Source organism: Desulfobacter postgatei 2ac9 (assembly GCF_000233695.2).
GTDB classification, from domain to species: Bacteria; Desulfobacterota; Desulfobacteria; order Desulfobacterales; family Desulfobacteraceae; genus Desulfobacter; species Desulfobacter postgatei.
Genome location: NZ_CM001488.1, coordinates 2250053 through 2365395, shown reverse-complemented (window position 1 = coordinate 2365395; position 115343 = coordinate 2250053). Strand labels below are relative to the sequence as shown.

Below are 115343 nucleotides of genomic sequence, written 5' to 3'. Positions count from 1 at the left end.
TATTGAAGGCCGGCCAGTGAAGGGAGCCGGCATAAAAATCCAGGAAATCAACAACTTTGCCAAACCGGAACCGGTCAATCAGATTCCCTATAGCCCCCCCGAAGATCAGGGCCAGGCCATAGGATAAAAAAGTGTGGGATTGGGCTGTTTTTCGGTAAAGCCAGAGTACAAACAGGGCAACCCCGGAGGATAAAAATAAAAAAATGAATTTTCTGATCCCGGGGGACTGTTCGGCAAAAAAACCGAAAGCGCCCCCAGGATTAAGTATATGGGTGATGTTAAAAAAATTGTCAATCACCGTAATATTGGCGTACAGCGGCAAATGTCTTACAATAAGCCATTTGGTGATCTGGTCCAGCAAAATAACACAGATACTCACCAGGGCAAGCCGCCGCATGGGTGCTGAAAAACCGGCCATCATCCCAGAATGGTTTTAAGGGCCTGGGTGCAGCGGGGACAGGCCGTGGGATGATCCGGATCCGTTCCCAGATTTTCATCAAACCGCCAGCACCGTTCACATTTTTCACCGGAGGCCTTTGCCACCTTTATGGCCAGGCCTTCGATCTCCTTGCCCTGGTAGACATCCCCGTCAAGGGTCTCCACCACCCGGGCGTTGGACACGATAAAAATGTCATTGAGATCAACATCCAGGGATGCCACCTTGTCTGCAATGTCCCCCGGGGGCAGTTTAATTTCAACGGCGGCATCCAGGGGATGGCCGATGAGTTTGGCTGTTCTTGCCTCTTCCAGGGCCTTGGTTACCTCAGCCCGCAATGCCCGGATATTTTCCCACTTGGCTGCAAGTTCCCTGTCTTCAAGAGCATTATCAAGGCTGACCATATCTTCCATGTGAACACTCTCTTTTTTGATCTCTCCCAGGGGCATGTGGGTGTAAATCTCTTCGGCCGTAAAGGGCAGAATCGGTGCCATGATTTTTACCAGGGCGTCCAGTATCATAAACATAACGGTCTGGGCATCTTTACGTGTATCTGAATTTTCGGGACTTGTGTAAACACGATCCTTGATAATATCCAGATAGAAAGATGAAAGATCCACCACACAAAAATTATGCAGGGTGTGATAGATCACATGAAATTCATAGGCATCATAGGCTGCCCGGCACCGTTTTACCACATAATGCAGGCGGTGGAGAATGAACCGGTCCAGCTCGGCCATATTTTCAATGGGCCGGACCTGGGACGGTTCAAATCCGGTGAAGTTACCTAAAAGAAACCGGCAGGTGTTTCTGATCCTTCTGTAGGCATCCGAAAGCTGCTTGATGATATTATCGGAAATACTGACATCTCCCCGGTAATCCGCCGAAGCCGCCCAAAGCCGTAACACGTCGGCACCGTATTGGTTGATCACCTTGTCCGGGGCCACAACATTGCCCACGGATTTAGACATCTTATGACCCTTTTCATCGACCACAAACCCGTGGGTAAGCACGGCCTTGTAAGGGGCATGGCCGGTTCTGCCCACAGCGGTCAGAAGTGAAGAGTGAAACCAGCCGCGATGCTGGTCAGAACCTTCAAGATACATATCTGCCGGACGTTGCAGCCCCTCTCTTTCCTCTAACACGGCGGCATGGCTGACACCTGAATCAAACCACACATCAAGGATGTTCTGATCTTTGGTAAACGTTGTTGAACCGCACTCTTCGCATACCGCACCATCAGGCATCAGATATTGCGCATCTTTTTCAAACCAGATGTCCGAAGAAAATTGAGTAAAAAGTTCATGGATACGGTCCACGGACTCCCGGGTCACATATACCTTTTGACACTTGGTGCAGTGAAATACGGGAATGGGAACCCCCCAGGAACGCTGGCGGGACAGACACCAGTCCGGCCGATGCTCAATCATGGCATAGATACGCTCCCTGCCCCATGACGGAATCCAATGAACATTGTTAATTTCATCAAGGGCTTTTTGCCGCAGTCCCAGGTTGTCCATGGAGATAAACCACTGGGGGGTGGCGCGGTAAATGACAGGCTTTTTACAGCGCCAGCAGTGTGGATAGGAATGGGACATGTTTTCCTGCTTAAGCAGCGCCCCTTTTTCTTCCAGGGTTTTATTGATTTCGGCATTGGCCTTAAAAATAAACTGGCCCTCAAACAGCTCAACCCCTTGGGAAAATGTGCCGTTATCCTCCACAGGTGAATAGCACTCCAGACCATAGCGATTGCCTGCAATATGGTCGTCGGCACCGTGGCCCGGGGCCGTATGAACACAGCCGGTTCCAGCCTCAAGGGTGACGTGATCCCCCAGAATAATTAACGAATCCCTGTCATAAAAGGGGTGTTTGCAGTTGCGGTTTTCAAGATCCTTTGCAGACAAATCGGCAATAATGGCATAATCTGATATCCCAAACTCACCCATTACAGTTTCCACAAGTTCTTTGGCTATGATCAGGACGCCCTGATTTTGTGTTTTAACCGCCGCATAAACAAAATCCGGATGCAGGCACACACCCAGGTTGGCCGGCAGCGTCCACGGGGTGGTGGTCCAGATGACAACAGAAACGGTTTCCCCGTCTGCATCAAAAAGATCTTTGGCATTGTCCTCTACAGGGAATTTAACATAAATGGATGGGGAGGTGTGATCGTGGTACTCAATCTCAGCTTCCGCCAGGGCCGTCTCGCAGTTGCAGCACCAATAAATGGGTTTTTTACCCAGGAACATATCCCCTGACAGGCCAAATTCTCCACACTCTTTTGCAATACATGCCTCATAGGGGTAGTCCATGGTCAGGTAAGGCGCATCCCAATCCCCTGAAACCCCGAAGCGTTTAAACTCTTCTCTCTGGATATCCACAAATGACGCAGCATACTCCCGGCACTCCCGGCGCACCTCCACCGGGGTCATCTCCTTTTTCCTGCTGCCCAGCTTTTTGTCCACATTGTGTTCAATGGGCAGACCGTGGCAGTCCCAACCCGGGACGTAAGGCGCGTTAAAACCGCACATCTGCCGGGATCGGATGATGATATCCTTTAATATTTTATTGATGGCATGGCCCATGTGAAGATGGCCGTTGGCATAGGGAGGACCGTCATGGAGAATAAAAAGGGGCTTGTCCTTGGATTGTTCCCGCAGTTTTTTATAAATGTTTTTCTGCTCCCAGGCTTTGATCATCTCAGGTTCCCGCTGGGGCAGGTTGGCCTTCATTGCAAATTGGGTAGAAGGCAGGTTCAGTGTTTTTTTATAATCCATTATTCCTAGATTCCTTTTGCCTTTCGAATGCGGTTTCAAGTCTGTATATGAAAGTCAAAATAACTTATTGAATTACTTTCATGTTTCATTATGGGTTGAGTCCGGGTGTTGATAGACCAGCCCAGCCCATGACTGTTGTTATCGAACTTTTCTTTGTAATGGCAGCAAAGGCAAAAGTCAAGAATTTAGCGAAATTCAAGGATAATAACAGCTCTTGAGGCATCTACAAAAGGCAGGCTATAAGGCTTATGTGTAATATGAAACTGCCTTTCAAGTTCAGATGTGATTTCTTCTGGGGCATGCGCCCCTTTCAGGGCATAAATCCTGCCGCCGGGCACCAGCATGGGAGAGGCAAGCCTTGCCAGTTTACCAAGATCCGCAAAGCCCCTGGCCGTCACTGCATCATACATCTGAAAATGACCGGGATCCTTGGCAAGGTCTTCGACCCTTGCATGCAGCGCGCGGATGTTCTCAAGCTTTAAGGTGCGTACCACGTGGTTTAAAAAGCTGACCTTTTTTCTGACCGCATCCACCATGGTGACATCAAGGTCCGGACAGATTACTTTCATGGGAACAGCAGGGAATCCTGCACCGGAACCAATATCCATTATCCGTGACGGCCGTTCCACAAACATGGCCGCAGCCAGCGCATCCACAAAATGTTTATATGCCACAAGGCGGATATCCGTTATGGCGGTCAGATTAATTTTGGCATTCCAGAGCTGCAACTCCCGGGCATGGGCAGCCAGCAAAGCCGTCTGGTTCGGCGACAAATTCAACCCAAGAAAATCAGCACCCTTTTCAAGGCAACGACAAAATTCCTTCATTTATATATGTAACCTATTATTTTTTTTAAATGAACTCTGGTTTGCACTATTTTTTTTATGAAACAAAAAAAATCGACCAATCTTATAATCTGCCTTCCTTAAATTCAACAATAAAAAACATAATTATATTTGATTTTTTTTAAAGAATAGTGTATCTTACTGTTTTCTATTTTATTGATATTTTATTTCTGGAATAATTTAATAAGATCATAATAAAACTATAGTATGAAACATAACGGCTGGGCTTTTGGCAATGGTCGCGCTTAGCATTTGTTTCAAAGGATTTTTTTATTTTTAAGGACAAAACAAAATGATCAGAGATCTTGAACGGGTAAGAAATATTGGAATCAGTGCCCATATCGATTCCGGTAAAACCACGCTTACTGAACGGATTCTTTTTTATACCAACAGAATCCATAAAATCAACGAAGTCAGGGGCAAGGACGGCACGGGTGCGGTGATGGATTCCATGGAACTGGAAAAGGAAAGAGGCATTACCATTGCTTCTGCCGCCACCCATTGCGAATGGAACAACCACGCCATCAATATTATTGACACGCCGGGCCATGTGGATTTTACCGTGGAGGTTGAACGGTCATTGCGGGTTCTGGACGGCGTTGTTCTTGTTCTTTGCTCGGTATCCGGGGTACAGTCCCAGTCCATTACCGTTGACCAGCAAATGAAACGCTACGAAGTCCCATGCATTGCGTTTGTCAATAAATGTGACCGTTCAGGCGCCAATCCGCTAAAAGTTTGTAAACAATTAAGAGATAAACTCGGTCATAATTCCGTGATGCTGCAACTTCCCATAGGCCTTGAAGACAAGCATCAGGGTGTAATCGACCTTGTGAAAATGAAAGCCTATTATTTTGAAGGCGACAACGGGGAACAAATGGTTGAAGCCGACATCCCTGCCGAGCTCAAAGATGATGCCGAAGCTGCCAGGGAAGAGATGATTGATGCCGTATCCCTGTTCTCCGAAGAACTGACGGACGCTATTCTTGAGGAAGCTGAAATTACCGAAGAGCTGATTATGGGTGCGGTCAGGACCGGCACCATCAGACGGGAGATGACCCCGGTGTTCCTGGGTTCAGCATACAAAAACAAAGCCGTCCAACCCCTTTTGAACGCTGTTATCAATTACCTGCCCTGCCCTCTGGACATCAAAAATGAGGCCATGGATCTGGACAACAACGAAGAGACAGTAATTTTAGAGAGTGATTTTGACAAACCCACAGTGGCACTGGCCTTTAAACTGGAAGACGGCCAGTATGGTCAGCTGACCTACATCCGTGTTTATCAGGGTTGTGTAAGTAAAGGCGACACCCTGATCAACGCCAGGGACCATAAAAAGGTTAAAATCGGCCGTCTCATCCGGATGCACTCCAATCAGATGGAAGATGTGGAAGCTGTTCCGGCCGGTCATATTGGTGCTATGTTCGGCATTGACTGCGCATCGGGCGACACCTTTGTTTCACCGAATATCAACTATTCCATGCTGGCCATGCACGTTATGGAACCGGTTATCTCCCTGTCCATTACCCCCAAGGACAATAAAGCCCAGATCAATATGTCCAAGGCCCTGAACCGGTTTACCAAGGAAGACCCCACATTCAAGACCTATGTGGATCATGAAACCGGAGACACCATTATCCAGGGCATGGGTGAGCTTCACTTGGAAGTATACGTGGAGCGTATGAAGCGAGAATACAAGGCCGAGGTAGCCACAGGCCAGCCCAGGGTGGCTTACAGGGAAACCATTACCCAGAGAGCCCCGTTTAACTACACCCACAAAAAACAGACCGGTGGTGCGGGTCAGTTCGGCCGTGTGTCAGGTTTTATTGAACCCTCTGAAGAAGAATTTGAATTTGTAAACAAGGTCACCGGAGGCCGCATTCCCACCCAGTATATCCCGGCCTGTGAAAAAGGCTTTCAGGCCTGCCTTGCAAAGGGCCCGAGCCTTGAATTTCCGGTAACCGGCATCAAGATCACCCTCGAAGACGGTGCCTACCATGCCGTGGACTCATCTGAAATGGCATTTCAGGCAGCAGCCCGCGGCGGTTTTCTTGAAGCTTACAAAAAAGCAAAACCTGTTATCATGGAACCTATTATGAAGGTGGTTATTGAGACCCCCAATGAGTTCCAGGGTGCCTGCATGGGGCTGATTAATCAGCGGCGCGGCATTATCCAGGGTTCCCAGGAGGAAGGGACCATGTCAGTCATCGAATCCCAGGTTCCGCTGTCCGACATGTTCGGCTTTTCTACGATTCTAAGATCCGCCACCCAGGGCAAGGCTCAGTTCACAATGGAATTTTCTTTATATAAACAGGCTCCCCAGTCCGTGGCAGAGGAAATTGCCAAGAAAAAAGCCGAAGAAAAAGCAGCTAAAAACAAATAAGACCTTTTTGATATAAGAGAGGATATATGCTTAAAAATGACCTCATTTTAAAAAGTCCGGCAGAAAAAGCCATTGGCACCAAAAACATTACAGGTGGTCAGTTTGGTGCCGTACTTTCCCGGGCCGGTGTAGGCAAAACCGGATTTCTGGTTCAAATTGCCCTGACACGTCTGCTAAGCGATGAAAAAGTGCTTCATATCAGCCTGTCTGACACCATGGAGAAAATCAACATCAGATATAATGAAGGGTACGCCAGCCTTATTGACAGCATCGGCTATGTTGACGCCCAGGTTGCCGAACGTTTGTGGGATGAGATACGACATCATAAAACAGGAATTGCGTACAACGATTCCACATTTAATGTAAACAAAATCAGAGATTACCTCAACAGTTTTAAGGGGGCTGATCTCCCCCTGCCCACCCTGATGGTCATTGACGGTCTTAATTTTGATACTGACCTTTCAGAGGTGCTTGCTGATTTAAAGCAGCTTAATCGGGATTTCGGCATCTGCATCTGGTTTTCCATGCAAAGCCACAGAGAAGAACCCCTGAACCAGAACGGTTATCCGGTTCAGCTGGAAAATTACGATGAGCTGTTTGACAAGGCTGTATTCCTTGTGACCGTGGAAAATAAAACCCAGGCCATTGTGCTTAAAGACGGAGACAGGGCAGATCAGAAACTTTTGCTGGATCCGGCTACACTGATGCCGGCAGAAGAATAGATTGCCTGTATCAATAATCCCGTCTTGACGGATTAAAATGATTAAAGGTCGCAACACCCGCAATCCGGGGTTGCGGCCTTTGCGTTTTATGGGTATACCCAAGGATAAGGGGGACAAGGCAGCCTACCTTCGGAAGGGTTTGACCGCATTTTTAGGAACCATTGCGGGCCTTGCCGTGACCCTTTGCGCCACACTTGTTTTCGGAAAAGACGCCGGTCTTTTAGGACAGACCGGTAATGAGAATATTTTGTTCCAACTAAGAAATCTCCCAAAATATATATGTCAGAATTCGATTATTGGAAACTGCTCGCAGGACTGGGTATTTTCATGTTTGGTATGCAGCTTCTGGAAATATCTGTAAAGGATTTAAGCGGAAAAGCATTCCGCAGGATAATCCGGAACTATACCAATACCCGGTTCAAAGCTATTGCCGGCGGCACCTTGGTAACGGCTGTTTTGCAGAGCAGTTCTGCGGTCTCGTTGATGGTGCTGGCCTTTGTGGGGGCCGGCGTTATGAGCATGGAAAATGCCATCGGTGTTATTTTAGGTTCCAATATCGGAACCACCCTCACCGCCTGGATTGTGGCCACCCTTGGGTTCAAAGTCAAAATTGAGGTCTTTGCCCTGCCGTTTATCGGCGTTGCCGCTTTTGGATTGATCCTTTTTAAGCCGGGGAGTCGGCCGGCCCATTTAACGCGGCTTCTGGTGGGTTTTGGCTTTCTATTCCTGGGACTGGACTACATGAAAATCAGTGTAGAGGTCTTTGCCAAGGGATTTGATCCGTCACATCTGCACAATCTTCCGCTTTGGGGCTGCCTTTTCATCGGGACTGTCATGACCGCCCTGATGCAGGCCAGCGCCGCTACCATCGCCATCACCCTGGCCGCGCTGAACAGCGGCCTGATGACCTTTGAGATGGGTGCGGCCATGGTCATCGGGGCCAATATCGGCACCACCATTACCATTCTTTTAGGCGCGGCCGGAGGCGCACCTCCCAAAAAACGTGTGGCGGTCGCCCATCTGGTGTTCAACTTTATCACGGGCATCACCACCTTTGCCGGTCTGCCCCTGATGGTCAGGGCCGTCAAATTGTTTGTGGATGTTTCCACCAACGGGCCGGTGGGCCTGGCGCTGTTCCACTCCTTGTTCAATCTCACAGGGGTTTTGTTATTTGTCCCCTTTGTATCTTTCTTCACCCGGCTGCTTGTCAAATTTCTGCCTGAACACAGAAAAAATATCAGTGTTTACCTGGCCAATACCCCTGCCGAAGAGACGGAAGCCGCTTGCGTGGCCATGAAAAACGAAGTGATCCACATGTTGCAGGAGTGCCAGCTGTATGCCTTACGGACACTTGCACTGGATGAACAACTGGTGTTTGACGACAGGCTGCCCTTTGAAAAAACCGAGCGTAAACCGTTAACGGGAAAAGAGCTTTTTACCCAGATCGGACGGCTTCACTCCGCTGTGGTGGCCTATTACTCCAGGATCCAAACCCAGACCATGGATGAATCCAGAACAAGGGATCTTGACCAGATTATCCTGGCCTCCAGAAACATCATGAATGCGGCCAAGAACTTTGAAGAAATCCGTCCCATCCTGGATGAATTCGAGGTGTCGGAGTCCGCTTTTTTAAATCGCCAGTACGGACGTTTCAGAAAGCGGCTGCTCAACTTTCTGACAGAAATCTGCACAATAACCCCACAGCAGGATCCAAAGCTGATCCACCAGACAATCCTGGCGACCTTTAAAAAGATTGAGGCTGACGACAATCTTTTTATCCAGGAGACGGTCAAGGCCTCTGCCGAAGACGCATCCGGCGACCTGGACCTGTCGGGCCTTCTTCTGTCCAACCGGTTGTTCACCCAGGCAAGCCGGATGCTCATCTTCAGCGTGAAAGACCTGTTTCTGACACAGAAACAGGCCCAGGCCTTTGATAAAGAGATTACCAATTAAAGGTATATTATATGAAATATGTTTTTAATGGAGGAAATCCGTTAAACTCTATTGCGCTGTAGGTGCTGGTATATGCTCCCGTGGACAGCCAGTAAAGCCGGTCGCTGATGGACAGATTCAAAGGGAGTTTGTATTTGAAGTCTTCATATAAAATATCTGCGCTGTCACAGGTGGGGCCGGCAATAATAACTTCCTCAAGCTCTCCTTTTCGTCCTGAGTAGATGGGGTATTTAATGGCTTCGTTCATGGTTTCAATTAATCCGGAAAATTTTCCCACATCCGTATAAACCCAGCGGTTAAGGGCGGTTCTGGATTTTCTTGAAATCAATACGACCTCGCTGACCAGCACCCCTGCATTGCCCATCACGGACCGGCCGGGCTCAAGGATTATGGTGGGCAGATCTTCACCAAAGCCCTCATTGAGAAATCGGGTGATCTCCTGGGCATAGACATAAAGATTATTGGCCTTTGACAGATAATTGGCCGGGAATCCACCACCCAGATTTATCATCTCAAGGGTAATATTCTCCTCTTCATGAAGTCTTTCAAAAATCACCTTTACTTTGCCAAGCACCCCGTCCCAGGCACCAATATCACGTTGCTGGGATCCCACATGAAAAGAGATGCCATAGGGGACCAGACCAAGGTTTTTTGCCAGAATAATCAGGTCCATGGCCATGTCGGGCTGGCAGCCGAATTTTCTGGATAGCGGCCAGTCTGCCGTACGGCTTCCTTCGGATAATATCCGGACATAGATTTTGGAGCCTGGAGCGGCCTTGGCGATATTGCGAATGTCGGCTTCTGAATCTGTAGCATACAACCGGACACCCTTTTCATAGAAATACCGGACATCCCGACTTTTTTTGATGGTGTTGCCGTAACTGATCCTGTCAGGGCTTATGCCCAGAGACAGAACGCGGTCCAACTCATAGATGGATGCAATATCAAAATTAACGCCTTTATCCCGCATGATGGTCAAAATCTCAACCGCGGGGTTTGCTTTTACGGCATAATAGATGCTCGCATAGGGAAAATAGGTTGTCAGATCATCAAGATGTCTGACCACCGTATCCGTATCAATTACGAGAAAAGGAGTCTCCTTGTCCTCGGAAAAGGCCTGAATTCTTTTAAAAGTTTCCAGGGGGAGATAATCTTCAAGTTGTATGAACATGGCAGTACTCCATGGAAAAAGGGTTGATAAGGCACCAAACAATCATTCTTTTTGATTAAGATAAATGCAAGGTGAGAGGCTGTTTTAAGGCCGTCAAAATTATTGGCCCAGCCTAAATGGACTAAAATCTGTCAATAGTCAAGAAAAATATATTAAATCTCATGAGTTATTCAAGCCTATTTGTCTTTTTCATTGCATCATCAAGAAAATAAAACCTCAAGTATTTGGCGCAGCAGCTATCGCACGGGCTTTTTCGGAAAGGGTCGAAGTGCAAACGCCACCACAGCGGCTGTTAAATCAAAAATGTCCATCCCACCAGCACCAGAAGAGACAGAATGGTCACTGGGATACCAATCCTGGCGTGTTCCTTGAAGGATATAAGGACACCATGACCCAAAGCTTTTTCAACCACAATCAGGTTCGCGATGCTGCCCAGAAGAAAAAGGTTCCCGGCAAAAGTGCTTGAAAGGGCCAGAATATACCAGGGGTCAGGAATCGTCTTACTCAAACATGGAATCACCAGCATCACGGCTGGAACATTGCTGAAAAGATTGGACACAATCACAGAGACACCGGTGAGAAAAACGGGTTGAGTGAGTTCAAAGCCTTTTTGGGACAGAAATTTGAGTACCTGTTCCGGGAGATTGGCCAGAGTGATCCCGTGAATGATAATAAACAGTGCGCAGAACAAAGTGATCAGGTGCCAGTCCACCAGAGCCATGATTTCCCGGCTTTTTATCTTTCTGCTGAGCAGAAGTGACCCTGCCACGGTCAGGGTGGAAAGATCCCTTGGGATATCAGTCAGGTAAAGTCCCACCAGCACCGTCACTGCCACAATCCCTTTTCCGGTCTGCCAGCCATCAAATTGAGGCCATTCCAGGCCGTTTTCATCCATGATCTCTATTTTTTCAACGATCAGGTTCTGACCATAAAAAATTATAATTATGCCGAATGCGGCCACCAGGGAAATAAAAGAAGGGATAAACGCCCATAAAAAAAAAGCCTGAAAGGAGAGACGCCCTACCTGGCCGATGAGCATATTCTGGGGATTTCCGATCAGTGTGGATGCAGATCCAATATTGCTCGACATGGCCAGGCCTAATAAAAAGGGAACAGGATTCAATCCCGCCCGTTTGAGAGAATAAGCCAGAATCGGTGCCATGGCAAAGCAAATGATATCGTTGGCAAGAAGAGCAGACAGCACGGCGGAAAGCAGCATGCTTACCAGAAGAAACAAACGGGGGCGATCAGAGAAATTAAGGACTTTTTCTGCGGCAGCTGTGTAAAACCCGCCAAGACGCAGCTGGGCAGAGATGATCATCAGCCCGTACAAAAGGCACAGGGTTGGAAAATCAATGCAACGTACGGCCTCCTGGGGCGATACCGCACCGAAGGCAACCATGGCGATGGCCCCCAGAATGGCAATGCCCACCCTGTCCACGGTCAGTCCGGGGATTCGTCCCATGGCAATTCCCAGATAACTCACAAGAAAAATAATCAGTGCCGTCATGAATTGTCTCCATAAATAGTCAGTTCTATGACAGCATATACACCCAAAGGGATCATGGTGAATATTTTATTTTTATTGCATGGGATAATTTTTTTGTTACCCAACGCTTTTTTTGACGTTCTGTTTTTTTTCTTTTACCTTTCCTAATGATCAGGTTTTGTTTCTTCTTCTTTTTTTATATCATCTGCCGGTATCGTTTCAATTTGGATGGGCGGTGAGATCGGTACCTTTTTTTCAAAACGATCGGATTTTCGACGCAATTCATATTCTAATTTGACAGCTGCTTCCTCAAGACTCGGCGCCATCACAACGGCTTCTCCCAAAGACATGATCAATCGCTTTATTTGTGGTATTTTTAAGGGCCCTTCCTCTTGGAGATAAACCGGCTGGATATAGAGCGGTGCGCCTCCCGTCGGTTCAATTATCATTTTTCCAAATAACAACTCGGAGCCTTGCTGATCCCACAGTGAGAACTGTTCTGAAATCACGGTATCCTGATTCACCAGCGAATGGACCTGTGCCGGCCCATATACCTGTTGATTACGTGGAAAACGGTAAGCATATATTTTTCCATAATTTTCAAGGTCGTTTCCTGCAAACATCAATGCCCGCAGATTATCCCGACCAAATGGGGATAAGGGGAGAAACAAGAAAAATTCATCTTTTCCAGGTTCTAATAAATCTAAAGTCAAGTAATAAGGAACCGCTGGAAAAAATTCTTGGCCTATAGCAATCTTGGAAAACATCCATTTATCCTCCTGTCTAAAGAATCGCTCCGGATTCGTTTGGTGATAGGTCGCATAAATGGACATTTGAATGGTAAAAATATCACGAGGATACCGAATGTGTTGTTTCAAAAACGCCGGCATTTCGGATATTGGTTTGAACATTCCGGGATACATTTTACGGTAAGCATTAATGATGGGATCGCTGGGATCGGCTTCATAATATGAGACGTTGCCATTATATGCATCAACCACTATTTTTACCGCATTACGGATATAATTGAATCCTTCGGCTTTGTATGGGGATGCAATCGGGTAATTGGATGCCGTTGTATAAGCGTCCTGTATCCAGAAGAGTCCCTTTGGTGTGTGAACGATATAGGGATCCTGATCCAGTTTAAAAAAGGGGGTAATATGCAGAATTCGTTCCGTAATATTTCTTCGAAACAGTATTCTACTCTGGTTGTTTGTTTTGGTCGTAAAAAATATGTCTCGATCTTTAAAATAGTACGCCAATAAAATTTTGCGTAAAAGTGAATTGACCGCGATGCCGCCCCTTCCATTGTAATGGACTATATTCTCACTCTCTCCGGCAGGGGAGCCGATCTCCCCGACACTGTTTGGAACGATTGCGTAGGGCTTGTCTTCCAGTCCGTAGTAAATATCGGTTTGATCGCTGGATAATCCAAATTGAGATTGAGGGGGTATATCTTTGATAAACCAGGTCATTGGTTCATCTCCAGCCTGGGCCGCCGGAATCATGGCGACCCCCTGACCGTGGGTATATTGAAGATGCGTGTTAATCCAATTTTGAGCGACTTCGGGTAGCTTTGAATTATTTATCTCTCTGGCGCCAAGATAGACCTGCCGATATTCACCGTTTACCCAATAGCGGTCAACATCAATACTTGGAAATGAATAATATGTCCGTATACCTTGAAGTTCCTCGAATACACTGCCAAGAATATCTCTATCCCAGACGGGAACATTACGCAACCGACGCAGGGTATCCGGATCATCGGCATCGAAAGAGGCAGCCGAATTCATTTCAAAATCCCTGGTTTCCACCTTGTCCAGCCCGTAGGCCGCAAGTGTAGAGTCAACATTTGCCTTAATGTAGTCCCTATCCCGAACCATTTGGTTTGGCAACACGATATATTTTCGAACGGTATCTCCAAATGTATCAACATCTTTTCCTAAGAATGCAATAACGGAAATCAAAAAAAAGATAATGGGCATTTTCCACCCCACGCACCTGTGAATTTTGAGTACCAGGAAAATACCCGTTAACATCAGGGACAGCACTGTAACCCATATAAAGGGAAGTATAACAGTCATCTCTACAAAGCCGGGACCTTTGAAAATAGGAAGATTGGCTGTTTCATACAACAGATCGTAACGCTCCAACATAAAGCCCCAGCATAAAACCGTAAAAATAGATATCACCAGAATACTGGTGTGCCAATGTGCTTTATGTGATCTTATACGGTGTTCTATGGGTGTTGCCGCCCTCTCGTACCAGTAAATAAACAGAACACCTGCGAGCATCAGTGCAACGACTATAAGAACTTCTTTTTGGAGCAAATGATAGATCGGAAGAGAAAAAAGGTAAAAACTGATCTCCTTTCCGAACAGAGGATCCAACACACCACTACGACTGCCGAAGAGAAACAGCAGTGACTTTTCCCAATTTCTGAAAATCGGTATGGCAACTATCAAAGCCATCACAAAAGAAAGAAGAATATACATGTCTCGCAAGGCATGGTTGAGATACTTTAACCATTTTTTTTCTTTGTAACCCTCGGGTTTGTCTTCAAATCCAATAATATGGGAAGCAACCCTGAAGTTGACATAGAAGATTGCAAAAAACAGGATCGTGAAAAATATAAGTATAAGGTATGGATAAAGTAGCCTCAGAAGATAATATGATGTCATTCCTTGGCCTTGAAACCACCACAAGTCCACAAAAAAATCTATGAATATAAATTTAACAGCAGCGATAAGGATAGCAAGTATCCCAAGCAAGCCAATTATGAATGCCATCCACTTTTTTATTTTAAGCATTTTTGTTTTAGTCATTTTTTTCCCATTTCATTTTTAAATTACATAGATTCAAATTATAGGAACTTCTTTTTTCACAATAAAAGAATGAATGAAAACATAAGAAATTATGAAAGAAGATCAATGTCTGACGAACCCCCTTTATGAATATAACCTTCACTTTTAGGAATCCTCTAATTCGATGATCAAGTTTAATCGTTTACATATTTTTTTGTATCATCTTATCTGCTTCTTTTCAACTATCTGTCCGGATATTTGCTTTTGATGCCTTGTTACCCTAGCCTATAAAGTGATAATATGACTGACAACAAATTTGAAGGGTTGCCAATGATGAAACTAAAAACAATATGCATCTTGTCTGCAATTATCTGTGTTTCCATCTCAGCTACTTGCCATGCCGGTGCCACAATGGTAAATGGGACTGAATTTTCAAACTCGGTTGAAGTCCGGGGAACCCGCCTGCAATTATCCGGTGCGGCACTGCTCAAATACATGTTTTTAATAGAGGCATATACCGGCGCACTGTACCTGCCGGAGAAAACGGATGGACCTAATGCGCTGGATGATATATCCAAGCACCTGGTTTTAGAATATCGGGTGGCGCTCTCTTCAGATGATTTTGCCAAAGCAACCATGGAAAAGATTAAGGGGTCTGTCAGCAAAGAAGCTTTTGAACGCCTTTTGCCAAAAATCAAGTCATTGAACCGACTATACAAAGATGTTCAGCCCAAAGACCGGTATGCGTTGACTTATCTGCCGGGAGTTGGAACCCAGTTGACGCTTAATGCCGAGCCACTCGGAACAATAGAAGGATCGGAATTTGCCAGAGCGGTATTTGCTATCTGGATCGGTGAAAATCCAATTGATAAAACATTTAGAGACCGGCTTCTGGGGAAATCAAAATGATCCGCAGACAAAGAGAAATCGACACGCCCCACATATCATGGCCGGATAAGCTGGCTTATTCATTGCCGGCTCTGTCCCTGGCAATTATAGGCATCCCCGTGTATGTGTTCCTGCCTAAATTTTATACTGATACCATCGGGTTGAGTATGTCCACCATTGGCATTTTGCTGATGGCTGTCCGGTTATTCGATGCAGTGACTGACCCCGTTATCGGTTATTTATCTGACAGGAGCGCGGGCCGTTTCGGGAGACGCAAACCCTATATTGCATCGGGATCTGTGGGTCTGGCAATTTCGATCATCTTTCTGTTCAAGCCACCGGTTTTGTCCGGGGCAATGATCAATATCTATTTTGGTTTCTGGTTGTTTGCCCTGTTTTTTTTCTGGACACTGGTGGCCATCCCCTATGAATCTCTTGGTCCGGAGATGACCGGGGATTACCATGAAAGAACCGCTCTTTTTTCCATGCGCGACGGGTTTTTAATCATTGGAACACTTCTGGCGGCAGGGTTTCCCATGTTAATTGATGGAATAATGAATATAATGGGAAAGGTGGCCACCCAAAGGGAACTATTCTCCTTCATGGCCTTCATATTTGCGCCATTGATTGTCATCTTCTCTTTTTACTGCATCTACCGAATCAAGGAAAAATATCAACAGACCGGCAGTGACGATCTGGTCAAAGGATTTTCAGCGGTACTTAAAAACCGTCCATTTTTAATCCTGATATCCGGATACACCATCAGCGCTGTTGGCAGTAACCTGCCGGCAACGCTGATCCTGTACTATGTGGAGTATGTTCTCAAAGCCCAGAGAGCAGAAGGCTTTTTACTGATCTATTTCTTAACCGGTATTGTGTTCTTGCCACTCTGGATTGTTGTTTCCCGCAAAGTCGGTAAAAAAAGGGCCTGGATCATTTCAATGCTTATCAATACCGGTGCGTTCAGTGGTGTATTTTTTCTGGGGCCCGGCGATGCAATGATATATGGGGTACTGGTATTTTTCTCCGGTATCGGATTTGGTGCCGGGCTTGCACTGCCGTCTTCCATCCAGGCGGATGTAATTGATTATGATCAGGTCTTAACCGGACAGCGGCGGGAAGGCCGCTATATCGGGCTGTGGTCTATTGCGAAAAAATTATCGGCCGCCTTAGGCGTCGGTATTGGACTGGTGCTGCTGGCGAAGGCCGGTTATCAACCCAACGCGGAACAGCCCGGGTCTGCGGTTTTTATGTTGAGAGTGCTTTATGCGCTAGTACCGTGCATCTGCAATATTTTGTCCATTGTCATTATCAGTTTTTATCCGATTTCAGAGCAGGCACATGCTCAAATCCAAAGAGAAATCGGCCGCTTATAATACCCGCCCCCAATCATAGGGACTGTATCTGGCATGTAATGATATCGTAGATTTGGATATTGTTGACGGATAGTACGCTGCAGTCTATGATTGTTTTATTCAGAAGCTAAGGCTGCATTGAAAGGAGACTGTATGTATCGATATAAAAAACTGATGGTCTGCCTGAACCTGGACGAACATGATCGGTATCTGGTTAAATACTCAGGATTCATTTCCCGGATGACCAGGTCAGAAGAGGTCCTGTTTGTATATGTGTATGACTCTTTTGATATCCCTGAGGAGATCAGAAAGATTTACCCTCAATTATATTCACCGCCGGAAGCGATGGTGAAAAAACAAATGCAAAAAATCGTGGCTGAGCATTTCAACGGACATGAAGAGACTGCGGTTTTGTTCAAGTCCATGGAAGGGCCCCAGCTGGGCATGCTGATTTCGTGTACGAAAAATTATGATATAGACCTTTTGATCGTCGGCCATAATCCCGACGACTCGGCCGGTTTCAATTGGCTTGCGGAAAAGCTGGCCCGTAAAGCATTTTGCTCTCTCCTGGTTATCCCAAGCAATACCACCGCATATTTTGATAAAATCCTTGTGGCTGTCGATTTCAGTGATTACTCATTGAATGCACTGGATGTGGCCAGTGCATTTGCAAAGGCGGCAAACCTTGATCATCTCTACATATTGAATAATTATCAGGTTCCGACAGAACACCATAAAACAGGTAAGACCTACGAGGAATTTGCCTACATCATGCTTGAGAACGCGAAATCAAGATTGCGGATCGCCTTGTCCAAGGTTGATCTTAAATCCTTGGATATCAAACCAATTTTTAAAAAGGATAAAAATATTGTCAGCAGTATCCGAAACTTTTCAGAAAGCCTGGGGGACGCCCTGATCGTTGTCGGGGCCCGGGGCCGAAGTGGCAATATTGCTGCAATACTTCTAGGCAGTATCACCGAAGGGTTGATCAGAACAACACACAAACCGCTTCTGGCAGTTAAAGAAAAAGGCCAGGGATTAAATATTTTAGAAGCATTTACATCACAATAACAATTCATTCCATACAGGAGAAATAGAATGGATCATCATGACCACAGCGATGAACCCCTGATTTTGAGACTTCGTGCCATCATCCGATTTGCCGTAAGGGTTCTGGCTCTGATTATGACGGCTGTAATCCTTTGGGGGGTGGTTGATGTGTGCTGGGTGTTGTATCAAGAATTGATCTCACCACCCAGATTCTTGCTGACCATCAGTGATATCCTTGCTACTTTCGGGGCCTTTATGGCGGTACTCATTGCCATTGAAATATTTGTAAATATATGTATTTACCTGAGGGAAGATGTGATCCATGTCCAGATTGTCATGGCAACCGCCCTGATGGCCATTGCCCGGAAAGTTATTATTCTTGACTTCAACAAGACCAGCCCGGAATACGTGTGGGCCATTGCTGGTGTTGTTTTTGCCATGAGCGTCGGGTATTTTCTGGTATTCAACTCATCTCAAACATGTATCCCAATGTTTGATCCGATCTTTCCAAAGGATCACCATGAAGTACATAAAAACGAAAAGCCGGAATAGGCGGGTCCGGTTACGAATGCGTTACAAAAGAGCCGATTCATGCCCACCGGGATTGATAGCGGATTTTGGATAACAAAATGAATCGTCAAAAAACAATAATGGGTTTGTCCGTTGCGTTACATCTGTTTTTACTCATCGGGCTTTATGTTCTGTATACCCCTTTGGGTGTCAGCTGGCATTGGGATTGGGTACCGTCATTGGGGGCCTCATTTTCAATCCGGCTTGACGGCTTGAGCATGCTCTTTTCATGGCTGATCTGCGGCATCGGTCTGTTTGTCCAGCTTTACGCCTTCCATTACATGAAAGACAAGCCTTTAAGCGCTTTGTTTCATCTCTATCTGACCCTTTTTATGCTGGCCATGCTTGGGCTGGTCCTGGCTGGAAACCTACTGCTGTTGTTTATTTTCTGGGAGCTGACCACGGTGACGTCCTACCTGCTGATCGGATTTAACCACGATCAGGAAGTTTCCAGGAAAAATGCACTTCAGGCCATGCTTGTGACCGGCGCAGGCGGACTGGCGCTGCTGGCGGGGTTGATTTTGCTGGGGCAGATGGCAGGCACCTGGGAAATGGATCAAATCATCAACCGCGGCGCCGCATTCACAGCAGATAAACGATTTGCGCCGGCATTGATTCTAATCCTGATCGGTGCCTTCACCAAATCCGCCCAGGTCCCCTTTCATTTCTGGCTGCCCGGGGCCATGTCCGCTCCGGCACCGGTCAGTGCCTTTTTGCATTCAGCCACCATGGTAAAGGGAGGAATTTATCTTCTGGCCCGTCTTGCACCCGTATTCAACCAAAGCGACCTGTGGTTCTGGTCCCTTGCTTTGACAGGCGGTATTACAGCGGTCTGGACAGTGATTGTCGCACTGCAACAAAGGGATTTAAAGTTGATGCTGGCTTACAGCACCAATGTGGCCCTCGGCAAGCTGGTTTTTCTTCTGGCGTTGGGCACCCGGTATGCCATATCGGCAGCGTTGATGTTCACTATAGCCCATGCATTATACAAGGCGGCACTGTTCATGGTCATCGGCACTGTGGATAAGGCTACGGGTACGCGGAACATTGACCAGGTTGCCGGACTTGGCAGGATACTTAAATTCAGCTTTTTTGCCGCCGGATTGAGCGCATTGTCAAAAGCGGGTGTCCCGCCGCTGCCTGGATTTTTGAGTAAAGAATATATGTACAAGGCAGCACTTCAAATATCTTATGCGCCCACAATTTTGCTGGTGTTTGTCAATGCCCTGATGGGGGCAATGGCGCTTTTGGTCGTGGTCCGTCCGTTTATTTCCAAACCCGATGCCCGGACCGTGCCGGCAACTCCTGTTGAAAAATACAAATTTTTATGGATTGCGCCGGTCTGTCTTGGCATATTGCAGCTGTGGGCCACCACCCTGGGCCTGGACTGGCTCAATACAACGCTGATTATTCCGGCTGCACAGGCTATCGCCCCCAATGCCGGGTATGTAAGCTTAAAACTTTGGCAGGGCCTGAATCTGCCCCTGGCTCTGAGTGGTGTGTCATTGTTATTTGCATTTCTCCTGTTTAAATACCATACCCGGATTAAACGTTTCATTGACCGCACCACCCGCATGCTGCCGGCCGGCAGCCAATGTTACGAGCTGATAGTTAAAGGGATCATCCGGTCAGGATCGGCCCTGACCTCCGTTCTTCAGCATGGCCGGTTGACCGGGTATATTTTTATGCTCTTTTTTCTGATGGCATTGGTTTTCCTTTTTAATGTTCCTGCACTACCCATGCCTGATATCGTCGACCGGCAGGACATTCGTTTTTATGAAGTCTTGCTGGCCCTGGGACTTGCCGCTGCCGTCACCACGGTTATCCTGTCGCACTCCCGCCTGCTGGCCATTGTCTCCCTGGGGGTGGCCGGGTTTATCACCACCTTGTTTTTAATGTTTTACAATGCGCCGGATGTGGCTAAAACCCAGCTGCTGGTGGAGACACTGAGCGTTATTTTCCTGGTGATAATTGTTGGCCGACTGCCGAAATTTTCGGATGTCCTGCCCCATACGCCCGTAAAACGGATGCTGAATACGGCAATCGCCGTAACCATTGGTGCCGGTGTTTTCAGGGTTCTTTACGCCATGAGTGCGGGAGATCCGGATACTACGCTGATTGACTATTTTGCCGCCAACAGTCTGATCGCGGCCCATGGCCGAAATATCGTCAATGTCATTCTGGTGGATTTCAGGGCCATTGATACCCTGGGTGAAATCACGGTTGTGGTGATGGCTGCGCTGGCGGCCTCTGCCATCCTGCTGAAAAAGAAAAGGACAGATCAATGAAATCCGTTATTTTCAAAACAACCGCCCACATCGTTATCGGGATTATGCTCCTTTTTTCTCTATACCTGCTTTTCAGAGGACATAATGAACCGGGCGGCGGTTTTATCGGGGCACTGATTGCGGTGATTGCCTTTGCACTGCTGATGCTTTCGGAATCCCCCCATTATGTCAGAAAACGCATTGGTTTATCGCCTGGAATGATTGCCTTAACCGGGGTTGGTTTATCCCTGGGATCAGGTTTTTTTGCCGCATTTTCAGGCAAAGCATATTTAACAGGGCTCTGGTGCAAAACCGGCCTTGCTCTGGGAACTCCTTTGCTTTTTGATGTCGGGGTTTACCTGGCCGTAATCGGCGGAGTGCTTTCCATTCTGCTTGATTTGGCCGAGGAGCTATTATAATGCATCTACTGTTGAGCCTGATCACCGGCATGCTGGTCGCCGCCGGCATTTATCTGATGCTGGAACGTCACCTGCTTCGCATTCTTTTCGGCTTTATCCTGTTGAGCAATGGAATCAACCTGGCGATCCTGACTGCCGGGCGGCTTTCAAAAGAGGCCCTTCCCATAATCCCGCCAGGCGCTGTAACCCTTGACGGTTCTTTTGCTAACCCACTCTCCCAGGCATTGATTCTGACTGCCATTGTCATCGGTTTTGGTGTGCTGATCTTTTGCCTGAGTTTGACATACCGGGCCGTTAACGATTCAGGCTCAGCAGACGCTGACCATATGGACTGGTCGGAAAAAGGGGAATAATGATGAGCTGGCTGATCATACTTCCTGTTATTTTTCCATTGTGCGGCACATTTTTTCTTTATCTATTCAGAAGACATAACCGAATCGTCACCGCCGTATCCTGGGCAATAAGCGGATTTGGTGTAATCGTCAGTATCCTGTTGATGCACCGGGTTTACATCCTCGGCCCCCAGGCCATATCACTGGGGAGCTGGCCGGCACCTTTCGGTGTCGTCTTTGCAGCGGATCTCTTATCTGCCGCCATGGTCGCGGTGACCTGGCTGATCGGGCTGGGCGTGGTTGTTTATGCTGCGGCAGACCTTAACGCCAATCCCTCATACCCACGCTTTCATCTGTTGATACATTTTTTGCTGACCGGTGTTAACGGCGCTTTTTTAACCGGAGATCTGTTTAACCTTTACGTCTGGTTTGAAGTCATGCTGATTGCCTCTTTCAGCCTGATGACTCTGGATGCCGACACAACACAGATACACGGCAGCATTAAATATGTTTTGTTAAACCTGATCTCCACCTTAACCCTGCTGCTGGCCATCGGGCTGCTATACGGGGCCACCGGTATGCTGAACCTGGCCGGGCTCCATTTTAAAACCCATACGCTTTCCCCTGGATTTGTCTCTCTTTTGAGCGGTCTGTTTTTATTTTCTTTTTCCGTTAAATCAGCCCTGTTTCCTGTGTTTGCATGGCTTCCGGCCTCCTACCACACCCTTCCCAGCAGTATTGCAGCTCTTTTTGCCGGCCTGCTGACCAAAGTCGGTATTTATGCCATGATGCGGATATTCACCCTTGTCCTTCCTTTTGAAGGAACCATCTGGCAGACCATTTTAATTGTGTTGTCCGGTCTGACCATGCTGACCGGTGTTTTGGGGGCTGCCGGCCGTTTCACCATAAAAAAGATTCTCTCTTTTCATATCATCAGTCAGGTCGGGTATATCATTATCGGTCTTGCGCTTTATACCCGCCTGGCCCTGGCCGGTTCCATCCTTTATCTGATCCATCATATCATCGTAAAGGCAAACCTCTTTCTCATCGGTGGTTTTTTAAACCGCAAATTCGGCAGTGACCATCTGTCACACATGGGGGGTGTCTACCGATCCCTGCCTTTGCTCGCCGTTTTGTTTTTGATACCGGCATTTTCACTGGCCGGTTTTCCTCCTCTCTCCGGTTTCTGGAGTAAATTTGCAGTTGTCCGGGCAAGTCTTGAAACCGGTCACACCATACTGGCCGCAACTGCCCTTTTTGTCGGGGTTCTCACGGTTTACTCCATGTTAAAAATATGGAACCAGGTATTTTGGGAAGCGGCACCGAACGACGTAACACCCTCCTCGTCGGTGAGCTTTAGAGAAACAAATTTATATCTGGTGCCCATAGCCATTTTTGCCCTGATTACGATAATCATAGGGCTTTTTGCAGAACCCTTTTTTCAGTATGCCGACCGCGCCGCCGTTCAGCTTCTTGATCCGATTTTTTACATCAAGGCCGTACTGGGAGACAGATGATGATTTATTTTGTCCTCAACCTTTTATTTGCCGGTGCCTGGGTCCTGGTCAACAATGCCTACGGCATCATTGATTTTGTTATCGGTTTTTTGCTGGGCCTGGGCTGCCTGTGGCTGACACGCCCCTTTGGTCAGGACAACTCTTATTTCAGACGATTGAAGGCTTCAGTTGTTCTGGTGTTTTATTTTCATTACGAAATGACGATATCGGTTTTACGGGTTGCCTGGGAGGTACTGACGCCGACCCCTAAAAGTGTCCCGGACATTGTTCATATTCCCTTGGATGCAAAAACGGATGTTGAGATCACCCTGCTTGCCAATATGGTCTCGTTAACCCCAGGAACACTCAGTCTGGATATCACAGAGGAGAAATCCCATCTTATTGTGCACGCCATGTTTGCCCGGGATCACGATGCCGTCATTTCCGGGATTAAAAACGGACTGGAAAAAAAACTGCTGGAGGTGACACGTGGGTGATGTGATGACCATGGCTGTGACCATTACCTTCACCGGATTGCTGGTCAGCTTTGTGCTGGCATTTATTCGTCTGATTATAGGCCCGACACACGCAGACCGGCTCATCGCCCTGGACTTGATCGGGTCCATTACCATCAGTTTCATTGCCGTGTTTACCATTACCAGCGGACAAACCGCTTTTCTGGACATCGCAATCACACTGGCCCTGGTGATGTTTGTGGGCACCGTGGCTTTTGTGGCATTCATGAAATCCCGGCTGATTCAATCCAAAAAAAACAAGGAGGAGCCTCCATGGAAATCCTGATGGCCATCTGCCTTATCTGCGGTACTTTTTTTACCCTTATGGCTGCCCTGGGTGTTCTCAGAATGCCGGACATCTACATGCGGACCCATGCCGCGACCAAGGCGGGCACCTTTGGTATCGGAATGATAGTGATTGCAGTCTCTCTGTTTTTCATGGATACGGCTGTAACCTCCCGGGTTGTCGGTATTATGTTGTTTTTTATCATGACCACGCCGGCTGCAGCCCATCTACTTGGAAAAATCGTAATGAACTCCCCTTATCGGATGTGGCGTAACCCTTTTCAAAAAAACAGCCGGTAGAGCGACTTCACTGCAGTACCGGAAGGATGATTGCCGACCCTGCTTTCATAAATTCCAAAACCATCTTTCTCTCTTCAAATTCCGGCTAAATTAATGCGCCAACGTTGAATAATCTGTTGAATTTTTGCACATAGGATGTTAGAAGGCATAACCTGTAACAAATGTATAACTTATAACCTGTTGTTCCTAATACTAATTGTGAGGATCCGACTATGTTCAACGCCTTTGTAAAAAACTTTTTAGGAAATGCTCCCATATGGTACAAGCTTGCTATTATAGTGTTCCTAATTATCAACCCCATTCTCCTTATTACCGCCGGCCCTTTTATTACAGGCTGGGTGCTCATTGGAGAGTTCATTTTTACCCTGGCCATGGCACTGAAATGCTACCCGTTACCTTCGGGCGGTCTTCTGGCCATTGAAGCCATTATCATGGGTATGGCCAAACCCGAAACCGTTTACCACGAAGCACTGGTGAATTTTGAGGTTATCCTTCTTCTGATGTTTATGGTTGCAGGCATCTATTTCATGAAGGAATTTTTGCAGTTCACCTTCACTCGGATACTTGTGCGGGTGCAGTCTAAAGTTGTGATTGCGTTGCTTTTCTGTTTTGCCGGCGCTTTTCTGTCCGCTTTCCTTGATGCGTTGACCGTTACAGCGGTCATCATCGCGGTTGCATATGGTTTTTACAATGTCTACCACCGGTATGCCTCCGGAAAAGACAGCACCTGCGAACATGATCTCACCGACGATAATGCATGCCAAATGGCAAAACGGGATGACCTGGTTCAGTTTCGGGGTTTTTTGCGCAACTTGATGATGCATGGTGCTGTGGGTACCGCTCTGGGCGGTGTCTGTACCCTGGTTGGGGAACCCCAGAACCTGCTGATCGGCCACCAGATGGGCTGGCACTTTGTTGACTTCTTTCTCGAAGTTGCACCGGTCTCCATTCCCGTCCTCATTGTCGGGCTTGGAACCTGTTATGGACTGGAGAAAATGCACTGGTTCGGCTATGGCGTTGAAATGCCCGGCAACATCCGTTCCCACCTGCTGGAAACCGCAGTAAAAATGGAAGAAAAACAAGGAACCAGAGGCAAGGTCAGACTTATTACACAGGGCATTGCGGGTATCTGGCTGATCCTTGCCCTTGCCTTCCACCTTGCCGCGGTAGGTCTGATCGGACTATCCGTCATCATCTTCCTGACCTCTCTGAACGGAATTACCGACGAACACCATTTTGGAGAGGCCTTTACGGAAGCCCTGCCCTTTACTGCGCTGCTGATTGTCTTTTTCTCCATTGTTGCCGTGATTCACGAACAACACCTTTTCGACCCCATCATGCATTTTGTTCTCGGTCTTCATGGCCATCTACAGCTTGGGGCATACTATATTGCAAACGGTTTATTATCAGCAATTTCTGACAATGTTTTTGTTGCCACCGTATATATTACGGAAACAAAGATGCATTTTGTCAATGTGCTTGCACAGATCCCCGATATTGGTATGACCGGACAGGAACTGATGGACAAACTTACCAACCCGGAACTTGTCCGGGCTGACGTGCTGGCTGCCCTTCCGGCAGACGCTGCTGCCAAAGCACACGAAGTTATCCATCACTTTGACAACCTCGCCGTTGCAATCAATACCGGAACAAACATCCCGAGTGTGGCAACGCCAAATGGTCAGGCCGCATTCCTGTTTTTGCTGACTTCAGCCTTGGCACCCGTCATCAGACTCTCCTATGGCCGGATGGTTTGGCTTGCACTGCCGTACACCATCACCATGTCAATAACAGGCCTTATTTCCTGTTACCTGTTTTTGTAATACGTATACCTCATAGTATATAAAGATAAAAAAAGGTGGGCCCAATGCACAGATACTGCATTGGGCCCACCTTTTTTTACAGAACATGGTTAACATATAAAACGTTCTGCGGCAAAGCGTTCGCATGCCTCCTGCCACCCACAAACCGGAAAACAATCGAGCGTCTGGCCCGATCCGCATGGTGTATAAATCAAAAAAGCTTTCAACGAAAACCGCTGAAAGCTTTTATAATAACGTGGTGCCCAGGAACAGAATTGAACTGCTGACACGGGGATTTTCAGTCCCCTGCTCTACCGACTGAGCTACCTGGGCACATCAAACAACGACAGATTTATATGTTCTTTAACCGTTCAAGTCAAGCAAAAAATCATACAAGCATTAAGAATATTGTTTTAAACACCCTCCCATATCACCCAGCAGATACTGGATTAAACCACAGGCACAGACGGCTGCTGTTTCTGCCCTTAAAATCCTGGGTCCAAGGGAGTAACTTATAAATCCCGATTCAACGGCACTTCTGACCTCTTCCTCTTCAAATCCGCCCTCCGGCCCGATCAGGACAACAGCTTTGTTGTTCTCTCCGGGAGCTGGTCCGCCAAAGGGCCGGTCCGATGCTTCCCAGAAAGCGAATCTGTGTGAACAGCTTTTTGAAAAGGACAGGACCTGTTCAAAATCCATGGGAGGCATAATTTCAACAAGGCAGGATCTTCTGCATTGCTTCAAAGACTCCCTGGCAATGGTCTGCCACCGCTCAATGTGTTTTTTTTCCCTATTTGGGCCTGACAATGGAATGGATCTTTTACAATAAAAAGGAATCCAGCGAGTGACTCCAAGCTGGGTAATCTGTTTAATGATCTCATCCATCTTGTTGTGTTTGAGCATGGCAGTACACAAAGTCAGATCGAGATTCGATTCCGTGAGGCTTTTTTTTTCACTTAAAATGGAAATTTCAACACATTCAGGAGAGATCTTATCTATACTACCTGTAAAATCAGTGCCATGGCCATTGGTCATGGAAATGGTGTCTTTGGGCTTAAGCCTGAGTACCTTGCATATATGTTTTGCGTCCTGACCATGGATGACGGCCTTATCTGTGCTTAACGCCTCTGTATTGATTAAAAACTTTTGCATATTTATCTCTTTATTCCACTTATTCCACAAAAAAAGATGATTAAATTTTTAGAAATTATAGTATGAAACAGATAATTTTTACCATGAATTTATTATGTTATATTTCAAACCAACTGATTTTAGACACTTTTTTTCCGGATTACCAGGCAACGGGCGTGGGTTTAAAATACGGCAAATCTGTTCGTAACGCATGAATTATGATACATAAGGGGTCATGAAAACGATAAACAAAGAGAGCATTATTCTGGCCTCAGGTTCACCACGCAGAAAAGAGCTTATGACCCAGGCAGGCATAGATTTTAAAATTCATGTCGCTGATATTGACGAATCTAAAGTTGATCCGGGAATGCCACCCGAAAACTATGTTTGTCTATTGTCTAAAACCAAGGCCCAAGCCGTGGCCGGACATTATCCTGATGCCTGGACCATCGGGGCGGACACGATTGTGGCGGTTGGCAATACCATTTTAGGCAAACCCGCCGGGCACCGGCAGGCCGTAACCATGTTAACCCAGCTCAGCAACAGAGAACACAGTGTATTTACCGCTTTCACCATCACAAGACCAAACTCAGACGATCTGATTACACGGGTTGTAAACACCCGGGTGAGATTTAAAGCGTTGTCTAAAGAGGAAATCAATTGGTACGCAGACACCGGCGAGCCCTATGACAAAGCAGGAGGCTATGGAATACAGGGGATTGGGGCCTTTCTGGTTAAGGAGATATCCGGGTCTTATACCAACGTTGTCGGCCTGCCCGTGTGTGAACTTATTGATGCACTGGCATCTTTTGGGGCAATCAGTTTTAAGGAAGTAAAATAACAATGCAGATTCAATCCAATATAAAAAAAATTCATGATGACATACGCGCTGCTGCCCAAAAAAGCGGACAGGATGCATCCCGGGTTACCCTGATCGCAGTAAGCAAAAGAAAACCGCCTGAAATGATCCAGGAGGCCATTGATGCCGGTCACAGAGATTTTGGAGAAAATTATATCCAGGAAGCCATGGAAAAGATTGATCTTCTTGGGAGAAAATCAGCGACGTGGCATTTTATCGGGCATCTTCAATCCAACAAAGCCAAATTCGCGGTAAAGTATTTTGACCTGATTCATACCGTGGATACGGTAAAGCTTGCCCAAGAGATCAACCGCCAGGCCCAAAAAATCGGAAAAATTCAGAAAATTCTGCTCCAGGTAAATATTTCCCGGGAAGCGACCAAATCCGGTGCACAAGAAAGCGAAGTTGTAGATATTGCCAAACAGACCTGCCGGTTTGACAACCTGCATGTTTCAGGACTTATGTGCATGCCACCTTTTTTCGATGACCCTGAAGATGCAAGAATTTATTTCAAAAGGCTTAAACAGATCAGTAAAGAGATAGAACGGCTCAACCTTCCCAATACGGCCATGACCCATTTATCCATGGGCATGAGCAATGATTTTACCGTGGCCGTTGAAGAAGGGGCGACTTTAGTGCGCGTGGGCACAGCCATTTTCGGAGCAAGGCAGTGAGAATTCTTCTGCATACCTGCTGCGGCCCCTGCACCATCTATCCCCTTGAAACCTTAAGAAGCATGGACATGGAGGTTATGGGGTATTTTTACCGGCATAATATTCATCCATTTACCGAATGTATGAAGCGTGAGGAAACACTGCGTGATTATGCGGATCAGATGAATCTGAAAATGGTCTGGCAAAAGGGTTATGAGCTTGAAGAATTTTTGCGTGCCGTCACCTTCAGGGAAACAAACCGGTGCAGGTACTGCTACCACGCACGTCTGAAAGCCAGTGCCCTGGTTGCCAAAAAAGGAAAATTTGACGGGTTTTCCACCACCCTGCTCTATTCAAAATTCCAGAATCATGCCCTGATCACGGAAATCGGTCAGGGCCTAGCAAAACAATACGGCCTTAAATTCATTTATGATGATTTTCGCCAAGGCTGGAAACAGGGGATAGAGAGGTCAAAGGCCTTGGGTATGTACCGCCAACAGTATTGTGGCTGCATTTACAGCGAAAAAGACCGATACTATCAACAAAAAAATGTTGAGAAACCAGATCAGCCATAACTGTTATTGAGATATCATTCGTCTTTCGGGAGTTTGAATTGTTTTTTATCCAGCCCGTGCCGGGTCAGCAGGCGGTTTAGCTGCCGGGTAGTAATCCCTGCTTTCTTTGCCGTCTCGCGTATTCGGCCGTTCGTTTCTTCCAGCAGACTGGTCAGGTAGGAGATTTCACAGGCATTGACCGCATGCCGGCGTACCTGGGCCAGGGTCTGGCCAGTGCCGGGTGCTGGCATATCCCGAGCAGCCGCCAGCTGGGTTTCAATGGGTAAATTATCGGGCGTAATCACAGTGGCGCGCTCAAGGATATAGGCCCGTTCAAGGATGTTCTCAAGTTCCCTGATATTACCAGGCCATTCATAGTGACGGAATCCTTCCAGAACAGACGGATGAACCGTTTGAATATTTTTGCCGTACTTGACGTTTAATTTTTTCAAAAACATATCGACCAGATATTCCAGGTCTTCCAACCGTTCCTTGAGCGGTGGAATTTCAATGGGAAAGACGTTAAGTCGATAAAACAGGTCTTTTCGATACACCCCTTTTCTGACACCATCTTCCAGATCTGAATTGGTGGCTGCGATGATTCGTACATCAGTTTTGAGAATGCAATCGCCGCCGATCCGGCTGAAGGTGCGGTCCTGAAGCACCTGGAGCAACTTAACTTGGGCAGATGGGGATATCGTGCCAATTTCATCCAAAAAAATGGTGCCGCCCTCCGCCATTTCAAACCGACCGGGTTTTTTGCGTTCAGCACCGGTAAACGCGCCTTTTTCATGCCCGAACAACTCGCTTTCAATGAGGGTATCCGGGATGGCGCCGCAATGGACAGCGATAAAAGGTTTTTCGAAGCGCCCGCTGTGCCAGTGGATCAATCGGGCCAGGGTACCTTTGCCTGTACCGGTTTCTCCCAGCAGCAGGACGGTCGCAATGGTGGGGGCAACAGAACGAACATTCTCGAAAATCTTTTTCATGCCTGCATTTTTAGACCGGATGATCTCCAGCCATTCGGTTTTCCAAAACCGGTCCCTCAGGTAATCCAGTTCAAAATCCTTGGAACGGGACCGGTTTAAGGCAGGAAGCAGCAGGTGGATATCCCGTTCTTTGACCGGAGACAACAGGTATCCCACAGCACCGGCTTTCACCGCCTCAATGGCGTTACGGGTGTTGGACCGCGTGCATAGTACAATGAACTGAACAAATGGATTGACCGAACTGAACGCCGACATGCCCGGATGGGCTGCAAGCAGTTCGATGTCGGCCAGAATCAGATCAAATGGCGACTGGGTGTGCAGTGTCAGCGCCGTATTGAGATCAGGGGCCCGGCGGATGTTGCCGGCATCGGACATGACGTTTGAAATCAGGTGCCATTCATCTTCAGCATTGGTCAAAACCAGTATGTCTCTCATCTAAAGCCCCACCAAGGATTTCTTGTCACTCTGCTGCAATATAGATGGAACGGGCAGAGGTGGTAGTTTTTAACAACACCATGGGGTTCTGTCAATATTTCTGAAGTAAAGCTTGAATCTTAATCGCCATACACCAAGTATACGGCCCGTACTATAAAAAAATTTGGATTTGATCATGCTGAATGCTGATAAATGAGGTCGGCCTATGACTGCTATTCAGCCATGAATTTTTTTATCTGATCAATAAACATATCTTTTTTATCCTGGCTGATAAATGCAGCATTAAAAGAATTCATTGCCAGTTGCGCGATATCATTTCGAGTCAACTGAAACGCGTTTTGGAGCGCCAGATAATTTTCAACAACATATCCTCCGAAATATGCAGGATCATCCGAATTGACCGTCACGCAAACCCCCTGGTCAAACAGCGCCTTAAAATTGTGTTCCCGGATATTTTTAAAAACACACAGTTTGATGTTTGAAAGCGGACAAACCGTTAAAGGAATCTGACGGCGCTTGAGTTCATTCATAAGCGACTTGTCTTCAAGCGCACGCACGCCATGGTCAATTCGCTGGACTTTAAGATCTTGGATTGCTTCCCATATATATTCAGGTGGCCCCTCTTCTCCGGCATGGGCCACGGTCATAAAGCCTTCATTTCGTGCTTTTTCAAAAACACGCATGAATTTGGATGGCGGATGACCCGATTCGGATGAATCAAGCCCGACCCCCGTAATCTTATCCCTGAAATCCAAAGCCTGCAAAAGGGTTTCCATCGCCTCGGATTCCGGCAGATGACGTAAAAAGCACATGATCAGACAAAATGAAATGTTCAGATCGCGGGCACCGTCGGATAAAGCCTGATAAATACCGGTGATTACTGTTTCAAAAGGAATGCCTCGTTCGGTATGGGTCTGGGGATCAAAAAAAATTTCAACATGCCTGACGTTTTGGTCTTTGGCTTTCAGAAGATATTCCCATGTCAGTTCATAAAAATCGGTTTCGTGTTGAAGTACGCCGGCACCTTCGTAATAGATATCCAAAAATGACTGCAGATTATTGAAACGATAAGCCTGTCGGAGTTTTTCTACCGAATCGAACTTGATTTTTATACCGTTTCTTTGAGCTATGCGAAACAATGTCTCGGGCTCTAAAGTCCCCTCAATATGAAGATGCAGCTCTGCCTTGGGAATATCCCGAATAAATACATTCATATCCATATCCATCTCCTTGTTACGCTGGTTTTTCACTCAACTTTTGGGGTTCGCTCAAACAAACTACAAAACAGTAACGTACTGAGTTCAGATTAAAAATATATTATAAAGCCGGATCGTTTGGTATGTCATGAATTTGATAAAAATTATAACAATACCTATGAAAAAACTCAAGCAGACATTCAGATTCCATATATCGGCAACATTGCACTTGATAAAATTACGGAAAAATATACGACCACTGCGTCCGAATTCGCCCTCGTGAAGGCCCAAGGCTTTTTATCATTTTATTCTCCGGCTTGACAAACTGACTGCAACCGGCGTATTTGCTCTGCTATAATTTTTAATTACAAAAAAATAGATGGAAGATATTATGAATCTACACCACTGGTGGCTGGCCATCCGGCCAAAAACCCTTCCGGCAGCGGCTTGTCCGGTTGTTGTTGGCTCAGCCTGCGCTGTTTCTGATCACAAATTTTCAGCACTGATGTTTGCAGCAGCCCTGGCGGGGGCTTTATTGATCCAAATCTCCGTGAATCTGGCCAATGATTATTTTGATTTTCTGCACCACATTGACACCCCGGACAGAAAAGGCCCCAAGCGTATGACCCAAAGCGGTATGATCCCCCCTGAAACCGTTCGGAACGCATTCTTACTGACCATGCTGCTGGCCCTTGGCCTGGGCATCTTTCTGATTTTCAAAGGCGGGGTTGTAATCCTGTATGTTGTAATCGCCTCTCTTTTCGGTATTATCTGTTACAGCGCCGGTCCATATCCCATTGCGTCCAACGGCCTTGGCGAGGTGTTTGTATTTATTTTTTTCGGGCCTGTGGCCGTTCTGGGCACCTATTATCTCATGGCCGAATGTGTGACACCGGCTGTTCTCTTCGCATCCGTTCCCGTGGGGCTGATGGTTACAGCCATTATTGTGGTCAATAATCTGCGGGATATCAGGACAGATGCCAGGGCGGGCAAAAGAACTCTGGCCGTCATCATAGGTCCCTGGCGAACCAAGTTAGAATTTGTGTTTCTGGTCCTTTTCTCCTTTTTGATCCCCTGTCTGATGTTTGCCTCGGGCTGCTGGTCCTGGGCCATCCTGTTGCCCCTGGCCGTCTTCTGGAAGTCCTATCCCATATTTAAAACCATTTTTGAACAAGATGGGGAAATTCTTAACATGGCGCTTGCAGAGACGGCAAAACTGGCGCTTATGTTCAGTGGGCTTTTTGCCATTGGGATCGTGTTTGGATAACAGCTTGTATAAAACACATATTCGCAAAACGTTGCGACACCATCGGTACGGTAAGGGCCAACATTAAAAAAATGTTAAATGTATCGCTTTTGCAGCGTACACCGGATGAACCGTATTGCGTATTCAGTTAATTTGTGGTTTAAACGATACATGAAAAAAAGATATTATCGTTCCGGAAAGAATAACTCCGAATCCAAACTGTCCCGTCCCGTTCATTACCCCGAGCTCACTGCCGGGGCTGACAACGTATTGAAAAAAATTTTCAGCCAGATAGGTGTTCCCGAAAAACAGCCTTTCACACCGGACCCGTTCCAGCTTGAAGCCCTTGAAGCCATCAATACATCCGATTGTCTTGTTACAGCACCCACAGGTGCAGGAAAAACCTGGATTGCAGAACAAGCCGCCAAACGGATATTGGAAAACAACGGCAAGGTGTGGTATGCCACGCCTTTAAAGGCGCTGACAAACTCCATCCATGCCGGATTTTCAAAAATTTTCGGCAAGGAAAAGGTGGGGATACTTACCGGCGATATCAAGGAAAATACAAACGCAGACATCATTATCGGCACCACGGAAATTTTAAGAAATCAGCTCTATGACGCCATGTACACGGGCCAGAACTTAAAAAGTGATCTGATTATCCTTGATGAAGCCCACTTTCTTGGTGATGCGGAACGCGGCGTGGTCTGGGAGGAGATCATGATCTACCTGCCCGTGCGCATCCCGCTGCTCTTACTGTCTGCGACCATCGGCAACCCGGACCAGATTGCAGGCTGGTTGTCCTCCATCCGGGACAAGGCGTGCAAGGTGGTGGAAAATACCAACCGGCCGGTCCCCCTTTTTCCCTTATTTTTTCATCCGTCGGGCACCCTTTATCCGTTGCTTGAAAAAATAGAAAAAAACGGAAATCGAACCCGCCTTTATAAAAAGGTATATAAATTCAATCAGTCAAGCAAACCGCTTTTGCTTGCGCCGCCAGGCAGACTGCCCAAGTTTTCAGATATTCTCAAAGTGCTTTCCCACTTTGATTTACTGCCGGCCATCTTTTTTTTAAAATCCCGGGTAGAATGCGACCGGGCAATAAAACTATGCGACGGCAGTCTGTTGAAACATGCGCCTGAAAGAAAGCAGGCGCTGATGGAGCGGCTTGTAGAACTCACGGCAGACAATCCCCATTTATCGGCCCATCCCCAGCGGCCTTATCTGGAGGAAACGGGAACGGCAGCCCACCATTCAGGGCATTTGCCCGCCTGGAAGGTGGTGGTGGAGACCTTAATGGCCGAAGGGCTTTTAGATGCCATGTTTGCGACCTCCACGGTGGCAGCCGGTGTAAACTTCCCTGCCCGGTCCGTTGTTATTCTCAATTCCGACCGATTCAATGGCCGGGACTTTCTGTCGTTAACCACCAGTGAATTCCAGCAGATGGCAGGCAGAGCCGGAAGACGCGGCATGGACAATATCGGATTTGCGACAATTTTGCCTGGCAAGTATATGGATGTATCCCTTGTGGCCAAACTGATTAATGCTCCGCCCTTAAATGTCGACTCCCAGATCAAAATTGATTTTTCCATGGTACTCAATCTTCTGTTATCCAACACACCGGAACAGGTGCGCACCCTGTTGGAAAAATCCTTTGCCTCCTATCTCATTGCCATTGGTGCAAAAGCCGGGAAAAGCGGCAGAAAAGCCAGAAAAAAGTTCGGCAACGACATGGAATTTTTATGGCTTGATTTTACCGAACACATGGATTTTTTGATCCAGGAAGGCTTTGTCACGCCTGAAGGGGCAAACCCCTGCACCCTGACTGAAGATGGTATATGGGCCTCCAAACTGCGCATTGATTCGCCGCTGCTTGTGGCCCAGACGCTTCGGGACAAGCTTTTACCCGAGCGTGACCCTGCGCTTTTAGCAGCCATGATGGCCACTTTTGTCAATGAAAAAGAGTTCAAGGATGATATGCTGTTCAATACCGCCCTTTCCAAACAGCTTAAGGATGCGTTTCTGCTGCTTCGCCGGGGATTGAAGCCATTTGCCATGAAAATGTTGCAGTCAGGATTTCCTGCCCCCAATCTGTTTATCCAGCCGGCAGCCCTGGTTTACGCCTGGGCCCACGATACGCCCTGGGATGAGCTGATGCGCAAGTCTGATTTTGCCGAAGGCGATTTTGCCAGGCTGGTCCTGAGAACTTCTGAAAATCTGCGCCAGATGACCCACCTGCATCAGGATTTCCCTGTTTTTGCCAAAACAGCAGCGCAATCCATTGACATGATACTCAAAACGCCAGTGGTCACAGAATTCTAAAATAATGATAGAGGAGGCCATATGTCCGAAGATACAAAAAAAGTTATTTACTCAATGATCAATGTGAGCAAATTCCATGGTACCCGCCAGGTACTCAAGAATATTTCCCTGTCCTATTTTTACGGGGCAAAGATCGGTGTGCTGGGTCTTAACGGCTCAGGTAAATCAACCCTTTTAAAAATTCTGGCAGGGGTAGACACCGAGTTTGTGGGTGAAACCATCTTATCCAAGGGATTTACCGTGGGCTTTCTTGAGCAGGAACCCCTGCTGGACTCGGATAAAACCGTGCGGGAAGTGGTGGAAGAAGGGGTCCAGGAAACCGTAGACCTTTTAAAAGAATACGAAAAGATATCTGAAGCCTTTGCAGAACCCATGTCCGATGATGAGATGGACGCGCTTTTGGAAAAACAGGGAAAGCTGCAGGAAAAGCTTGACCATATTGATGCATGGGATCTGGATGCCAAACTTAAAATGGCCATGGACGCCCTTCGCTGCCCACCTGAAGATACCCCTGTCAGTGTTATCTCAGGCGGCGAAAAACGCAGGGTGGCCCTGTGCCGTCTGCTGCTGCAGAAACCGGATATTCTGCTTCTGGACGAGCCGACCAACCATCTTGACGCCGAATCCGTGGCCTGGCTGGAACAGCATTTAAGTCGGTTTGAAGGTACGGTCATTGCCGTAACCCATGACCGCTATTTCCTGGATAATGTGGCGGGCTGGATTCTGGAACTGGACAGGGGCGAAGGCATTCCCTGGAAAGGCAACTACTCCTCCTGGCTGGAACAAAAACAGCAGCGCCTGGCAAAGGAAGAAAAAAGCGAGAGCAAACGCCGCCAGACACTGGCCAGAGAACTTGAGTGGATCAAGATGTCACCCAAGGGCCGCCGCTCCAAATCCAAAGCCAGAATTACGGCCTACGAAGAGCTGCTCAACAAGGACAGCAAACAGCAGGAACAGAAAATGGAAATTTTTATTCCGCCGGGACCGCGGCTTGGCTCCAAGGTCATTGTGGCGAAAAATGTTTCTAAAGCCTTTGAGGACAAACTTCTGGTGGAAGATATGAATTTTGTCCTTCCACCGGGTGCTATTGTGGGTGTGGTGGGCCCCAACGGTGCCGGTAAGACCACGCTGTTTAAAATGATTACCGGAAAGGAAAAACCCGATTCCGGCACCATTGAAATCGGCGACACTGTGCGCGCGGCCTATGTTGACCAGGATCGGGACACCCTGGATCCTGAAAAAACAATTTATGAAGTGATCTCCGGCGGAAACGAGACCCTGTTGCTCGGGGACAGGGAAATCAATGCCCGGGCCTATGTGGGCAAATTTAACTTCTCCGGGTCTGACCAGCAGAAAAAGGTGAAAGATATTTCAGGCGGTGAGCGCAACCGGGTACACATGGCCAGTATGCTGCAAAAACAGGCCAATCTGCTGCTCCTGGACGAACCCACCAATGACCTGGATGTCAATACCATGCGGGCATTGGAGGAAGCATTAGAAAATTTTGCAGGTTGTGCTGTGATCATCAGCCATGACCGGTGGTTTCTGGACCGTATTGCCACCCATATCCTGGCCTTTGAAGGAGACAGTCAGACCCTGTTCTTTGAAGGGTCTTATTCAGACTATGAAAAGGATCGCAGAAAACGACTGGGTATAAAAGAAAACCAACCCACAAGGATCAAATACCGCCAGCTGACACGGTAAATTGGACAATCAGGCAATTTTTATATGAAAGTCTCAATAAGTTGTTGAATTTCTTTCTTGTTTCGTTGTGGGCGCAGCCTGGCAGTTGATATGTCAGCTCAGCCCATGGCTGTTTATAAGAAATGATCAGGCGATCTTCTAAAGAGGAGAAAGGCAACCATGGAAAAAGCAAAAGTTTATTTTACGGATTTTCGCACCAAGGCGTTTGGCGACGGACTGCCGACAAAACTCAAAAAGCTCATCAAAAAGGCGGGAATTGGGGATCTCGATATGGACGGCAAGTTTGCCGCCATCAAGCTTCATTTCGGAGAACTGGGGAACATCAGCTATCTTCGACCCAACTATGCCAGAGCGGTAGTAGACGTGGTCAAGGAACTGGGGGGCAAACCCTTTTTAACCGACTGCAATACCATGTATCCGGGAAGCCGGAAAAACGCCCTGGAGCACTTGGAATGCGCCTGGGAAAACGGATTCACCCCCTTGACCGTGGGTTGTCCCATCCTCATCGGCGACGGCCTTAAGGGAACTGATGATATTAATGTTCCCCTGACCGGATGCGAGTATGTCAAGGAGGCCAAGATCGGCCGGGCCGTTATGGATGCGGATCTCTTCATCAGTCTTACCCATTTTAAAGGGCACGAGATGACCGGCTTCGGCGGCGTCATCAAAAACATCGGCATGGGATGCGGTTCCCGGGCCGGCAAAACCGAACAGCACAGCAGCGGCAAGGCCCAGATTGACGAAACCCTGTGCCGGGGTTGTCTGGCTTGCCAAAAGGAGTGTGCAAACCAGGCGCTGGATTTTTATGAAGAGGATAAAAAGATGCGGGTGAACCAGGACAATTGCGTGGGCTGCGGCCGCTGCCTTGGGGCGTGCAACTTTGACGCGATCTCATTTGATTTCAACGCCGCAGTGGAGATGCTGAATCGCCGCATGGCAGAGTATGCCAAAGCCGTGGTGTACGGGCGTCCCTGTTTCCATATTTCCCTGGTGGTGGATGTCTCTCCAAACTGTGACTGCCACGGAGAAAACGATGTACCCATCCTGCCCAACCTGGGCATGTTTGCCTCCTTTGATCCCCTGGCCCTGGACCAGGCCTGTGTGGACGCCTGCCTGGCGGCCGATCCCCTGCCCGGCAGCCAGTTGGCCGAGAATCTGGCCAAGGGTGACTTCCATGACCATCACGACCATTTTACCAATAATCGGCCGGAGTCTGAATGGCAAAGCTGCCTGGCCCATGCCGAAAAGATCGGCCTGGGGACCCGGGAGTACGAGCTGATTAAGATTAAATGAAGCCTATTACGATCATAAAAACAGGGAAAACGTTTCCGGATCTCATAGATGTGAAAATGACCCTTTATTTATAGGATTGCCAGACAGGTTTAAAGTTCACCTGTTTCATTCCCAAAGTGTTATTCAATTGCCTCCAGATGCAATTGTTTTAGCCCGAAACGAATTTGAGCCGCATCAGGCATTTCGAATTGGTAAAAATGCCTGGGGGGTTCAATTCCATCCTGAGGCAAATTCAGCTGCGACTAAAAGTTATATTAAGAATCTATTAGAGGATGTTAAATCCGCCAATTTTGAACCTGAGTACCTTTTCGAGCAAATGGAAGAAACACCATATTCGGCTTCTCTTTTAAAAAGATTTGCTGAGTTGATTTAAGAAGCTTATTTCTTGGAAAAAAGAGAGTATGACTTCAAGAAAGCGCTAACAGGACCAAAGAGTGACAGTACAAAAAACCGGCATAAAGCATTATCTTTTTTTTGTTTTGGATTGAACCTGGATGATGATTGGCTGGCCGGGTCAGCCCGTAGCTGTTAGTTGCAGATTCGAAATCCATCACAGCCGAACACACAGAAAATAGGGTTGCATAATTGCGATCATTTTCAAAATTTTAACGCCTGAAGCTTTCAATAAGGAAAAAGCACCCGGTGCAATTATGCGATTTGGGCTGAAGAAATCCATATATAACATTTGCAAAAAAGCGATTAATATGCTTAATTAAGCTTATAAATATAAAAGGATTTCTCCACATGTCCCAAAACGATAGAAATACCCCGTTAAACACAGACACCACAAAAATCATCCTGGATTCAATTTCGGACGGGGTCTTTACCATTGACTACAACTGGAAAATCACCTCATTTAACAGGGCTGCCGAAGAAATTACCGGCATCTGCCGGCAGGATGCCATAGGTTGCCATTGCTGGGATGTTTTCCGTTCCAACATGTGTGAACAGGGTTGTGCCCTGAAAAAAACAATGGATCAGGGCAAACCATTTGTATCAAGTTCCGCATATATTATTAACACCCAACAAAAAAAAATCCCTATAACTGCATCCACCTCTCTGCTCATTGATAAAAACGGTGAGGTTCTGGGCGGGGTGGAAACCTTCAGGGATCACTCTGTGGTGGAAGCGTTAAGAAAAGAACTGACCGGAGGCGTCCGGGTGGGTGACATGGTGAGCAACTCCAGTGCCATGAAAAATATTTTCAATATCCTTCCCCAGATTGCTGAAAGCGATTCATCCGTTCTGATCGAAGGAGAAACTGGTACTGGAAAAGAGTTAATGGCAAGGGCCATTCACAACACAAGCCACAGAAAAGATTGCCCTTTTGTGGCCATCAACTGCGGCGCCCTGCCGGACACCCTACTGGAGTCAGAACTGTTTGGATATAAAAAAGGGGCATTCACCCATGCAGTAAAAGACAAGCCCGGCCATTTTGCCCTAGCAGACAACGGTACGATCTTTCTTGATGAAATCGCAGACACAAGCCCGGCCTTTCAGGTCAGGTTGCTTCGGGTACTTCAGGAACGCGAATACACACCCCTTGGCGGCATAGCCAAAGAGCAATCCAATGTCAGAATTATTGCCGCCACCAATAAAAACCTGACAACCATGGTGGAAAACAAGGAATTTCGTCAGGATCTTTATTACCGTATCAATGTTATTAAAATCTCTCTGCCGCCCCTGCGTCATAGAATGGAAGATATTCCCTACCTGGTAGACCAGTTCATCTCCCGGTTGAATCTACGCCGCAACAAAATGATCCAGGGACTTTCTCCTGAGGTGCTTGCCGCATTCATGGCTCATGATTTCCCCGGAAATATCAGGGAGCTTGAAAATATCATTGAACATGCCTTTGTCTTGTGCGCCAAAGAGTTCATCACCATGGCGCATCTGCCGCCGTCACTTGCGGCCAAATCAGGACCGGGAGCCGGTGAAAATAAAAATCCGGTGGCTGCCGCACAAACCAAAATGATTACGGACGCGTTGAAACGGAACAACAATAACCGGAATGCTGCAGCCCGGGACCTGGGAATACACAAAAGCACCCTGTTCAGGCGCATTAAAAAACTGGGAATCCAGTTGTAAAAGAGATTTATCCATGCAACCGAAAACGTATATAAGTCTCTTTTTTGCAACAATCACGATATTCCCAGGACCTGTCGCTTGAAAAACATACAGATCAGACAGGGGTTTGCCGCAGTTGTCCCCCTGGGTCTGTTAAGGCACAACCTTTGCATTTTTAATGCTCGCAAAAAAGAGTCCTAATAGGAGGAGATCATGAAAATTGCGATTACCACTTGGGGAAACCGGGTTTCGCCTGTGTTTGATGCCGCAAAAACCCTTTTAATTGCAGACATTGAAAATCAAAGCATTCATAGCAAGAAATATGAAGTTTTCGAACCGCACGATATCATTGCCCTGGCAGCGCTTTTAAACCGTGAAAAAGTCAAGGCTCTGGTTTGCGGTGCAATTTCGGAACCCTATGCGACCCGGCTTGTTGAAAACAGAATCCGTATGTTCGCCTTTGTCACCGGCAATGCCATGGATATCCTGAATTGTCTGGCTATGCATCATATTATTAAACCGGCTTTTATGATGCCCGGATGCACCCAGTTGCCGGAAATGCCTTTGCCCTGACCCCTGTCTCACAGAATCGGGCATCTTCCAAAAAATCAGGCTCTGCGCATCATTCCCATATTCTGGAGTTGCACAATAATATTATATTGAAAAAGTACCTGCCGCCTTAGAGGGAGGGAGGCGGCAGGTACTTTAGGCATCTCGCGCGTAAGGAGGACGCCAAGCAAATATGCAGGTGGTTGCGTTAACTTTATTTAGTACATTATTCTTGCCTGCATAGGAGGAAAATGCGCGGCCGCTGTCGAAAGTTCCGAAACAGCAGCCTGGGGCATGATTAATGGCTACCTAAAAAGTCAGGGTATGCATTACCACCATGTTCTGTAGAGTCGAGCCCTTCTATCTCTTCTTCCGCAGATACCCTTAGGCCCATGGTAGAGTCAATAATTTTGAACAGGATAAAAGCCGTGCAAAATGTCCATGCAAAGCAGGAAACAATACCAATGCACTGTATGGACAAAATTTTGATGCTTGTGCCGCCGATGTTAAAGATACCTGCAGCAAGGGTTCCCCAGGCACCGCAGACGCCGTGTACGGAAATCGCACCAACGGGGTCGTCGATTTTGATTTTATCAAAAAACAGTACGGAGAAGACAACCAGAATACCGGCAACGGCGCCGATCAAGATGGCGGAACCAGGCGTAACATTGGCACAGCCGGCAGTAATACCCACCAGACCTGCCAGGGCACCGTTCAAACTCATGCCCACTTCAGGTTTTCCAAACTTAATCCAGGAAACGATCATAGCTACAATACAGCCCGCAGCTGCACCCAGGTTGGTGTTTACAAAAATCATTGCAATGTCTTTATTTGCGGCAGTGGTGGAACCCGGGTTGAAACCAAACCAACCAATCCACAGGATAAACACACCAAGGGCGGCCAGGGGGATATTGTGACCAAGAATCGGTTTAATACCACCGTCTTTGGTGTATTTTCCAAGCCGAGGGCCAAGAACAATGGCGCCTGCCAGGGCCGACCAGCCACCAACGGAATGGACAACCGTGGAGCCGGCAAAATCAATGAACCCGAGGCCTTCAAGCCAGCCGGAACCATTGAACAACGACCCCCATGCCCAGGAACCGAAAATGGGATAAATAAATGCGCTCACAACGGCACTATATATAAGATATCCCGTAAATTTGGTACGTTCAGCCATGGCACCGGAAACAATGGTGGCAGCCGTTGCGGCAAACACTACCTGGAACATCCAGAAAGCCAGTACCCAGGGGTCTCCACCTACTTCAAAATCACTGAGGAAAAATCCGGTGGTACCGAAAAAACCGGTTTTAGAGGTACCGAACATCAGGCCAAAACCAATGGCCCAGAAGACAAGTGAGCCCATGGCAAAGTCCATCAGGTTTTTCATCATGATGTTTACAGCGTTTTTGGCACGGGTGAACCCTGCTTCCACCAGGGCGAACCCGGCCTGCATAAAGAAAACAAGGGCTGCAGAAACAAGGGTCCAGACATAGTCGGCATGGGTCTGGACCAGTTGAATTGCTTCGGCATTAGAGACCACTGTCGGGGCATCGTCTGTACCGGCCCATGCTGCTGTGATGGTGCAAGCCAACGAAGTCAGAATCATCAGTGCATACTTCATTTTTTTAACCTCCTTAATTAATATCAATTATTTAAATTTTATAAAGCTTCTGTTCCGGTTTCACCTGTACGAATACGAACAACATTTTCCACAGGAAGAACAAATATTTTACCATCACCGATTTTCCCTGTTTTCGCTGTTTTTACTATTGTATCCACCACGGCTTGAGCCTGGTCATCGGCAACACAAATTTTCAATTCAACTTTGGGTACAAAATCTGTCTGGTATTCTGCACCTCGGTATACCTCTTTGTGTCCTTTCTGACGGCCAAATCCCTTAACTTCCGAAATAGTCATACCGTTAATACTGATTTTGGATAACGCATCTTTAACCTCATCCACCTTAAACGGTTTAATCACTGCCACAACTTCTTTCATATTTACTCCCTTTGTTAATATGTGCGTTAAAACAACTTACGCTTTGTAAAGAGCAAGAGGGGTGCCAGAAATTATTTTTTTTGATATTTTAATATATATATTTGAAATTATTAAAATATTTTAATTTATTTTTTCAGAACACCCCACAAGAGAAATAACATTTTTGGGACAAAATAGATTACATTAATGTTATTTCATACATATATAGAAAATTAAAGCACAAAAGTTAACACATTTTTGTACTTTCATACACAAAATGATAATTAAGAAACGAAAATAAGTGTTTGCAAGCGCTCAAAAGGGCATTAAAATTTCATGCAGGGTCTTTCCAGTGGAATATACCCTGGAAAAACAATTATGTAGAATATTGATTGACAAAAACTCAACCGCACGATTAAATATTTGGTTAATCGAATTCTTAAACCGAGTACTTCAATTGAACCTAATATTTATTTTGATTGGGCATACAGCCAATGCAGAAGCGTGTTAAAGAAAAAAAACAAGAAAATGAAGCTAATGTAGTCACGGCATTGAATTTATGCAAAAATGCCCGAGACCTTATTCGCATTCGAAAGCCGGAACAGGCGGAACCCTTATTACTGGCCGCCCTGGAAGTATCACCTAAAAACCCTTATGTCCTGGTTGCGTTAGGTGATGTCAAGCGAATGCAAAAACAATTTAAAACCGCTGCAAAATATTATCAAAGTTGCCTTGAGGCAGATCCGCTTAATCCTTTTGCCATGTCCGGTCTTGGCGATGCATACAGGGGCACCAACAACCTGGACAGTGCCATTGAAATTTGGACCAAGGCCCTGGACACCCACCCTGAAAACTACCTGGTGATGACCCGGCTGGCGGATGCGTTGACCAAAAAAGGGGATTTTACCACTGCCAGACAAATATATGAAAGATCGATCAGGCTGAATCCTGATGATCCCTTTGCCCTGTCAGGTCTTGGCAACATATATGTCCGCCTCAAGGAATTTGACCTGGCCGGCCCGCTGCTTGAGAGGCTTGTAGCCAAACAGCCCCAAAATCCCAGAGCCATCGGCGCACTGGCTAACTTTTACCGCAGACAGGGAGACTTTGCCAATGCAAAGGCTCTATTCGAACGGATTCTGGAAGTTGATTGCCGGAATGTCTATGCAATGGACGGGCTGGCAGATTGTGCCCGGGGCAACAAGGAATACGAAAAGGCAAAACAGCTGTGGGAAAAAGCCATGGCAGCCGGAATGAATATAGCCATCGCCCAAACCCGGATCGCAGATGCCTGTTTGCAGATGGAACAATTCGCCCAGGCAAGACATTATTATGATCAGGTGTTGTCTGTGTCTGAAGACAAATTTGCCCTGTTGGGGCAACTGCGTCTGATCGAAACAGAGCCGGGGGACAAACAAAATAAGATTATTGATGCAGCGAAAATTTTTGACCGGTTACTGGTACTTGATCCATCTGATCACCGGACACTGAATGAATTCAACGCATTCAGGATACGGTATCCGGAAATTGATGCCTATATCCAGGCCTGATTCAGGCCTATTGTTCCTGATTTTCAATCAGGACATTTTTAAAAAAAAGGGTCCATCAAAATGACTGATAAACTTAACCTTCCCTCCCAATCGGATATACAGGCAGTCTTAACCCTTGACCGGGATACCCTGCCAAGTTTTCCACAGGTAGCCGCTAAACTGCTTGAAGTATCAAAAAACGATACAGCATCCCTGGAGGAGGTGGCAAAAATTGTTGAGACGGACCCCGGTATTTCCATCCGCGTACTGGAGCTGGTCAACTCCGCATTTTTCGGTTTGAGCCGAAAGGTGACCACCCTGTCGGATGCAGTTGTCATCCTGGGCCTTGATGAACTTAAAAAATTGGCCTTGAGCATCGCTATTTTTGAAAAAATATTTAAAACCGGGTATACAAAAGAGTTTGACCGCCTGATGTTCTGGCGCCACAGTCTTGCTGTTGCGGTGCTGAGTATGAAAATAGCCCAAAAAATTGAATACCCAAATCCGGAAGAAGCATATACTGCAGGCCTGCTCCATGATGTTGGAAAAATATTTTTAGATCTGCAGGGGCATCGCAGCTATGGCGAATTTATTAAAAATCTGTCGGAATCCACAGACCTTGTTATTGAAAAGGAAAGATCTGAAATCGGTCTGGGCCATGATGATATCGGGGCCTTTTTCTGCACCCGGTGGCAACTTCCCGAAAACCTGGTACTGGCCGTAAAATACCACCACCAATCCTTTGAGAACCACGACCTGACTGAGAATGAAAAACAATTGATTGCCATTGTATCTATGGCGGATTTCCTATGCTGGACCCAGGGCATGGGGTCCTTTGATTTCATCCGTCCTCCCATCCTTGCCCCGGAGGTGGAAACCTGCGTTAATCCGGAAAAAGTCAATATTATCAACTGTATTCTTGAAATGAACAAGGAAATCGAAGATATCTCAGCCTTTTACCAGTTTGTTTTCCCAACGGTAGACCAGCTTAAGGAAAACCTACTGTGGGCAAACATCAAACTGTCCCGGGCCAACACAAAATATTATTACCAGGGGGACCCAACGAGCCGAACACAGGATACCCCCTTAAGCGAGGACGGACTTTTGCCCCCGGACATTGGTTTTGAGATGGGCAAATCCCTGTCCAAGGCCCAAACCGTCAAGCAGGTTCTGGATATTGTCTTGTACCAGGTGGGCTGCATTTTTCAACCCTGCCACTGGTCCATCCTGCTCAAGGACGCCAAAACCGGTGACATGGTTTTTTCCGTGGTGGTGGGTACCAACAGCAGGCGTCTGCAGGGGGTGAGACTGCCCAAGGGTGAGGGGATTGCAGGATATGTCATGAAAACAGGGAATCCACTGGTGGTTGATGATGTAACAAAGGACAAAAGATTCAGCAACAGGGTGGATAAATACACCCGGTTCAACACCCGTTCCATCATTGCCACGCCGTTGAAAACCGATAACAAAATTTTTGGTGTCATAGAACTGGTCAACCGGGTTAATGAAGAAATGTTCAGCGAACGGGACCTTGCCCTGCTCTCCTCCATTGCCGAATATGCCGCTATTGCCATTGAACGATCCTACTATCACCAGGCACTGACCAACCTTGCCACCCGGGACAGTCTGACAGGTCTAAAAAACAGATTCAGTTTTGAACGTACCGTGTCTAACCTGGATGACTTCCAGGCCCGGTTTGGTCGGGTTTTTTCAGTCCTCATTCTTGTGGTGGATGGCATGGCACGGCAGTACGAAACCCTGGGACAGGATAAATGTGATACGGCCCTCAAGGAACTGACCACCATTCTGAATAAAACCAAACGCCGTGAAGACCTGATTTTCAGGTATGCAGAAAACAGCTTCCTTGTTCTTTTGCCCTTAACCTATTCCGATGGTGCCCAGAAAGCCCTGGCAAGGATAAAAAAAGCCCTGACCCTATCACCGTTGGATTGTAAGCAAATTTTTTCCTCTGTCACCATCCAATCACACACAATGGCAGGTGAAGATGCCGGTCAGCTCAAAAACCTTTTGGCCCAGATCCTTTCCAAAACCCGCCAGCCTGAGCAGGAAAGCGAGGTGGCAGATATGCAGGAAAACATCCAGGTGCTGGTAGAAAATGAAATGGCTCTGGCAGAGGGTGAAAACGCAAAAGAATCTTCACCTGAACACGCCTCGAAACAAGACATTAAAAATTTTGGAAAATCCGTATCTCTCCAGGGCCAGTTCAAACGCCTCAAAACCGGAGAATTTGGAAGAATCCGTGTGGAGCAGGTATCATTATCCGCCATTGGCATCAGGATATCAAAATCCCATCGCATCCTTGTCAATGATTTTTTGGATATTGAATTCAACCTGGATGATATCAAACGGGCACTGGTTAAACGCAGAGTGGTGGTCAGACAGATCCAGGGGAATTACATTTACGGAGAATTTTACAACCCGCCGCCCTATGCAAAGAATCTGGGCTTTTATATTTTTAGTTAGGGACTTATTACCGGCCTTGGGTTTTCAGGTTTTCAACCATTTCAGACACCAGTTTTCCCCCGGATGTTCGGGCCGTAGGATTAACTTTTACCAGCTGTTCCCAGGCCTCAATGGCTTTGGGGAGATCATTGAGGTCGTGCATATAGACAATCCCCTTGTTAAACCAGGCAGTTTCAAAATCGGACTGAACCGTAATGGCTTTGTTAAATGCTGTCAGGGCTTTTTCAGGTTCATTGTTCCGTCGATACATTACCCCAAGGTCCGTGAGAACATGTGGATTATCGGGCTGAATGGACAGGGATTTCTCATAGGCATTGATAGCATCCCCAAAACGGTCTATATCAAAAAAGGCATTGCCCAGCTCAACCCAGGCTTTCACATTATCGGGATTTTCTTTCACAAACGTCTGCAATTCCCTAATGTGTGGATCTGCCATGGTTGCAAGGTCGGGGCTTTGATCGCCACCAGCCTCTTTCTCAGGCGCGGGCATGCCTTTTGGCATATTCCCCACCATAGCCGGTGGCATATGTCCCATCCCCGGCTGTTTTGAATCCGCCAGCTTAAACGATGTATATACGGTACCAATCAAAAATCCCAATGTCAGGGAGATCAGAAGGGAGATATAAAAGGCCTGACGGGTCATCATTTTCTCTTTTTTTGTGTCCTGATTCATTTTTCCTGCTTTAAACAATCCTTAATTAAGAAACGTTGTCGTTGATTTTTCGTTTTTTGATCTGGTTATAAAGGGAAACCAATTTGCGGTCTGTCTCGTTGAGCCGGTCGGCAAGGACTGTGAAAAGATGCTTGGCTACATCAGGATATTTTTCTATAATTTCAATCAGCTTGTCTCCCGGAAACCGTTTGATCTTGGAGCGTCCCTTTGAAATAATAGACGCAGACCTTGGCGTACCGGTTATGGCGGCCATCTCGCCGAAATACTCTCCGGGCTGGGTGATTTCTGCGATCATTTTACCGCCCTTGACCACATAGACAGCGCCTTGAACAAGCTTGAAAAAATCAATATCCGTGTTTCCTTCACGGATGATTACATCCTTATCCTCGTATTGTTCAATGTCGGGGTTCACCAGATAGGCCGGCAGAGACTCTTTTGATATAACGGTTTTTTTTAACACTTCTTCCAGGGATGTCTCTCCGGATTTTATCTTAACCAGGCCTGCATCCCGAAGCGTGATCATGCCTTCGGCGACAGCCACCTTGCGCAACTGGTCTTCGGGCACTTCAGCAGAAATGGCTTTGGCGACCTCATCGGTCACTTCCATGAGTTCATACAGCCCGACCCTGCCCTTGTATCCGGTGCCGTTGCAGTGGGGGCAGCCTTTAGGGCCGTAAATCCTCAGATCGGGGATCTCACGCTTGTTAAATCCGTGCAATTCCAGCTCTTCCGGATTATACCCGGTGACCACCTGCTTGCAATCCGGACAAAGCCTGCGCCCAAGACGCTGGGATAAAACCATGGTAACGGATGAGGCCAGCATATACGGTGGAATGCCGATATCCACAAGCCTTCCAATGGTGGACGGACAGTCATTGGTATGCAGGGTGGCAAACACAAGATGGCCTGTCATGGCAGCTTTGATGGCAATCTCTGCCGTATCAATATCACGAATCTCACCCACCATGATAATGTCCGGATCCTGTCTGAGAAAGGCTTTCAAGGCTGCGGCAAAGGTCATGCCCACCTCCTCTCTTACCGGCACCTGGTTAATCCCCTTAAAATTGAATTCCACAGGATCTTCGGCTGTCAGAATCTTGATATCATCTTTGTTCAGACGGTTAAGAATGGAGTACAGGGTCGTGGTTTTACCCGAACCCGTGGGGCCTGTAACCAGAAGCAGGCCATAGGGTCTGGATATACAGCGTTTAAGCATCTCAAAGGTGCCGGATTCAAACCCTAGACGGCTCAGATCAACGCTCAATGCGCTCTGGTCAAGGATACGCATGACAATGCTCTCGCCAAACAGGGTGGGCAAGGAGGAGACACGAAAGTCCACGGATTTTTTCTTGCCCAGCCGAAGTTTGATTCGACCGTCCTGGGGGACCCTGCGCTCGGCAATGTCCAGGGAGGCCAGAATCTTTATCCTTGAAATAACGGCATTTTTAATTGACAGCGGCAGATTCATAGCCTTGTACATGCCGCCGTCCAAGCGGTAACGCACCTGAAAAGATTTTTCAAAGGGTTCGATGTGTATATCTGAGACGCCGTCATTGATTGCTTTGGTTAAGATGCCGTTTACCAGTTTTATGATGGGTGCATCCGAGGCCATGAACTGATCCTGGGCGAGGCTTGCATCGGCCCCGGCTACCTCAAGTTCCTCTGCCGCCTCGGAAACCAGGGAGCCGAAATCCTCAACAGAGGTTACCGGCTCATCATCTTCTGCCTCGTCATCAAAATGAAGAAAACTTTTATACTCCGCATCGGAAATTTTATAAAAATCACGATACGCCTGGATGATATCATTTTCAGTGGAGACAAGGGCCCGTATGTTTTTCCCCGTTTTCTTTCCAAGCTCAGCAACCACATCCGTATCCGTGGGCTCGGCCATGCAGACCTGCAAATCGTCCCCGGCCAGTTTCAAGGGGAAAACCAGATGATTTTTAGCTTGATCATAAGGCAGAATTTTCAATGCCTGGGGTTCCGGCTTTATTTCAGAGAACCCGACAATCTTGTAGTTGTATATTCGCCCCAGCACATTAACGATGGTATCCGGATCAATGTAGCCTTTCTGGAGCAAAATACTCGAAAGCCGCTCGTTGGTTTTTTTCTGGATCGCGAGGGCCTCATTGAGCATAATGGAGGTAATCTGTCCCTCTTTAGAAAGGATTTCACCGATTTTAACTTTGCCGGCACCAGACTGATCTTTAATGGTAGATTTAAGGCTGGACCCGGATTTTAAAACAGTGCTGTTAGCCATAAGATATCCTGAAACTATTACTACTTTTTGTAATTTTTGACCACCCGGATACTACCGGCCAGTACCAAAAGGAAACCTACGAAATAGGAACAGAACTTTATAATTCCGATCTTATTTTTAAAAAATTCAATGGTCTCAATTTGGGGTATCACATGGGGAACCCTTATGAAAACCGCGATGCCCACGACGATCAAAATAATACCATAATAGAATTTAAGCCTTTGTTTGTCCATTTCAATCCCCACTTTCAAGGCAGAATATTTCTTGGTCAAATTTCTTTTTTATTTTGTCTGCCCTTTCGGTTAGTTCCGCAAGGGTGTCAAACAGGGTTTCAATATCTGATTCCAGTTTAGCATGTTCTTTGGATAAAGTGGCAATTTTTAATCCGTCCTGGTCCTGGGAGGCGTCAAGCAGGTCGTTGTTCACCCGGGCCATTTTGGTCTCCTTTGCCTCTATCTCATTTTCAATTTTGTTTATTTTTTTATTTATCGGTGTCAGTTGCTTTGACCTTTCAGCCAAAGCTTGCGATTTTTTTTTGCGCAATTCTTTTTTGGGAAGCTGTGCGCTTTTTTTGCGCTTGACAGGGATCATTTCTTCATCCTCCCATCCCTGTTTTTCAAGAAATTCCTGGTAGGTGCCCTCAAATATGTCAATGCCGTCGGCAGTAAATATCACCAGGCGATTTGCCAGGGCATACAGAAACATCTCGTTATGGGTAACAAGAACCACAGCCCCTTCAAAGGCATTTAAGGCCTCCACAAAGGCATCGCTTGATTCAATGTCCAGATGGTTTGACGGCTCATCCAAAAGCAGAAGATTCAAAGGCCGGATCAGAAGCTTACCAAGCATGACCCGGGCTTTTTCTCCGCCGGACAGCACACTGATCTTTTTTAAGGCTGCATCCTGCTCAAACATCATGGCACCGCAAATATTTCTGGCAGTCTGGCGGTCTGTTTCAGGATAGGCATGCAAAAGCTCTTCTTCCACAGTGAATTGCGGATTTAAGGTCTGGATATTGGTCTGCTCAAAATATCCGATCTCCACACCTGGGTTGGGCTTCACCCATCCTTCATCCGGATTCATATTCTGACTGATCAATTTGAGTAGTGTGGTTTTTCCTTTGCCGTTTTTGCCAATCACGCCCACACGGTCACCCGGGTATATGGTCAAGGAAAAATTTTTGATCAAAGGGCTCTTTTTTTCGTACCCAAAACTCAAATCCTCGACGGTCATCACCTGTTTACCGGCAAAAGGTAGATAGTTAAAGGAAAAATCCAGATTTTTAAGTTCTGCCAGTTTGTCTTTTGTTTCAAGCTTGGCCAGGGTCTTGATCCTGGACTGCACCATGTTGGCCAGCCTTGCCTTGGCCCGAAACCGGGAAATGAACAGTTCAATCTCTTTTTTGCGTTTCTCGTCATTGACCCGGGTTTTTTCATAGATCTCTTCGTCCTGGGCCACCTGAAGATAATATTTGGACGTGTCGCCCTGTATCTTTTTCATCTTGCGACGGTGAATCCCCACAATATGGGTGACCACATTATCCATGAATCCGCGGTCATGGGTAACCAGAAGCATCTCCCTTGGCCAGGAAATAAGAAACCCTGTAATCCAGCGGATGGATGTAATATCCAGATAGTTGGTGGGCTCGTCAAGGATTAACAGATCCGGTTCAGACACCAGTACCTTGGCAAGGTTTAAACGCACCTGATAGCCACCGGAAAACTGCATGGGATCCTTTTGCATATCCTGTTCTGAAAACCCAAGGCCCGACAAAATTTTTTCAGCTTTCCAGAAATGATCCCGTTCATGATCAGGCAGACCAAGCATGGCCTCTCCAAGAACAGTGGGTCGGCTGAATTCTATATGCTGGGAAAGCACACCGATCCGATACCCACTGGGTATAATAATACGCCCGTCATCGGGGTGATCCATACCTGCTATGATATTTAAAAGCGTGGTTTTACCATGGCCATTTCTTCCCACCAGGCCCACCCGTTCACCGGAATTGATCTGCATGCCGGTATTGTCAAGCAGTACATGATCTGCGAATCCTTTGGTTATGGATTCTATATTCAGCATTTATTCCTCCTGTTTGCGCCTGTCAAGCGGCGATAACGTGCCAAGGCACACCATTTTAAAAAATAGCAATATTATCATCGACGCGGTAATTTATAAACATTAGATTTCAATGTTGACTTGATTTTCCAAATTTTTAATAGTAGACGTTAACATTTGGCAGGCTTTAGTAAAAAAAATCGAATTCCGGCTGGTTCCACGGCTTGGGCAAGCTAAATATCAATATGTCCTTAAACATATAAACGGTGAGTTAAAATGACCAAATACATTTATGAGTTCGGCCCTGATAAAACGGAGGGCGATGCAAGTCAGAAAAACCTTTTGGGCGGCAAAGGCGCCAACCTTGCAGAAATGGCAAAGCTGAAACTGCCTGTTCCGCCAGGATTTACCATATCAACGGAATGCTGCAATCACTATTTTGATTTAAACGGACGCTTTCCCGATACCCTTGAAGAAGAAATCCTTAAAGCCATGGCCAATATTGAATCCCATACAGGCATGATTTTTGGTGATCCGAAAAATCCATTACTGGTATCCTGCCGATCCGGAGCAAGAAGCTCAATGCCCGGAATGATGGAAACCATATTGAATGTCGGCCTGTGTACAACCACAATCCCGGGACTGATCAAAAAAACCAATAATGAATGGTTTGTCTATGATGCCTACCGCCGGCTGATCATGATGTATTCAGATGTGGTTATGGAAAAGGCGGAACAGATCCATCCCAAGGACGGCATGGGTATACGACTGAATCTTGAAATGATGATGAACAACCTGAAAAACGACAAGGGCTATGACAATGACACGGATATTTCCACCGAAGATTTAAAGGCCCTTTGTGAACGGTTTAAGAAAAAAATCCGGGAAAATCTGGGTGCCGATTTCCCCGATGATCCCAAAGAGCAACTTATGGGTTCCATCGGTGCCGTATTTAAAAGCTGGAACGGCAAACGGGCAGTATCCTACCGCCGCATTGAACATATTCCCGATAACTGGGGCACGGCCGTCAATGTCCAGACCATGGTTTTCGGCAACATGGGAGACACCTCCGCCACAGGCGTTGCCTTTACCAGGGACCCGGCCACAGGGGACAATAAATTTTATGGAGAATGGCTGGTCAATGCCCAGGGCGAGGATGTGGTGGCAGGCACCAGAACCCCTAATCCTTTGAACACCGATACCAAAAACTCACAGAATAAACACCTGCCCTCCCTGGAAGAATCCATGCCCCAGCTTTACAAGCAGTTGTTCGACATCAGGAATCTTTTAGAAGCCCATTACAAGGATATGCAGGACATTGAATTCACCATCCAGGAAGGCAGGCTTTACATGCTCCAGTGCCGGGTGGGCAAACGCACTGCCACCGCTGCCCTGAACATGGCCATGGATATGCTTGAAGAAGGCACCATTGATGAAAGAACCATGGTATGCCGTCTTGATCCTAAAATTCTGGATGACATGCTTCACCCCATTGTGGACCCGGATGCGGAAAAAACAGCTGTCAAGGTCGCTGAAGGCCTGCCTGCAGGACCCGGCGGTGCATGGGGACAGATTGTGTTCACAGCCGAAGACGCGGTTCAATGGGCCAAGTCAGATAAAAATGTTATTCTGGTCCGTGAAGAGACCAATCCCGAAGACATTGAAGGCATGCGGGCTGCCGCAGCCGTTCTCACGGCAAGAGGCGGCATGACCTCCCATGCGGCCTTAGTGGCCAGGGGATGGGGCAAATGCTGTATTGTGGGTGCCGGTGCCCTTAAAATAAATCTTGCAACCAAAGAACTTCGTGTGGGAACCCGGGTGTTCAAGGAAGGGGATATCTTCACCCTTAACGGCACCAAAGGTATGGTATACCAAGGCCAGCTCAAAATGAAGGACGCATCGGAGAATGTCAGATTCAAAGCGTTCATGGCGATTGCGGATAAATACCGGGCCATGCAGGTCCGCACCAATGCGGACACCCCGGCAGATGCCATGACAGCCCTTGATTTTGGGGCCCAGGGCATCGGACTTTTCAGAACAGAACACATGTTCTACGGTGCGGATTCGGATAAAGCCCTTTTCCTTTTGCGCAAAATGATTTTGAGCAAAACCCACGAAGAGAGAGAAGCGGCCCTTGAAGAACTGTTCCCCTTTGTCAAAGAGGAGATCAAAACCACTCTGCAGATCATGGATAATCTGCCCGTAACCATCCGCCTGCTGGATCCGCCCCTGCATGAATTTGTGCCCCAGTCACGGGAAAATCAGCAGGAAATTGCCGATGCCCTGCATATAGACATAGAAGAGGTATTCAAACGCAGCGAGCAGCTTTTAGAATCCAATCCCATGATCGGGCACAGGGGGGTGAGGCTTGGCATCACCTATCCTGAAATCTCCCACATGCAGGTAAAAGCCATATTTGAGGCCTGTGCAGAACTGATTAAAGCGGGTAAAAAGCCCATGCCTGAAATTATGGTACCCGTGACCTGCAATGAAAAAGAGCTGGCTTTTGTCCGGGACATTGTTACCCAGTGCCATGATCAGACGCTTAAAACTTACGAAATAGACGCACTTCCATATCTATACGGCACCATGATCGAAATCCCAAGGGCTGCTTTGATTGCCGATAAAATGGCAGAATATGCCCAATTTTTCTCCTTTGGCACCAATGACTTAACCCAGATGACTTTTGGATTTTCAAGGGACGATATCGGTTCTTTCATGAACGACTACATTGATAATGCCATCCTCAGTTCAGACCCCTTTGAGACCCTGGACCAGGAAGCTGTGGGATGCCTGGTTACAACGGCGGTGGAACGTGGACGCAAGACCCGGCCCGAAATCAAACTGGGTATTTGCGGAGAGCACGGCGGGGATCCGGAATCCGTGGTATTCTGCCACAAAGCAGGATTGAACTATGTATCGTGTTCACCCTACCGGGTACCCATTGCCCGACTGGCCGCAGCCCAGGCTGCCATTATGTATCCTGACTGCCGATAAAAAAACGATTGTAAACATTGCAAGCCTGGTTACCTAACGTGACCAGGCTTATTCTTCACGGCAATTGATTGTAACCTACATAAGGATTATTCTTGGCGATACGTACTGAGGAAATCACCTATTTTCTGGATTGCGCTTGACAGAACCTTTGATTCCGGCAACATGACCATTCTAAAATGATCCGGTTCCGGCCAGTCAAATCCACTTCCCGCAACAATCAAAATATGCTTGCTTTCCAGTAAATCGAGTACAAATTTTTTGTCATTTGTAATATTAAATTTCTGGATATCAATTTTTGGAAAAAGATAAAACGCTGCCGAATTTTTAACGTATGTGATTCCCTCAATTTGATCTAAAGCTTTGATTGTCGCTTCCCTTTGCTCATAAATTCTTCCTCCGGGAGAAATCAACGCTTTTGTGCTTTTCTCATCTTCCAGTGCTGCCGGAATCACAATCTGAGTAACTTACCCAGACTTTCTTATAAAAAAAATGGAGATGAAATTGAATTACGCCGGGTTGATCCAGTATCGGGTCCACGGGCATCGTTCCTTGTATGGATAGCGAATCAGTTCAGTGGCAAGAATGCGAAAGTCCTTGTATCTGACGGTGAAATAAGAAACCACCTTTTTTCCTGCTAACTCTCTTAATCCCATGGCAACATACAAAGTCCGGGATTGCCCTTGAACATCGCATTTAACCGTTCCGGTAAGAATGGTGATATCCAGTTCCCTGGTAACATCAAAAAGACTCACCATGGTAACGTCAAAATTTTTCCCCTTAAAATGGTTTTCAGCATCTGTCCGGGTGAGTTCGCATTGAATAAAATTTTTGAATCCGGCCTCCAGTTCATAAAACTCCAGGCCTTCGCTTCGGCCGCTGCCGGGAACCGTTAGAAAAAGTATAAATATGATACTGCATATTTTTGTTATCTTATCCATTTTATCCATTCACAGGTTGTGCCACAGTTTCCTTGTCAGGCTTTATCAAGGTTTTTATGGTCTGTTGAAGACGATTCAACGCAACGGGTGTAACCGTAACTGTCCCTGCCCCTGAAAATTTTGACAGATATTTGCGCTTGAGCGCTTCGTTATTATAGCCGGTTTCCACAATTATGGGTATTTTGTGATCAAGCTTGAGCAGTTCATCAACAAAGGTCTCGGAACCCATACCGGGTATATCATAATTCACAATGATCATTTTGAATTTTTCAGGCTGATTCCTGAATATTCCCAATGCGGCTTTAGGATCTCCTGCAATCATACCGATATAGCCCATACGCTTGACCACAGTATCTATAAGTTCACTGCGTTTTTTATTTTGATCAAGTACAAGAATATGTCCCTGACCAGCGCTAATCCAGGCCTGTGTATCCGACAAATCTGCGGCGTCAAAAACATGTCTGCCTTTCATTGACCAGCTTGTGGGATTATAGGGATGGACATTTGTCACATCAATTTCATAGACTTTTGACGCAATAAACAAATCGTTTTCATTATCAGGAACCTTGACAATGAACCCTTTATCCTGGGCAACATACCGGCGCAGCCATTTGCGGTATTCAGGATGTTCCCCGGTGAGCACCAGCATCTTTAAGCCCGCATGGGAGCGTACCTGAAAGGAATGGTAAATCATGGGGGTGCCGCTATCGTCCTCCTGATTTTCCATGTAGTTTTCCTCTACAAATTCCACCATAAAATCCCTGGCCCGGCAGGGCAGTGACATTGCAATCAAAACAAACACCAGGATAAAATAACGTGTCATAGCCGTCTTTCCTAATATTCTTGTGGGTTCAGATAACAAGGTTATCGGCATATAAGCAAGAATCCTTGATTAAAGACGAACATGACTATTTCATTCCTGATTTTATAGCAATGTTTTTGATAGAACAAACAGCAGACTGTAAAGAATGGTTAAAAACAACACAAGATTCCGGTGATCAGTGCTGCGCCGCCCCCGGTACCGGGAAAGCAAAAGAGCTGCAGCATTGATAAGCGTCCCTGTACCCAGCACGTCAACAAGAAACCGGACATAATTCTGATCCCAGTAACGCCTTAATTGCAGATTGTAGAAACGGTCAAAAACAGTTTCAAATTCGGGCTTGGCCCTGTGAAAAATCAGAATGGCAGCAATCAATCCTGCACAGGCAGCGATATTCATCCAGATAAAAACAATACCGAAAAAGTCGGTGGATTTTCGTCTGTTTGGTTGTTTTCTTTTTTCTGCCATCACCGTCAAAGATGAACCTTAATCACAAATTCAAACCGATTTGCGGGTGCATTTACATGAAATCCCTTATATGGGCCTTGGACTTGAACCTGCGCGTAATCATTTCAATGATCTCCTCGGCACTGGTCTCTATGGGCTTATTGCTCACATTGATCATGGAAAAACCTTTGGTAATATAATATCTCTGGGCGTGCTCAATCTCCTTTTCAATTTCATCCTTCCCGGAATAGGCGTAGATATCTTTTGCCCCAAGGCTCTCCTGGCGCATTCTCCGGTGTGCCTGAAGCTGGTCCGGATTAATATTCAGTGCAAACACCCGGCGCCGGTCCACGCGATCCAGGCTCTGGGGCATGGGAACGCCGGGAACAAAAGGGATATTGGCCACTTTCCATCCCATAACACTCATGTACATTGATAAAGGCGTTTTCCCGGCTCTGGACAGTCCTATCAACACAATTTCGGATTCAGTGATACTCTCCGGATTCAAACCGTCATCATGGGCCAGGGCAAAATCAATGGCAGAGACCTGTTCTAAATTCACCAGATGAATCTCCCTATAAAGCCCCGGGGTCTCCAGCGGCTTACGGTCAAGAAATGTTTCTATTTTTGAAATAATGGGGCCCATCAGATCAATGGTGACAATATGATTATCCATACCCTGACGCGTGAGGTACCTGCGAAGGTTTGAATCAACAATGGTATGAACAATAATACTTTCAATATCCTTGACCTTAGCGATGAGATCATCAACCTGGCTTTCCGTTCGTATTCTGGGAACTTTTACAACAGTGATGTTGGAATCAGGAAACTGTACAAGGGTGGATTCCACGAGATGAAAGGCATTGACACCCTCACCGCAGGAGGCGATATATATCATCTGGAATTTGCTTGATCCAAGCAAGTCTTTCATAAAATAAGACCTTTATCCTCTGAGAAATTTACGTTATAAAACACCCATACATGAACCTGAAATAAGAGTCAATTAATGATCAAGTTTCCTTGGGGTCCGGGAGTTTGTTAAGGGCCTTTTTTCTTCGCCGCAGCTTCTGTTTTTTCAGCCGGGCTGATTTTCGGGCTGTGGCATCCGGGATTCCGGATTTTAGCTGTTCAATTTTTTCCACCAGGTATCGCAGGGCCATAAACCGGTTCAGATGCTGAGATCTATATTTCCCGAATTTTACGCTTATTTGGGTCGGCAGGTGAGTCAAAAATACGGCAGAGGATGATTTATTGACCTTTTGGCCGCCACGGCCTGAAGATTTTATAAATTTTTCCAGGATATCTTTTTTGTAAATACCCAGATAATCCATTTTCTTTTCAAGATCTCTTATTTTTTCTATATTAGGACCGGGCATGGGAATTCATATGGCTATTTTTAAATGATAGACATCTTCGGCTTCAAAATTTTTCCAATTTTATCAGAAATCTCTTTTATGGAAAGCGGTTTGGACAGCACATCACTGATACCTGTTTGTGCCATCAAATCCAAAGTAATGTCGTCGCTGAATCCCGTACAAAGCAAAATAGGGATATCCGGACGGATTTCTTTTATATTTTCTGCCAGACAATTACCATTCATATGCGGCATATACAGATCCGTAATCACAAGTTCATACTTAAAAGGCTCTTTTCTGAAATCCGCCAGGGCGGCCAAAGGATCGGTCAGGGTTGTGGAGAGATACCCTAAACGGTCCAGCATAGACTTTGCTACTTTGAGAATCATATCTTCATCATCCACAAAAAGGAGATGACTTTGATCCTTATTCATGTCGCGCCTCTCATTTAAATCAGGCGTGTGAACCTGTGAGGCAATCATTTTTTTCATCGGTTTTGGAAAATATAATTTAAACTCACTTCCCTTGCCTAACTCGCTGTGTACCTTTATGGCGCCATCCATATCTTTGACGATACCATAAACAACAGACAGGCCCATGCCGGTTCCATCCTCATCGCCTTTGGTGGTATAAAACGGTTCAAAAATACGGTTCATCACATCCTTTGACATACCCATTCCTGTATCTGAAACACTTAAACAGATATAATCTCCGGGCTTTATCCTGCCGTTGGAGCCGAATTGAGAGACATTTACAGGCATCAATGAAATTTTAATTACACCTCCTGTCTTACCCATGGCATGCACGCCATTGCTAACCAAATTCATTATGGTCTGGTGTAGTTGGGTAGGATCCGCAATAACAGGAGAAGAGCTTGGGTCAATCTCTTTTTTTATTGAAATATTGCGTGGAATACCGGACTGCATCAGCTTGAGTACGGTGTTTATACAGTTTTGTATCTCTAACGGCTGTCGTTCAATTTTTTTGTGACGGGAAAAATTTAAGATCTGCCTGACAAGTTCTTTTGCCTGCAAAGCACTTTCATAAACCTGTGTCAAGCTTTCTTTTGTTTCATTGTCATAAGCAGAACTTTTAAGAAGCAAAAGTTCTATGTTTCCTAAAATGGGAAACAGCATATTGTTGAAATCATGGGCTATTCCACCGGCCAGGGTACCAAGGGATTCGAGTTTCTGAATCTGGGCCATTTTTTCATTGATCTTGGTCTCATTGGAAATATTCTGCTGTACACCGACATAGTTGGTAATCTCACCATTTTCATCCCTGACCGAAGATATGGCAATATCTATTGTATAAAAAGAGTTGTCTTTTCTTTTAAACTCAGCAGGGCCGCTCCACACCCGCCCGCAACTGATGGTGGCCCGCAGGTTGATGTTAAACTGGCTGTCATGCTTGCTGCTTCTAAACATGCTGATATCCTTGCCGATACACTCCTTCCTGGCGAACCCGGTTAGGTACTCAAAGGCAGGATTGAGATACTCAATGATCCCTTCGGAATTTGTAATGTAAACCATTTCAGAAAATTGCTCAACTACGGCGAGCAGCAATCCTCTTTCTTTTTCAATTTTTTCATTGATTACAACCGCGAAGTCAGCATGTGTAGAGCCAAAATCTGTGTCGTTGCTCCGGCAATCTTTAAATGAAAAAATATTTTTTTTCAGGGCGGCATTTTCAAGTTCAAGCGATTTAATCCGTTGTTCTAAACTTTTGTATGACGCCTTTTGAAACATGCTCCTCCTGGAAAAACAAACAGCGATTGTTAAGCAATTCAGTAAAATCTTGGATAATTTTTATATACTCTGTATATGAAAATATAAATGATTGACAAGAAATTTTTCACAAAATTGCTTATTTAAGCGATTTAAGGATTCGGTAAAATTATTGATATGATCGCAATGAATAGTATATGATATTAAATTCGGTTGCGAATCGGTGTGTATGGATTTAACATCTGATTGCCCAACCTTTTTGCAACCTAACAAAAGATATGGAGGTTACCGCGTTGTACTCAAAAATTGTAATTTTAGATTTCCCCCCGCAATCGGCCCAAAGGCCCATTGTCTGTCAGCTGGTTAAAAAATATGACCTGATGTTTAATATTCTAAAGGCACGAATATCTTCAAAAAGTGAAGGCCACATGGTGCTTGAAATCTCTTCCGCCGGGAAAGCTGCGTTTAACGAGGGGATTACTTATTTAAAGGAACAGGGTGCCCGTGTATCCACGCCTGAACATAAAATTTACAAGGATGAAGAGATATGTACCCATTGCGGCGCATGTACCGCGGTCTGCCCCACAAGCGCTCTGCACATCAAACGCCCTGAAATGGAAGTGATATTTGACCGGGAAAAATGCAGTTTGTGCGAGCGCTGTCTTCTCACCTGCCCAGTCCGGGCCATGGGCCTATTCAGTGAGGATTTAAAAGAAACGGTTTGATGCCTGATTCACCGGTTGTGGCCGTTGCCCTGAGCGGCGGAATAGACTCCCTTGTAGCAGGGTTTCTTATCAAACAGCGTTTTAAAAAAGTTTTCGGCATTCATTTCACCACAGGCTATGAAAAGAGCATGCCGGATGTATCTGCCCTGGCGTCTGTTTTTGGATTTGCCGTGCATACCATAGACCTGTCACGGGAATTTGAAGCCAGCGTAGTTGATTATTTTGTGTCAACCTACATGGCCGGAAAAACACCTAATCCATGTCTTGTCTGCAATATACAGATAAAATTTAAGACGTTGTTTGACCATGCGCAAAAGCTGGGGGCGGATCTTTTGGCAACCGGCCATTATGCAACAGTGATCAACAGACATACCTCTGACAGACAAAATATTGGACCCGCATGGCTTGAAAGGGGTGTTGATCTTCATAAAGATCAGTCCTATTTTCTATCCATGCTTTCCCATAAAATTTTAGACAGATTGGTGTTTCCCCTGGCCGGTCTTACCAAAAGCCAGGTTCGCAAAGTTGCCGGACAACACAACCTTGTACCGATTGTGCCGGGTGAAAGCCAGGATATCTGCTTTTTGCCGGATAAAAATCATGGGGCGTTCATTATCGCCAAAACCAAAGTTCCCCCTAAGCCCGGGCCGGTGCTTGACAGCCAAGGCAAGATCGTGGGATACCATCAGGGGCTTCACAAGTTTACGGTTGGCCAGCGCAAGGGCATCAACATTCCGGGTCCTGCGCCCTATTATGTAAAAAAAATTGATATGAACACCAATACCCTTCATCTGTGTTTTAAATCAGATCTTGCCCAAAAACGGATGACGGTTGAAGAGATAACCTGGAATTATCCCGAAAAGAAAAACATCAGGAATCTGACGGTTCAGATCCGGTACGGCCACAAGGCAGCCCCTGCCCGACTTGACTGGGATGATACAGATGCCATTGTAACATTTGACACCCCTCAAAATGCGGTAACGCCTGGACAGGCAGCAGTATTCTATAAAGGAAACCGCGTATTAGGTGCAGGGCTGATTTCAGTAATCCAATGAAAAAAAAAACATTTTACATCGAAAGCCTTGGCTGTAAAGTCAATCAATATGAGTCAGACGGCATTGCAGCCCAGCTTGAAGCCCAGGGATTTTCAAGGGCGGGTCAGGGCCGCACCGCTGATATTTGCATTGTCAACACCTGTGCAGTAACCGCCAGGGCCGGGATGCAGTCCCGCCAGGAAACCAGAAAGCTGATCCGTGAACATCCCGATGCAACAGTGATTGTCACCGGGTGCCATGCACAGACAGATCCGGAACAGTTTAAGAAAATTTCAGGGGTAAATCTCATTGTCTGCCACCAGGATAAAAATCTTATCCCTGCATACCTTGCCCGGAAAGCGCCTGAAAAAGATTTATTTGAATTCAGAAAACCTGAATACGGAAAAAAGGCATGCTTTGTAGGATTTGATCAGCCCGTATACGGAACAATGACCCGGGCCTATTTAAAAATCCAGGACGGATGTAACCAGTTCTGCACCTATTGCATTATCCCCTATGCCAGAGGGGCATCGGTATCCATGCCTTTTGAACAGGTCATGGCCCACATTTCAGGCTTAAATGGACAGGGGTTCAAAGAGATAATTCTGACGGGTATCCACACGGGGTTGTATGGTCTTGATTTAAAGCCTGAAACATCTTTGACACAACTTGTAAAAACCCTTGATGACAAAAAAACGGTGGATCAAATAAGGATCTCCTCCATTGAGCCCAATGAAATAACGGATGATCTCATTAATATGGCCCGACCCGGCCATATTTTGTGCGATCACTTCCATATCCCTCTCCAGGCCGGAGACGATGGTGTTCTGTCCCGCATGAAGCGGCCTTATTCAGTTGAACAATTTTCAGAAGTGATCCACAAAATTCATGAAATCCTGCCCCATGCCGGTATTGGTCTTGATTTGATCATGGGATTTCCCGGTGAAACCGACAAGGCGTTTGAAAATACATATAAGCTTGTAGCGGCTCTACCCGTATCCTACCTTCATGTATTCCCCTATTCACCAAGAAAAGGGACGCCCGCATGGCATTTTACCCCAAAGGTGCCATCGAACACGGCAAAAAAAAGAGCAGCGCTGATGCGCGAACTTGGTGAACAGAAACGTTCGGATTTTATCAAGTCAAACCAAGGTCGAATCCTAAAGGGCCTGATACAGAATCAAGGGGATCGGCAGACAGGCATGCTTAAGGCAGTCACCACCAACTACCTGACCGTCTTTATTAAGAATGAAAAGGATACACATGGCAATCCGGACAGCCTTAAAGGACAAATCGTTAATCTTAAATATGATCAATGCAGCAACGGCAACTGCCTTGTTGGCCGGATTGTTTCCTGACACCTCAATGTAGTTAATTTTCATCTCATATTGTACATAATAGCAGGCATATAAAATCGAACGATAGAAGAGAGAGGATTCCAAAACTAAAAAATCCCAAGAAGGCTTATCCTTCCGGGATCTTTATTGAGGTGGTGCCGAAGGGGAGATTCGAACTCCCACAAGCGTACGCTCGCTAGTCCCTGAAACTAGTGCGTCTACCAATTCCGCCACTTCGGCACACTCAGGATCGCTTTGTAGACAGCCCATTTAAAGATTGCGTAAAAGCGATGGTTGAGATATATATATGCGTTTGTTTGGTTTGTCAATAGTATTTTGTTTGAATTTTAAAGGACGACATGGAATTAATTGAAGACTTGAATCAGATTAAGGCCCCCTTTAACAACGCCGTTATTACCATTGGTAATTTTGACGGTGTGCACAAAGGTCACCAGGCCCTGTTGAACCAGGTGATTGAAACGGGGCGCCGAATTGGCGGCACCTGCATAGCCATGACATTTGAACCCCACCCGTTAAGAGCTCTGGGAATTTCCACCCCCCCGTTAATCACCCGGCGGGACCAGAAAATCGAACTGATAAAAGCCTCGGGCATAGACGTGCTGATCTGTCTACCCTTTGACAAATCCTTTGCACAGATATCAGCCCAGGAATTCATCGAAGATATTCTTGTAAAAAAAATCGGCATGAAAACCATAGTTATCGGCCCTGATTATAGCTTTGGAAAAAACAGGGCCGGTAATGTTGCGCTGCTCAAAGCAAAGGGTGGAGAACTTGGGTATGAGACCATTGTACCGGACTGGATACGGGATGTTGAAACTGACACGGAGCGCATTTCCAGCACAAGAATCAGAGAACTTGTCATGGACGGCCATGTGGACCGGGCAAAGAACTATCTTGGACGATTTTACCAGATCCGGGGCAAGGTGATAAAGGGCCGCAAGCGCGGCGGCAGTCAGCTTGGCTTTCCCACGGCCAATATAAAACTTCATGATGAACTGTGTCCCAAGTTCGGGGTCTATGCGGTAACTGTTGAAACCATTCACGGTAACTTCAAGGGTGTGGCCAATATTGGTTTTTCCCCTACCTTTGGGGATGGGATGTTCACCATTGAGGTTCATATCCTTGATTTTAAAGAAGATATATACGAATCTCGGATACGCGTTAATATGGTGAAACGACTTCGGGATGAAATTAAATTTTCAAGTATTGCACAGTTGTCCGACCAGATCAGAAAGGACATTGAAAAAGCAAAGGAAATTTTAAAATAAATGGCTACTCTTGATATTGTCACTTTTCCTGAACCCTCCTTAAAAATGGTCTCAGTGCCTGTTGAGACCATTGATGAGGAGCTGAAAACATTTGTTGAGGATATGGGTGAGACCATGTTCCATGATTCGGGGGTAGGCCTTGCCGCCCCCCAGGTCGGCGTAAACCGGCGGGTTATCGTTTATGACCCCCATGCAGCAGATGAACAAAAAGACCCTGAAGACAAAACATTTATCGCACTGATTAATCCTGAAATCCTGTCCAAATCCAAAGAGACTTTTATCTCTGAACAAGAAGGGTGCTTAAGTGTTGTTGACTACCGGGCCGATGTCAGGCGGCATGCAAGCGTCACGGTACGGGCCATGAATATTGACGGCGAAACCATTGAGTTTGAGGCCCACGGGCTTATGTCCGTTATCATGCAGCATGAAATTGACCATCTTGACGGTATCCTGTTTATTGACAGGATTTCTGCATTGAAAAGGGCCATGTATAAGAAAAAACGGTTAAAACAATTGAAAAACGAAAAATGAAAAAGACCCGCATTGTTTTTATGGGAACCCCGGAATTCTCTGTCCCGGCGTTAGAGGCCCTGGCAAAAGATCCGGGGTTTGACATTTTACTGGCAGTAACCCAGCCGGACCGGCCCAAAGGCCGCGGAAAAAAACTTAGCCCTTCCCCAGTCAAACAGGCCGCATTGAACCTTGGCATTGAGGTGTACCAGCCGGAAAAAATAAATACCCCGGAAGGAATATCGCTGATTTCCGGTCTTAAACCCGACTATTTTGTCGTGGTTGCCTTTGGACAGATCCTTTCACGGCAGATGCTGGATATCCCGCAAAAATACCCCATAAATATCCACGCCTCCCTTTTGCCAAAATACCGAGGGGCTTCCCCCATCCAGGCGGCAATTTTAAACATGGATGAACATACCGGCGTGACCACCATGGTCATGGCTGAAAAAATGGATGCAGGGGATATTCTGTTGATGGACACAACGCCTGTGGATCCTGAAGAGACCGCGTCAATGCTGCACGACAGACTATCGCTGATGGGTGCCGACCTTATTATTAAAACCATCCACGGCATTGAACACAATCAGGTTACCCCTGTTCCCCAGGATCATTCAAACGCCACTTATGTGACCATGCTTAAAAAATCAGACGGCCGCATTAACTGGAACGGCAGTGCAAGGTCTGTCTGCGCTCACATCAACGCCATGACACCCTGGCCCGGGGCCTTTACGGAACTTTGCGGGAAACGCCTTAAAATTTTCAAGGCTGTTTTGTCATCCTTATCCATTCCGTCATCCGCGTTGCCCGGCACCATTGTCTGCTGCAATGACAAGGGCTTGTTTGTGGCTGCGGGAAACGGTGTGGTCCAGGTGCTTGAACTGATGGGAAGTTCAGGAAAGCGCCTTGATGCAGCCGCATTTCTTTGTGGAAATAAAATTGATCTGCCGGCCTGTTTTGAATGAGCATGACCACTGATCCACGTTATCTCGCCTTTACCCTGATTGAAGCAGGGCAAAAGCCCTTCCTGCCCCTTGACCGTGCCGTTGATGATGCGGCGCTGTCGCTTGAACGCTTAAGTCAAAAGAATAGAGGGCTTTGCCATGCCATTGTATTCGGGGTGTTCAGACACAGGGGACGCATTGATCAATTGATTGGCCACTGCTCTAAACTTGCCTTTGACCGGATTGATCCCAAGGTAAAAACCATATTGCGGCTTGGGGTATTCCAGATTGTTTTCCTGGACAGGGTCCCTGATTTTGCAGCCATCGATACCAGTATTGAACTTGCAAAAGCTATCTGCGGCAAAAAGGCTTCCGGCTTCATCAATGCGGTTTTGCGCAATATATCCAGATCCCACAAAAAGATTGCCCTGCCCTGTTTAGATAAAAACCTACCCGGACACCTTGCTGCGGCCTTTTCCATACCATCCTGGCTTGGTAAACGCTGGGCTGCAAGATATGGCAAAGAAAAAACGCTGACCCTTGCGGGCGCTTTGATGGATTTACCCCCGCTGACACTCAGGGTTAATCCACGCAAAAACAGTCGGGAAGAGTTGATTGCAAATTTCGAACGAGCAGGGATCAAATCCCAAATAACACGGTTCAGCCCCTTAGGTCTTCAGGTCCGGACACCCGGCATCGCCATACCGGATCTGCCCGGATTTAATGAAGGCCTGTTCCAGATTCAGGATGAAGCGGCCCAACTTGCCGTACAGGTTTTAGCCCCCAAACCCTGCGAAAACATTCTGGATGCCTGTGCAGGCCTTGGCACCAAAACCTGCCATATGGCCCTTGAAATGGGAAACAAAGGCAACATCACGGCCAACGATACCGGTGAAAGAAAAGCCGAACGTTTGAACACCGAAGCCAAACGTTTGAACATTGATATTATTCGCACCACCCATGTAGACATGGCAAAGGCCGGGTTCAATGATTTTTCATCCTATTTTGACCGGGTGCTTGTGGATGCGCCATGCACAGGTTTAGGTGTCCTTGCCAGAAACCCGGACAGCCGATGGAAACGAAAACCAAACGACCTTATCCGCATGGCAGCCCTGCAGCAAAAAATCCTTAACGGCTCGGCCAATCTGGTGAAACCTGGTGGTGTGCTGGTATACGCAGTCTGTTCCTGTGAACCTGAAGAGACAACCCAGGTGATTCAACGGTTTTTGGACAAGAGGAAGGATTTTTCCCCGGACCCTTCAGGTTTTGAAGCGCGTCTGCCCTTTTTCTGCGAATCCGGGATTAAAACATTTTATAAAACAACCTTTCCTGACCATCTTGAAATGGACGGATTTTTTATAGCCAGGATGAGACGCAATAGGAAAAATTAAAATAGGAGACTATTATGACACTGATCGCCCCTTCTGTTCTCTCTGCTGACTTCACCCGTTTGGGGGAAGAGGTCAAAGCGGTTGAAAAAGCCGGCGCAGACTGGATTCACATTGATGTCATGGACGGACAGTTTGTGCCCAACATTTCCTACGGCCCCATTGTTGTGGAGGCGTGTAAACGCGCCACAGATCTGGTGCTGGACGTACACCTGATGATTGAAACCCCGGATGCCAGAATTCCGGATTTTGCCAAAGCCGGGGCCGACTACATCAGCGTCCATGCCGAGGCATGCCCCCATCTGCATCGCAGTCTGCAGCTGATAAAAAGTTTAGGCGTGAAGGCCGGCGTTGCCCTGAATCCGGCCACGCCGTTGTCCGCCATTGAATATGTCATTGATCTGCTTGATCTTGTCCTTATCATGAGTGTCAATCCCGGTTTCGGCGGCCAGAAGTTTATTGATTCGAGCTTAAATAAAATTACCGCGTTGTCCGAAATGCTCTCTGATGCATGCTCCGATGCCATTATCCAGGTGGACGGCGGCGTAAACAATGATACCATGGAAGCTGTTACCCGGGCCGGTGCCCTTTGTTTTGTGGCGGGTTCCGCCATTTTTAACACGCCTGACTATGGAAAAACCATAGCCGAGCTTCGCACGCTTTCCGACAAAGGCAAGATATGAACAAAACCAACGCCTAAAGAGTTAGGACGCCCACACATGAGTACCGCCCAAACTCCGGGACCGTTGCCCCGGGGGGAGAGAATTGATTATAAAATTGTCCTGGTTCTAAGCCTGGTTCATTTTACCGGAGATTTCTATTCATCCTTTTTCACCCCTTTGCTGCCGGCATTCCAAGCCAAGCTGTCTCTTACCCTGACCCAGGTGGGCCTGATTACCGGTGCCGTGCGTTTCTTAGCTTTTGTGGTTCAGCCGGTGGTGGGGTATATGGCTGACAGGTACGAAACCCGATGGTTTGTACTCACCGGATTGTTTTTGGTTTTTTTTGTCATTCCCTTTTCCGGTATCGCACCCAATTATTGGATATTGCTAACCACGCTGTGTCTGGGCTCTGTGGGTTCCTCCATGTTTCATCCATCCACTTCGGGTATGGTGAATCTGTATGCCGGAAACCGGGCAGGGTTTGCACAGTCTATTTTCAATACCGGCGGAACTCTGGCCTTTGCTTTGGGTCCTGTATTCATTACCTCGTATGTGAGCCGGTTTGGCTTATCTGCCATGCCCTGGACCATGATATTGGGTCTCGTATCCTTTATATTCTGCCTGAAGTATATGCCCAAACCCGTATCCGAGAACATGGCAGGGTTAGGATTTATCAACAGTTTGAAGCACACCTTTGGAAAGGTGTATAAAACGATTTTTTTAATATGGCTGGTCATGGTGCTGCGAGCTGTTGTAGGCCAGACATTTTTAACCTTCATGCCCATTTACCTGACCCGTCAGGACCATACCCTGCCCTCTGTGGGGGTAATCATTGCGCTTTTCACCATTGCCGGGACCCTGTCCGGACTGACCGCAGGCTATTGCGCAGACCGGTTCGGGTTTAAGCCTGTTTTTTTGCTGTCATACCTGCTCATGCCCCCGACTCTTTTGATGTTTTTATACATGCCGGGATTGGGGGCATACACCGGTGCCTTTCTTTCCGGTTTTTTTGTGCTGGCCCCCATGCCCTTAGGCGTGGTCATGGCCCAGAAGCTTGCGCCGGGATCCCGGGCCATGGCAGCCAGCCTCATGATGGGACTGGCCTATGGGCTTGGCGGGGTCATTGCCCCGGGAATAGGCCGGCTGGCAGATATTTTCGGACTGACCATCGTTCTTAAATGTACGGCATTTATCCCGCTGGCCTGCCTTGTACCCATTGCTCTGTTTCCCAAAATAAAGTAGGCACACAGCCCATGCCGGATGTTATATTAATCGCCCCGCCCATCCGGGAATTTTACCTGACAAAGAAACGCACCATTCCCTACGGACTGGCCTGTATTGCCAAGGAGCTGGAACAGGCCGGATTTTCATGCACCGTCATTGATGCGCTTGCCAGGGATAAATCAAAGATTATTGAATACCCGAAAGGGTTTGATCACCTGGTTCCCTATTACGGGAAAACCGATATTACCTTGTTCTCCTTGTTCCACCATTACAGACACTTTGGCTACAGTTTTGAGCATATTGCAAATCTGGTCAAACAGGAAAAGCCTTTTTTAGTGGGCATATCTGCCTTGTTCACCCCTTATTGGGACCAGGCCCTGGACACGGCACGGGCCGTGAAACGATTCTGGCCCAACGCCTTTATTGTTCTTGGGGGGCATCATGCCACCCAGTTTCCCAAAAACTGCCTCGAAAACGACGAGATTGATTTTGTCATCCAGGGAGAAGGCGAGACGCCCATGGTACAGCTTGCACAACTGTTAAAAAGCCACCCCCCAGGCAGCTTACCTGACGCAGATGATTTAAGACAAATCAACGGCATCGGTTTCAGGCTGGGCAATGGTATTGTACTCAATCCGCCGGCCTGGGCAGATTCTCCCCATGGGCTTGACCAGAATGCTTTGGATAAAATCGACTGGCACTTTTACCGGCGCAATAAAAAAGCAGCCATCACCATTGTGGCGTCAAGAGGGTGTCCTTTTTCCTGTTCATATTGCGCGGTGTCTGCATCCAGCAATTACGCGAATTTTCGGATGCGCCCGGTTAATGATGTTCTTGATGAAATCAAATTGCAGGCCAGGTCTAAACAGATTGGCTTCATTGATTTTGAGGATGAAAACCTAACCCTTAAAAAATCATGGGTACTGGAGCTTTTACACGGCATCCGGCAAATATTCAAGGGAGAGGATATTGAACTTCGGGCCATGAACGGGCTTTTTCCCCCATCCCTTGACACCGAGATCCTGACGGCCATGAAAGCATCCGGCTTCAAAACCCTGAACCTGTCCGTGGGCTCTTTCAGTGCAACCCAGTTAAAGCGCTTTAAACGCCCTGACGTCAGAGATGCCCATGACAGGGTGCTGGAGATCGCCAAAGAACTGGATATGGATTGTGTCTCTTATCTCATTGGGGCCGCTCCAGCTCAGACAGCAGAAACCACCTTAAATGATCTTTTGGCACTTGCGGCCAGAAGAACCATTGCCGGCCTCTCCATTTATTATCCGGCCCCGGGCAGTGCGGATTATACCCTGTGTGAACAACAGCAGTTGCTGCCCAATGAGTTTACCTTAATGCGCTCCACAGCCTTTCCAGTGCCGGATAGGACTTCCAGGCTTGAAGCGGTCACGCTTTTACGCCTGGCAAGAATTTTAAATTTTCTTAAATTCTGTGTGGAGCCAAATGGTGTTTTGCCTGAGGCGTTAAGTGCCGGCGAAGTTTTAGACATTGAAAACAGCTGCCATGGGAAAATGGACAGATACAAGGCCAGCATCCTTTTAATCCGGATGTTCTTAACAGACGGCATTCCCAGAGGAATGGATCATGAGGGCGGCATTTACCATCATCCCCACAGTATCGATTTATGTAGAAAATTCATTCAAGAGCTTGTTCTCCTTCCAGCAGGCGTTTGAAAAAAAGTCTACACAAATTAATATACTGTCTGTATAATAGTATTAATAAGTTGCTTCTCTACCTCAAAATGCACACATCTGTTTTTCGCAATACCGTGACGTTTTATTGTTCCTGCTGGGAAAATCGCATCAGTTGTTAATTGCAGGTCGTGCTGGATAAAGCTCAAACAAAGACTTCCGTTGTTATAAAGCTAATGTGGAATTGGCACATTCAAATCTCAAATTCAAATGCGTTCAGGCAGCTTATTAAAGTCTCTTATGTGCTATTTTATCGTTAGTAAACCCGAACTTTTAATTTTTAGGAGGTTATCATGGAAAATAGCGTTTACAAAATCATCGAATTAGTTGGGTTTTCCGAAAAATCCTGGGAGGATGCCGCCAAGGCAGCTGTGTCAACCGCCGATAAAACCTTGAGGGATATGCGGGTGGCCCAGGTGACAGAAATGGATATGCGGCTTGAAGACAACCGGATTGTGGGATACCGGGTAAAATTAAAAGTCTCATTCAAACTTGAAGGGTAATTGGCAAAGTAAATTGAGTGGGGTGAGGTCGGCTAATTAATTCGGTCTCACCCCTTTCACAGAACCGATACTATCGCATATCAATTTTTATTCATTCCAAAATTAAAAATTCCTTTTCACCGTCACCTGATTCGGCGTACACTCCAGAAGTTGGTAAACAGCTATGAGCAATGAATTGAGAAAATAGAACCACCTTTGTATGGGAGAACATAATGTCCGAATCAGCAATTGAACGTTTAGAAAAACAACTCAAACAGCTTCTTGGCGAGTCAGTTCCCGATCAGGCCGTCTATAACATTAATGCGGCCATGGAACTTGCCGGGATTCTTGAAACCCAAGGCTTTACCTTTCAGTTAAAAGATATGTGCCCCAAAAGTCTGACCGAAACCCATTGGCGTGCGACGTTTTTAAAAGAAGATGCAGTATTTTCAGCCGAAGCCCCCCGGTCATCGGTGGCCGTGTGCATGGCAGCCGCTGATGCACTTTCCACCCACAACATAACATGACGGTTTCAGAACCGTTCCAGATCCAGAAGCGCCTGCTTAATATCAAGAGTACCGGCAAATCCGGTTAATTTTGCGTTTTTGCCGATTACGCGGTCACAGGGAATTTTCTATTTCATCGTTTCATGGTTTGAATCTTATCCACTGATTAGCTCCTGGGCCTTGATTGCCAGTTTTTCCCTGAAAATTTTGGAGTTGTGTCGAATATCCACCGGGAATTTATATTCAATGAAAATGTATTTAATCCCGGCGGTCAAAGGATTTTTATGGGCAAGATAGGAGAGCTCCCGGATAAATTGCTTTTCATCGGATATTTTTTCAAAAGGCTCCACAAAAACCACCGGAATCTGACAATTTTTAGGGCCGACGCCTGCGAGCGCACTGCGGTAGACCTTTTCATGATTGTTGAATATGGCTTCGACGGGGATGGAGAACAAGGTCTCTTTTCCGGTTTCAACCCGGTGGGCCTTTCTGCCGCAAAACCAGATTCTGCCCTTTGAATCCTTCCAGCCCAAATCTCCCATCCTGTGCCATATTTTGCCGTCCGTATCCGGTATTTTCGCCAGAAGATCGGCATTGGCATCGTTAAAATAATGCTCAGTCACAAGATCTCCTTTTACCGCGATTTCCCCCACATTGTTTTCAGGCACCTCTATGAGATCCTGGATCCGGGTGATGGGCTCATCTGAAATCTTGATCAATTTCACCTGTGTATCTCCAATGGGCCGGCCCACGCACATGCCAAAACCATATTCCGAAAGTTTTTTCGTTTCCGAAAGGATTTCATGGGAGCCGATGGATATGATAGGAACCGCTTCCGTGGCCCCGTAAGGTGTATGAATCTGGGTATCATCGGAGAGCATGGATGAAAACTGTTCAATATTGGCCGGATTGACAGGTGCGCCGGCAGAGACCACCCGGCGCAATGAGGGCAGTTTGATGCCGTTTTCCTTACCGTATTTTCCCACCCGGTTCAAAAGGGCCGGGGATGCAAACATATTGGTCACGCCATGATTTTCTATGGCTTCGACAATTTTTACGGGATTCACCAGGGCCGGTTTTGTGGGATCCATGTCCGGAATCACCGCCGTCATCCCCAAGGCAGGATCAAACAGTGCAAAAAGCGGAAAGGTGGGCAGGTCAATCTCATCGGCTGAAATCTTAAAATGGGATTGGATTTGACGAATCTGGGCCTCAAAATTTCCATGGGTATAAATAACGCCCTTGGCAGGCCCTGTGGAGCCGGTGGTAAATACAATGGCAGCGGTTTCGTTCTCCGTGGTCTGTACCGATTTGAAAGGCGCGCCCGGGAACCTGTTCATCAACTGGTTCAGGGTGTAGCCGCCCCAGAACCACTTTCTGCCCACGGTCACCCATCGTTTCACGGTCTTAAAAAAACCGGGGCGCAGGGTTCTAAGCACATGGGCCTTTTCAATACCGATAAATGCCTTGGGTCGACTTTGGACAAGGCATTGCAACATCCGGTCAATCCCCATGCCGGGATCCACCACCACCGGCACAGCCCCGACTTTGAACATGGCAAACACCGTAAGAAAAAACTCCATACCCGGGGGTACCATTAAAATGGTACGGGTTCCCCGGCCAATGCCGATGCTGTCAAGCCCTGCGGCAAGGCTGTCGGACTGCCGGTCAAGCTGGGAAAAAGTCAGTTGGCTGTAAAGGACGCGCCCGGAGCTATCCCGTGAGGCCGGGTAGACCACGGCCCGTTTGAATGGATAGATTTGCGCGGAGTGTTTCAGGCTTTGGGCAATATTTGTATAGCGTGTCATAAGAACATTTTTTTTATTTTATACAGGGTTCCTTTGACCATGCCTTCGGGGGCCTTGGGCATGGCGTTCTTCAGCGGGGCTGTCTGTTCTTGGGCTTTTTTCAGGGCGTCACCGGCGTCCAGAATCATCTGTTCAGCAGTTTGATCAATTTTTTCCTGTCCCGCAGCCTGGTTGACCTGGAACAATACAAAGGTTTCTTTAATGGGTTTTTCCAACTTTTCAAAAGTTTTTTTTAAAGAATCCTTTCCCTTTTCCCATATTTTTTTTTGGCCGTCGGCAATTTTCTTTTGATCCGGATATTTGGTGGCCACTGCATCAATACGGGCAATTTCAGCCTCAAACAAATCCATTTCACCGTTAAATGCCACCAGGGCATCGTAAAGGTCGGGCATACGGGCAAAACAAAAGGCGAGTATCTCCCCGGGCAGGGAGACATGGGTAAGGGTTCCAGGTTGATAACCCAGGTCGTTTTGGTTATCAGAACTTAAAAATTTGGTGTACACAAAGAATCCGCCCCCGCCAAGTATTCCCAAAATGAGCAGAAGAATAATCAGCTTTTTGAACAAACCTTTATTTTTAGGTTTGGCTTTAGCGGCCTTGGGATCACCGCCATCTTTGCCCTGGGCCTGTTCGATCGGTTCCGACGACTCATCTTTTTTTTTCTTTTTTAATAGTCCCATAGCACCTAATATTTACCCGGTCCCAATTTATCCGGAATGGGGCTGAAAGTCAAAATCTAAAAAAGAAGAAAATGTCAGGACAAAAATTTTTGAATCAATTTAAGGCATGGACCGGGCTTATCTTCGAACAGGTAATGACCGGCATCCTCAAATACATGGGCAGAGGTTCGGGGAAATCTGTTTTTAAATTCCTCAAGAAAGTGAATATCAAAAACAAAATCCCGGGTTCCCCATAAAAACATTAACCGATCCGGGTCAAGGGCGCAAAGGCCTTGATCGACTTTTTGAACCCTGGCATAACTTCTGTCTTTTGCTGTTATCGGTATATCCTGGACAAATTTTAAGGTGGCAATGCGATTTTGCCAACTGTTGTATGGGGCAACAAGACCTTTTTTCACGGATTGGGACAGCCGGGTTTCGGCGGCAAGATATAAGGCACCCCGGGCAAATATGTTGGCGCCTAAAACAGCAGGCACGGCAAAGGGAAAAAGATATTTAATGATCCAAAGCGCTGCCGGCAAGCGTTTGGAAGCCGGCAGAAAAAATCCCGAGGTATTGGTGATAACAATTTTGTCCACCCGTTCCAGATTGTCCAGGGCCCAGGAAAGCCCGATCATCCCACCCCAATCATGGACGATCAGCGATATTTTTTCATTGATATCCAGCCGGCGGATCAGGGCATCCAGATCCGACACCCGTTGATCCAGGGTGTAATCATAAGTTTTCGCCGAAGGCTTATCTGAAAATCCGCACCCGATGTGGTCCGGGGCAATGGTCCTGAAACGGCCGGACAATCCTCTGATCAGATGACGAAAATAAAAGGACCAGGTGGGGTTGCCGTGGACCATGAGTACAGGCCTGCCTTTTCCCTGATCCACATAATGCATTTGATGCCCGTTAATCCTGGCATAATGGGGTCCAAATGGATAAAGGCGCTCAAACCCTGTGGTGGAAGTCCGCTGCCCGTTGATAATTCTTGTTACCATTCCACCCCCAGAAAATAGCAGTTAAGTCCGGACCCAACCCCCACAAATACCACAAAATCTCCTGGCACAAAAAACCCGCGTTCATCGGCAATGGCCGCCGAAATCGGCAGGGACACGGAGCCCACATTTCCCAGGAAAGGAAAGGTTGAAAAATCCTTTTTCCGGTCAATATTCATGGCCGTATAAAATCTATTGTGATGGCCCTCCCCCACCTGGTGACCAACTATTTTATCCGGTTTATCCGCAGGCAAATTGAACTCTTTGCGGAACAATTCATAAGTTTCCACGACCAGTTCCACGCCGTGGTCAAGCACTTTCTGGGCATTGGTACGCATGATCACCCTTGAATCCGTAGGCATCCCCTTATCTTCAAATCCCCAGGAACAAAGCGCCCAGTGACGGATGGCATTGTTCACCACCCCGCCTTTGACCGCATGGCGCTGGGTCGAGGATTTGCCCAGGGTTCCGTCGGTGAGCAGAATTGCCGCAGCCCCGGAGCCGCCGGTCATGGTAGCCACAGCTTCTCTGTAAAAATCAATGCTTTTATGGGTGTTAATCTCTTCAATGGTGGCGTCCACAATCTGCCGGGCCGACTCGCAGGAGACCACCAGTCCTGCTTTAATATGCCCGAGCTGAATCTCATTGGCCACATGAACCATGCCCGTAATCATGCCAAGGCAGGCAGATTTTACATCATATACATGGGTCCGCGGCCCCACCCCGATCTTGTCTGCCACCGCACAGGATGTAGCCGGTTCAAACCCGTCCTGGCACACCCCGCAGAAACACAGGGCCCCCAGTTCTTTGGGACTGATACCTGCTTCATCCAGGGCCCGCTTCCCTGCCACAGCCGCATGTTCGGCCAGGGTATGGTCCTCATCCCAGTACCGGCGCTCCCGGATGCCGGTTAAAGCCTCCAGCTGGCCCGGCACAAATCCCACAGCCTCAAAAAAAGGGGCGAGTTTTTCATCAATTTCCCGACTGGTCACGATGTGGGGTGCCAGCTCATATCCAAAGGATTCAATAAACACCTTGTCGTACTTCATGCTTTCCTCCAGTACGCCCCAAGATCCAGGCGAGTCGCCCCTTCAAGTTTCATTCCCATATCCTTGTAAAATACAATCTCAAGATCATCTGAAAACATATGAGCATCCGCCGTCACAAAAGGCTGGGGTTCATACCCGATTGTTTTTATTTCAATATCGTAAAGGGCTTTTTTCGTGGCACGGATCACAGGCCCCCGGCACTTCAAATCACTCTCGTTTTTCTCCAGCACATTATAACAGACGTGGTCATGGGGCAGCACCCAGCCCATTCGCTGGACAAAGACCCGCAGGGTATGCGCACAACACTCATACATCAGGGTGCCCGGCATCACCATGTCATCAATGAAATGGCAGGTCAGAAACCAGTCATCGGGATGGATATCCGCCTGGGCAATAATCCGGCCCATACCGAACCGACCGCCTCCGGGGTCCAAATCAAGCACCCGGTGGATCAGGCGCATGGGCCCGCCGGGCAGCCATTGGTCTCTTCCGGTGCGCTTTCCTTTAAAATCCGTGCCGAACGCTGCTTCAAGATCCCCTGTGCGAAGTGCATCCACCTGCGAATCATTCAGGCTTAACCTTTTCACCGGGGCAAACCATGCAGGCGGCGGTCCCGGCAGATTCATTTCCTTATCTTCTTTTTTCAGGATAATGCCCCCGGAATTTTCCACCTCCTGTTCGGTAAAAAAGCCTGCGCATCCATCCCGCATGGAGATAAAAGGCAGCTGATTAATATATCCCTGGTAGTGAAAAAAGAAAAGATAGATCTCCCCCTGCCTTAAGAAGCGGTCTATCTCAATGTGGTATTCAATGGTTTCACCAGGCACGGGCAGGCTGCGGTGAAAGGTCACCTTGGCATCAAGCAGCCTGTATTTGCGTTTTCCTTTGACCACATGGTCTATGCCCAGCCAGGAGCAAAGGAAAAGATCGGCCTGGCCCGCTTCAATGGAGATGGAGACCGGGGCTTTGCCACCGTCCAGGTACCAGGCATTTTCATGCACATCATGCTGGGTGACCACTTTTCCGGACGTTAAGGAGAGTTTTTCGCCATGCACGGATATAATCCGGTCCACCAGCATCAACGGTTCATCCGGCAACCTCACCCGGACCGGGTAGGTGTCAATGATATCGAAATCGGGACCCAGCACGTTTCCGGCTTTTCCCACGGCAAATTCAAGGCATTGGTCCCGGTCCATAAACAGGTCGGGAATCTTGGAAATATCCTGGGGCGCAAAGACCGGTTCCAGATCCATTGACGGATTCCGGCCATTTGGCATTGCACCGGCAATAGCGGCAAGCTGTTCAGCCATGGCCTGGGTGTTTTGGGCGGATAATTCCAGGAAGCGCTCATGGGCTCTGGCCGTAATCTCCTGGGTATGGGCCAGCAGTCCCGGGAGTGTGTCACAGGGAAATGGCAGTGGCATATTGGGCGGCTCAGTGCAGAGATCAAAAGAAGTTTCCTGCCGGGCGGGTTCAAAAGCCTCGTTGGCAATCAAGGCCCTGGGAAAAGGCGGACGGGTCACAGGAATCCTTATGCAGGTGGATGTATGCCCGTTTTTCTCCCGGGTCTGCGCAGCCTGACAGGTGTCGGCACCTGGCCCTGAATGATGGCAGCCTGACAAGATAACATGCCCTGCAATACCATCCCGGGTCAGGCATCCTGCCACAGCTGTCTTGGGAACGCCGGGTAACTTGTGCAAAGGCGCGGGAAATTTTCGGGTGTAAAGACACAATGCTGCAGCCGTAACGGTAAAAAGGCCTGCGGCAGCCCCGGTATGCCCGGACAAAGCAGACGGACAGAAAATCGGCAAAGCATTGTCAAGTGGGCAGACCTCCCCTGCCCCCAGAAAGTGAGACGCACTGTGCGTCACTGCACCAAGCCCGATATCCTTTAAATCCATACCGGCATGATCCAGAGCCTTTTGTAAAGAATTTTGGACAGCCGTTGACCGTGAGACATGGGCCTGCTCACCGGTTTCCCCGGCAAGTGCAGCGCCGCCGGCACCTGCCACACCATTGATCACGGCATAAATCCGATCATTATCCCTTTGCGCCGCATCCAGGGGTTTGAGTACCATGGCCACAGCCCCTTCCGAAGGCAGGGCCATGGGGTCCGTGCCGCTCAAAACCAGATCCCGGGTAAAGCTTCTGATGTCAGCGGCAAGATCCACGGCTGCACATAAAAAGGTGTCAGTCTCGCCTGTGGACAGGGATTTAACGGCAATATCAATGGCCGTTACTCCCGAAGCTGCATCCGCAGAGAGGGTAAAGCAGGGGCCGCCCAGTTTAAATGCCCGGGCCAGGCGGGAGGCCACAATGCCCCCAAGGGCACCCAGTGTTGAACCAAAATTGAGTGACGGCCCGACGGTGTCCAGCAGGTCACTGGATACACCTTTTTTTTGCCCCTGAATTTGCCACCTTAAATGGTAGTCCGTAGCCCCGAAATCAAATTCAATGCCCACGGCACAGCCCATGTTTACCCGGGGTGGTTGTGACGCATCCGGTTTGGCAGAGATACCGGCATCTGCCAGGGCTGCCAGGGCTGCTTTGAGCATCATCAGATGCTGGGGCAAAATCTGGCTCATCTGGTTGGGGGGGATATTAAAATCTTTGAGATCAATGCTCAGATCATCCATGAACAACGTTAACCCCCTGCGGACTTCAGGGGGCAGATGATCAAACCTGCGCCATCGGCTTTCTCCAGATCGGCCTACAGTGGATTTTTCGCCCAAAATAAGCTTGGAAAAATCCCCAAGGCACTCCGCACCACCTGATATCAGCCCCATACCCACAATGGCACAGGGAACGCTTTTTGGGGCCGAGGCAGGTGTAACACCCACCGCATGAGGACGTGATTGAGCCTTAAAAGATTCCACAAGAATCTGGGCATTGATGCCGCCAAACCCAAAGGCGGATACTGCGGCCCGCAAAGGCCGGCCGTCGCGGGCAGGTATCCAGGCAGAAGGGTGATCCTGGACCCTGACACCGCTATTCTTAAAAGGGGAGTCATCAGGCAGCGCATTGAAATTGTTGGATGGCGGCAGCAGCAGCTGGTTCATGGCCATAATCGTTTTAATGAATCCGGCAGCGCCGGCACCGGTCAGCAGATGGCCGATATTGGACTTTACCGAACCAATGGATAAGGCGGTATCCATGCACTGATATTTTTGACGCATCTGCATGATACTGTGGACTTCCACCTGATCCCCCTTGGGGGTTCCGGAACCGTGGCACTCCATGTACTGGATATCATCAAAAGACCAACCGGCCATGTCAAAGGCACCGGTCATGGCCCGGACCTGACCTTCACTGGCCGGAGCCACCAGGTTGCCTTCAATATCGTTGCTCACCCCCCATCCTTTAATCACGGCGTGGATGGTGTCCTGGCAGGCCAGGGCATCGTTCAGGCGTTTAAGCAGGACCAGGCCTGCACCCTCCCCCACCACCAGACCATCGGCATCCCGGTCAAAGGGAGCGCACCGGCCCGTGGGCGACAGGGCCTGGAGCTGGGTAAATCCCACCTGGGTGTAGAGGGACTGGGGCCGGGATACCCCGCCGGCCACCATGGCGTCCACCCTTCCGGAGAGCAGTTGTTCGCAGGCAAGCTTTATGGAAAACAAAGAAGATGCACAGGCGGCATCCAGGGTAAAACTGCCGCCGGCCAAGCCCAACAGCCTTGCCAGAATTGACGCAGGCGCCGACAGCATGCCGGCGCCCCAGGCTTGTTCCCGGGAGGGCATTGCAGGATTTGGCGCCAAAAAAAGATCTCGGGTCAGCCGCGATGCGCCCGGTGTGGGCAGGGCAATGGCAGCCAGCACAATCCCTGTGCGCGCCCGGTTTGCTTTGGAAAGCCGGGCATTGGCCATAAGATCAATGCCGGCGGCAAGGGCTAAATGGTGAACCGGGTCCAGGGCATGGAAAAAATCATTATCCAGACCATGCCCGCCCATATCCGCCCCGCAAAAATCAAAATCGGAAGGATTAAACACCGATTGGGAAATCAGCCCTGCAAACCTGCTGCGGGCCTTATCCGGCAACGGCGTGCCGGCGCGGTTGTCCACCATGATGTCAGCGGACACACCCCACCGGTCTGGGGGAACCTGGATTACACTTGATTTTTTTGCCATGACATTGGCAATGAACTGCCGAATATCACGGGCACCGGGGAAAATACCGGACATGCCGACCACGGCAATATCTACACGTTTTAAACTCATGGAGCCCATATAGTTGACCCGGAAAAAGATTGCAAGACAGCTGTGTAAAATTTGTGTAAAACGCTTGCAAGGTCATTAGTCTTCTACACTTCGGAAATCTCCATTAATAATCGCGAAGTCCCCACCTATTTAATTTTGCTCTCACCCCATTTATCCTAAAAACATCAAAAAATAGGGGTTTCCCTGATAGACATTTATCCTGGTTAGTGATACGAAATCAATTGGGGGGGGGTAATCTCTATTTTATCTTGATTCTGTTTTTGTAATGACCGGGTGTAATCGCTTAAATCGTTCTAATTTTAAAACCGGGAGCCCATTTTACTTTGGAAAAATGAAGACTGAATTGTAAATTATAAAAGGAATAAACAGAATCCGCACATTACCATATTGGCCCCCATTATGCCTAATTAACTATTGGGCTTTTAAAATTAAGAGAGGTGAGAAATGCGTTTCAAAATTTTGATTTTTTGTTTGGTATTGTTTACAGCTACGAGTGTATTTGCTTCGACCAAATTTCTGGATGCTCATAAAGCAAATTCTTCAGATGTAGCGCGGGCCGAAAAATTTCTTAGGGATTTACCTAAACCCTGCTCTGGAAGCTATGCATACGCATCAGATGACGGGACTGTAAATATACGGGTAATCTGCATAGGCTCCACAAAATCAGAATCAATGGATGGGCTTATTACGATTAAAAATGGCGTTGTGAGCCAAGTAAAATAACTGATTACCCAACATCATGCTTTACGCGAACAGGTGCTCCGCTGCCGCTACACACCTGCAAGAGAGCAGTCCGTTGGTATTCAAAGTGGAGGAGAATATGATCATCATGTCAATTAGAATCTTATTTATACTCACAATGATTTTGTTATTAACATCTTGTGAAGATCATGTAGAGAAAATAAAAGAACCAACAAAAGCAATTGAATCATCATATGACATTGACATCCGAAAAGCGACGACAAGCGTAAATTTAACGAAAGCTGATTTAGCTTGGCATGCTGTTAATACTTATGGGTGGGACTGCGAAGAGGTGGTTTCAAAAGACGAATTGAACTCTGATGGATATTTTTGCATTAAATGCTCAAGCGGGTTAAAACTTCATGTATACCCGAGACAAGGACAACATCCAAAAATTACAAATGAAAGCGGTGGATACGAGTAAAAAAATGCCGACCATTTGTTTCACACTCGACCGGGAATCCAGAGTGGCCTTTTTAATTTTTTAAATTGGCTTATGAATCGGGGGGGGGGGGGGGGGACAGCTCACTTATTTATCGACATGATGAGGTCAGACCTTAATTATTGACTTTAAATGCTTTTCAAGAGCGATAATCAGGGTCTGACCCCCAAACATCTGACCCCAAACATTCCAGATCAAGGTTATAATTCTTTTTTTGAGGACAAAAACATCAATAATCTATAAAAAAGTCCCCAAACAACATAACTGAATTTGGCTAAATCATATTTGTCCTCTCTATCAGTCAATGTCATTCACCTAAGGCAGAACTGTGTACAACTATTAAACCTGCAAGACCAGGGCGAAAGTATCCGAAAAATTTTAATAATAGGATTGTCATTGTAATCACCTATCAAAGGAGGCGAGTATGATTAATACGCATATTGAAAAAAGTCTGGGAGAAATCAATTGGAATACATTGAAACAAGGTAGAACTTACTATCCGTCTCCAATTGCATGGGAAGACGAGGTACTCTATTTTCTCTTTGTCGATCGATTTTCCAATGGCAAAGAATTTGGGGGGTTTAACGATATAGATGGAAATCCGGTTCAAAAGTCCGCTTTAAGAACAACCCCTCTGTTCAATCTCCAGAACGATGCCTGGAAAGCTGATCGGGAAACTTGGTTCAATGCCGGAAAAACCTGGTGCGGCGGACATATCAAGGGAATTGAGGATAAACTCGGCTATTTGAAACGCATGGGGATAACCGCCTTATGGCTCAACCCCATATTTGAACAGCTTCCCCAAAGCGGAAGCTATCATGGCTACGGAACATTTAATTTCCTCAATATAGATCCCCGCTATGGCAGCAGAGAGGATCTTAAGGAGTTAGTTGAGGCAGCCCATGATAAGGGCATCAGGATCATACTCGATATCATCCTCAACCATGCCGGGGATATTTTTGCCTACAAAGGAGGAGACCGCTATTATTATTACCAGGGGCAGGTATGGCCTGTGGAAGGCTATCGCAAAGATGGCGGCGGTTATCTTGATATGGCATCATCCCATGAATCTGAATGGCCGACCTCAGCGGTCTGGCCCATAGAATTCCAGGATCAAAAGATTTGGACCCGTAAAGGAGAAATTAGATCCTGGGATGCTTTTCCGGAATATATTGAAGGCGATTTTTGTGAATTGAAGGAGATCGAACATGGTTCCGCAATCAAGGACCCGGCAATGGCCTGGGATCTGAAAAAACGAATTGATTCCTTTCAAGGCGCTCCGGGCTTCAACTACCTGTGTGATATCTATAAATTCTGGATCGGCTATGCCGATATTGACGGCTACCGGATCGACACAGTAAAACACATGGAACCCGGCGCGGTTCGTATATTCGCCAATGTAATTCACGAATATGCCCAATCACTGGGCAAGGAGAATTTTTACTTGATTGGTGAGGTGACTGGCGGACGATCCAACGCCTTCAATATTATCAATTATACAGGCCTCGACGCCGCACTGGGGATCAATGATATTCCTGACAAACTCGAAAACCTGGCAAAAGGAAAACGAAGCCCAGGCAACCCGGAAACCCTTGATCAGGAAGGATATTTCGATTTGTTCAGGAACAGTCTTCAGGACGACAAGAACACCCACCAGTGGTATGCCAAACACGTGGTAACCATGTTCGACGATCACGATCAGGTTGGCGTAGATCATAAATACCGGTTTTGCGGTGATTCGATGGAAAGTTATCAATTGCTCCGGCCGGCTCTCGGACTCAACCTTACCAGCATCGGTATCCCTTGTCTCTATTATGGCACCGAACAGGGATTCAACGGTGCGGATCAAAGAAAGGACGATAAAAACTTCAGTGACGTCTTTTTGCGGGAATGTATGTTTGGCGGTAACTTTGGTTCACTGCAAAGCACCGGCAAACACTTTTTCAATGAAACCCACGAAATATTTGCCTTTATCCAACGTGTCTGTGCAATACGCGGCAAAAAGGAAAACATCGCTTTACGTCGGGGAAGGCAGTTCCTGCGTCAGGTTTCCCATACCGGCGTTGATTTCTTTTACCCGCAACCCATTAACAACGAGCTCAAATGGGTTGTCGCCTGGTCAAGAATTTTTTCCGAACAGGAGTTCGTGTGCGGAATAAATACAGATCCCAATAAAGATATTTCCGTGTGGATAACCATCGACAGCGCTATTCATGAGGGAAATACGGCACTGACATGTCTTTACTCGACTGATGCAGGCCAGATCGGCAGACAGATGCCGATTCACGCCAAGAATGGATTAGCTGTCCATATTAAAGTACCCAGGGCTGGTTTTTTCATTCTTAAATAAGATAACTCCACTACAAAAGCATGGGATAACTGCCCGTCCCCTTGGTGAAAAGAGCTTTATCACGAGCCTTGAAGCCAAACGGATCGGGTACTGAAAAAAAGAAAACCGGCCCCAAAGGAGTCAGACCCAGTGACCTTGGTGTTATGTTTGACTAAAAATGGCTACATTCAGAAACCTAACCGGACACTACTGAAAATGAATCAAAAATTCTTTAAGGTACTCATTCTTGGAACATTTATCCTGGGCGTTATCCTGTTTTTTTCATTGGATCTTCACCGGCACCTGACCTTCGAGGCTCTTAAATCCCAACAGGCCGCCATGGAACATGTTTATGTCGAAAACACAACTCTAACCATCTTCATCTATGCGGCGGTCTATATCGTTATAACGGCCCTCTCACTTCCGGGAGCCGTGGTGATGACCCTGGCAGGCGGTGCCGTGTTTGGGCTTTGGACCGGCACAATCATTGTCTCCTTTGCCAGCACCATCGGTGCGACCCTGGCCTTTCTTGCGTCCCGATTTCTGTTAAGGGCGTACATCCAGGATCGATTTTCCGACCGGCTCAAAAAAATAAATGAGGGAATTGAAACCGACGGTCCCTTTTATCTTTTCACCCTGCGCCTGGTGCCGGTGTTTCCCTTTTTTGTCATCAACCTTCTCATGGGACTGACCCCCATTAAAACGGGCATATTCTACATCGTAAGTCAGCTGGGCATGCTTCCAGGGACCCTTGCTTACATCAATGCCGGCACCCGGTTATCCCAGGTGGAAAGCGCATCCGGGATTCTCTCCTTTCCATTGCTCGCTTCCTTTGCCATTTTGGGACTTTTCCCCTGGATGGCAAGGGCGTTCACAGGCTTTTTGAAAAACCGGCGGGTCATGGCAAAATTTTCCAAGCCTTCAAAATTTGACTACAACCTGGTGGTTATCGGTGCCGGTTCCGCAGGTCTTGTGACCTCTTATATTGCAGCGGCTGTGAAGGCGGGTGTGGCATTGGTGGAAAAGGACAAAATGGGGGGAGATTGCCTGAACACCGGGTGTGTGCCCAGCAAAGCCTTGCTGCGCAGCGCAAAAATGCTCTCGTATGCCAAAAGGGCCAAGGAGTTTGGTTTTGAACATACCCATATTGACTTCCATTTTAAAACGGTCATGGAGCGGGTGGAACAGATCATCAAAAAAATAGAACCCCATGATTCTGTGGAGCGGTATACCCAACTCGGGGTCGATTGCATCCGGGGCGAGGCCCATATTATCTCCCCATATAAAATTGAGGTGAACGGTAAAGTCATCACCACCCGCAGCATTGTCGTGGCAACGGGCGCCCGGCCGATGGTTCCGGCCATCCCCGGCCTTGACCAGGTGCAGTATCTCACCTCTGATACGGTCTGGTCTTTGAGAGATTTACCCCAACGGCTGGTGGTGCTGGGGGGCGGTCCCATCGGGTGCGAAATCAGCCAGGCCTTTGCCCGTTTAGGTGCCCAGGTTACCCTGGTAGGCAGAGCTGTCCGGATCATGGGCCGGGAAGATGACGATGTGTCCGATTTCATCCAAGAGACCTTCATCCAGGAGGGCATTCGGGTCCTCACCGGGCACACGACAAAGGAGATCCGGGTGGACAATGACGAAAAAAAACTGATCTGTACCCGAAATTCGGATGGACAAGAAGTGCCCGTTCGGTTTGACGCCCTTTTGATTGCCTTGGGCCGTGTGGCCAATTCCCAAGGGTTTGGGCTGGAAAAACTGGGGGTGGCGCTCAACCCCAATGGTACCATTAAAACCAATAAATGGCTGCAGACCACCATGCCCAATATTTATGCGGCCGGTGATGTTGCCGGCCCTTATCAATTCACCCATGTGGCCGCTCATCAGGCCTGGTATGCCTCTGTAAACGCATTGTTCGGGTCTTTTAAAAAATTCACGGCAGACTACAGGGTGATCCCCTGGTGTACGTTTACCGATCCCGAAGTGGCCCGGGTAGGAATGAACGAAAAAGATTGTCTTGCCGCCCATATTCCCTACGAGATGACCCGCTACGGGATTGACGATCTGGACCGGGCCATTGCCGACTCCGAAGCCCGGGGATTTGTCAAAGTGCTGACCGTTCCCCAAAAAGACAAAATCCTGGGGGTGACCATTGTGGGGTCCCATGCCGGAGATTTGATCCATGAATTTATTTTGGCCATGAAATACAATATCGGACTTAATAAAATCCTTGGCACCATCCATATTTACCCGACCCTGGCAGAGTCCGGCCGATTTGCTGCGGGTGTCTGGAAAAGATCCCGGATGCCGAAAACCGCGATAGGGATTGTTGAACGGTTTTTGGCCTGGCAGCGTAAATAATTATTTTTTGAATCTTGATACTTGCACAATCACAATGGGAGTACACACCATGGATACAGATCGATATCATAGAGGACAACCCTGTGTGAAGATGACAAAAAATAACGCTGTCATCATTTTCATCAGATCCCCGGAAAAAGGCCGGGTCAAGACGCGCCTTGCAAAGGGTGTGGGAGACACAGCAGCCCTGGCGTTATACCGCTGCTTTGTGATGGATATTCTGGATATGGTTCGATCAACTCCCTGGGCGTTGCGGGTCTACTATTACCCGGAAAACGCCATTCATCATATCAGGGATTGGCTGGGAGAGGATTTGGATCTTTTCCCCCAAAAGGGCACCACCCTGGGAAAAAAAATGGAAAATGCCCTTGCCGACACCTTTACCGCCGGATATGAAAGGGCCGTTCTCATCGGGTCTGATTTACCGGATCTGCCATCTCAGATACTTGATACGGCCTTTAAGGCTCTGGAGCAGTGCAGTGCGGCCATCGGCCCAAGTCATGATGGCGGATATTATCTGATCGGGTTTACGGCCAAAGGATTTACCCCCCGGATATTTCACGGTATCCCCTGGGGAACCGACCAGGTATTTGATCTGACCCTGAACAGATGTAAAGATCATCATGTGTCACACTGTACTCTGCCCGTGTGGCGGGACATTGATACCCAAAAGGACTTAGCCTTTCTCAATCTTGATCCAGTCGGCAAAACGGCCGTACACACAACCAATTATCTTTTAAAACAAGGAGTTAAATTTTGAGTCGACAAAAACAAATTTGGATGGCGGTCAGCTTTATCATGGTTTTGCACCTCGCTGTTGCGCTTTGCGCCGAGCCGATATTGACCGTAGGGGACTTTTCCCAGGCGAATACCGGGGAAACCTTGCCCAGGCACTGGGAGCCTTTGACATTTAAAAAAATAAAGGCACATACCACATACAATATGGTTGAAGACCAGGGGCGAACTGTAATCAAAGCCTATAGCAAGGCATCCGCTTCGGGACTGATCCGCAAAATCGGCATTGATGTGAAAAAATATCCCATTATTCAATGGCAATGGAAAATCACGGACATTAATAAGAAAACCGATGTCACCCAAAAAAGCGGGGATGATTATCCGGCACGAATTTATGTGGCTTTTGAATATAACCCTGATGAGGCAGGGGTCTGGGAAAAAACCCGATTTGAAACCGCCCGCCTGATATACGGCCAGTATCCACCTGCAACAGTGGTGACCTATATCTGGGCCAACCGCGTCCCTAAAGGGACCCGGATACCCAACCCCTACATCAATCAGGTTATGATGATCGCCGTGCAAAGCGGTGACGACAAGGTGGGCACCTGGGTCACCGAAGAACGTAATATTTATCAGGACTATGTGGATAGTTTCGGACACCCGCCCCCCATGACTTCGGGTGTGGCGATCATGACGGACTCGGACAATACGGAGGGGACGTCAACGGCCTTTTACGGGGATATTATTTTCAAATCAACTTCCGGAACCTCAATCCAATGAACCCTGTGATCTCCGTTATTATACCGGTATACGGCGAATCGGACCGTATTAACCGAACCATTGACGACCTTAAATCATCGGCATCGCAAATGTTGTGGGCGACCCAAATTATTGTGGTGGATGGAGACCCTGAAAAACGCACCCTTCAAGCGATCAATGACCCGGATGTTATAAAAACAGCATCACCGGCCGGCCGGGGCGTGCAGATGAACCATGGGGCCCGGACCGCAACCGCAGATCTGCTGCTGTTTCTTCATGCAGATACTGTTTTGCCTGCAAATGCACTCAAAACAATTCTTCATGCCTGCCGGGACAAGGAAGTTGCCGCCGGTGCATTTGATCTGGCCATTGGCGCAAAGCAATTAGGTTTTCGTATCATCGAAAAGGTGGCAACGTTGCGTTCCCGGATCACCCGGATTCCCTTTGGCGACCAGGCAATATTCATTAAATCAAAATGCTTTTGGGACTTGGGAGGATATAAACCAATTGCACTGATGGAAGATGTGGAGATCATGCTCAGACTCAGAAAAAAGGGGTATAAAATTCACTTCATTTCAGATCCGGTGGTTACCTCGGCCCGGCGCTGGAAAAAAGAAGGCATGATATATACAACCCTGCGCAACTGGATGCTTCAGCTGCTCTTTTATATCGGGGTCCGTCCTGAAACGTTAAAAACCTACTATCACTAAACAAACAGCTTCCGAATGTTATCCGGTTAGAAAATTTGGCTACCGACATAACGCGGGACCGTTTGACCTGGTGATGAGCGTTTTGCAGTACCTGAACCTCATGAACCGGGGGTTTCTGACAAGCCTTATTTTAAAGGGTATCCCGGCTTAAAACGGTAGGCGAAAATTTTTAACACGGGCACAAAATGATTGTTAATTTCGTTCTTTATTGATACAGGATTTATACATGTTATTTAAGGAGAATTTCCCACCCCACTACCCCGTGGCCATTGAACAAACCACTGCACTGAACAAGCCAGTGATTTAAATATTAGCCAAGTTACTACACGCACATCAGATTGATACCGTCACCAAATATGATGGAGGAATTAAAAATGAATAGAGTAAGTATCAATGGTTTGTTAAAACCTACCACAAGTGAAGTTGAAATCACGGATCAATACCTTGGGCATTTTTTAAAGGTCAGCTACATCCAAGAGATAAGTGGGAATCCGATTTACAGTAAGGATCGCGTTGATGTAGAGGAAAACGGTGCTTTCCGTTTTTTCTTACCCAAAGAAGACTTGTTAAGCGGTCAAAATGTGACCATAGAGGTCTTTGCCCCAGATGGCGATCTTCAGCTAAAACAAATATACAGCTTCGGATACTTGTACTCAGCGAACATCTCTGAAAATGCTCCAGATAAAACAAAACCTTTCGAGATTAAAGTCAATCCTAAAGTCATTGAGATCATCTACGAAGAAGGCCCGATCCTAAATATTCCCAGAAAAATATCGGGTAAATTGGTTGACATTTCAGGTGAACGCCGAGCTTCAGGCGTTCAAGTAGTAATTGTTGCTAGTAGCGATCCCGCCGCAGCACCGGATAGCGATAGCTGTCGACCTATTTTTAGTGCTCAAACTAATAAGGATGGTTTTTTCTTTGGCCGAATCGACAATAAGGACTATGAGCACGCGTATGGTTTAATTGCCGGACTGAGTGAAGAGCCAATTCGGATTAATTTAGAAAACAAGAAAATCCCGAAAGATATATTATTGATGACCGATTTATCGCCCTTGCCCGCAAACGCAAGTTCCGCAGCCAGCACAGTACCGGCATTGCCCGATGCCAGCGAACTTGTGGGTAATTCGTCATTTTCACAAGATATTGGCGGCAAGTGCGTCGATTTTACCATCCCAAATCGCACCTTGGAGGAATTTAGTTTTTATCATACGGTTCGGACCACAGAGCCTGAAATCCGAGGTTTGACGATTACCCCCCTTGAAAGCAAACGTCTAAAGGCAGAGTTGTTAACACTTTCGGATGATTTGTTTGCGATTTTTGGTCGTATCAATAGTTCTATGAATACCTTGAGCTTGGTGGCCTATTCGGTTGATGAAGACAGTGATGCAACAACACAACCATCGATTGAAAATGTTGCTAATGTGAGAGCTTATAACATGAGTACGGCAACAGTTTCGGCTGATCCTGTGTATCAATTGAAGCTGGATACGTTGGCAGGGAAACTGAAATTTAGCACCCAGCAATTGAAGTATAATTTTAGTGTTATCTTGAAATTGCTGGCTGAACAGGCTAGACGAAAGGCAAAATTACAGCAATTACATTATGAATTGGCTGCCGCTTATTGTGGCAAACAAGGGGCACCTCAAACCAAGACATATTGTGAGTCACTGATTGCACAAGACTCCCTAAATCGAGCCACCGTAGAATCATTGCTTGGTCATATCGAGCAATACATCGACCAGCCTTCCGAGAATTTGTTCCAAAATGCCTCGTTGCCAAAACAGTTGGCAGCTTATGTGCAGAATATCAAAAAGTTGGTACAACAACCGTATGTGGATATCTCATCAATTTCAGTTGTTCAAAATCGCACGGAGAAACTGATAGAAGCCGTTGATAAACAAACCGTCGAAAGTCAGGACCAAGAGGAGTTGTTAGGCTATTTACGCCGCTTAGTCAGTGAACTGGCGCAAGCTGGTGAAGGCGGCTTGTACAATTTCGAGCCTTGCCCTATTCGAGAAACTCAGACTATGGGCATTATGTGTCTGCAGCAACAATTTGAGGATACGCGAGACACACTGCGCAATAAATCAGTGTTATCGCTTGGAGAAATCCTGACTATTCGCGCCAATTACGATACCTATATCACAAGTATAACGGCGTTTTTACATTTATTGGAGAAATTCCATGCTTTTTACAACGCTGGCTCGAATTTTCTGATTTCACTGGAAGACGACTATTTTGTAAAGAATTATGACGCGATTCGAGCATCCTTGAATGCCTTGAAGAGACAAATATATGCGGCAATAAACAAGATTGAGGCCATAGAGAGGGCTTATATTTCCGATCATCCCGGTCGTAAGGAATTGACAGTAGAAAACAGCGTTGATTGGGACGAAACGCCAACGATCTACGAAAACACCACGATTGCACATGGTCATATCCTTCATTTTAAGCAGCAGTGGAAGGCCGATGGATATTCACTTGGGGATTTATTGTACAGCCTGCCGCTGGCACCTTGTCAGGAAAAGCAAATCGCCATTGTAGATTGGGATCGAGAAGAGCGCGCAGTCCGTACAGAAAATCAGACCGTGGCTGAGTCTCTGTCAGCAGATCTATCCCGAAACCGGGATATTAGCGAGATTATCAATTCATCGCTTACGGAGGAAATCCACGCTGTTTCAACCAATAAAACGAGTTCTACTAGCGGAGGTGGTGGGTTGGGGTTTGGCGGAAGCATCGGGGGCTTTTCATTAGGTTTGGGAGGAGGAGTGTCACATTCCGGCGCCTCCTCACGTTCGACTGCTGATCAGAATTCAGCCCGCAATCTGTCCGGTAGTACTTTGAATCGTCTTCAAGATAACATTTCCCAATCTGCCTCATCACTTAGAACACAGCGCAGCACGGTAATACAAACGGTTGGACAAAACGAAACCGTTTCCGTGCAAACAGAGGTGGTAAAGAATAACAATCATTGCCATGCCATCACCATCGAGTATTTTGAAGTACTCCGTCATTATGCAATCGAACAAAACCTGGTGGATGTTCAGGAGTGTCTGTTTGTACCTCTACCGATGAGCCTGTTCGATCATGCGAAGATCCTTCGTTGGAGAAATACGCTACGTCGGACCGTATATGGAACAAAGCTAAGAAGGGGTTTTGATGCCATTGAACGGATTACCAACAATTATGCTGACTCAGATTTTCCAACAGGCAGCTATGCGGATGAAGTAATCCAATATTTTAGCGGTAATTTTTCTATTTCTTTCGAACTTAAACGTCCTCCTATCGATGAAATTGATAATCAGACTGTAGAAACCATGATTGTAGAAACCATCGATCTCAATAAATGGCATCCCTGGTTTACTGGTATCTTAAAATTCACATACACCAAGGAAAGACCACTTACTGAGGCCGAGAAGGATGCTATTTTCGAGGCTGATTATGTCCCCAATATCGTGCGTGACTTTATCGATACAATCCACATTTATGGTGTTGCAGAAGACGGTTTTGAAAAACGACTGGATTTGGATTTTACACTACTTTCTAATTATCGGCGCGGCATACCGCTTCAAGTGAATATCGCTACTCGAGAACCGCAAACTATAACGCGGCGGCAAATAAAGTATCTAAGATTTCGGGCCAACACATTTGTCCATCCGTCTTCAAAAATCATCTTACGCGCAACGTACTTGCATTATCAGACGAAGCATCTGAATGAAGCTATCATTCAAAACGGCAACGTTAACAACGATATCATCAATTCGATAGAGATTCCCGAAAATTTTCCGCCTGTTCTCAAGATCAAGACTGATGCTGCTTTGATGTATACACCGCTCTCTGACAAGGAACTAAGAGAACCACGCAAAGAAGATCGTGAAGCTGCCTCCGCATTAGTCAGCTTTTTGAACGAAAATCTCGAAATGTCGCACAAGGCCATTTGGTCGAGCATGGACAGCAGTCGACTGTTTGGGCTACTTGATGGCTATATCGCGCCAAACGCGGGTGGTAAGAGCGTGGCCAGCGTTGTCGAGAACAAGGTCGTGGGTATCGTCGGCAACAATTTGGTATTAAAGGTAGTACCGGGAGAACGCCTCGATCCAGTGTTCAGAAAGGTGGATGATTTATTAGCTTTTTACCAGCCGACGACCAAGCCTGACCCCTTCCGAGTAAGCGTGCCAACCAAAGGCGTTTATGCGGAATCAGTCATGGGTAAATGCAATAGTTGCGAAGAGATCGACGAAACTCGTCATTGGCGGTTTGATGAAGCGCCGTGCGGTACTCAGGCAACCCCGATTGAAGCAGTGTCGACTGCAAGTCGACAGTCCGATGTAGGTAACCTACAGGTTAAAAATTTACCTTCCAGCATTATCAATATGCAAAATGGCCCTGCCGCCCCAGATCCAACGGGTTTGGCGGCCGCCTTTAATCTCCTTGGTAAGAGCGATGTCTTTAAGGATATGACTGGCTTGGCAGGAACTCAGGCCAATGCACTTGGTGCATTGCAGACAACATCTAAGAGTGTAACCGATCTGGCGAGCATAGCTGCTGATTTGCAAAAGCAAGCAGCTATGAAGAAAGACATTGGCAAAACTCTTAAGATCATTGACGAGCTTGAGAGCGAAGGGAAGATGTCATCAGAAGATGCTAAAGCAGCTCGTAACAAAGCCGTTGGAACGCTTATTGGTACTCCATTCGACGCCAACGAACAAGAAATACAAGACAAGAATAAGGTGGATACTGAAGCATTAAAGGAAATGAAATCTGATCCAACTGGTAGTAGCCAAGTAAAGATGAAGGAACATAAAACGGATGGTTCGTCTATCGAATATGATTATTCATATACGCCTGGCTCGCCTTACATGCTTGCCTCTTATGAAAGCGATTTATCACCTATTTTGTTAACAGAAATAGTAAGGCCGACAGATGAAGAAGGACTTCGACAAGCCTTTGTTGCAAACCTATATTCGGTTGTCGGTCTCGAAGCGGGAATTCCTGCCCACAGAAAAAGATGGAATGAAATACTTGGCTCCATTAACGGTCAATGGGATCTCGATCGGCCATTTGGTTGCGCAAAATACAACGATGAAGATCCACCAAAATGCACTCAATGGCAAGGCATATCCACTTGTGGAGTTGTGGCAGAAGGCATTTGGAGAAGGATGAGAGTGGATTTAGACTCTCTATATATCCCATATATTCCAGGTACCGCGATTAAGCGTGCGATAGATTTTGCGAAACGAGACGATATAGGTGCTTGGGTTACGCCGGGTGAGGGTCGACGTCCTAAAAAGGGTGATTATGTACATATCTTAGGTGGTGAACATGTTTTAACGTGCATTGGATGGGGTGAAGATGACATGCTCATTAGCATTGACGGAGGGCAAGTGGGAGTAAAAGGTTTACAGGCGATTAAAGAACGTTCAAGGAAATGGATAGAAAACGGAGCGGAAGTAAAATTGGAGGGCAGAAAACTCGATGGGTGGATAGATATTTTAAAACTAAGGTATATAGGTGACACTTGCTTTGTTCCATCGGGCTCAGAGGCTGTAAATGTTGTTAACGTATAGTCGTAAATATAGAACAAAACTTTGGCTAACAATCACATTATGGTGGACCCCAAAGTCAAGACAAAAATCCACCGAGTTTAAGCTGTGCATTGAACTTTCATTTCATCTCAGTGATGTCCGGTTAGGTTTTTGCATCACGTGATTTTATTGGTTCTTTGAAATTACCTAACCGGACATCACTGGAAAGGATTACATAAAGAATAATTCATAAATATCTCAGGCCTTAAGCATCGTGTTCAACTTTATTAAAGAGGAAAACGGTCTTTAGGTTGGGGGATAGAGCTCAAGGAATTCTGTAACATCTCTGTTTTTGCAGATGATAGTTCAAGTCCCCGATTAGCCACCCCCTTATTCCTGAAATTTATAATAGCCCGGTCCAGCTGAAAAAATATCGGTTGGCAAAAGAGCTCAAATAGGCGGATGAGGAATACTGAGAACCTTATTGTAAAGAAATGATAAGGGTGCGGCTCTTTTGAAACATGCCTAACAACAATTTTTTGTTAGTCAAAATATTCCTCATTTTCTATCGTGATTACTTGATTACTCTGAGATGAACTCGGTTAGACGAAGATTTAGGATGCGTTGTGGGGGGAACTTCACCGTCTTGATAAAGATTCTGGTGATTCCGCTTGTATTCACAAGACTCATGGAAGGCCCAGTACTCATCAAAATCGTTACTACTCCGTAGAGCGCGCAGGCGCAGCACCGCTTCGGCACTTGTCAACCTCCATTTGGCCCCGGTTATATCCATACGATCCTTGACAAGATGACGGCATGCACCCTCAATGACCCCTGTGGCAATGGGGAATCCCAGATCAAGATATCGATTATATTTAAGGTAAGGTGCCTTGTTTTTCAGATAAGTTGCACAAGTTTCGACGGGTTCTCGTTGTTTTTCTGTGAGCTTTTTCACTGTGGCGCTCCTACGCATTCCGCCTGCCATCAATCCGGCTTTGCCTTCAAGTATTTTAAGAATCCGATACTGAACCCATTTTTCAAGTTCAGGGCCGGATTTGGGATGGAAGGCTCTGCCGGCTTTCCACAGATATTCAATGACATGGATAATATCGACGATGATTGTAAGATCCACACCTTGTTTTTTGGCCATACTCTTCAGGATTCTCAATTGTTGATTTTCACCATCCACCAGAGCTACCCAATGCTTTTCCTGCGTGGGATCACGATGTGATGCCTCTGAAAAGGCAGATTCAATGACCTGTTCGGTTGATTTTTCAAGGCTTGCCCAAACACGTTTTTGTTCCGGGCGAGTAATTTTGGGGACACCTTACTCATTGTTATTTCGACCAGTTTTTTTGCGCCTCAGCCGCCTGTCTAAAATAGCTTCCAAATGTTTTACAAAAGTCGTTTGAACGGTCAGTCGGTCCGTTCATGTTTTCTGAATAATTCAATTTCAGATTTATGAATATCAGAAAATAAAAAATCTCTCCAGGGGATATTGACAATCTCAAGCAAGGGGGGTGTTTTGACAAGAATCTCATCCTTTTTATCCATATGTGTGCCCCGGCACTGCTCCATTTCCAATCCTCAGAACATTTTGCAAGACCGGCACGGACCGAATTGTACTCAATATAATGGGTACACGCCAATAACCACCTCTCTTACATGGTAAATGACACCCCCCCTGTCATAAATGACAGCGCCAAGCTTCCCTTCCCCCTTTGTGTAATGTGATGGGGAAAACCCGGCGCCACTGCCCTTGCCCTTCGTGCCATGAAGGGATTTAAACAAACATTCTAATTCCTGTTAACCAATAAGTAAGATGTCCGTATGCCGTAACAACTGTAGTTCTAACAGGTTAAAGTCCTGAAGGAGGAATTATCCGTACGCCTTCTTAGCACCGGGAAGCAGCGTCTGGGTAACCAGAGGTTGTAAGTTTCTTATGGGCAAAGATGCAGGCCGTAACGAAAGTGAACCTATATGTAGCCTCGTCAACTAATTGAAGATGCCGACCTTTTGGACATCAAGGGAAGGCCGTAGTGCCTGGGAGTAGAAAACGGAAATCCTTTCAGGTGATCTTCCGGGGTAGCAGGGATGGCATGTATCGGAAGAATTGCAGTGCAGTGCGGGAGACCCAATGCGGTTACGGTGAAGGGCCGTTAACTGATGGATATAAGGAGATCCGAAATTCCATGGGGCTGTATTGGGAGTCGGAGGGGTTCATAGTACCGATTGAGGCTGAGGGACAACATAACCCCGGCCAAGGAAAGGGACCCTACTTTGTTCACGTAACTAACGAGCGGAGGATCAGGAGATTGCAATATGCTACTAACTCCGGATAGGATCAGGACGCTTCAGAGGAAGCTCTATTGTAAGGCCAAGCAGGAACCGGATTTTCGTTTCTATTCTTTATATGACAAGGTCTACCGGGCTGACATCCTTGGTCATGCCTATCGCCTTGCCCGGGCAAACAAAGGTGCACCTGGAATAGATGGTGTCAGCTTTAAGTCCATAGAGAAGGATGGAGGGGAAATCAAATTTGTGCAAAAGTTGGAATCCCAACTTACGCAAAGTGGAAAAGGGCGCAAGCCTTACAGCGAAGAACATCGGAAAGCCGTGTACGGGAGAACCGTATGCACGGTTTGATGAGGGAGCATTGAGGATGCAAGGCCTTTGGAACACGTAGTAGCCGCGTGCGGCAAGGCGTCTCGAATATAAAAAGGGCTGAAGAAACCGGCCGAATCAGTGCTCTACTCTACCCAAATTTTATGGACTCTTTCAGCGATTCGCAAACCACACCCGATAATCTTCGATAAGTTGAGTGTTGGCTGATTGCTTGTCAATTACCGCTAATTCACAAAGCGGAAAATCATATTTTCTGCGACCCAACCGCAGTGCCACAATAACACCATACAAGTCGTCAATTAACGTAATTTTTTTGACACTCACCCGATCTCCTGACCGCAATGGTCCTCGTTCCTGCCATTCATCAACCTCAGCGTCAAAAGGAAAATTCAAATGCTCTTCAAGATAGGCACCCCATCGTTTCATCGCCGCCATCTCGTCTCCATCATCAACGCCGCTTAAGATCTGGTGAATCCGTTTACCTGGGTCACCTAACCAGCTATAGCTTTTGTACGAAATCCGCTCAAGCTCTTCTTGGGCATTCTTCACGTCTTGTTCAGTATCTCTTGCTGTTGTCACCTCAACGTCATCAGGATACAATCCCATTTGTGTCCAGTCTAAACCCTCTTCCTCAGAGGCTTCAATGGATGACGCTGGCATCTCTCGAAGCGTGATACTATCCCACTCAATATCAATGATCGTTGGCCCATCTTCCTGGGGTCTGATGTCAAGAATTCTCCCTTGCCATCCTTCAAGGCTGAAGGCTTCGGTATCAGGATCAAGTACATCCGGTTTTACCCTAACCGAATCGCCAATCTTAAATGAAATTTTGCTGTTATTCATACTCCGTTTTCTCCTTATATATTTAGAATACTTGCAAAATTTTTCAATTAATTCAGATAACATAGTTCACTGAGCACTAATGATATTTTTTGCCAATAAAGCATCTATGGCCGGTTTGCAAACGCAACTTACTCCTACATACGAAACCGCCTCATGCAACAGATGCAGAAAAGGCAAACCGGCCGTCAAGCTCCAACGCCAGCTGGTCACCTGATTTCAACGCGGCCACACCGGCCGGGGTTCCGGTAAGTACGACATCGCCCGGCAACAGCGTAAAAAAACCGGACATGTAGACGATCAAGTCAAATATTTTGTTAATCATCAACTTTGTACTCTCATCCTGGCGCACCTGGCCATTTACTTCCAGTTTCAAGCGCGTATCCTGGGGGTTTGGAAGGTCATCAGGTCTAATAAATGGAGAGATCGGACAGGAACCGTCGAATGCTTTTGCCTTCTCCCAGGGCAGGCCTTTCTCCTTGAGGGATTTCTGTATATCCCGCAATGTCAAATCCAATGCAATCCCATAACCTTCAACCGCAGCCTCAACCGCTTCCCGCCCTGCCCTGCTGATCTTTTTGCCGATCAACACCGCCAACTCCGTCTCATTGTGGCAATCCTTGGTAAAGTCAGGAATGACAATGGGCTGGCTGATGGGTTGCAGCGATGTTGCCGGTTTCATAAACAAAATAGGTTCCGTGGGCATGGGATTGTCCAGTTCCCTGATATGATCCACATAGTTGCGACCGACACAAACCACCTTTCCCACCGGCAGTTCGCACACCGATCCGTCGTTAAATACATGCTGATAGTTCATAATTTCCTTTTGTGCTTAATGTTATCAATTTTTCAATCATAAAAGTGCCGGAGAGTGATCCACCAAATATTCTGCAAGCGTATCGACCTCTGAATAAACACGAGAATCCAGCCGTTTCAACCAGCGTTTCGGTATGCCCTCGACCCCATAAAGAGCACCGGCAAGCATCCCGGCCAGTGCGCCGGTCGTATCCGCATCCCCCCCCTGGTTTACCGTGCCGATGAGGCAATCTTCAAAGTTGTCCGTTGAAAATAAAAAATGGAAAACGGTCTGCACCGTATCAACAACAAAGGCTGAACTTTTACCTGGATACGGATCATAACAAAAATCCGGATATTCATTCACAAAACCTTTGGTCTGCATCAGAAGCGGACCCAATTGACCACCCATCATGGCCTCGTGAAGTAGACGGCCAAAAAAGATACATGCCGTATCAGACAAAGGGTTATTGTGGGTCAGGTGGGCCTGTTCCACCACATATTGTGCAAGGGATTCTTCATTTCCCAGTGTATAGAGCGCAACGGGAAGCATACGCATCAAGGCCCCGTTTCCGGCACTCCAACGGCTCGGTGGCGCTTCAAGGGTTTGGTGCAGAATGTAGTTTCTGATTCCTCTTGCACATGTGGAGCCGACATCAATCGGGCGGCCTTTCACCCAATCGGCAAATTCATCTGCAACGGCGGTAAGATTCCATCCCTGGGAATCTCGAATGGCCCGTCCGATACAAATCGACATTTGGGTGTCATCGGTCACTTGACCGGCTTTGAGATACAGCCACCCTTTACCAATGATCTGTTTATGTACACCATATTGTAATTTGATCTCCTGGGGTGTCATGAATTCGGTTGTCGCTCCCAAGGCATCTCCAATGGCAAGACCGACAAAGGCCCCCTTTGCCCTCCCCACAATTTGCTTTCTGTCAGGTATTCGAACCGATTGCATGAATGATGCTTTCCCTATTATATGATCCGTCTGGAAATATCGTACACACCACCAATGACCAACACTTCCTCCTCCCCCTTTAGTATCCCGGCATGAAGAAAAGCACCATCAAAAAAAATTTTTGAAACAGGCACCCTGGCTTCAATAACAAATGTTCCAAATTCCCAAGCCCGCTCAAAATCATGGGTAAAGGAGTTTAAATTATTGAGCCGGACCACACCTTTACCCGTCTTCTTGTCCCATTCAAGCAGTTCATGGTCGTAAAACCCATGAACGCCTCTGAAAAGGGTGATGTGGATAGTATCCGGATCGCGACGTTTCATCTCGTACTGAACAAATTCATAGAGAAGATCCAGTTGGTTGAAAATACCGTTGGTTCTCGCTGAGCCTTTCATGCGGTCTTTCATGTATGATAAATACTCTTTACTCTCTCTCCCGTTGATCCGGCCGCCATGATAAATTGGGGGCAACCCCATCCTGGTCTGCACCCACCCCTTCAAGACGGCCCCTTCAACGGAATCGGCATCAAAGAGCCAGCCCCGAAGAAATCTTAAGTAACTGTGTTTTATACTGAGCAGCTGACCCACATTACCTTTTTCCCGCCATTGGTGAAGATGAAACGCAACCTCCATATAATCTTGAAATATTCTTGCCCTTTCTTCCCAGCTGGAGAGGGCATCCAGCTGTTTGAAAAAATGGGCATGGGTAGCCCGTACACCATGAACACTTAACGACGTAGGATTGGCGTTGAATTCCCGGGAGCCAATGACCCACGACGGCACACTGCACAAGCTGTATTGATAATGATAATGGGACATAAATTATTCTATAAAAACCTTCACACGGTTTAACGGGTTATGGGACTAATCAAAACACACCTTCTAAGTAAGGGTCAATCAGATACTTTTAGATAGCAAGTAACAATATTTATTCCGTTTTGATTGGGACTTTCATATAGCTATCCTATTGGAATATCAATTATCTATGGGGCGAAATTTTACCAGACTTTAGAACCAGGGTAAAGATGATCTCCAGATTATTTCTTCTGTCTTCCTTGATAAATAAACAGGTATACCATATAACAGCCGTGGGTGGACCTGGTCTATCAACGCCTGGACCCGACCCACGACAAAAACTGTGCTTAACATTCAACTATTGTTTTTATGATACGGACAAAATCAGACAAAGTATTAGCAGACTCGACCCTGAAACAGATGGAAATAAAAAAACCGGTTCCCGGGTTCAATATCGGTATTCCCCTACTGTCAAAGGAAACCATGCCATGCTGACACAGACCATTACATTTCCTGCAGCTTTTGCGGCAGGCCTTCTGTCGTTTCTCTCCCCTTGTGTGCTGCCGCTGATCCCGGCTTATTTCAGCTTTATCACAGGACTCTCTTTAGATGAACTGACCGCCGACAACAAAGAAGTACGCAAAAAGGTAATCCTCTCCACCCTGGCCTACGTGGCCGGATTCTCCTTTATTTTTATCCTGTTCGGGGCATCCGCCTCGTTTCTTGGCGGGCTTGCCTCGCGGTATTCCTGGGCTGTGCGTTATGTGGGGGGCGGCATCATCCTGATTTTCGGGTTGCATCTGCTCGGTATCATCAATATTAAAAGTTTTCAGTTCGAACGTAAATTTCATTTCAAGGAGACACCTTTTCATCTGTTCGGCACATTTTTGATCGGCATGGCATTTGGCGCGGGATGGAGCCCATGCATCGGCCCCATGCTGGGCAGCATTCTCATTGTGGCGGGCAGTCAGGACACCATCCTTCAAGGGGTGCTGCTGCTGGCAACCTATTCTGCAGGTATGGCGCTGCCTTTTATTGTCATATCCATCTTCATCAACTCCATGCTCAATTTCATGAAAAAGGCCACCCGGGCCATGGGCATTATCAATAAATGCGCAGGCGGGCTTCTCATTATCATTGGTCTGCTTTTGATCTTTGACAAGTTCCGGCTTCTGGCGGCCTTTTAACCGAACTCATGTTGACATACGCCTGATCGTTTTTATCCTAATATAAGTAAGCCCAAAGTCTGGCTAACAATTAAGAACGTCAACCCATGGAAAAGGATAATAAAATGATAAAGCATTTAAGTGTCGAAGGAATGTCCTGCAAACACTGCGTGAACCGGGTTAAAAAATATCTGGAAACCGTTGGCACCAATGTATCTGTGGACCTTGAAGGGAAAAAGGCCGATTTCAATGCCGAAAGCGATGTGGATATGGCCACAGTGATCAAGGAGATCTCTGAATTTGGGTTCACGGTTAAGGAAATCTGAGGTGCCATGACCACTACCCATGAAATAGAAGTATACGGCATGATGTGCATGCACTGTGAAAATACGGTCAAAAAAGTCCTGGAAAGATTTGACGGGGTCAGTGATGTATCGGCGTCATTTGAACAGGAAATCGTCATCCTGAAACTGGAAAAAGGCACAACATCATTGGATGAACTCAAGGCCGCAATTGTAAACGAAGGCTATGCCCTGACCCGGGAAGCGGCTGCCGAGGATGATGATAAACCGGCAGACCAGGCCAATACAAATACCGAAAGACCGGATGAAAGAGCTGCTCTTCGCAACCTCACCTTCTCTATCCAGGGCATGCATTGTGCCAACTGTGCCCTGGCCATTGAAAAGGCATTTGCAAAAACAGAAGGCATCGCAGAGACAACCATCAACCTGCCCCTTGAAAAGGGTTTTGTTTCATATAATCCGGCCCTGATGGATGATCAAAAGGTCCTGGATGTGGTTAAAAATGCGGGCTACAGCGCATCCCTTGAAATGAATCAGGGCGAGACGGCCGACCGCCGGGAAAGATTCAGATTCCTGTTTGCACTATGTGTCACCGTGCCCATGATGGTCATCATGCATGTTATGCCCTTTGGGACTGCGGTCACAAATATTATCCTTTGCATCATGGCTACGGCTGTCATGGCGGTTTCCGGCCGAACCTTTTTTGAAGGGGCCTATTATTCCCTGAAAAACCGGCTGGCCAACATGGATGTGCTTATCAGCTTAGGGGTCAGCGCCGCATATTTTTACAGTCTTTTTTCCCTGATTTTTATAGATGCTTCCCAGATGCTGTTTTTTGACAGTGCGGCCATGCTCATCACCTTTATCATGATCGGCAAAATGCTTGAGGCAAGAGCCAAGGGAAAAACCGGCCAGGCACTCAAAACCCTGCTGGCGTTGAATGCAGATACGGCCAGGGTTATCAAGGACGGCAAGGAACGTGTTGTGGATGTTTCCATGGTCGTACCCGGCGATACGGTCCGGGTATTGGCCGGAGAAAAAATCCCCGTGGATGGCGAAATCCTCAGCGGAGAAACCGCCGTGGATGAATCCATGCTCACCGGTGAATCCTTTCCGGTTGAGAAATCGGTCGCAGATGCCGTCACAGGAGCCACCATCAACCTCTCCGCGGCGATCACAATGGCCACCACGCGCACCGGCAGCGACACGGTGTTGTCCGGCATCATTAAAATGGTAGAGGATGCCCAGGCAGACAAGGCTCCGATCCAGAGAGTGGCCGACACGATCTCCAACATTTTTGTACCTGTGGTGACGGTTGTATCCCTGATCACATTTGCCGTCTGGTACATTACAGCCCCAACGTTTATCCCGTCCGGTTCCACCCCGTTTTTATTTGCCTTTGAACGCATGATTGCCGTTCTTGTCATTGCCTGCCCCTGCGCCCTAGGGCTTGCGACGCCCACAGCCATCATGGTGGGATCGGGCCTGGGTCTTAACCGGGGTATCCTGTTTAAAAAGGGCTCTGCTTTGGAAAACATCTCCCACCTGGATATAATCCTGTTTGATAAAACAGGCACCCTGACCACGGGAAAACCTTCTGTCACAGGTGTATTTCCTGCCAAAGGGATTACGGAAGAACAATTGCTGTCCTGGGCCGCCAGTGCGGAAATCAATTCCACCCACCCCCTGGCACCGGCGGTTACAGGCTTTGCCCGGGAAAAGGGAATCGAGCCTGAAGCCACATCGAATTCAAAAGAGATCTCGGGCCGGGGCATAGAATGCCGCCTTGACGGCCAACTGCTCAGGGCCGGCAACATGGCTTTGGTCGCAGATGAGAAAATCCCCGATGATATCCGCGCCAAGGGTCGGGAGTTGTCAAACCAGGGGAAGAGCCTTGTCTTCATCAGCCTGGATCACCAGGTTAAGGGGGTGATTGCCCTGGAAGACCGGATCAAACCCGAAGCAAAGGACGCCATTGAGCAATTGAATACCGCAGGCATTCAGACCGCCCTGGTGTCCGGGGACAATAAAGCTGCAGCCCTTTGGGCAGGCCGACAGGCAGGCATCCGGGAAGTGGCTGCCGAGGTCATGCCCGAAGATAAAATCAACCAGGTGAAAAAATGGCAGGAAAAGGGATTAAAGGTGGGCATGGTGGGAGACGGCATCAATGACGCCCCGGCCCTTGCCCAGGCAGACATCGGCATTGCCATTGGTTCGGGCACGGATGTGGCTAAGGAGACCTGTGAGGTGGTGCTGGTAAAAAATAATCTAAAAGATGTCTACCGGGCCGTACGATTGGGGAAAAAAACCCTTTCCACCATAAAACGCAATTTTTTCTGGGCCTTTTTCTACAATATTTTAATGATTCCGGTGGCTGCAGGCATCCTGTATCCGGCATTCAGACTATCATTAACCCCGGAAGCGGCCAGTATCGCCATGTGGTTTTCATCCCTCTCCGTTGTGGGCAACTCCCTCCTGCTCAACCGGTTTGGAAGGCACCTGGATGATTAAAACCCAACGACCGTATCTCGCCGGACCAGATTTCAAATCCTTGATCATCTTTCCATTCTTGGCTATACTTCACGTGTAAGAAAAAAAATTCCTATATCTAAACTACAAACTAAGGTGATGTATGAACAGATCAACAATACTCGCTCTGCTTATGCTTGTCGGCAGCGCATTCCTCCTTTCGGGGTGTGTGGTTCCGGCTGACGGCTACCATTCTGATCCCTATTACAGTTCCAGTGTGGTGGTCGTGCCGGCGTTGCCTTACACGGTAAACCTGTACGAACGGCCCTACTACAGCCACAATGGCTATTACTATTTCTATAACAATCAACGTTGGTACTACAGCAGGAGCAGAGGCGGAAACTGGACCGCGTTGCCGCGTACGCACTGGCCACGTGACACCAGATGGAAGGGCCGCCATTACCATAATGATCACCGCAATCATAAATACGATCAACACGACAGGCGGCCGCCAAAAAACCCAAAACATCGGCCCCAAGAGAATCCACGTTGGAACGACAAAAACAAACATAAAAACGACTTTCTCCGCAGGGACCCATGGTATAATGAAAAGAACCAGCCCAAAAGATATCCACACAACAAAGACCGGCGTCGAGAGGATTCTCGTCGGTTACAACGAGAGTATCCTCCTCGGTTACAAAAAGATAAAATGCCAAAAGAGGGACGACGTGATAAAATAGACCCGCGGAAACAGCATCCAGGAAAGCGGACCATGGATCCACGTCAACATGATCGCAACAAAATGAAACAGGAACAAAATGAGTACAATCAACGCAAGAGGCATCCTCTCCAGAATAATAGAAACCCCCAGAACGACAAAAACCGCACTGGAGAGGAAGAGGCAATAAACCCCGATGCACGTCAATTTAAGCGTCGCTGAAGAGACCGGCATCATGGTCACGGCAGCTACAAAAGCGATTAAAAAGGATGTCTTAGGGGCTGTTTTTACCCGGACCGCTTGGCAGTCATCCTTAAAATTTTGACCTCAATTACGGCGTTTCCCTCAGCTCCTGCGCCTCAAATTCAAAGGTGCAGGAGCTGTATTGAGCCATAATACAATTGAATATGATGCCGTCAATCTGATCCTGATCGGTTATCTGTTTTTCTTTTCTTCGCACAATACCATCTGCCTTAATCGTTTAAATTCCTGTTCATTCACACCTGCTGTTCCCAAAGGACGTTTGGCGCTGTCATGGCAGTCAGACCCCCCGGTGACAAGCAGATCATATTTTTCAGCCCAGGACAAAAGCAGCACCTGATGTTCCGGTGAATGGCCCGGATAATGGACCTCAAGGCCTTTGACGCCGGCGTCCAGCACTTCGGACAGCAGACGCGTCACGATTTCCAGAGGCGGCAGCACCTCCTTGTAATGCCCCTCGCCGGGAAAAGAACCGGCAGCCGGGTGAGCCAGCACAGCGACCACAGGTTCACTTTTTATAAACCCTTTTACCTGTTCAAGGTCCACCCCCGAAGGCAGATAGGCGGGACTGTTATTACCGATGATCCGGGTAATGGTATCTTTGTCTGAAATACCCAGTCTCTCGGCCAGGGCCATGGCAAAATGGCGGCGGGAGACATTATCCGAATATGCGGCAATCTCTTCAAAGGTAAGATCCCTTGACAATAAAGGCGATTCTCCGCCAGGCCCGAACACCTCGTTAATTTTCTCAATCCTTGCCCGGACAAGTCTCTCTCCCCGCCCTCCGGCCAGAAGGGTTTTAAACCGTGTGACAAACCCCGAATCTTTTAACATCGCGCTTGAAAAATAGGTCAGCACGTGAAGGGTTCCCGTGAAAAACGCACGTTTGAAGCGCACGGAGATCTCAACACCCGGAAAGACCTCTACGCCCTGTATTTTCCCCGCATCCAGGGCAGCTTCAAGTCCATCCAGAGTGTCATGGTCGGTCACGCCTAAAACCTTTATACCCATACCTGCGGCCAGGGCCACAAGATCGCCAGGGGAAAAATCCCCGTCAGATGCGGTGGTGTGATTATGCAAATCTGCAAATATATGTGCCATCAACGGCCTCCTGCTAATGTCATGTTACCTAAATTATACAATGTTCATTGTTTTATCATAATTTATCCCTGCCCGGACATCTTTTCTTTTTTTAACCAATTTGTAATATTTTATTTGTTTTTGATAGATTAAATGATAGAAATGAGGATTTAAACATTGACACTCCATAACCATCTGGACTTAATTACTTATGGACCCTTTACATACCCTTGGGAAAATCAGTTCTCCCGATCAGGCCCTAAATCTGTTTGCATCAAAACTTGACCGTACACAATTGGCAAAAATTGCCAAGATCAAACACCCGGATGTACTGATCCGTATCGCCAACGCCATTGTTCTTTGCAGGCCGTCAAAAGTATTTATCAATACCGGATCGGAAGAAGACAAGGATGCCATCCGGAAAATTTCCATTGAAAAGGGCGAGGAACGCGCCCTTGCGATGGACGGGCACACCATCCATTTTGATCTGGCCGGTGAACAGGGAAGGATCGTGGACCGCACCTATTACATTGCCGAACCCGAGGACCTGGTATCCAGCCTTGCCAACCGCATGCCCCCCGAACAAGCGGTAAAAGAAATTGAAAGCAATATGTCCGGCATCATGGAAAATCTGACCATGATTGTAGGATTTTACATGAGAGGACCTGTGGGATCCCCTGTATCCAACCCCGCCTTAGAGCTGACATCCTCAGCCTATATATCCCACAGTGCAGAGCTGCTTTACCGAAACGCCTTTAATGATTTCGACCACGAAGTTGAGCAAAAAGGATATTTTTTCACAAATGTACACTCCGAAGGCCTGAATCGTACCGAGGATCTTCCCCATGCGCGCGTGTTCATGGACCGGAAATACCAGACCACCTATGCCTGGAAATGTACCTATGCCGGCAATACCCTCCTGCTTAAAAAGGGCAATCACAGATTTGCCGTGGACAAAGCCGTATACCGGGACCGGGGCAGGGAGTTGTCCGAACATATGTTTATTACGGGCATCAGCGGACCGGATGGCCGGACCACCTGGTGTGCAGGCGCAGCGCCTTCCGGATGCGGAAAAACAACCACAGCCATGGCCGGAAATGTGTTTATAGGCGATGACCTGGCCCAGATGTGGATTGCCCAAGACGGCAGCATCCGAACCATAAACCCGGAAAACGGGATATTTGGAATTGTGGAAGGTGTGAACGCTGAAGGTGATCCTTTATTAATGAAAGTATTGCGGCAGCCTGGATACGAAGTGATCTGGTCAAATGTCCTTGTCGATGAAAAATCCAAACCCCACTGGATTGGCAATATGGAACCTGCCCCTGAAAAAGGAATCAACTTCCAGGGTGAATGGTACCAGGGAAAAACCAATGAGAAAGCAGAACCCATCCCCATATCCCATCCCAATTCCAGATACACCCTGGCTTCGAAAAATCTTGACAACTACTCGCCTGAAGCAGCCAACCCGAAAGGCGTGGTCACACGGATATTTACATATTCAGGCAGGGACGAGGACACCATGCCGCCGGTGTGGGTGGCAAAGACCCCGGATGCCGGTGTGGTCATCGGCGCATGTATAGTATCTGCGACCACGGCCACAGAGGTCGGGGTCACAGGCATTAAACGCGCACCATGGGCCAACGCTCCCTTTATCCCCGGTGCGTTAGGTGATTACATGGATGCCCAGTTCAAATTCTTCAATAACCCTGACATCAGCAAACCTTTCAAGCCGGTTATGGCAGGTCTGAACTATTTTCTGACCCACCGGGCCAGGGGCGGCGATTCAGACAAGCTTCTCGGAGAGAAACGGGATGTCAAAGTGTGGCTGGCCTGGCTGGAAAGATATGCCCATAACGAAGTTGAATACCTGCCCACCCCCATCGGCAACCTGCCCGCCTACAATGATCTGGCTAAGCTGTTTAAGCAAATCATTGACAAGGACTATCCCAGGTCCCTTTATGACATGCAGTTTGCTCTGTACACGGTAAAAATTATCCAGCGCATTGAACTTCAGGAAAAGGCATATGCAAAGGAAGAGAATATTCCGAAAAAACTGTTTGAAATCCTGGCAACTCAAAAAACAGCCCTTCTGGATCTGAAGAAAAAAGCAGGGAATGTCATTATGCCGGATTATTTTGAAAACCTGCATTGATACTGACAGTATAAATATATTTTGAAGCGTAGGCGCTTGTTTGGCAATTGATGAATCGGCTGTAATCAAAAAGCGCCTGATCATAACTGATCAGGCGCTTTTTTTGTGGAAAGACAACCAGCCGGAAAGCTATTATTTTATCATACGCCTAGTTAGACGGCATATAAGCTAAATTTGAATATAGCTTATCATCCCATGGCAGACCTTCATTTACCCATCCCCCAACTTTTCTCTGTCCATAAAATGCGCTGTTTTTATTTTTTACTTTATCGCCTTCAAATCCACCCAGCAGACTAAAAAGCTTTTCTTTAGAAAAACCAACCTTGATAGCTTCATCACAAGCCAGACAGCTTCTTTTTCCACTACGACACATAAATATGAGCGTGTCTGTTGATGGATTAAATTTGGCTAAAAGATCCTTTCCAAAGTTATTATTTGTAGTCATTTTGGGCTGAAGGTGTCCATTTTTTTCTTCTATTTCATTGGTTGAAAATTTTAAAGGAATATTATAAGAGCCTGTTGGGTGCCCTATGAATGCGTACTCGGCAGGAGTTCTAGCATCAATGATAAAAGTATGTTTTGGATTATCCATTACCATTTCATAAGCTTGAGATGGTGTAATATCGAATCCTTCATGATTTAATTTTGTTTTGTACTGATAATATTCAGAGCAATTAACGTCTTTATGCTGATGTTGGATAATTTGATGAGTTGTATTTTTTGAAGTTGTTGTGCATCCCGTACACGACAAAAACAAAACAACCGTGCAAAAAAGCAGTAACTTGAAAGAATTTTTCATTGTTTTATCTCCTTTTGTTTTTTGTTAAATTAACATCTTCACTTGATCATCTCTTAACATTTTTTCATTTTGCTTTCACAAGAATGGTGTTTGTTGTCTTTCTCTGAAAGAAACTGCCAAACAGCGTCATGACTGCAAGGAATGAGTCGTAAACCACCTGAGCATTAAAAAAAGGCCATCATAGACCATACATTTAAAAATTCTAATCGGGCGTCTTATTTCGTGCTTATTCCTAATTTTTTTTCTACGCAAAAAAGTCGCTAAAAACAACATAATTTTACATTTTTTTTCTTGATTTAAATAATTATGTACAATTCTATACCGGGTTTCTACTTGATTTTAGACAAAGTGTTCAATAAGATAAATATTTACCTAATTTATTAATGACATTTGCCTTTATAAATTATATTCAACACCCAAATCAGGAGGATAATAATGGCAAAAATAGTGCATCGTGAGGAATTGGCTCAGGGAACCATTATCCTCAACGAAATAGAAGCGCCCCGCATAGCCAAAAAGGCCAAACCCGGCCAGTTTGTCATTCTTCAGGCAGACGAAACCGGCGAACGTATCCCGTTGACCATGGCAGACACGAACCCTGAAAAAGGAACCATCACAATTATTTACATGGTTGTCGGCAAATCCACAGCCCGGTTCAAGGATCTTAAAGTTGGTGAAAAATACTATGCCCTCATTGGTCCCTTGGGTGCGCCTACGCATATTGAAAAGATAGGAAAGGTCGTCTGCGTAGGCGGCGGCACCGGTATTGCCGTACTGCATCCCATCGCACGGGCAATGAAGGAAGCCGGTAACGAGGTCATAGCCATTCTGGGTTCCAGAACTTATGATCTGCTCATCCTGGAAGAAAAGATGCGGGAAGCCTCCCATACCCTGCATATTTGCACCGATGACGGTTCCAAGGGCCATCACGGATTTGTTACGGATGTGCTCAAGGAGACCATTGAAAAAGAGGATATTGCCCTGGTTGTAGCCATTGGTCCCATTCCCATGATGAAATTCTGCAGCCTGATCACCAAGGAAAAAGGCGTCAAGACCATGGTCAGCCTGAACCCCATCATGGTGGACGGCACAGGCATGTGCGGCGGATGTCGAGTATCAGTAGGCGGGAAGACTAAATTTGCCTGCGTGGACGGCCCTGAATTTGACGGGCACCAGGTAGATTTTGATGGACTAGCCAAACGACTTGCATCATATAGGGAGGTTGAAAAACAGTCCATGGATGCTTACAACAAATGCAAATGTGATGCAAATTAATGCGCCCGTTTCTGGGATATATGGAGAGATAAATGACTGATAAAAAAGATAAAGTTGATCGTGTAGTGATGCCGGAGCAAGACCCGGACGTCAGGCGCAGAAATTTTTTAGAAGTTCCCCTAGGTCTTACCGAAGAGATGGCAATAACCGAAGCCAAACGCTGCCTGCAGTGCAAAAAACCTGCCTGCATGGATGGATGCCCGGTTTCCGTATCCATTCCTGCGTTTATAAAATGCATAGCTGAGGGTGATTTTTCTGCGGCCGCCCGAAAACTTTGGGAACGTAATGCCCTTCCCGCAGTCTGCGGTAGGGTCTGTCCCCAGGAAGAACAATGTGAAGGCAAATGCCTTCTCGGCAAAAAAGAAAAACCTGTTGCCATTGGTTATCTTGAACGCTTTGCTGCGGACTGGGAACGTAACCACGGTACCGGTGAAATACCGGCTGTAGCGAAAAAAACCGGCAAAAAAGTGGCGGTTATCGGTTCCGGCCCCTCCGGACTGACCGTTGCCGGAGATCTTCTGGCCAAAGGCCATGATGTCACTATCTTTGAAGCATTTCACAAACCCGGCGGGGTTCTGGTGTACGGTATTCCCGAATTCCGTCTGCCCAAGGAGATCGTTGCATCGGAAGTGGCCACCCTTGAAAAAATGGGGGCAAAGATTGAATGCAACACGGTCATCGGTGCCACCGTCACCGTCGACGAACTGTTTGATGAAGGTTATGATGCGGTATACATCGGCGTAGGTGCAGGGCTCCCCAAATTCATGAACCTGCCCGGCGAAAACCTCATAGGTATTTATTCGGCCAATGAGTACCTGACCCGGACCAACCTGATGAAAGGGTATCTATTCCCGAAATATGACACCCCCATTGCCCGGGGTAAGCATGTCGTGGTGCTTGGCGCAGGCAACGTGGCCATGGACTCTGCCAGAACCGCCATGCGTTTAGGGGCAGAGTCGGTCAAGGTTGTTTACAGACGATCCAGGGATGAGATGCCCGCAAGAAACGAGGAACTGCACCATGCGGAAGAGGAAAAAATTGAATTTATGCTTTTAACCAATCCCACCCAATTCCTCGGAGATGAAAATGGAAGGTTAACCGGCATGGAATGTCTGAAAATGGAACTGGGGGACCCTGATGCTTCCGGCCGCCGCCGTCCTGTGCCCATTGAAGGCAGCGAGTTCAAAATAGAGTGTGATCTGGTTGTCGTGGCTGCGGGATCCAACGCCAACCCGCTGCTCACCAATAGCACCCCGGACCTGAATTTAAACAAATGGGGTAATATTGTTGCAAATCCCGTCAACGGCAAGACTTCCAAAAGAGCTGTCTGGGCCGGTGGCGACATCGTTACGGGTGCGGCCACGGTTATCCTTGCCATGGGTGCAGGCCGTGCTGCAGCCACCTCCATCCATGCGTACCTGACCCTTGGGTGGTAATTTTTGATAGATCGTGTTTGAACAAAAAGTAACCCCTTTGCGGCGTTGCATAAAAATTTAAAATCCTTACAACCCCGAGGTTGCTTCTGTTTTAAGTTTTTATGCGCGTTGCATCCGGGCAAATTTCTCGTCACACGAATTTCCTTTCAGGCACGACTCTATTCAGGTTGAATAAACACCTTATGCTCCACCAGGGAGAGGGAATGAATCTTTCCTTTTATAAATTTTTGTTCACCAAAAATGGACACCAGGCGGATACCCTCTTCTTCGGGCTCCACCTTGTCCACAGACTCCAAAAACAGCGATTCCTGTCCACTCTTGTCCACGAGATATGCATTTGCTTCACACATAATATGCACTCCTGATCTTTAGATCTTTTAACGGGCCATATTCCGACTTTAGGAAAACACCCACAATAAATATATTAATTACAACCCAAACCCGTTGCTAGGACAGGGGGAAATAAACGTCCAGCAATTCATCTACCAGCTGGGGTAAAGACGAACCCACCATCCCGACAATGGCAATATTCTCCTGAGACAAGGGCAAAAGCACCTTTTTTGCCGGGGAACATGATACGGCTTCGGCCATCTGGGGGGTTACCTCTCCCATCATGGAATGGGGCATGATAATCCCAACGGTGCCGATAATCATATCAGCATTCTTAACCGTCTGCACAATGGCGTTGGTGCCGGAAGCACCCTTGTTGGCACGGGCTTTAAGCATCTGGGCAGTAGCAATGGCATTTGTGCCAAGGGCAATCACCTCAACGGATTCCTCGAACCGTTCCTTGATCCGCTTGATTATGGTTGATCCGATACCGCCGCCCTGACCATCGATAACACACACTTTTTTCATGTTTTTTCCTGTTAAATTACAAGGCAGACTTGCTCCCAGACCGCTTTGGCTATGTTGTCCACAGAATTATTTCCGTCGATCACAACCACATGCTCCTGGTGCGCCAAGCGCTTAAAAGCCGCCAAATAATTCGCCCGTACCTGCTTCATGATATCTATTTTTTCATAGATTTCAAGATGTTTTCTGGTGGTTTGAAGCCGCTTCAGGCAGATTTGGGGGTCAACATCAATAAACAGGGTGATATCCGGTTTTAAAATGTCGGCATTGAGTCGATTGGCCTGGATCACCCACTCCATATCCATATACTGGCTGTGATAGGCATAGGAAGAAAAGTAATACCTGTCACACACCACAATTGTACCGGTATCCACCATCTGCCGGATACCGGTTTCAGGGTCCATCAGATGTTCGGTGCGGTCTGCAGCAAAAAGACTTGCAATTGTTCGCTGGTCTGCCGGGAGAGTGCCGGACAGCATCCGGCGGATCAAACGCCCCACAGGCCCGTCAGTGGGTTCGCATGTGGTATAAATCGGGAATCCTGTTGATGCCAGGCGCTTGCAAAGCAGTTCCACCTGTGTGGTTTTGCCCGAACCGTCAATCCCTTCAAACACCACAAACCGACCTTTGTTCGCTTTTTCCAAACTTACGTCCTTCATACAACAAAATAAACCCGGCAGCTCCCGGTAACCGGGACCTGTCGGGCTGATTATTTAACTCCCCGAACGGATCAGGGTTAAGATGCTCTGTGGCAACCCTTACAATTCACAGGGGCGGCTTTGGGAAGATCCGCTTTGTCTATATTGCCCTGCGCCATGGCGGCCTTGCGTTTTTTATCGGTATCCCGGTGGCAGCTAACGCAGGCATTGTGATAGGCAGCCAGATAGTACATCTGGTTTGCCTCATCCTTTATATTTCTGGTGCCCGAGGGCTCGGTTTCACTGTGGCATGAAGAGCATGCCTCAACTTCGCTTTCTCCGTCCCAGTCATGGTGACACGATTTACAGGCAAACTGGAAATGAAGTCCGTGGGGAAAACCAACAGAACCCCTTGTAGCTTCGACCCCTTCAGGTGCCTCTATGTTAATAACACCAAGGGGAATTGAGAGCGCTGTATCACTGTTCTCAATCTGGGAGTGGGGATCAGGATGGCACCCGGCGCAAGCAACAGGGCCTGTAGCAATGCTCTTGGAACCGGCAGCTTTTTGCTGGTCAGCCTCTTTTCTGTGGCAGTCCCGGCATACCTGATGAAAGGCCCCGACCATTGATTTTACGCCATTTTCCGATACATCCACCTGATCAGGTTTAGGCACCCAAAAATTTTCATGGCAGCCGCTTGTCCCGCAACTCTTTATGGGACCGTTTCCATCCCAATTGTGATGGCAGGCTTGACAGGAATAGGAAAAATGAAGGGAATGGGGGAAACTAACCGGGGACAGCGTGGCCTTGTATTCGGCATCCTGAGGGGCCTGCAAGGTAATGGTACCAGTGGGAAGCTTAAATGTAGCCTCAGTGTCCTCAGCAAGGGCAACGCCCATTAAAACAAAAGCAAACCAGGGTACTGCAATGAGAAATAATCGTTTCATGATCCCTCTCCAATAAAGCTGTTATATCAGATTGTACCGGATTTGGCCAGCGTATTTCAATTGTCCGGCCTTTCATATCACATAAACGTAAATATTCGGGTTAGTAATAATTTTTTCTCCCATCTCAAAAAAAGCGGGACACTATCATAAAATATTGATACAAGAAGAAGCATGGTATCTTCTTGTCAAAAAATATCAGCAGTGTGCATGCATCAAATTGATGGTCAGACTATTGATCTGCAGGCTGATTCACAGCCATATATTTCAATCCCAGAGAGCGAATATCTGGAATTAAGAAACCAGGTGGGGTATTGGAAAGGCATGCACCAAAAAGCTCTTTTGCGGGAAGAAGGGCTCAAGCAAGAAATAAAAGAAAAAGATGGCCAAATCCGGGATCTGAAAAACCGATTATTTGGGAAAAAAACCGAAAAGAGACCTTCAAAAACAGAAAAAGCCAATCCAAAATCAAATGAAAACAAAAGGCCTCGTGGTCAACAACCTGGAAGTGAAGGTCACGGCCTGACAGAGCGTCCTGATCTTCCTGTAGTATACGAACAAGCTTGTTTTCCCCAAAATCCAGTATGCCCTTGTTGCGGGTTGCCCTATACACTTGATGGGAGTTCAGGACCTGAAACCCAAATTATTGAGGTTGACGTCAAAGCCTACACAAGGAGAATTGTCCGTCAGACAGGAACAAAAATATGCTCGTGCAAAGGGGTGCCTCAAACGATTACTGCGCCAATGCCTCCAAAGCTGATGCCCAAAAGCCCATACGGAATTTCAATCTGGGCAGACGTTTTGTTGAACAAATTTCGTTATTGCCAGCCGACCAATCGTCTTTTAAATCATTATGAGGAGCTTGGTTTACCCATTTTCAGCCGGTACAATTTCAGGCGGCTTGAACAATCTCAAAGAATTATTTGAACCCATCTGCAACAGGCTTTACCTTCAACAAA

The 115343-nt window shown here is 47.1% G+C and carries 97 protein-coding genes, 2 tRNA genes and 2 pseudogenes (1 of these 101 cut by a window edge); 59 read left to right on the top strand and 42 right to left on the bottom strand.

Annotated features, from left to right (window positions below; translation table 11 throughout):
• The 3 genes from lspA to rsmG form a co-directional block, all read right to left on the bottom strand.
• Positions 1 to 397 carry the 5' portion of a signal peptidase II gene (gene lspA, locus DESPODRAFT_RS10810; RefSeq protein ID WP_371904991.1) on the bottom strand. 77 nt of this gene lie to the left of the window's left edge, so only the first 397 of its 474 coding nucleotides appear in the window; it begins with the start codon at positions 395 to 397; its stop codon lies off the left edge, out of view.
• Between the two features lie 20 nt (positions 398 to 417).
• Entirely contained in the window at positions 418 to 3213 is a 2796-nt protein-coding gene (ileS, locus tag DESPODRAFT_RS10805; protein ID WP_004073458.1) for an isoleucine--tRNA ligase, read from the bottom strand.
• Between the two features lie 185 nt (positions 3214 to 3398).
• On the bottom strand, positions 3399 to 4040 hold the full coding sequence (gene rsmG / locus DESPODRAFT_RS10800) for a 16S rRNA (guanine(527)-N(7))-methyltransferase RsmG (protein ID WP_004073456.1): 642 nt from the start codon (positions 4038 to 4040) through the stop codon (positions 3399 to 3401).
• A 310-nt stretch (positions 4041 to 4350) separates the two neighbouring features.
• Here rsmG and fusA point away from each other — a divergent pair, with 310 nt between their 5' ends.
• From fusA to DESPODRAFT_RS10785, 4 genes are read left to right on the top strand one after another with little or no spacing between them, the layout of a single operon-like run.
• Positions 4351 to 6438: an elongation factor G gene (fusA, locus tag DESPODRAFT_RS10795; RefSeq protein WP_004073454.1), complete on the top strand. Its 2088-nt coding sequence runs from the start codon at positions 4351 to 4353 to the stop codon at positions 6436 to 6438.
• Between the two features lie 26 nt (positions 6439 to 6464).
• Positions 6465 to 7160: a hypothetical protein gene (locus tag DESPODRAFT_RS10790; protein WP_004073452.1), complete on the top strand. Its 696-nt coding sequence runs from the start codon at positions 6465 to 6467 to the stop codon at positions 7158 to 7160.
• 37 nt (positions 7161 to 7197) lie between these two features.
• Positions 7198 to 7521 (top strand): hypothetical protein, encoded by a 324-nt coding sequence (locus DESPODRAFT_RS20345; protein WP_004073450.1) that lies wholly within the window; start codon positions 7198 to 7200, stop codon positions 7519 to 7521.
• The gene (locus tag DESPODRAFT_RS10785; RefSeq protein ID WP_245531895.1) at positions 7488 to 9113 is read left to right on the top strand and encodes a Na/Pi cotransporter family protein; all 1626 of its coding nucleotides are present in this window, start codon (positions 7488 to 7490) and stop codon (positions 9111 to 9113) included. Before DESPODRAFT_RS20345 ends, DESPODRAFT_RS10785 begins: the two co-directional genes overlap by 34 nt.
• Before the next feature lie 7 nt (positions 9114 to 9120).
• Here the strand turns inward: DESPODRAFT_RS10785 and DESPODRAFT_RS10780 are convergent, their stop codons facing one another.
• From DESPODRAFT_RS10780 to DESPODRAFT_RS10770, 3 genes are all read right to left on the bottom strand, one after another.
• A complete protein-coding gene (locus tag DESPODRAFT_RS10780; protein WP_004073447.1) occupies positions 9121 to 10284 on the bottom strand; it encodes a type III PLP-dependent enzyme in 1164 nt (387 codons plus the stop codon).
• A 292-nt stretch (positions 10285 to 10576) separates the two neighbouring features.
• Positions 10577 to 11794, bottom strand: a complete 1218-nt coding sequence (locus tag DESPODRAFT_RS10775; protein WP_004073445.1) for an SLC13 family permease — start codon at positions 11792 to 11794, stop codon at positions 10577 to 10579.
• 143 nt (positions 11795 to 11937) lie between these two features.
• Positions 11938 to 14598, bottom strand: a complete 2661-nt coding sequence (locus tag DESPODRAFT_RS10770; protein WP_004073443.1) for a UPF0182 family protein — start codon at positions 14596 to 14598, stop codon at positions 11938 to 11940.
• Positions 14599 to 14877: 279 nt separating this feature from the next.
• On the opposite strand from DESPODRAFT_RS10770, the gene DESPODRAFT_RS10765 reads away from it, so the two are divergent.
• The 12 genes from DESPODRAFT_RS10765 (at position 14878) to nhaB (ending at position 25877) form a co-directional block, all read left to right on the top strand.
• Positions 14878 to 15486: a chalcone isomerase family protein gene (locus DESPODRAFT_RS10765; protein WP_052314694.1), complete on the top strand. Its 609-nt coding sequence runs from the start codon at positions 14878 to 14880 to the stop codon at positions 15484 to 15486.
• Positions 15483 to 16841 carry an MFS transporter gene (locus DESPODRAFT_RS10760; protein WP_004073441.1) on the top strand — a complete coding sequence of 453 codons (1359 nt, stop codon included), beginning with the start codon at positions 15483 to 15485 and terminating at the stop codon, positions 16839 to 16841. The genes DESPODRAFT_RS10765 and DESPODRAFT_RS10760 overlap by 4 nt, the downstream gene beginning before the upstream one ends.
• A 132-nt stretch (positions 16842 to 16973) precedes the next feature.
• Complete coding sequence (locus tag DESPODRAFT_RS10755) at positions 16974 to 17891, top strand: universal stress protein (protein WP_004073440.1); 918 nt, start codon at positions 16974 to 16976, stop codon at positions 17889 to 17891.
• Between the two features lie 27 nt (positions 17892 to 17918).
• Positions 17919 to 18422, top strand: a complete 504-nt coding sequence (locus DESPODRAFT_RS10750) for a phosphate-starvation-inducible PsiE family protein (RefSeq protein WP_004073439.1) — start codon at positions 17919 to 17921, stop codon at positions 18420 to 18422.
• A gap of 77 nt (positions 18423 to 18499) precedes the next feature.
• The gene (gene mbhE, locus DESPODRAFT_RS19475) at positions 18500 to 20728 is read left to right on the top strand and encodes a hydrogen gas-evolving membrane-bound hydrogenase subunit E (RefSeq protein WP_216593998.1); all 2229 of its coding nucleotides are present in this window, start codon (positions 18500 to 18502) and stop codon (positions 20726 to 20728) included.
• Positions 20725 to 21126, top strand: coding sequence for an MnhB domain-containing protein (locus DESPODRAFT_RS20620; RefSeq protein WP_004073437.1), 402 nt, complete (start codon positions 20725 to 20727; stop codon positions 21124 to 21126). Before mbhE ends, DESPODRAFT_RS20620 begins: the two co-directional genes overlap by 4 nt.
• Positions 21126 to 21479, top strand: coding sequence for an NADH-quinone oxidoreductase subunit K (locus DESPODRAFT_RS10740; RefSeq protein ID WP_004073436.1), 354 nt, complete (start codon positions 21126 to 21128; stop codon positions 21477 to 21479). Before DESPODRAFT_RS20620 ends, DESPODRAFT_RS10740 begins: the two co-directional genes overlap by 1 nt.
• Positions 21479 to 22975 (top strand): proton-conducting transporter transmembrane domain-containing protein, encoded by a 1497-nt coding sequence (locus DESPODRAFT_RS10735; RefSeq protein WP_004073435.1) that lies wholly within the window; start codon positions 21479 to 21481, stop codon positions 22973 to 22975. Before DESPODRAFT_RS10740 ends, DESPODRAFT_RS10735 begins: the two co-directional genes overlap by 1 nt.
• Positions 22972 to 23451 carry a Na+/H+ antiporter subunit E gene (locus DESPODRAFT_RS10730; RefSeq protein ID WP_216593997.1) on the top strand — a complete coding sequence of 160 codons (480 nt, stop codon included), beginning with the start codon at positions 22972 to 22974 and terminating at the stop codon, positions 23449 to 23451. The genes DESPODRAFT_RS10735 and DESPODRAFT_RS10730 overlap by 4 nt, the downstream gene beginning before the upstream one ends.
• On the top strand, positions 23444 to 23755 hold the full coding sequence (locus tag DESPODRAFT_RS10725; RefSeq protein WP_004073433.1) for a cation:proton antiporter: 312 nt from the start codon (positions 23444 to 23446) through the stop codon (positions 23753 to 23755). The genes DESPODRAFT_RS10730 and DESPODRAFT_RS10725 overlap by 8 nt, the downstream gene beginning before the upstream one ends.
• On the top strand, positions 23743 to 24054 hold the full coding sequence (gene mnhG / locus DESPODRAFT_RS10720; protein WP_004073432.1) for a monovalent cation/H(+) antiporter subunit G: 312 nt from the start codon (positions 23743 to 23745) through the stop codon (positions 24052 to 24054). Before DESPODRAFT_RS10725 ends, mnhG begins: the two co-directional genes overlap by 13 nt.
• 212 nt (positions 24055 to 24266) lie before the next feature.
• Positions 24267 to 25877: a sodium/proton antiporter NhaB gene (nhaB, locus tag DESPODRAFT_RS10715; RefSeq protein ID WP_004073431.1), complete on the top strand. Its 1611-nt coding sequence runs from the start codon at positions 24267 to 24269 to the stop codon at positions 25875 to 25877.
• A gap of 236 nt (positions 25878 to 26113) precedes the next feature.
• Here nhaB and DESPODRAFT_RS10710 read toward each other — a convergent pair.
• Positions 26114 to 26189 (bottom strand) — tRNA-Phe (locus tag DESPODRAFT_RS10710).
• A gap of 66 nt (positions 26190 to 26255) precedes the next feature.
• A complete protein-coding gene (locus DESPODRAFT_RS10705) occupies positions 26256 to 27008 on the bottom strand; it encodes an RsmE family RNA methyltransferase (protein ID WP_004073430.1) in 753 nt (250 codons plus the stop codon).
• Between the two features lie 214 nt (positions 27009 to 27222).
• Between DESPODRAFT_RS10705 and DESPODRAFT_RS10700 the strand changes: the two genes are divergently transcribed.
• Genes DESPODRAFT_RS10700 through DESPODRAFT_RS10690 form a run of 3 tightly spaced genes read left to right on the top strand, consistent with a single transcriptional unit; the run spans position 27223 to position 29074 of the window.
• Positions 27223 to 27828 (top strand): Maf family protein, encoded by a 606-nt coding sequence (locus tag DESPODRAFT_RS10700; RefSeq protein WP_004073429.1) that lies wholly within the window; start codon positions 27223 to 27225, stop codon positions 27826 to 27828.
• Between the two features lie 2 nt (positions 27829 to 27830).
• Positions 27831 to 28520, top strand: a complete 690-nt coding sequence (locus DESPODRAFT_RS10695) for a YggS family pyridoxal phosphate-dependent enzyme (RefSeq protein WP_004073428.1) — start codon at positions 27831 to 27833, stop codon at positions 28518 to 28520.
• Positions 28517 to 29074, top strand: coding sequence for an epoxyqueuosine reductase QueH (locus DESPODRAFT_RS10690; protein ID WP_004073427.1), 558 nt, complete (start codon positions 28517 to 28519; stop codon positions 29072 to 29074). The genes DESPODRAFT_RS10695 and DESPODRAFT_RS10690 overlap by 4 nt, the downstream gene beginning before the upstream one ends.
• 14 nt (positions 29075 to 29088) lie before the next feature.
• Here DESPODRAFT_RS10690 and DESPODRAFT_RS10685 read toward each other — a convergent pair whose 3' ends face one another.
• Positions 29089 to 30477, bottom strand: coding sequence for a sigma-54 dependent transcriptional regulator (locus DESPODRAFT_RS10685; protein WP_004073426.1), 1389 nt, complete (start codon positions 30475 to 30477; stop codon positions 29089 to 29091).
• A 212-nt stretch (positions 30478 to 30689) separates the two neighbouring features.
• Positions 30690 to 31697, bottom strand: coding sequence for an adenosine deaminase (locus DESPODRAFT_RS10680; protein WP_004073425.1), 1008 nt, complete (start codon positions 31695 to 31697; stop codon positions 30690 to 30692).
• A gap of 367 nt (positions 31698 to 32064) precedes the next feature.
• Here DESPODRAFT_RS10680 and DESPODRAFT_RS10670 point away from each other — a divergent pair, with 367 nt between their 5' ends.
• The 7 genes and pseudogenes from DESPODRAFT_RS10670 to DESPODRAFT_RS10640 all read left to right on the top strand — a co-directional run bounded on the left by DESPODRAFT_RS10670 (position 32065) and on the right by DESPODRAFT_RS10640 (position 40878).
• Positions 32065 to 32940: a 1,4-dihydroxy-2-naphthoate polyprenyltransferase gene (locus DESPODRAFT_RS10670; protein ID WP_004073424.1), complete on the top strand. Its 876-nt coding sequence runs from the start codon at positions 32065 to 32067 to the stop codon at positions 32938 to 32940.
• Between the two features lie 150 nt (positions 32941 to 33090).
• Positions 33091 to 35241: a DEAD/DEAH box helicase gene (locus tag DESPODRAFT_RS10665; protein WP_040015949.1), complete on the top strand. Its 2151-nt coding sequence runs from the start codon at positions 33091 to 33093 to the stop codon at positions 35239 to 35241.
• A 21-nt stretch (positions 35242 to 35262) separates the two neighbouring features.
• Positions 35263 to 36945, top strand: coding sequence for an energy-dependent translational throttle protein EttA (gene ettA / locus DESPODRAFT_RS10660; protein ID WP_004073422.1), 1683 nt, complete (start codon positions 35263 to 35265; stop codon positions 36943 to 36945).
• Between the two features lie 159 nt (positions 36946 to 37104).
• Positions 37105 to 38238: a DUF362 domain-containing protein gene (locus tag DESPODRAFT_RS10655; RefSeq protein WP_004073421.1), complete on the top strand. Its 1134-nt coding sequence runs from the start codon at positions 37105 to 37107 to the stop codon at positions 38236 to 38238.
• A 22-nt stretch (positions 38239 to 38260) separates the two neighbouring features.
• Positions 38261 to 38611, top strand: a pseudogene (locus DESPODRAFT_RS10650) (glutamine amidotransferase-related protein); the annotation flags it as partial.
• Positions 38612 to 38982: 371 nt separating this feature from the next.
• Complete coding sequence (locus tag DESPODRAFT_RS10645; RefSeq protein WP_004073420.1) at positions 38983 to 40326, top strand: sigma-54 interaction domain-containing protein; 1344 nt, start codon at positions 38983 to 38985, stop codon at positions 40324 to 40326.
• Between the two features lie 192 nt (positions 40327 to 40518).
• The gene (locus DESPODRAFT_RS10640; protein ID WP_004073419.1) at positions 40519 to 40878 is read left to right on the top strand and encodes a NifB/NifX family molybdenum-iron cluster-binding protein; all 360 of its coding nucleotides are present in this window, start codon (positions 40519 to 40521) and stop codon (positions 40876 to 40878) included.
• A gap of 274 nt (positions 40879 to 41152) precedes the next feature.
• Here DESPODRAFT_RS10640 and DESPODRAFT_RS10635 read toward each other — a convergent pair whose 3' ends face one another.
• Both DESPODRAFT_RS10635 and DESPODRAFT_RS10630 read right to left on the bottom strand, forming a co-directional pair.
• A complete protein-coding gene (locus DESPODRAFT_RS10635) occupies positions 41153 to 42475 on the bottom strand; it encodes an ammonium transporter (RefSeq protein ID WP_004073418.1) in 1323 nt (440 codons plus the stop codon).
• A 38-nt stretch (positions 42476 to 42513) separates the two neighbouring features.
• Positions 42514 to 42852 (bottom strand): P-II family nitrogen regulator, encoded by a 339-nt coding sequence (locus DESPODRAFT_RS10630; RefSeq protein ID WP_004073417.1) that lies wholly within the window; start codon positions 42850 to 42852, stop codon positions 42514 to 42516.
• Between the two features lie 473 nt (positions 42853 to 43325).
• Here DESPODRAFT_RS10630 and DESPODRAFT_RS10625 point away from each other — a divergent pair, with 473 nt between their 5' ends.
• Positions 43326 to 44381 carry a tetratricopeptide repeat protein gene (locus tag DESPODRAFT_RS10625; RefSeq protein ID WP_004073416.1) on the top strand — a complete coding sequence of 352 codons (1056 nt, stop codon included), beginning with the start codon at positions 43326 to 43328 and terminating at the stop codon, positions 44379 to 44381.
• Between the two features lie 60 nt (positions 44382 to 44441).
• Positions 44442 to 46844: an HDOD domain-containing protein gene (locus DESPODRAFT_RS10620; protein WP_004073415.1), complete on the top strand. Its 2403-nt coding sequence runs from the start codon at positions 44442 to 44444 to the stop codon at positions 46842 to 46844.
• A gap of 7 nt (positions 46845 to 46851) precedes the next feature.
• Here DESPODRAFT_RS10620 and DESPODRAFT_RS10615 read toward each other — a convergent pair whose 3' ends face one another.
• Genes DESPODRAFT_RS10615 through DESPODRAFT_RS10600 form a run of 4 tightly spaced genes read right to left on the bottom strand, consistent with a single transcriptional unit; the run spans position 46852 to position 51856 of the window.
• Complete coding sequence (locus DESPODRAFT_RS10615) at positions 46852 to 47517, bottom strand: tetratricopeptide repeat protein (RefSeq protein ID WP_004073414.1); 666 nt, start codon at positions 47515 to 47517, stop codon at positions 46852 to 46854.
• 25 nt (positions 47518 to 47542) lie between these two features.
• Positions 47543 to 49777: a type IV-A pilus assembly ATPase PilB gene (gene pilB, locus DESPODRAFT_RS10610; RefSeq protein ID WP_004073413.1), complete on the bottom strand. Its 2235-nt coding sequence runs from the start codon at positions 49775 to 49777 to the stop codon at positions 47543 to 47545.
• A gap of 20 nt (positions 49778 to 49797) precedes the next feature.
• A complete protein-coding gene (locus DESPODRAFT_RS10605) occupies positions 49798 to 50010 on the bottom strand; it encodes a hypothetical protein (protein WP_004073412.1) in 213 nt (70 codons plus the stop codon).
• A 1-nt stretch (position 50011) separates the two neighbouring features.
• A complete protein-coding gene (locus DESPODRAFT_RS10600) occupies positions 50012 to 51856 on the bottom strand; it encodes an ABC-F family ATP-binding cassette domain-containing protein (protein ID WP_004073411.1) in 1845 nt (614 codons plus the stop codon).
• 252 nt (positions 51857 to 52108) lie between these two features.
• Between DESPODRAFT_RS10600 and ppdK the strand changes: the two genes are divergently transcribed.
• Complete coding sequence (gene ppdK / locus DESPODRAFT_RS10595; RefSeq protein ID WP_004073410.1) at positions 52109 to 54829, top strand: pyruvate, phosphate dikinase; 2721 nt, start codon at positions 52109 to 52111, stop codon at positions 54827 to 54829.
• An 86-nt stretch (positions 54830 to 54915) separates the two neighbouring features.
• On the opposite strand, the gene DESPODRAFT_RS10590 is transcribed toward ppdK, so the two are convergent.
• From DESPODRAFT_RS10590 to DESPODRAFT_RS10560, 7 genes are all read right to left on the bottom strand, one after another.
• Complete coding sequence (locus tag DESPODRAFT_RS10590) at positions 54916 to 55281, bottom strand: aminotransferase class I/II-fold pyridoxal phosphate-dependent enzyme (RefSeq protein ID WP_040015948.1); 366 nt, start codon at positions 55279 to 55281, stop codon at positions 54916 to 54918.
• Positions 55282 to 55335: 54 nt separating this feature from the next.
• The gene (locus DESPODRAFT_RS10585) at positions 55336 to 55767 is read right to left on the bottom strand and encodes a hypothetical protein (protein ID WP_245531894.1); all 432 of its coding nucleotides are present in this window, start codon (positions 55765 to 55767) and stop codon (positions 55336 to 55338) included.
• A 1-nt stretch (position 55768) separates the two neighbouring features.
• On the bottom strand, positions 55769 to 56590 hold the full coding sequence (locus DESPODRAFT_RS10580) for a response regulator (RefSeq protein ID WP_004073408.1): 822 nt from the start codon (positions 56588 to 56590) through the stop codon (positions 55769 to 55771).
• A gap of 102 nt (positions 56591 to 56692) precedes the next feature.
• Positions 56693 to 57055, bottom strand: coding sequence for a hypothetical protein (locus DESPODRAFT_RS10575; protein ID WP_004073407.1), 363 nt, complete (start codon positions 57053 to 57055; stop codon positions 56693 to 56695).
• 52 nt (positions 57056 to 57107) lie between these two features.
• Complete coding sequence (locus tag DESPODRAFT_RS10570; protein ID WP_004073406.1) at positions 57108 to 57965, bottom strand: pyruvate, water dikinase regulatory protein; 858 nt, start codon at positions 57963 to 57965, stop codon at positions 57108 to 57110.
• 79 nt (positions 57966 to 58044) lie between these two features.
• Complete coding sequence (locus DESPODRAFT_RS10565) at positions 58045 to 58410, bottom strand: peptide chain release factor family protein (protein WP_040015947.1); 366 nt, start codon at positions 58408 to 58410, stop codon at positions 58045 to 58047.
• A 20-nt stretch (positions 58411 to 58430) separates the two neighbouring features.
• Positions 58431 to 60137, bottom strand: a complete 1707-nt coding sequence (locus DESPODRAFT_RS10560; RefSeq protein ID WP_004073405.1) for a hybrid sensor histidine kinase/response regulator — start codon at positions 60135 to 60137, stop codon at positions 58431 to 58433.
• 272 nt (positions 60138 to 60409) lie between these two features.
• On the opposite strand from DESPODRAFT_RS10560, the gene DESPODRAFT_RS10555 reads away from it, so the two are divergent.
• From DESPODRAFT_RS10555 to mtaB, 3 genes are read left to right on the top strand one after another with little or no spacing between them, the layout of a single operon-like run.
• A complete protein-coding gene (locus DESPODRAFT_RS10555) occupies positions 60410 to 60841 on the top strand; it encodes an NIL domain-containing protein (protein ID WP_004073404.1) in 432 nt (143 codons plus the stop codon).
• A complete protein-coding gene (gene mnmA, locus DESPODRAFT_RS10550) occupies positions 60841 to 61896 on the top strand; it encodes a tRNA 2-thiouridine(34) synthase MnmA (protein ID WP_004073403.1) in 1056 nt (351 codons plus the stop codon). Before DESPODRAFT_RS10555 ends, mnmA begins: the two co-directional genes overlap by 1 nt.
• Positions 61893 to 63233: a tRNA (N(6)-L-threonylcarbamoyladenosine(37)-C(2))-methylthiotransferase MtaB gene (mtaB, locus tag DESPODRAFT_RS10545; RefSeq protein WP_004073402.1), complete on the top strand. Its 1341-nt coding sequence runs from the start codon at positions 61893 to 61895 to the stop codon at positions 63231 to 63233. Before mnmA ends, mtaB begins: the two co-directional genes overlap by 4 nt.
• A 132-nt stretch (positions 63234 to 63365) precedes the next feature.
• On the opposite strand, the gene DESPODRAFT_RS10540 is transcribed toward mtaB, so the two are convergent.
• Positions 63366 to 63452, bottom strand: a tRNA-Leu gene (locus tag DESPODRAFT_RS10540).
• Between the two features lie 119 nt (positions 63453 to 63571).
• On the opposite strand from DESPODRAFT_RS10540, the gene DESPODRAFT_RS10535 reads away from it, so the two are divergent.
• The 9 genes from DESPODRAFT_RS10535 (at position 63572) to DESPODRAFT_RS10495 (ending at position 71944) form a co-directional block, all read left to right on the top strand.
• On the top strand, positions 63572 to 64501 hold the full coding sequence (locus DESPODRAFT_RS10535) for a bifunctional riboflavin kinase/FAD synthetase (protein WP_004073401.1): 930 nt from the start codon (positions 63572 to 63574) through the stop codon (positions 64499 to 64501).
• Positions 64502 to 65032, top strand: a complete 531-nt coding sequence (def, locus tag DESPODRAFT_RS10530) for a peptide deformylase (RefSeq protein WP_004073400.1) — start codon at positions 64502 to 64504, stop codon at positions 65030 to 65032.
• Positions 65029 to 65976: a methionyl-tRNA formyltransferase gene (gene fmt / locus DESPODRAFT_RS10525; protein WP_004073399.1), complete on the top strand. Its 948-nt coding sequence runs from the start codon at positions 65029 to 65031 to the stop codon at positions 65974 to 65976. The genes def and fmt overlap by 4 nt, the downstream gene beginning before the upstream one ends.
• Before the next feature lie 2 nt (positions 65977 to 65978).
• Positions 65979 to 67346, top strand: coding sequence for a 16S rRNA (cytosine(967)-C(5))-methyltransferase RsmB (gene rsmB / locus DESPODRAFT_RS10520; protein WP_245531893.1), 1368 nt, complete (start codon positions 65979 to 65981; stop codon positions 67344 to 67346).
• 14 nt (positions 67347 to 67360) lie between these two features.
• Positions 67361 to 68026 (top strand): ribulose-phosphate 3-epimerase, encoded by a 666-nt coding sequence (gene rpe, locus DESPODRAFT_RS10515; protein WP_004073397.1) that lies wholly within the window; start codon positions 67361 to 67363, stop codon positions 68024 to 68026.
• 36 nt (positions 68027 to 68062) lie between these two features.
• Positions 68063 to 69247: an MFS transporter gene (locus DESPODRAFT_RS10510; protein ID WP_004073396.1), complete on the top strand. Its 1185-nt coding sequence runs from the start codon at positions 68063 to 68065 to the stop codon at positions 69245 to 69247.
• Between the two features lie 11 nt (positions 69248 to 69258).
• The gene (locus DESPODRAFT_RS10505) at positions 69259 to 70917 is read left to right on the top strand and encodes a B12-binding domain-containing radical SAM protein (RefSeq protein ID WP_004073395.1); all 1659 of its coding nucleotides are present in this window, start codon (positions 69259 to 69261) and stop codon (positions 70915 to 70917) included.
• Between the two features lie 311 nt (positions 70918 to 71228).
• Positions 71229 to 71438: a dodecin family protein gene (locus DESPODRAFT_RS10500; RefSeq protein ID WP_004073394.1), complete on the top strand. Its 210-nt coding sequence runs from the start codon at positions 71229 to 71231 to the stop codon at positions 71436 to 71438.
• Positions 71439 to 71650: 212 nt separating this feature from the next.
• Positions 71651 to 71944 (top strand): hypothetical protein, encoded by a 294-nt coding sequence (locus tag DESPODRAFT_RS10495; RefSeq protein WP_004073393.1) that lies wholly within the window; start codon positions 71651 to 71653, stop codon positions 71942 to 71944.
• Positions 71945 to 71949: 5 nt separating this feature from the next.
• Here the strand turns inward: DESPODRAFT_RS10495 and DESPODRAFT_RS19470 are convergent, their stop codons facing one another.
• The 6 genes from DESPODRAFT_RS19470 to DESPODRAFT_RS10470 form a co-directional block, all read right to left on the bottom strand.
• The gene (locus DESPODRAFT_RS19470) at positions 71950 to 72048 is read right to left on the bottom strand and encodes an MGMT family protein (RefSeq protein WP_371905022.1); all 99 of its coding nucleotides are present in this window, start codon (positions 72046 to 72048) and stop codon (positions 71950 to 71952) included.
• Positions 72049 to 72078: 30 nt separating this feature from the next.
• A complete protein-coding gene (locus DESPODRAFT_RS10490; protein ID WP_004073392.1) occupies positions 72079 to 73731 on the bottom strand; it encodes a fatty acid CoA ligase family protein in 1653 nt (550 codons plus the stop codon).
• Entirely contained in the window at positions 73728 to 74411 is a 684-nt protein-coding gene (locus tag DESPODRAFT_RS10485; protein ID WP_004073391.1) for a hypothetical protein, read from the bottom strand. Before DESPODRAFT_RS10485 ends, DESPODRAFT_RS10490 begins: the two co-directional genes overlap by 4 nt.
• 74 nt (positions 74412 to 74485) lie before the next feature.
• Positions 74486 to 75397 (bottom strand): alpha/beta fold hydrolase, encoded by a 912-nt coding sequence (locus DESPODRAFT_RS10480; protein WP_004073390.1) that lies wholly within the window; start codon positions 75395 to 75397, stop codon positions 74486 to 74488.
• On the bottom strand, positions 75391 to 76443 hold the full coding sequence (locus DESPODRAFT_RS10475; protein ID WP_004073389.1) for a 3-oxoacyl-ACP synthase III: 1053 nt from the start codon (positions 76441 to 76443) through the stop codon (positions 75391 to 75393). Before DESPODRAFT_RS10475 ends, DESPODRAFT_RS10480 begins: the two co-directional genes overlap by 7 nt.
• Entirely contained in the window at positions 76440 to 80660 is a 4221-nt protein-coding gene (locus DESPODRAFT_RS10470) for a hotdog fold thioesterase (protein WP_245531892.1), read from the bottom strand. Before DESPODRAFT_RS10470 ends, DESPODRAFT_RS10475 begins: the two co-directional genes overlap by 4 nt.
• A gap of 444 nt (positions 80661 to 81104) precedes the next feature.
• Between DESPODRAFT_RS10470 and DESPODRAFT_RS20040 the strand changes: the two genes are divergently transcribed.
• The 8 genes from DESPODRAFT_RS20040 (at position 81105) to DESPODRAFT_RS18685 (ending at position 94310) form a co-directional block, all read left to right on the top strand.
• Entirely contained in the window at positions 81105 to 81383 is a 279-nt protein-coding gene (locus DESPODRAFT_RS20040; RefSeq protein ID WP_004073387.1) for a hypothetical protein, read from the top strand.
• A 106-nt stretch (positions 81384 to 81489) separates the two neighbouring features.
• On the top strand, positions 81490 to 81825 hold the full coding sequence (locus tag DESPODRAFT_RS10465) for a hypothetical protein (RefSeq protein WP_157488470.1): 336 nt from the start codon (positions 81490 to 81492) through the stop codon (positions 81823 to 81825).
• Positions 81826 to 82267: 442 nt separating this feature from the next.
• A complete protein-coding gene (locus DESPODRAFT_RS10460; protein ID WP_004073385.1) occupies positions 82268 to 84193 on the top strand; it encodes an alpha-amylase family glycosyl hydrolase in 1926 nt (641 codons plus the stop codon).
• Between the two features lie 195 nt (positions 84194 to 84388).
• A complete protein-coding gene (locus DESPODRAFT_RS10455; RefSeq protein WP_040016315.1) occupies positions 84389 to 86536 on the top strand; it encodes a dihydrolipoyl dehydrogenase family protein in 2148 nt (715 codons plus the stop codon).
• A 49-nt stretch (positions 86537 to 86585) separates the two neighbouring features.
• Entirely contained in the window at positions 86586 to 87296 is a 711-nt protein-coding gene (locus DESPODRAFT_RS10450; RefSeq protein WP_004073383.1) for a TIGR04282 family arsenosugar biosynthesis glycosyltransferase, read from the top strand.
• Positions 87293 to 88051 carry a DUF3047 domain-containing protein gene (locus DESPODRAFT_RS10445; protein WP_004073382.1) on the top strand — a complete coding sequence of 253 codons (759 nt, stop codon included), beginning with the start codon at positions 87293 to 87295 and terminating at the stop codon, positions 88049 to 88051. Before DESPODRAFT_RS10450 ends, DESPODRAFT_RS10445 begins: the two co-directional genes overlap by 4 nt.
• Positions 88048 to 88740 (top strand): TIGR04283 family arsenosugar biosynthesis glycosyltransferase, encoded by a 693-nt coding sequence (locus DESPODRAFT_RS10440; protein WP_004073381.1) that lies wholly within the window; start codon positions 88048 to 88050, stop codon positions 88738 to 88740. Before DESPODRAFT_RS10445 ends, DESPODRAFT_RS10440 begins: the two co-directional genes overlap by 4 nt.
• A 374-nt stretch (positions 88741 to 89114) precedes the next feature.
• Positions 89115 to 94310, top strand: a complete 5196-nt coding sequence (locus tag DESPODRAFT_RS18685; protein ID WP_004073380.1) for a hypothetical protein — start codon at positions 89115 to 89117, stop codon at positions 94308 to 94310.
• A 598-nt stretch (positions 94311 to 94908) separates the two neighbouring features.
• Here the strand turns inward: DESPODRAFT_RS18685 and DESPODRAFT_RS10430 are convergent.
• Together DESPODRAFT_RS10430 and DESPODRAFT_RS21080 are read right to left on the bottom strand one after the other, a co-directional pair.
• Positions 94909 to 95586: pseudogene (locus DESPODRAFT_RS10430) on the bottom strand (ISKra4 family transposase); the annotation flags it as partial.
• A gap of 98 nt (positions 95587 to 95684) precedes the next feature.
• On the bottom strand, positions 95685 to 95822 hold the full coding sequence (locus DESPODRAFT_RS21080) for a hypothetical protein (protein ID WP_245531891.1): 138 nt from the start codon (positions 95820 to 95822) through the stop codon (positions 95685 to 95687).
• A gap of 768 nt (positions 95823 to 96590) precedes the next feature.
• On the opposite strand from DESPODRAFT_RS21080, the gene DESPODRAFT_RS20615 reads away from it, so the two are divergent.
• Entirely contained in the window at positions 96591 to 96914 is a 324-nt protein-coding gene (locus tag DESPODRAFT_RS20615; protein WP_040015765.1) for a hypothetical protein, read from the top strand.
• 132 nt (positions 96915 to 97046) lie between these two features.
• Here the strand turns inward: DESPODRAFT_RS20615 and DESPODRAFT_RS18680 are convergent, their stop codons facing one another.
• From DESPODRAFT_RS18680 to DESPODRAFT_RS10400, 4 genes are all read right to left on the bottom strand, one after another.
• Positions 97047 to 97736, bottom strand: coding sequence for a calcium-binding protein (locus DESPODRAFT_RS18680; RefSeq protein ID WP_004073379.1), 690 nt, complete (start codon positions 97734 to 97736; stop codon positions 97047 to 97049).
• 151 nt (positions 97737 to 97887) lie between these two features.
• Positions 97888 to 98550 carry a fumarylacetoacetate hydrolase family protein gene (locus DESPODRAFT_RS10410; RefSeq protein ID WP_004073378.1) on the bottom strand — a complete coding sequence of 221 codons (663 nt, stop codon included), beginning with the start codon at positions 98548 to 98550 and terminating at the stop codon, positions 97888 to 97890.
• Positions 98551 to 98586: 36 nt separating this feature from the next.
• Entirely contained in the window at positions 98587 to 99492 is a 906-nt protein-coding gene (gene draG / locus DESPODRAFT_RS10405; protein WP_004073377.1) for an ADP-ribosyl-[dinitrogen reductase] hydrolase, read from the bottom strand.
• A gap of 17 nt (positions 99493 to 99509) precedes the next feature.
• Entirely contained in the window at positions 99510 to 100310 is an 801-nt protein-coding gene (locus tag DESPODRAFT_RS10400; protein ID WP_004073376.1) for an NAD(+)--dinitrogen-reductase ADP-D-ribosyltransferase, read from the bottom strand.
• Positions 100311 to 100774: 464 nt separating this feature from the next.
• Between DESPODRAFT_RS10400 and DESPODRAFT_RS10395 the strand changes: the two genes are divergently transcribed.
• The 5 genes from DESPODRAFT_RS10395 to DESPODRAFT_RS21465 all read left to right on the top strand — a co-directional run bounded on the left by DESPODRAFT_RS10395 (position 100775) and on the right by DESPODRAFT_RS21465 (position 105266).
• Entirely contained in the window at positions 100775 to 101473 is a 699-nt protein-coding gene (locus DESPODRAFT_RS10395; RefSeq protein ID WP_004073375.1) for a cytochrome c biogenesis CcdA family protein, read from the top strand.
• A gap of 104 nt (positions 101474 to 101577) precedes the next feature.
• Entirely contained in the window at positions 101578 to 101778 is a 201-nt protein-coding gene (locus DESPODRAFT_RS20610) for a heavy-metal-associated domain-containing protein (protein WP_004073374.1), read from the top strand.
• Between the two features lie 6 nt (positions 101779 to 101784).
• On the top strand, positions 101785 to 104265 hold the full coding sequence (locus tag DESPODRAFT_RS10385; RefSeq protein WP_004073373.1) for a heavy metal translocating P-type ATPase: 2481 nt from the start codon (positions 101785 to 101787) through the stop codon (positions 104263 to 104265).
• A 299-nt stretch (positions 104266 to 104564) separates the two neighbouring features.
• Positions 104565 to 104963: a hypothetical protein gene (locus DESPODRAFT_RS20340; protein WP_040015942.1), complete on the top strand. Its 399-nt coding sequence runs from the start codon at positions 104565 to 104567 to the stop codon at positions 104961 to 104963.
• Between the two features lie 174 nt (positions 104964 to 105137).
• On the top strand, positions 105138 to 105266 hold the full coding sequence (locus DESPODRAFT_RS21465; protein WP_004073371.1) for a hypothetical protein: 129 nt from the start codon (positions 105138 to 105140) through the stop codon (positions 105264 to 105266).
• Positions 105267 to 105376: 110 nt separating this feature from the next.
• Here the strand turns inward: DESPODRAFT_RS21465 and DESPODRAFT_RS10375 are convergent, their stop codons facing one another.
• Complete coding sequence (locus DESPODRAFT_RS10375; protein WP_004073370.1) at positions 105377 to 106303, bottom strand: PHP domain-containing protein; 927 nt, start codon at positions 106301 to 106303, stop codon at positions 105377 to 105379.
• A 190-nt stretch (positions 106304 to 106493) separates the two neighbouring features.
• Here DESPODRAFT_RS10375 and DESPODRAFT_RS10370 point away from each other — a divergent pair, with 190 nt between their 5' ends.
• Positions 106494 to 108437, top strand: coding sequence for a phosphoenolpyruvate carboxykinase (GTP) (locus tag DESPODRAFT_RS10370; protein ID WP_004073369.1), 1944 nt, complete (start codon positions 106494 to 106496; stop codon positions 108435 to 108437).
• Between the two features lie 148 nt (positions 108438 to 108585).
• Here the strand turns inward: DESPODRAFT_RS10370 and DESPODRAFT_RS18675 are convergent, their stop codons facing one another.
• A complete protein-coding gene (locus DESPODRAFT_RS18675) occupies positions 108586 to 109236 on the bottom strand; it encodes a rhodanese-like domain-containing protein (RefSeq protein WP_004073368.1) in 651 nt (216 codons plus the stop codon).
• 435 nt (positions 109237 to 109671) lie between these two features.
• Between DESPODRAFT_RS18675 and DESPODRAFT_RS10360 the strand changes: the two genes are divergently transcribed.
• Positions 109672 to 110511, top strand: a complete 840-nt coding sequence (locus DESPODRAFT_RS10360; protein WP_004073367.1) for a sulfide/dihydroorotate dehydrogenase-like FAD/NAD-binding protein — start codon at positions 109672 to 109674, stop codon at positions 110509 to 110511.
• Positions 110512 to 110543: 32 nt separating this feature from the next.
• On the top strand, positions 110544 to 111947 hold the full coding sequence (gltA, locus tag DESPODRAFT_RS10355; RefSeq protein ID WP_004073366.1) for an NADPH-dependent glutamate synthase: 1404 nt from the start codon (positions 110544 to 110546) through the stop codon (positions 111945 to 111947).
• 158 nt (positions 111948 to 112105) lie between these two features.
• Here the strand turns inward: gltA and DESPODRAFT_RS10350 are convergent, their stop codons facing one another.
• From DESPODRAFT_RS10350 to DESPODRAFT_RS10335, 4 genes are all read right to left on the bottom strand, one after another.
• Positions 112106 to 112297, bottom strand: coding sequence for a CooT family nickel-binding protein (locus tag DESPODRAFT_RS10350; protein WP_004073365.1), 192 nt, complete (start codon positions 112295 to 112297; stop codon positions 112106 to 112108).
• 97 nt (positions 112298 to 112394) lie between these two features.
• Positions 112395 to 112805, bottom strand: a complete 411-nt coding sequence (locus DESPODRAFT_RS10345) for a DUF3842 family protein (RefSeq protein ID WP_004073364.1) — start codon at positions 112803 to 112805, stop codon at positions 112395 to 112397.
• Positions 112806 to 112816: 11 nt separating this feature from the next.
• Entirely contained in the window at positions 112817 to 113446 is a 630-nt protein-coding gene (gene tmk / locus DESPODRAFT_RS10340) for a dTMP kinase (RefSeq protein WP_004073363.1), read from the bottom strand.
• A gap of 92 nt (positions 113447 to 113538) precedes the next feature.
• Positions 113539 to 114387 (bottom strand): cytochrome c3 family protein, encoded by an 849-nt coding sequence (locus DESPODRAFT_RS10335; protein WP_004073362.1) that lies wholly within the window; start codon positions 114385 to 114387, stop codon positions 113539 to 113541.
• A gap of 207 nt (positions 114388 to 114594) precedes the next feature.
• Between DESPODRAFT_RS10335 and DESPODRAFT_RS10330 the strand changes: the two genes are divergently transcribed.
• Positions 114595 to 115311, top strand: a complete 717-nt coding sequence (locus DESPODRAFT_RS10330; RefSeq protein WP_004073361.1) for a hypothetical protein — start codon at positions 114595 to 114597, stop codon at positions 115309 to 115311.
• Positions 115312 to 115343 lie beyond the last annotated feature (32 nt).

What these genes read in the sequence shown, in the direction of transcription:
- ileS (WP_004073458.1), bottom strand. Translation starts at nt 3,213, where the DNA reads ATGGATTATAAAAAAACACTGAACCTGCCTTCTACCCAATTTGCAATG.
- rsmG (WP_004073456.1), bottom strand. Translation starts at nt 4,040, where the DNA reads ATGAAGGAATTTTGTCGTTGCCTTGAAAAGGGTGCTGATTTTCTTGGG.
- fusA (WP_004073454.1), top strand. Translation starts at nt 4,351, where the DNA reads ATGATCAGAGATCTTGAACGGGTAAGAAATATTGGAATCAGTGCCCAT.
- DESPODRAFT_RS10790 (WP_004073452.1), top strand. Translation starts at nt 6,465, where the DNA reads ATGCTTAAAAATGACCTCATTTTAAAAAGTCCGGCAGAAAAAGCCATT.
- DESPODRAFT_RS20345 (WP_004073450.1), top strand. Translation starts at nt 7,198, where the DNA reads ATGATTAAAGGTCGCAACACCCGCAATCCGGGGTTGCGGCCTTTGCGT.
- DESPODRAFT_RS10785 (WP_245531895.1), top strand. Translation starts at nt 7,488, where the DNA reads ATGTTTGGTATGCAGCTTCTGGAAATATCTGTAAAGGATTTAAGCGGA.
- DESPODRAFT_RS10780 (WP_004073447.1), bottom strand. Translation starts at nt 10,284, where the DNA reads ATGTTCATACAACTTGAAGATTATCTCCCCCTGGAAACTTTTAAAAGA.
- DESPODRAFT_RS10775 (WP_004073445.1), bottom strand. Translation starts at nt 11,794, where the DNA reads ATGACGGCACTGATTATTTTTCTTGTGAGTTATCTGGGAATTGCCATG.
- DESPODRAFT_RS10770 (WP_004073443.1), bottom strand. Translation starts at nt 14,598, where the DNA reads ATGACTAAAACAAAAATGCTTAAAATAAAAAAGTGGATGGCATTCATA.
- DESPODRAFT_RS10765 (WP_052314694.1), top strand. Translation starts at nt 14,878, where the DNA reads ATGACTGACAACAAATTTGAAGGGTTGCCAATGATGAAACTAAAAACA.
- DESPODRAFT_RS10760 (WP_004073441.1), top strand. Translation starts at nt 15,483, where the DNA reads ATGATCCGCAGACAAAGAGAAATCGACACGCCCCACATATCATGGCCG.
- DESPODRAFT_RS10755 (WP_004073440.1), top strand. Translation starts at nt 16,974, where the DNA reads ATGTATCGATATAAAAAACTGATGGTCTGCCTGAACCTGGACGAACAT.
- DESPODRAFT_RS10750 (WP_004073439.1), top strand. Translation starts at nt 17,919, where the DNA reads ATGGATCATCATGACCACAGCGATGAACCCCTGATTTTGAGACTTCGT.
- mbhE (WP_216593998.1), top strand. Translation starts at nt 18,500, where the DNA reads ATGAATCGTCAAAAAACAATAATGGGTTTGTCCGTTGCGTTACATCTG.
- DESPODRAFT_RS20620 (WP_004073437.1), top strand. Translation starts at nt 20,725, where the DNA reads ATGAAATCCGTTATTTTCAAAACAACCGCCCACATCGTTATCGGGATT.
- DESPODRAFT_RS10740 (WP_004073436.1), top strand. Translation starts at nt 21,126, where the DNA reads ATGCATCTACTGTTGAGCCTGATCACCGGCATGCTGGTCGCCGCCGGC.
- DESPODRAFT_RS10735 (WP_004073435.1), top strand. Translation starts at nt 21,479, where the DNA reads ATGATGAGCTGGCTGATCATACTTCCTGTTATTTTTCCATTGTGCGGC.
- DESPODRAFT_RS10730 (WP_216593997.1), top strand. Translation starts at nt 22,972, where the DNA reads ATGATGATTTATTTTGTCCTCAACCTTTTATTTGCCGGTGCCTGGGTC.
- mnhG (WP_004073432.1), top strand. Translation starts at nt 23,743, where the DNA reads ATGGAAATCCTGATGGCCATCTGCCTTATCTGCGGTACTTTTTTTACC.
- nhaB (WP_004073431.1), top strand. Translation starts at nt 24,267, where the DNA reads ATGTTCAACGCCTTTGTAAAAAACTTTTTAGGAAATGCTCCCATATGG.
- DESPODRAFT_RS10705 (WP_004073430.1), bottom strand. Translation starts at nt 27,008, where the DNA reads ATGCAAAAGTTTTTAATCAATACAGAGGCGTTAAGCACAGATAAGGCC.
- DESPODRAFT_RS10700 (WP_004073429.1), top strand. Translation starts at nt 27,223, where the DNA reads ATGAAAACGATAAACAAAGAGAGCATTATTCTGGCCTCAGGTTCACCA.
- DESPODRAFT_RS10695 (WP_004073428.1), top strand. Translation starts at nt 27,831, where the DNA reads ATGCAGATTCAATCCAATATAAAAAAAATTCATGATGACATACGCGCT.
- DESPODRAFT_RS10685 (WP_004073426.1), bottom strand. Translation starts at nt 30,477, where the DNA reads ATGAGAGACATACTGGTTTTGACCAATGCTGAAGATGAATGGCACCTG.
- DESPODRAFT_RS10680 (WP_004073425.1), bottom strand. Translation starts at nt 31,697, where the DNA reads ATGGATATGAATGTATTTATTCGGGATATTCCCAAGGCAGAGCTGCAT.
- DESPODRAFT_RS10670 (WP_004073424.1), top strand. Translation starts at nt 32,065, where the DNA reads ATGAATCTACACCACTGGTGGCTGGCCATCCGGCCAAAAACCCTTCCG.
- DESPODRAFT_RS10665 (WP_040015949.1), top strand. Translation starts at nt 33,091, where the DNA reads ATGAAAAAAAGATATTATCGTTCCGGAAAGAATAACTCCGAATCCAAA.
- ettA (WP_004073422.1), top strand. Translation starts at nt 35,263, where the DNA reads ATGTCCGAAGATACAAAAAAAGTTATTTACTCAATGATCAATGTGAGC.
- DESPODRAFT_RS10655 (WP_004073421.1), top strand. Translation starts at nt 37,105, where the DNA reads ATGGAAAAAGCAAAAGTTTATTTTACGGATTTTCGCACCAAGGCGTTT.
- DESPODRAFT_RS10645 (WP_004073420.1), top strand. Translation starts at nt 38,983, where the DNA reads ATGTCCCAAAACGATAGAAATACCCCGTTAAACACAGACACCACAAAA.
- DESPODRAFT_RS10640 (WP_004073419.1), top strand. Translation starts at nt 40,519, where the DNA reads ATGAAAATTGCGATTACCACTTGGGGAAACCGGGTTTCGCCTGTGTTT.
- DESPODRAFT_RS10635 (WP_004073418.1), bottom strand. Translation starts at nt 42,475, where the DNA reads ATGAAGTATGCACTGATGATTCTGACTTCGTTGGCTTGCACCATCACA.
- DESPODRAFT_RS10630 (WP_004073417.1), bottom strand. Translation starts at nt 42,852, where the DNA reads ATGAAAGAAGTTGTGGCAGTGATTAAACCGTTTAAGGTGGATGAGGTT.
- DESPODRAFT_RS10625 (WP_004073416.1), top strand. Translation starts at nt 43,326, where the DNA reads ATGCAGAAGCGTGTTAAAGAAAAAAAACAAGAAAATGAAGCTAATGTA.
- DESPODRAFT_RS10620 (WP_004073415.1), top strand. Translation starts at nt 44,442, where the DNA reads ATGACTGATAAACTTAACCTTCCCTCCCAATCGGATATACAGGCAGTC.
- DESPODRAFT_RS10615 (WP_004073414.1), bottom strand. Translation starts at nt 47,517, where the DNA reads ATGAATCAGGACACAAAAAAAGAGAAAATGATGACCCGTCAGGCCTTT.
- pilB (WP_004073413.1), bottom strand. Translation starts at nt 49,777, where the DNA reads ATGGCTAACAGCACTGTTTTAAAATCCGGGTCCAGCCTTAAATCTACC.
- DESPODRAFT_RS10605 (WP_004073412.1), bottom strand. Translation starts at nt 50,010, where the DNA reads ATGGACAAACAAAGGCTTAAATTCTATTATGGTATTATTTTGATCGTC.
- DESPODRAFT_RS10600 (WP_004073411.1), bottom strand. Translation starts at nt 51,856, where the DNA reads ATGCTGAATATAGAATCCATAACCAAAGGATTCGCAGATCATGTACTG.
- ppdK (WP_004073410.1), top strand. Translation starts at nt 52,109, where the DNA reads ATGACCAAATACATTTATGAGTTCGGCCCTGATAAAACGGAGGGCGAT.
- DESPODRAFT_RS10585 (WP_245531894.1), bottom strand. Translation starts at nt 55,767, where the DNA reads ATGGATAAGATAACAAAAATATGCAGTATCATATTTATACTTTTTCTA.
- DESPODRAFT_RS10580 (WP_004073408.1), bottom strand. Translation starts at nt 56,590, where the DNA reads ATGACACGTTATTTTATCCTGGTGTTTGTTTTGATTGCAATGTCACTG.
- DESPODRAFT_RS10575 (WP_004073407.1), bottom strand. Translation starts at nt 57,055, where the DNA reads ATGGCAGAAAAAAGAAAACAACCAAACAGACGAAAATCCACCGACTTT.
- DESPODRAFT_RS10570 (WP_004073406.1), bottom strand. Translation starts at nt 57,965, where the DNA reads ATGAAAGACTTGCTTGGATCAAGCAAATTCCAGATGATATATATCGCC.
- DESPODRAFT_RS10565 (WP_040015947.1), bottom strand. Translation starts at nt 58,410, where the DNA reads ATGCCCGGTCCTAATATAGAAAAAATAAGAGATCTTGAAAAGAAAATG.
- DESPODRAFT_RS10560 (WP_004073405.1), bottom strand. Translation starts at nt 60,137, where the DNA reads ATGTTTCAAAAGGCGTCATACAAAAGTTTAGAACAACGGATTAAATCG.
- mnmA (WP_004073403.1), top strand. Translation starts at nt 60,841, where the DNA reads ATGCCTGATTCACCGGTTGTGGCCGTTGCCCTGAGCGGCGGAATAGAC.
- mtaB (WP_004073402.1), top strand. Translation starts at nt 61,893, where the DNA reads ATGAAAAAAAAAACATTTTACATCGAAAGCCTTGGCTGTAAAGTCAAT.
- DESPODRAFT_RS10535 (WP_004073401.1), top strand. Translation starts at nt 63,572, where the DNA reads ATGGAATTAATTGAAGACTTGAATCAGATTAAGGCCCCCTTTAACAAC.
- def (WP_004073400.1), top strand. Translation starts at nt 64,502, where the DNA reads ATGGCTACTCTTGATATTGTCACTTTTCCTGAACCCTCCTTAAAAATG.
- fmt (WP_004073399.1), top strand. Translation starts at nt 65,029, where the DNA reads ATGAAAAAGACCCGCATTGTTTTTATGGGAACCCCGGAATTCTCTGTC.
- rsmB (WP_245531893.1), top strand. Translation starts at nt 65,979, where the DNA reads ATGACCACTGATCCACGTTATCTCGCCTTTACCCTGATTGAAGCAGGG.
- rpe (WP_004073397.1), top strand. Translation starts at nt 67,361, where the DNA reads ATGACACTGATCGCCCCTTCTGTTCTCTCTGCTGACTTCACCCGTTTG.
- DESPODRAFT_RS10510 (WP_004073396.1), top strand. Translation starts at nt 68,063, where the DNA reads ATGAGTACCGCCCAAACTCCGGGACCGTTGCCCCGGGGGGAGAGAATT.
- DESPODRAFT_RS10505 (WP_004073395.1), top strand. Translation starts at nt 69,259, where the DNA reads ATGCCGGATGTTATATTAATCGCCCCGCCCATCCGGGAATTTTACCTG.
- DESPODRAFT_RS10500 (WP_004073394.1), top strand. Translation starts at nt 71,229, where the DNA reads ATGGAAAATAGCGTTTACAAAATCATCGAATTAGTTGGGTTTTCCGAA.
- DESPODRAFT_RS10495 (WP_004073393.1), top strand. Translation starts at nt 71,651, where the DNA reads ATGTCCGAATCAGCAATTGAACGTTTAGAAAAACAACTCAAACAGCTT.
- DESPODRAFT_RS10490 (WP_004073392.1), bottom strand. Translation starts at nt 73,731, where the DNA reads ATGACACGCTATACAAATATTGCCCAAAGCCTGAAACACTCCGCGCAA.
- DESPODRAFT_RS10485 (WP_004073391.1), bottom strand. Translation starts at nt 74,411, where the DNA reads ATGGGACTATTAAAAAAGAAAAAAAAAGATGAGTCGTCGGAACCGATC.
- DESPODRAFT_RS10480 (WP_004073390.1), bottom strand. Translation starts at nt 75,397, where the DNA reads ATGGTAACAAGAATTATCAACGGGCAGCGGACTTCCACCACAGGGTTT.
- DESPODRAFT_RS10475 (WP_004073389.1), bottom strand. Translation starts at nt 76,443, where the DNA reads ATGAAGTACGACAAGGTGTTTATTGAATCCTTTGGATATGAGCTGGCA.
- DESPODRAFT_RS10470 (WP_245531892.1), bottom strand. Translation starts at nt 80,660, where the DNA reads ATGAGTTTAAAACGTGTAGATATTGCCGTGGTCGGCATGTCCGGTATT.
- DESPODRAFT_RS20040 (WP_004073387.1), top strand. Translation starts at nt 81,105, where the DNA reads ATGCGTTTCAAAATTTTGATTTTTTGTTTGGTATTGTTTACAGCTACG.
- DESPODRAFT_RS10465 (WP_157488470.1), top strand. Translation starts at nt 81,490, where the DNA reads ATGTCAATTAGAATCTTATTTATACTCACAATGATTTTGTTATTAACA.
- DESPODRAFT_RS10460 (WP_004073385.1), top strand. Translation starts at nt 82,268, where the DNA reads ATGATTAATACGCATATTGAAAAAAGTCTGGGAGAAATCAATTGGAAT.
- DESPODRAFT_RS10455 (WP_040016315.1), top strand. Translation starts at nt 84,389, where the DNA reads ATGAATCAAAAATTCTTTAAGGTACTCATTCTTGGAACATTTATCCTG.
- DESPODRAFT_RS10450 (WP_004073383.1), top strand. Translation starts at nt 86,586, where the DNA reads ATGGATACAGATCGATATCATAGAGGACAACCCTGTGTGAAGATGACA.
- DESPODRAFT_RS10440 (WP_004073381.1), top strand. Translation starts at nt 88,048, where the DNA reads ATGAACCCTGTGATCTCCGTTATTATACCGGTATACGGCGAATCGGAC.
- DESPODRAFT_RS18685 (WP_004073380.1), top strand. Translation starts at nt 89,115, where the DNA reads ATGAATAGAGTAAGTATCAATGGTTTGTTAAAACCTACCACAAGTGAA.
- DESPODRAFT_RS21080 (WP_245531891.1), bottom strand. Translation starts at nt 95,822, where the DNA reads ATGGATAAAAAGGATGAGATTCTTGTCAAAACACCCCCCTTGCTTGAG.
- DESPODRAFT_RS20615 (WP_040015765.1), top strand. Translation starts at nt 96,591, where the DNA reads ATGCTACTAACTCCGGATAGGATCAGGACGCTTCAGAGGAAGCTCTAT.
- DESPODRAFT_RS18680 (WP_004073379.1), bottom strand. Translation starts at nt 97,736, where the DNA reads ATGAATAACAGCAAAATTTCATTTAAGATTGGCGATTCGGTTAGGGTA.
- DESPODRAFT_RS10410 (WP_004073378.1), bottom strand. Translation starts at nt 98,550, where the DNA reads ATGAACTATCAGCATGTATTTAACGACGGATCGGTGTGCGAACTGCCG.
- draG (WP_004073377.1), bottom strand. Translation starts at nt 99,492, where the DNA reads ATGCAATCGGTTCGAATACCTGACAGAAAGCAAATTGTGGGGAGGGCA.
- DESPODRAFT_RS10400 (WP_004073376.1), bottom strand. Translation starts at nt 100,310, where the DNA reads ATGTCCCATTATCATTATCAATACAGCTTGTGCAGTGTGCCGTCGTGG.
- DESPODRAFT_RS10395 (WP_004073375.1), top strand. Translation starts at nt 100,775, where the DNA reads ATGCTGACACAGACCATTACATTTCCTGCAGCTTTTGCGGCAGGCCTT.
- DESPODRAFT_RS20610 (WP_004073374.1), top strand. Translation starts at nt 101,578, where the DNA reads ATGATAAAGCATTTAAGTGTCGAAGGAATGTCCTGCAAACACTGCGTG.
- DESPODRAFT_RS10385 (WP_004073373.1), top strand. Translation starts at nt 101,785, where the DNA reads ATGACCACTACCCATGAAATAGAAGTATACGGCATGATGTGCATGCAC.
- DESPODRAFT_RS20340 (WP_040015942.1), top strand. Translation starts at nt 104,565, where the DNA reads ATGGCTATTACTATTTCTATAACAATCAACGTTGGTACTACAGCAGGA.
- DESPODRAFT_RS21465 (WP_004073371.1), top strand. Translation starts at nt 105,138, where the DNA reads ATGCACGTCAATTTAAGCGTCGCTGAAGAGACCGGCATCATGGTCACG.
- DESPODRAFT_RS10375 (WP_004073370.1), bottom strand. Translation starts at nt 106,303, where the DNA reads ATGGCACATATATTTGCAGATTTGCATAATCACACCACCGCATCTGAC.
- DESPODRAFT_RS10370 (WP_004073369.1), top strand. Translation starts at nt 106,494, where the DNA reads ATGGACCCTTTACATACCCTTGGGAAAATCAGTTCTCCCGATCAGGCC.
- DESPODRAFT_RS18675 (WP_004073368.1), bottom strand. Translation starts at nt 109,236, where the DNA reads ATGAAAAATTCTTTCAAGTTACTGCTTTTTTGCACGGTTGTTTTGTTT.
- DESPODRAFT_RS10360 (WP_004073367.1), top strand. Translation starts at nt 109,672, where the DNA reads ATGGCAAAAATAGTGCATCGTGAGGAATTGGCTCAGGGAACCATTATC.
- gltA (WP_004073366.1), top strand. Translation starts at nt 110,544, where the DNA reads ATGACTGATAAAAAAGATAAAGTTGATCGTGTAGTGATGCCGGAGCAA.
- DESPODRAFT_RS10350 (WP_004073365.1), bottom strand. Translation starts at nt 112,297, where the DNA reads ATGTGTGAAGCAAATGCATATCTCGTGGACAAGAGTGGACAGGAATCG.
- DESPODRAFT_RS10345 (WP_004073364.1), bottom strand. Translation starts at nt 112,805, where the DNA reads ATGAAAAAAGTGTGTGTTATCGATGGTCAGGGCGGCGGTATCGGATCA.
- DESPODRAFT_RS10335 (WP_004073362.1), bottom strand. Translation starts at nt 114,387, where the DNA reads ATGAAACGATTATTTCTCATTGCAGTACCCTGGTTTGCTTTTGTTTTA.
- DESPODRAFT_RS10330 (WP_004073361.1), top strand. Translation starts at nt 114,595, where the DNA reads ATGCATCAAATTGATGGTCAGACTATTGATCTGCAGGCTGATTCACAG.